A 108,380-nucleotide genomic window follows, 5' to 3' on the forward strand; every position below is an offset into this window, starting at 1 on the left:
TGCGCCAGGAGGGATGCGGCAGCGGCAGCACGCGCGGGCGGCGTGGCTCGGCCAGGATCGCTTGCCAGTCCGCCATTGTGCCGGAAAGACTGGCGCCCGCCTTCGCCCCGAGATGCCAGGCCTGCGCATAGCGGCCGATGGCGAGCACGAGCTCGACCTGTGGCATCGCCGCAAGCACGCGCATGCGCCAGATCGGTGCACATTCGCGGCGCGGCGGCAGATCCCCGCCCTGCGCATCGAGCCCCGGGAAGCAATGGCCCATCGGCACGATCGCGACCTTGGCTGCATCGTAGAAGGCCGCCTCGTCGAGCCCGAGCCATTGCCGCAGCCGCACACCGGACGGATCGGTGAACGGCTTGCCGCTGGCATGGACGCGGGTGCCCGGCGCCTGGCCGGCGATGCAAAGCCGCGCCGTCGTCGAGGCCTGGATCACCGGGCGCGGCTCATGCGGAAGCGGCGGCTGGAAGCGCGGTTCGTCGCGGCAAATGCGGCAGGCAGCCAGTTCCTGCAGCACCGAGGCGAGCGTTTTCGGCGCGCGCTCCCGATCCGTCTTCATCGCGCCGCAAGGCGGGAAGGCGCCCCGCGCCGCTGCGAAATCAGGCCGTCGCAGGTCCAGACCTTGGCGCTGGTCGCATAGCCATGCGGGTCGCCCGGCTCGATGGTGGCGATGCCGTTGATGCGGCCGCTCGGCCGGTTGCGCAGGACATAGAGGCTGCCGCTGCGCTCGACCGTGAAGCAAAAGGTGCGGCGCTGCTCGGGCGGTCCGTAGTAATAGCAGACCGCGTCCGGCGTGGTCGTCCAGCAGGCGTCGCGGTTCGGCACATGCCGGTTATGCCCGCTGGCTCGGCCATCGGCGTGATGATACTCGCTGAACGGCATGCCGTTATTGTAGCGGCCGCTGACGGTATTGCCTTCGAAAAGCCGGCGGATGTCCTCGCCGCTCAGTCGCTCGGCAGCCTTCACCGGACCATTGGCGGCGGCCTGAAGCATGAGCACCGCCGCAAGGAGCAGCAATCGCATCATCGCGAGGCAAGCCTGCGCCGCGACATCGGCACGTCAGGCGCCCGCGAGATCAGGCCATCGCAATACCAGGGCTCGCCCTTGTCGGAATGCCCGCGCGGATTGCCGGGCTCGATGGTGGCGAGAGCATTGATCTGCCCGTTCGAGACATTGCGCAGGACATAGAGTCGATCCGTCAGCTCGACCGTGAAGCAATGCACGGTGCGGTCGCTCGGCGGGCCATAATAGTAGCAGACCTGATCCTCCTTCGTGATCCAGCAGGCATCCTTGTTGGGCTGCCAGCCATTATGGCCGAGCGCGCGGCCATCCGGCTCATGATACTCGGTGAAGAAGCCACCATTGGTATAGCGGCCGCTCACCGTGTTGCCGTCGAAGGCGCGCTTGATCGCCTCGCCGTTCAGCCGTTCGGCAGCGACGGAGGGCTGGATCAGCACCAGCAGCGCCAAAATGGCGAAGACCGGTCGCATCAGGCCTTCCAGCTTGGCCGCCCTGAAACTTCGGCATGCCACCGGCGGATGTTGACGTACTCCTCCGGCAGCCGAACGCGGGACGGCTTCATGAAATCGACGGCAATGCCCGCGGTGATATCGGCCACCGTGAACTGATCCCCGGACAGGAAGCGATTGCCTGCGAGCTGCAGCTCCATGATGAGGAGGTGATCATCGATCTGTTCCCGGCTGGCCTCGGCCCATTCCGGCACCTGATGTTCGAGCTCCGCCATGGACGGGTGGCCGTGCCGGAAAACCGACATGATACTGGTGAACAGGCCCAGCTCGACGCGCCGGTTCCACATCTCGATCTGCGCCTGTTCCTTGGCATCCCCGCCGAAGAGCACGGGTTGGGGATGCAGGCCTTCGAGATAGCGGCAGATCGCAATCGTCTCGGCGAGCGCCGTTCCATCGTCGAGCATCAGGACCGGCAGCCGCTTCAGCGGGTTGATACGGGCGAATTCGGGCGTGAGGTGCTCCTTCCTGGCGATATCCACCGGCACGAGCTCCGGCAGGGGAACCCCCTTTTCCGCGAAGAAGATGCGGACCCGCCGCGGATTGGGCGCACGCCCGCCGTCATAGAGCTTCATCGTCAACCTCATCCGAAACCGCGTGCGAACCCGACCATGACGGAGGTCCGGCGGTCAACCGTTTCAAACCCATTCGTGATGGCGCAGCCAGGCTGGCTAGCTCATCGGACCGGAACCCGTATCCGGTCCGATGATCTAACCTCTTGTGTTTGCATCGGCTTTGCCCCGAAAACCGCAATCCACTTTTCGGGCCGATGCATTAGCGCGGATGGGCCTTGCGCCACGCCTCCGGCCGCTCGAACTGCAGCGCCCAGATTCCGCGCCCGGCCGCTCGCGCCTCGTCCTCCTCGCTGCGATAATCGCCATAGGCGACGGCGTGGCCCTGGCGCACCATCGCGGCGTTGATATCCGTCTCGCCCTGCCTGCAGCGTGCGAGACCGCGGCCGTAGCGATCGACACGGCCGATCTCGCAGGTGACGAGGCCGCTCCCGATCAGCGACAGCAGGGCGCGGCGGGCGGCCCGGCCGCAATCCACATCCCTGCCCGCGCTGTCGCGACAGCCCTGGCGAAATTCCGGCGCATCGATGCCTTCGAGCCGTAGTTCCTCGCCATTCAGCCGCAGCGAATCGCCATCGATTGCCTGGGCGGCTCCCGCAAGCATGCGGGCTGGGCCAAGCTTGTACTGCAGGACCGCGCCGGCAATCGCCAGCAGCCCGAGCAACCCGAGCGCGACAACCAAATCGACCGAGCGGCTGACACGGCGCCAGCCGAAAGGTCCATACCGAGATCGTCCGAATCCGAAGCGCGCCATCAGTAAGAGCTTAACGATTTCGAGACCATAATGGCGAGCCGGGCGTGCAGGGTCTGCCGCCGGAAGAGGTACATGCGTCCCGATTATGGCGGAAGTGACGGCCGAACAGATCCAGCGAGGGCGCGGTCCCGACCCTACGGCGTTGGCGCGGCGCAAGCTCGTCACGCGCGAGGTCAAATCCGTGCGCGAGCGGCTGACCTCCACGACCGGCCTCGAACGTGCCTTCGACTACGAATTGCTGCGGGTCTTCGCCCAGTATCGCATGCACGGCTCGGTCGGCGCGCTGGTCCTGGCGGTGTGCATCGCCACGGCCGCTTGCCTCTGGGTTCCGGCTTACCAGGTCACCACCTGGCTCGGTGTCGTGATCCTTGCCTCGGCTGTCATGGTCCTGCTCTGCCGGCGCTTCCTGGCACAGCCGGCGGGCGAGGTGAATATTCGGCGCTGGCGCCGCCTGCTGCCGGCGGCGGAAGCCTTTCATGGCCTGTCCTGGACGCTGATCCTCGTCCTGTTCGCGCAAGTCGACGGGCCTGGTGCCAAGGTCTTCGTGATGACGACGCTGCTGGTCGTCAGCGCGCTGACGGTGATGCTGGCGGCAACGATTCCGCTCGCGGTCTATTCCGGACTGGGGCCGGTCACACTCGGCATCACGCTGTTCTTCTGGGGCCGCTCGGACATCGACAGCGTCACCATGGCGCTGATGGCGGCATCCGCCCAGCTCTTCTTCATTTTTCTTGCCCACCGGCTCTATTCGAGTTCGGTCACAACCATCGAGTTCCGCGCCGAGAAGGACGCGCTGATCGCCGAGCTCGAGACGGCGACCGCGAATTCCGACGAGGCGCGCCGCAAGGCCGAAGAGGCCAATCTCGCCAAATCCCGCTTCCTCGCCACGATGAGCCATGAGCTGCGGACGCCGCTCAATGCCATTCTCGGCTTCTCCGAGGTGATGAAGAACGAGATCTTCGGCGTTCACGCCAACCCGGCCTACAAGGAATATTCAGGCGACATCCACGGTTCCGGCCAGCATCTTCTCAACCTGATCAACGAGATTCTCGATCTCTCCCGGATCGAGGCCGGCAAATACGCACTGAACGAGGAAGCCCTCAGCCTGGCAGGCGTGGTCGACGAATGCCGGCATATGTTGAAGCTGCGCGCCAAGGCCAAGGGACAAACGATCCGCGAAGCTGCCGAGCCGGATCTGCCAAAGGTCTGGGCGGACGAGCGCGCGATCCGGCAGGCGGTGCTCAACATCCTGTCCAACGCGATCAAATTCACGCCGCAGGGCGGCGACATCACCGTCAAAGTCGGCTGGACGGCGAATGGCGGGCAGTATGTTTCGGTCACGGACACCGGACCGGGCATTCCCGAGGATGAAATCCCGATCGTGCTGCAGACTTTCGGGCGCGGCTCGCTCGCCATCAAGACCGCCGAACAGGGCTCCGGCCTCGGGTTGCCGATCGTCAAGGGCCTGCTCGACCTTCACAATGGCGGCTTCCACCTGAAGTCCAGGCCGCGCGCCGGCACGGAAGTGACGATCACCCTGCCGCCCGAGCGCGTGATGGACACGCTCGCAGCGCTGCCCGAGCCGGCACGATCGGCGGCTTAGGCAAGCGCAGCCATGGCGCGCGATCCGGTGCACGGCCCGGAGCAGATGTCGCTGCGTATTGAAGGCCGCCGAGCCAACGTGACAGTATCCGAACCGATCGCTTTGAAGTTCTCGGCAATTCCTGGGTCACCGCTCGCTCGGTTGGTTTCAAATAGAAAATTGATATCGCAACCATCTATTAGGGATTAAAATATCCGCTACGCCTTTGTTTCACGGCGGGTAGGAGGGAGTAACGGCTCGCGGCGCCTAAGGCTGTTGGAGCTCCCCTCGAGCGGTTCAGAGCTTCATACGGCAAGCGTCGCGGCGCTGTCGCGCGTGGATTTCGCGTTGCGAGCCATCAAGCGTGGAACATCGGAGGGAGTAAAGGGAGGCCGTCATGCCCGTTGAGATCCCGAGAGATTTCCGCCGCGTGATCGTCGCTGCATCGGTGGGAAACGTCATCGAGTGGTATGACTTCTACATCTTCGGCAGCCTGGCCGCTATTTTGTCGGTCAAGTTCTTCGAGCAGAGCCATCCGGTCGCGGCATTGCTGAGCACGATCGCCCTGTTTACCGCCGGATTCCTGATCCGTCCGCTAGGGGCATTCCTGTTCGGATGGATGGGCGATCGGGTCGGCCGCAAATACACCTTCCTCGTTACGCTCAGTGGAATGGGACTGGGCACGGGGGCGATCGGGTTGATCCCAACCTACGACTCCATCGGCCTGACCGCCGCATTTGTCCTGTTCGGCTTGCGCATGATCCAGGGCCTGTGCCTTGGCGGTGAATATGGCGGCGCCATCACCTATGTGGCCGAGCATGTTCCGGACGAGCGCCGCGGCTACTATACGGGCTGGCTGCAAACGTCCCCGACGCTCGGGATCGTGGTCTCGCTCGCGGTGATCATCGCCACCCGCACCTATTTCGGCGAGGCCGCGTTTAACGCGTGGGCGTGGCGCGTTCCGTTCTTGATATCCTTCCTTCTGGTAGGCGTCGCAATCTACATCCGACTCCAGCTCCAGGAGACGCCGATCTTCGAGGCAATCAAGGCCAGGGGGCAGATGACCAGAAACCCCTGGAAGGAAGCCTTTCTCAGCTCCAACATCAAATATGTCGGGATCGCCACCCTCGTGCTGATCGGGCAAGGCGTGGTCTGGTACAGTGGCCAGTTCTGGGCGTTGTACTTCCTGCAGCAGGTTTCCAAGCTGGACCCGCTGAATTCGGCCTACATCGTCGGGGCTGCCCTGCTCCTCGCAACGCCGAGCCTGATCTTCTTTGGCTGGCTTTCCGACATCATCGGCCGCAAGCCAGTGATCCTGGGCGGCATGCTGCTCGCCGCAATCACGTACTATCCGCTGTACTTGTGGCTGGGAACGGTCACGCGACCTGGCAGCGTCAACTATCCGACCGCGATCTTCATCATCTTCATCCTCGTTTGCTATGTCGGGATGGTGTATGGGCCCGTCGGGGCCTTCCTCGCGGAGTATTTCCCCGGCAGGATTCGGTACACGTCGGTATCGGTTCCCTATCACATCGGCAATGGCTGGGGTGGCGGATTGGTGCCGTTCATCACTTCGGCGGCTTTCGCGGCTACCGGTAGCATCGGCTATGCGCTGATCTACCCGATCGCCGTTCCGGCCGTGTGCTTCGTGCTCTGCCTCTTCCTGATGCCGGAAACGCGCAAGATCAGCATCTGGGAACCGTTCGAGACGGAAGCCACAACCTGACGAGGTCACTCATCTGCGGGACTGTCGGGCCCCACGCCGCGCGCTCATGGCTCGAGTTCGAGACGAGCATTGGGAGCAAAAGGGCCGTCAGGCTCTCTCACACGTTCAGTCCTTCTTCGACACCTGGGCCTGGTCGAACGTCGCCATGCCGGAATGGATGGCGGCAGCGGCCTTGACGAGGCTTGCGGCAAGCGCCGCCCCCGTGCCCTCGCCGAGCCGCATGTCGAGCGCCAGCAGCGGCTGCTTGCCGAGCCGGAGCAGCGCCTCGCGATGGGCCCCCTCGGCCGAGAGGTGGCCTGCGAGGCAGTGGTCGATCGAGGACGGCTCGATGGCGTGCAGGACCGCTGCAGCGGCGGTGACGACATAACCGTCCAGGATCACCGGGATGCGCTGCAGCCGGGCGGCGATGATCGCGCCGCAAATGGCCGCGATCTCGCGCCCGCCAAGGCGACGCAGCACTTCCAGCGGGTCATTCAGATGCGCGGCGTGGAAGCTGAGGCCCGTTTCGACCGCGGCGATCTTGCGCTTGAGGCCGTCATCATCGACGCCCGTGCCGCGCCCGCACCACATCGCGGCACCGCCGCCATAGAGCGCCGCATAGATCGCCGCCGCCGACGTGGTGTTGCCGATGCCCATCTCGCCGAGGCAGAGCAGATCGGCCCCGCCGGCGAGCGCTTCCATGCCGAAGGCCATGGTCGCGACGCAGGCCTTCTCGTCGAGCGCATCGCCTTGCGTGAAATCGCCGGTCGGCAGGTCGAGGGCGAGGTCAAAAACTTTGAAACCGAGGTCGAAGGCCGCACAGATCTGGTTGATGGCGGCGCCGCCGGCGGCAAAATTCTCCAGCATCTGGCGCGTCACCGCTTGCGGATAGGCCGAGACGCCCTGCGCCACGACACCGTGATTCCCGGCAAAGACACAGACCAGGGGCCGGTCGACGCGCGGCGGCGCCTTGCCTTGCCAGGCTGCGAGCCATTCGGCGATCTCCTCCATGCGGCCGAGGCTGCCGGCCGGCTTGGTGAGCTCCTTGTCCCGGGCCCGCACGGCATTGGCGGCGCCCATATCGGGCCCCGGCATGTTGGCGATGAGGTTGCGGATATCGTCGAAGGGAAGGCCGGAAGCGGGCATCGCTGGATGTCTCGCGAAAGATGGAATCGGGCGGGATGCGGCGTGGCCGCCGGGTTGCCGCTGCTGCTATAGGCTTGGACGGCGGAAGACAATCGAGGATACCGAGACCGTATGGCCGACGCCCCTCCCCACATCTCGGAGATTCCGGCCGGCCGGCCGCATTGGCCGGGCTGGCTGATCGCGACTGCGATCTGCATCCGTTTCTATTCACGCCTCCCGGTGCCGCGCCTGCCCGGCGAGGATTCGGCCCATGGCCTGCCAGATTTCAGGCTGGTGCCGCGCGCCGTGCCGCTGGCTGCGATCGTCATCGCCTTGCCCGCAGCGCTTGTCCTCCTGGCGACGGGGGCTGCCGGAATCAGCCCACCGTTGGCGGCGGCGCTTGCCGTCACGGTCGCGGCATTGACGACGGGCGCTTTCCACGAGGACGGCCTCGCCGACACCGCCGACGGGCTGTTCGGCGGGCATACGCCGGAACGACGGCTGGAGATCATGAAGGACAGCCGCGTCGGCACCTTCGGGGCGATGGCGCTCGGGCTCTCCCTGCTGCTGCGGGTGACAGCACTCGCGGCGATCCTCCAGGCACTTGGCCCCCTGGCAGCAGCGGCCGTGCTGCTGATCGCGGCGCCATGGTCGCGCGCCACGGCGCTCTTTCTGCTCGCCACCGAGCCCCCTGCCCGGAGCTCCGGCGCCTCGGCTGCGGTTGGCCAGCCGACCGCCGCAACGGCCTGGACGGCACTGGCGCTGGCGGTCGCGTTCGCCCTCGCGGGAATGCTCGCGGCCGGATTGCCGGGCACAGGCCTTGCGCTCGGGCTGGCGCTATCCGTGCTCGTCCTTGCGGGGCTGGCCCGGCTCGCCCGCCGCCTGATCGGCGGCCAGACCGGCGACATTCTGGGCGCGGCGCAGCAGCTCGCCGAGATCGCGCTCACCTGCGGCTTCGCCTTCGCGCTGGGATCCCCCTGGCGATGAGCGGCACCTCCAGCCCCTGCGTGCAGATCTGCGTGATCGACCCCGCATCGGGGCTCTGCGAGGGCTGCCTGCGAACGCTTCAGGAGATCGCCGACTGGTCGCGGCTGAGCGAGGCCGAGCGGCTGGCCATCATGGCCGAACTGCCTCGCCGCAAGATCTCCCCGGATGAGCCGGATCGGGCGGCGGGTTAGATCGTCGGCTTCGCGAAAACCGCAATCCACTTTTCGGGCCGATGCTTTATGCCTCGGCTTCGCTCCCGAGCCGCAGCAAGGCGTCGCCTGTGAGCCGATAGAAGATCTTCTCGGGATGCGGCGCGGCCCCGAGCGCCTCATAGAAACCTCTGAGACCAAGATCGTCGCGCGCCGCCGTCCAGTCGATGCGCTTGAAGCCTCGTTCGAGCGCCAGCCGCGCCAGCCCACGCATCAGCGCCTTGCCCGAACCGCTGCTGCGCGCGGACGCGGTCACGTAAAGCTCCTTGAGGAAGAAGCCAGGCTGGAGGCCCGGCCCAGGATAGATCGCAGCGACCGCGGCGAAGCCGGAGATCGTGCCGTGCTCGACCGCCAGCAGGATATCGGAACCGGCGGGGCGGTCACGGAGCCCTGCCAGAATGGCTTCGGGCACCGGACATGGCACCGCGTAGTGAGCCTGCATCTCCGCAAGCACCGTTGCCAGCGTCGGATAATCAGCCGCTGTCGCCAGTCGGGTCGTGACCATGCGCGTTCTGCCCCCGCATGCAGTTCGTCGAATGGATCAGAACAGCAGCGACCAGATGAAGCGGCTCGCGACGAAGAGCAGGAAGACGCCGAAGACGACCTCCAGCTTGCGCTTGGAGAGCCGATGGGCCAGCCGCGCTCCGATCGGCGCCGTCCAGATGCTGGTCGGGATGAAGAGCAGGAAGCCGATGAAGGAGACGTAGCCGAGCGAGAGCGGCGGCAGAATGTCCATCTTCGGCCAGCCGGCATAGATATAGCCCAGCGCGCCGGGGATCGAGATCAGCACGCCGAGGCCCGAGGAGGTCGCCACCGCCTGATGGATCGGCCGGCCATAGAAGGTCATGAACAGGCTGGAGAGCTGACCGCCGCCAATGCCCATCAACGCCGAGAGCACGCCGATGATGCCGCCATAGACGGTCATCAGCCCCTTGCCCGGCATCTCCTCGCCGAGCTTCCAGCGGTCCGAGGCGAAGAGCAGGCGGATTGCGCTCACCACGGCGACCAGCACGAAGATGATCTTGAACAGGTCGGGCGGCGCATAGCGCGCGATGTAGCTGCCGCCCATGACGCCGAGCACGACCGGGACCGCCCAGATCTTGAGAATGTCGAGATCGACGAGGCCCTTGGCACGGTGGGCGTTGAAGGAGCGGATCGAAGTCGGGATGATGATCGCGAGCGAGGTGCCGACGCAAAGCGGCATGCGCACCTCCTCCGGCACGCCGATGACGCGGAAGACCTCGTAGAGGATCGGCACGATGACCGCGCCACCGCCGACACCGAAGAGCCCGGCGAGAACACCGGTGACCGCACCGGCGAGAACCAGCGAGACGGCAAGAAAGGCGAGGTCGCCCAAGGGAATTCCAGCAAACATCGAAACAATCCGTTGGCGGCGGGCGGCCACCTCTGGGCGATTTTGCGCGCGGGGGCAAGGCTTGCGCGGCAAGGGCGCTATGTCTCCGGCAGTTTCGGTGATTGTATGGGCCGGGGCGTGCAGGGGCCGCCCGTCCATGCGGCTGCTGCAATCCCGCTCTCGTGTGGCGGAGGCTCGACCGGTCGCGGCGGCGCTGCTGTGCTGACCCCGGCCTTAGGTCGAGCCGGACAGGAAAGGACAATATTCACACAGGAACGTAGGCCGCAAGATCGGGGGGATATCTCATCAAAGGCCACTCAGGGAGGTTACGATGACAGATCAGCTGACCGCCGCGCAGCAACGCCTGGAGCTCTCACGGAGACATCTCATCGCTGCGATGGGAACCGGCGCGCTCGCCATGGCGACGAGTCCGGCGCTGGCCCAGGCTCAGCCCGGCCCGGCCGGACCGCCCAGCACGGTCACCAGCCCACCTCGGGATTTCAGCCGCAACGGCGCCCCGACAACCTATTTCACCGATCCCGACATTCTTGCGATCGACCCGGTCTTCAACAACTATGCCCAGCCCAACAGCGCAATTCAGCGGCTCTGGACCGGCGCGCTCTGGGCCGAAGGGCCGGCCTGGAATGCACAGGGGCGCTACCTGGTCTGGAGCGATATCCCCAACAACCGGCAATTGCGCTGGCTGGAGGATGACGGGCGGGTCAGCATCTTCCGCACACCCTCTGGCAACAGCAACGGCAACAGCTTCGATTTCCAGGGCCGCCAGCTCTCCTGCGAGCATCTCAACCGCCGTGTCGTGCGCTATGAACTCGACGGGTCGGCAACCGTGCTCGCCGACAGCTTCGAGGGCAAGAAGCTGAACTCGCCCAACGATATCGTTGCCCATCCCGACGGCAGCTACTGGTTCACCGATCCGCCCTATGGCGGCCAACTCTACGAGGGCGCCCCGGACGCCGCCGGCGGTCCGAGCAACGCGAACGGCCGGCTCAATCCGCGGCTCGGCCAGCTGGCCGGCATCGGCACCGCCAAGCGCGAGCTGCCGACGAACTGCTATCGCATCGACCCGTCCGGCCGCATCGACCGCGTCGTCACCGAGGAACAGGTGCCGGACCCGAACGGGCTCTGCTTCTCGCCTGATTTCAAGAAGCTCTACATTGCCTCGACCGGAAAGGGGCCAGGCGATACCGGCCCCGGCGGCAAGGGCGACCTGCATGTCTTCGATGTCGGCGCCGACAACAAGCTCGGCAATCAGAAGCTGTTCTCCGACTGCATGCTCGACGGCGTGAAATGCGGGCCCGACGGGGTGCGCAGCGACGTCGATGGCAATCTCTGGGTGTCGAGCAATGCCGGCCGCGCCGTCGGCTATAGCGGCGTGCTGGTGTTCAATCCGGCGGGCAAGCTGATCGGCCGCATCCGCCTGCCGGAGGTCTGCGGCAATGTCTGCTTCGGCGGGCCGAAACGAAACCGCCTGTTCATGGCTGCGAGCCAGTCGCTCTACGCGGTCTATGTCAACACGCAGGGCGCCGGCCCGGGCTGACCGTTCGCCTCGTCGCGCCAGATCATCGGACCGGATATCGTATCCGGGCCGATGATCTCATTCCTTGTGTTTGCATCGACTTTCCCGAAAACCGCAATCCACTTTTCGGGCCGATGATCTAACGTTCTGTGTTTGCATCGGCTTTCCCGAAAACCGCAATCCACTTTTCGGGCCGATGATCTAACGTTCTGTGTTTGCATCGGCTTTCCCGAAAACCGCAATCCACTTTTCGGGCCGATGCCTTAGCCGCCCCGCTGCGGCTATCGCGCGACCGGCGCGGGCACGGCGTCCGAGCCGCGCGCTTCGTCGTGCTGATCCGGGCCGCCACCGACGCCACGCAGCATCACGACCGCGAAGAGGCCGGCAACCATCGCAAGCGCCGAACAGAGCCCGGCCGTGATGGCGAAGGAGCGCGTGAAGGCCGCACGTGCCGTCGCGAGCAGGTCGGCCCCGGCCGTTCCAGAGAGGTCCTTTGCAATGGTCAATGCGCCACCGAGCGTATCGCGCGCAGCAGCGGCAGCCTCCGGCGGCACTCCAGACGGCACGGCAAGGCCCATCTGATAGCGGTACAGCGCGGTCAGGACGCTTCCGAGTATGGCGATGCCGAGAGCGCCGCCGAACTCGGCGCTCGTTTCGGACAGGCCCGACGCCGTGCCGGCGCGTTCGGGCGGGACGCTGCCGACGACGAGATCGGTCGTCAGGGTGACGATCGGCGCCAGGCCCAGCGAGAGCAGCACCGTGCCGGCGACGATGATCATGGGCCCTTCGACATGGCTGATTCCGGCCAGCGTCGCAAAGCCCAGCGCCGTCAGCGCAAAGCCGCCCGCCATGACATGCGCAGGGCTCGCGCTGCCGACGATACGGGGCGCGAGCATCGATCCGACGATGAAGCCAAACGCGGATGGCAGCGACCAGAGCCCGGCCTCGAGCGGCTTCATTCCCAGCACGAGCTGCAGATACTGAGCGGTGAAGAGGAAGCTGCTGAAGGCGATGAAGAAGCCGAGGATGTTGATCGTCAGCGCGGCGCTGAAGGCCCTGGAGCGAAACAGCGCCAGATCGACCAGCGGCTCGGCCAGGCGCGCCTGCCGGCGCAGGAAGAGGCCTGCAAGGGCCATCCCCGCCAGGATCACCATGGTGGGCAGCCGGCCCAGGCCGTCCTCGGCAATCCGCTTCAACCCGTAGATCACGGCGAGCACCGAAACGAGCGACATGGCAGCGCTTACAAGATCGAGCCTGCCGGCATTCGGGTCGCGGAACTCCGGCAGCAGCACCGGTCCGAGCGCGAGCAGCAGCACCATCACCGGCACATTGATCAGGAAGACCGAGCCCCACCAGAAATGCTCGAGCATGACGCCGCCGACCAGCGGGCCGATCGCGCCGCCCGCCGAGAAGCTGGCGATCCAGATGCCGATGGCCGCGGTCCGCTGGCGCGGATCGAGGAACATGTTGCGGATCAGGGAGAGCGTCGAGGGGGCGAGCGTCGCCCCCGCCACACCCAATATGGCGCGCGCCGCAATCAGCGTGCCGGCGCTATGAGCAAAAGCCGCCAGGATCGATGCCAGGCCGAACGCCGCCGCGCCGATGAGCAGAAGTCGACGCCGGCCGATCCGGTCTCCCAGCGTGCCCATGGTGATCAGGCAGCCGGCGATCATGAAGCCGTAGATATCGACGATCCAGAGCAGCTGCGACGCACTGGGCCTGAGCTCCGCGCTGAGCTGCGGCACTGCGAGATTCAGGACCGTCAGATCCATCGAATAAAGCAGGCTGGGCAGCGCGATGACGGCAAGGCCGATCCATTCGCGCCGGCCGGCCCGAGGGGCTTGGTCGTGCATCGTCATTGAAGGCTCCGGGGGGCGTTGCGGCCCCTTGGCAATGATGCCCCTTGCACTCGTCCGGCTCTGTCAGGAGAACAGCTGCTCCAGCTTGACCAGCGAGCCCGTCCAGCCATGCACATGGCGGCCGACGGCGGCCTCATCGAAGAACTGCTCGTGAAGCAGCGTCAGGATGGTGACATCTCCGTCCGGCTTGAGGGTCACCGTCACGCGCGAGACGCGCTCCGGCGTCGATATCCAGGCCCAGCTGAAGACGAGGCGCTCGTTCTCGACGACCTCGTGATACTCGCCGGACACCTGATGCAACTCACCGTCGCTGCCGCGCATCGAGATGCGATAATGGCCGCCGACGCGCGCATCGATCTCGGCTTTCTCGGCCCGGACGTTCTCCGGCCCGAACCAGCGCGCGAGCAGTTCCGGTTGCGTCCAGGCGCGGTAAACCTCGGCCGGCGTCGCATTGAGCCGTCGCTTCATCGTCAGGCTGGGAGCGGCCTCGACCTTCTTGTCCATGAATCTGCTCCGGTCGATCGATCAGGTCTTGTCGCTGGTCTTATGTGGCAGAGCGCCGTGATCAGCCTCCCGATCCTTGCGCGGGCGGTTGAAATAGGCCTCGAGCGCATCGAGCTTTTCGCGCCAGAAGCGCTCATAGCGGCGCAGCCACCCCATAGCTTCCTCCATCGGTGCGGCATTCAGACGGCACGACACCGTGCGGCCTGTCTTTTCCCGCGTGATCAGCCCGGCGTCCGACAGCACGTCGAGATGCTTCATGATGGCCGGCAGCGTGACCGGAAAGGGGCGCGCCAGATCGCTGACCGAGACGGCATCCGCCTCTTCGAGCCGCGCCAGAAGCGCCCGCCGCGTCGGGTCGGCCAAGGCGGCAAAAGTGCGATCGAGCGAGGGCTCTTGATACTTAACCATTCAGTTAAGTATAGACACAGGCGCGTGCTGCGTCAAGCACGCTTGGTCCATCGCGAGCAGGCGCTGGCCAGGCCTGATCTCCGGGGACATCCGATAGACCCGAGCTTTCGGCCCGGCTTGGTGCAACCGGAAACCCGACAGCGTTACGAAGCGACGAGCTGATTGATCTTCGCGGCCATGATGAAGTCGTTCTCGTGCAGGCCCTTGATCTTGTGGGTGTGCAGCGAAATGGCGGCGTAGCCCCAGCCGAAACAAATGTCGGGATGATGCCCCTCGTCTTCTGCCAGCTCGCCGATCCTGTCGATGAAATCGAGCGGCTTGCGAAAATCCGCGAACGTGAACCTGCGGCGCAGCAGGCGCCCCTCCTCCGCAAGCTCCCACCCCGGTGTCTGCGGCAGATAGGTCGCGGCTTCCTCCCGCGTCAGCGGCGGCACGCCGCCGCGGCACGGCGTACAGGTTTTCCGGGTAATGTCTTCAGCCATGACAACCTCTCCCTTTATGCCAGTGCAGCCTCGCCAGCCTTGCCAGTGGCAGCCTCGCGCTTCGTGCCCGACGGGGTCGCCTCGCGGCAGTCGGCCCGGTCATCCCCGTGCCGCAATCCCGCACGATCCGTCGCGCCTTCGAGCAGATCGCCTGCCCGCGGTTGGCAGCCGCAGGCCTCGGCGGCGCTCACTTTACGGTGTCGGCCAGGACAGCGCGAGCCTGCCCCCTGGCGCCGGCACGACGCGCGTACCAAACGGACGACTCTCCCGGTCCAGTGTCTGCTGCAACCAGGCAACGTCCTGCTCTGCAGCCCGGGCGAGCCGGAAGCTGCGGATCCGAAACGGCACAAGCTCGAGCGCGACCAGATCCGAGTGGGGATCGAGAGTGGCAATATACATCACCGCCAGATGAGGCCGGAATTCCTCGTGACCCCGGATGCCTTCATAATCGTTCAGGAAATCGCCGCAGCCATAGAGAATCAGCCGGTTCCGGTAGACCTCGATGGCCTTGGGGTGATGCGATGAATGGCCATGAATGACGGCAATGTCCGCCCGGTCGATCAGTTCATGGGCGAGCCGCCTCTGCTCATCCGGGATGCGGTAGCCCCAGTTCGGTCCCCAATGGACAGAGATCACCACCACATCGTTGGCGCATCTCGCTACAGCGACCAGATCGGCGATCGCCGCGGCGGTCGCGCTGGACAGCCCGGGCAGAAGGTTCACCCCGGCCTCATTCTGGCTCACTGCCCATTGCCGGGGCACGCCGCTTGTCTCCGAAGCGAATGAGAAGACGAGCACCCGCCTCGCATCGGCGGCAGCCAGGACCGCCGGAGCGCTCGCCTGTGCTGCATCACGCCCTGCCCCTGTGGTCCTGATCCGCAAGCGCTCCAGTGTTGCGAGCGTCTCGCGCAGCCCGGCGCGGCCCCAATCGAGGACGTGATTGTTGCCGAGCACGCAGCAGTCGATCCCCGCGGCGGTCAGACAATCGGCATTCTCGGGGCTCATCCTGTAGTTGATGCCCTTGGCGACATAGGCGTCGCTGCGCGTGATGCTGGTCTCGAGGTTGATGATCCGCGCATCGGCCTGCTTCAGCTCCTGCAGCGCCGCCCCCCAGATATAGGCCGGGCTGACGGGTGCGGGTATTGGCCCGTGCGCCTCCTCCGCCAACCGCAGATAGTCGATGGCCGATTGCACATAGCGCTCATGTAGGCGCGGGGCGCACGGACAGGGCAGCGCCTGATCGATGCCGCGCCCCGTCATCACGTCCCCGCAGAGAACAATCCGCATCACGCCGATCAGGCGCAGCCACGGCAACCGCTTAGAATGCTCGTGCCCCGCGCGCCTGCCTCACCATGCCGAAAAGAGGAGGCGTGATGATCGCCACCGCCCCAGGCGATCATCACCGCTCATAAACTCCGACCAGAACCGCCTCGGCGAGCAGGTGCTTGCGGGCCTCCTTCTCAACCTGCCGCGCCAACATTACGCCAAATCCCGCGACAGAGCCTCCTCAAACCGCTCTGCGAGATGCACATGGGCAATGGCGGTAACAGCCAGTCAAGGCACCAGCACCGCCGCACCCTGGAACCGACCTGCCCTGAGATCGGCGAGCGCCTCGTTTGCCCGTTCGAGCGGATAGACAGTGGTTGTGGTCTTCACGCCAGCCTTCGGCGCAATGGCGAGGAATTCAACCGCGTCCTGCCGGGTGAGATTGGCGACGGAGACGAGCTGCCGTTCCTCCCACAGAAGCCGATAGGGAAACTGCGGAATGTCGCTCATGTGGATGCCGCCGCAAACAACCCGGCCGCCCTTGCGGACGGCCCGCAAGGCGTTCGGAACGAGCGCGCCGACCGGCGCGAAGATGATCGCGGCATCAAGCAATTCGGGCGGACCGGCGTCCGGACTGCCAGCCCAGCGCGCACCGAGCGAGAGCGCCTGCACCTGCGCCGCCTCGTCGCCGAACCGCGTGAAAGCAAAGACCTCGCGGCCTTGCCAGCGGCAGATCTGCGCGAGAATATGCGCGGCGGCGCCGAAGCCGTAGAGACCGATCCGCTTTCCCTCGCCGGCCATCCGCAGCGAGCGCCAGCCGATCAGCCCGGCGCACATCAGCGGCGCCGCCGCAACCGGGTCGTCGAAGCCGATCAGCGGAAACGCAAAGGCGGCATCGGCCACGACATGGCTCGCGAAGCCGCCATCGCGCGTGTAGCCGGTGAAGACGGGTTCGTCGCAGAGGTTCTCGCGGCCGGAGGCGCAATAGGGACAATGGCCGCAGACACGCCCGAGCCAGGGGATGCCAACGCGCATGCCGGGCACCGAGGTCAGGACGCCATCACCCACCCGGTCCACGATTCCGACGATCTCGTGCCCCGGCACGAGCGGCAAGCTGGGATGGGCAAGATCGCCATCGACCACATGAAGATCGGTCCGGCAGACTGCGCAGGCCTCGACCCGGACGCGGATCTCGCCGGCGCCGGGTTCCGGATCCGGCCGGATGTCGAGAGCCAGCGGTCGACCGACCGCGTGGAGTACCATGGCCCTCATCGCGCTCAATCCTCTGGCGCCCCTTCCAACGCGCGTCCGCTCTGGCTGTTCCTAACCTGCAGCGGAGGCTCACCGGGTGGAAGCACCACCGTTCCCGACATCGGCTCGATCCAGACGCACCCAGCCGTGAGCCCCTCCAGGAATGCAATGGTCGCCGACTTCTGGTTTCCGGACCGAAAGTGACTTCTAAAGCATCGGCCCGAAAAGTGGATTGCGGTTTTCGGGGCAAAGCCGATGCAAACACAAAAAGGTTAGATCATCAGACCGGATACGATATCCGGTCCGATGATCTAGGCGGCTTTCTTTCCGCGGCCACGCGGCTTCGGCTGCGGGGGCGGCGCGGACTTCGTGTCGTGTCCCATGCGCATGCGGCCAAGACCAATGGTCTTGGCCAGTTCTGAGCGTTTCTTGGCGTAGCTCGGGGCAACCATGGGATAATCGCGGGGAAGATCGTATTTCTCGCGATACTGCTCAGGCGTCAGGCCCCGGCCAGACAGGTGCCGTTTCAGCGCCTTGTAGCGCTTCCCGTCTTCAAGCGAGATCAGATACTCGTCGGTAATCGACTTCTTGATCGGAACGGCTGGGACAACCGCGCGGATCTCTTCCACCGGGCTCTTGCCTGCGGCGGACTCAGACACAGCCGCATGAACACTTCTGACAAGGCCGGGAAGCTCGTCTGCCGGAACCGAATTGTGGCTGACATACGCAACGACAATATTAGCGGTCAGTTCGATATAGTTGGGTGCGACAGTTTGGGCTTCGGTCATATCCGTTGCCTCCATTTTTCTTGATGACCCACGGAGTTTTCCACGGGCACCGTGCCCGACATTATAGAAACAACCAAACATGTTCGCAAGAAGAATTACTTTTAAACTCAGACGGCGCTCCTATTTTTAGAAAACTTTCCCTTGCGTTTCGGTCAATTATATCGGTTTTATACTATACAGATCAACGCTAAAACCAGAAGTTGCAATACATCAGGCGCTGAGGGGATTTCAGATTTCACTCCGGCATGGCGATGCGACCGTCGTGTTGCACCGCTGGAACACTCCGCCCAATTGGCTCGACCACGCTGCCGCCGACCCCACTGGCTGGCGACAGCGATCATCCCTAAGCTCGCGGAGAGCTTAGGGCAGGCCCTCAACGCCCGATCCGTCCGCCTATTTCAGGCTCGCGCCGATCCGCAGCACCTCTTCCGCTTCCCTGATCCGGACAGCCAGCGTTGCGGCAACCCAATCTGGCAGGTTGCGCTCGAGCTGACGGAGAAAGAATAAGCGAGGGGATCCGCCATGTGCGGTGACGTTGCCCCGCAGTCCTGATCCCGAGATCGATTTCAATCCCAACTGGATCGGGACTCGGGGATCGAAAACCGGCGACCCGTACGGTGCGGCGAACTTCGGTTTTCCTTGCAACAGGCGCTGCTACAGGTGGAGCGCTTCATCCGGCGCCACGCCATCGCACTCAATCCGGCACATAGCGCCGGGACAGTTCGCTGCGATCGTCATAGGACGCTTCGAAGATGGATGCGGCCAGGGTGGCGCGCACATGCAGGATGCCGGCGCCGACATTCCTGAAGCCATGGCGGGCGCCGGCCGGAATCAGCACCGACTGATTGGCCGTCACGGTCCTGGTCTCGTCGCGCAGGGTGATCTCGGCCGTCCCCTCGATCACTTCGAGCACCTCCTCGACGGCATGAAGGTGCATCGGCGCCCCCAACCCGGGGTCGCAATACTGCTCGAAGATGCAAAGCTGCCGGCTCTGGACCCTCGCCGAAACGCGCATCAGCGTCCTCACCCCGTCGCGCCAGTGTTCCTGCGGCTGGGTGGCGTGATCGAGGATATCCATGGCGCTGCACTCGTTCCCAGTCGGAGCACCCATTCAGTCGGACACGCCGTCGCGGCCGGCAATGGTCATGCAGGTCGCCGTCATCATCGCACAGAGCCTGGCCGCGCCGTCCTTCAGCGCGAAGACCTCGGCGGTGGCGAGCGTCAGGGTGCGGCCGGCCTTGACCACCCTGCCCTTCGCCAGCAGCCGTTCGCCGGCGGCAGGCGCAAGAAGGTTGATCTTGAACTCGGCGGTGAGGATGCCGGTGCCCGGCGGCATCGTCGTCAGCGCCGCATAGCCTGCCGCCGAATCGGCGATCGTGGCGACCGCTCCGGCATGGACGAAGCCGTGCTGCTGGGTGAGATGGGCCGAAACCGGCAGCTCGATCTCGACCTCGCCGGGAGCGATCCGGGTAAGCCGGGCGCCGAGCGTCGTCATGAAAGCCTGCTTGCCGAAGCTGGCCTCGATGCGCCTGACCACATCCGGATCCGAAGGCGACTGGTCAGGCTCGGCCATGGCAGACTCCTATGCAGCGGCAGCCGCCTCTTCGTAGCGCGAGACATGGGCGACCGCCGCACGCAAATCCGCAAGCCCCGCTTCGCTTCCGACGCAATGCTCGGCGAGATGACGGCGGAACAGGCGCGCGCCCCGGCGGCCCGGGAACAGCCCGACGAGATGGCGGGTGAAGGCATGCAACCGGCCGCCCTTCTCGATATGCGCCGCGATATGGGGTTCGAGCGCCTCCAGCATGCCGAAGGCATCGCCAACCGGCGCCGCCTCGCCGAAGAGCAGCGGATCGACCTCCAGCAGAACCTCGGGATTTTGATAAGCCTCGCGGCCGATCATCACGCCGTCGAGATGCGCGAGATGCGTCGGCCATTCCACGGGGGCGCGGATGCCGCCATTGATCGCCACGATCAGGTCCGGATTGGCCGCTTTCAGGCGATAGGCGCGCTGATAGTCGAGCGGCGGGATCTCGCGGTTTTCCTTCGGCGACAATCCTTGCAGCCAGGCCTTTCGGGCATGCACGACGAGCGCATCGACACCGGCGGCGCGCACGTTGGCAGTCAGAGCATCGAGCGCCGCTTCCGGATCCTGATCATCGACGCCAACGCGGCATTTGACGGTGATGGCGACGGAGACGGCCGCCTTCATCGCCGCGACGCAGTCGCCGACCAATGCCGGCTCGCGCATCAAGCAGGCGCCAAAGGCCCCGCCCTGCACGCGGTCGGAGGGACAGCCGCAATTCAGATTGATCTCGTCATAGCCGAAATCGGCGCCGATCTTCGCGGCCTCCGCCAGCAGGGCCGGGTCATTACCGCCGAGTTGCAAGGCAACGGGCTGCTCCATCGCGTCGAAGCCGATCAGGCGCTGCCGGTCGCCGCGGATCACCGCCTGCGCCGTCACCATCTCGGTATAGAGCCGCGCCCGGCGCGACATCAGGCGATGGATGACGCGGCAATGCCGGTCAGTCCAATCCATCATGGGCGCGACGGAAAGGCGCCAGGCGCTTCCCTGTGCGCTTTCAGCCTGATTTAGGGCATTCTCTGTCAACTTGTCGCTCTCGTTCGTGTCCTGTTCCTTGCCATTATCGGCCGTTTTCGATAGCCCTTACAACAAATGTCACAGATGCGGCGGCAATGTTGTAAATGGGCACGATCATCCAGCGACCGAGACGGGACGGAACGGTCGCCTATATGGCGCAAATCGCCGTCCAACGCGAGGGTCGCAGCCATCGTGAGTCTCAGACGTTCGACCGCCGCCCCGCCGCCGCCGCGTGGATCAAGAAGCGCGAAGCCGAACTTTCCAAGCCAGGGGCGCTCGCACTAGCCCAGCATGGCAAGCGGCTGGCGACGCTCGGAGACGCCATCGACAGCTACATCGCCGAGAGCAAGAAGAAGATCGGGCGGACGAAGTCGCAGGTTCTGCGCGCGATAAAGGCCGACGACATTGCCGATATCGCCTGCGCCGACATCACCAGCCAGGACCTGGTCGCTTATGCCGGGCGCCTTGGCGTTGAGCGCGCGCCGGCGACGGTGGCAAATTACCTCTCCCACCTACGCTCAGTCTTCGCGATCGCCCAACCCGCATGGGGTTACCCGCTCGACGAGAAGGCCATGGCCGATACCTTCAAGGTCACAAAGCGCCTCGGCGTAACCGGCAAATCGAAGGATCGCACCCGCAGGCCAACGCTCGATGAGCTCGACCGCCTGCTGAGGCACTTTGAAGCCGGGAGGCGCAAGCGGCCGCGCATGATGCCCATGGCGGCAATCGTCGCCTTCGCGCTCTACTCGAGCCGGCGCGAGGAGGAAATCACCAAGATCCTCTGGACGGATCTCGATGTCGCCGGACGACGTGTGCTCGTCCGCGATATGAAGGACCCGGAAGCGAAGGACGGAAATGACGTGTGGTGCGAACTGCCTGAAGAGGCTCTTCGGATTGCGCTGGCTCAACCCCGAAACTACGCCGAGATTTTCCCGTATAATCACCGAACGGTCAGCGCCAACATGACGCGCGCTTGCGCCATCCTCAACATCGCAGATCTCCACTTCCACGACCTGCGGCACGAGGGCGTTTCCCGGCTCCTCGAGATGGGTCGAACCATTCCACAGGCCGCATCCGTCTCCGGCCACCGCAACTGGAGTTCGATGAAACGCTATGCCCATCTGCGCCAGACCGGAGACAAATATCTCGGGTGGGTGTGGTTGGACCGGCTGGCCCCAGCAATCAGCAAGGACTAGCGGGCCGCACTTGGCGACTTTCCCGCGACTAGAATCTCGTGAATAAGTCCAAGCGCGAAACGCTTGGGGGATGGCCTTGTCATATTCAGTCCGGCATCAGATTTTTGTGAGCTCAACCTTCACGGATCTAATCGGTGAGCGCGCCGAAGTTATTCAAGCCGTATGGGAAATGGATTGCATTCCAACCGGCATGGAGGCGTTTGTCGCATCGAATGAAAGCCAGTGGGATGTCATTAAGAGAGTAATCGATGAATGCGATTACTACATCCTTATACTCGGTGGCCGCTATGGATCCGTTACAGAAGACGGCGTTAGCTATACAGAAAAAGAATATCGCTACGCAAAGAAACTTGGAATACCCGTTCTCGCGTTCGTTCATGCGAAGCCCGATGAAATAGCTTCGGGAAAGACTGAAAAAATCGAAGGATCACGAACCAAATTGGAGGCCTTCAGAATCGAGGTTATGCGCGAATACCCCGTACGCACGTGGTCGAGCGCGGCAGAACTGGGAGGATTGGTCTCCCGATCGCTAATCAGAGAGATAAAAATCAATCCCCGCCCGGGCTGGATCAGGAACGACGGCACGTCACCGATCGCCCTACTTGAACAAATCAACAAACTCACCGAAGAAAATAGACAACTTAGAGAAATAACGCAGAAAAAAGAAGACGATTACACTGACGAAAGCTTAGAATCTGGCAACGATGAAGTCGAAATCAGTGGAAATAGAAGAATTTACGACACCAATAAAGCCAATTACTCCACTCGAGGTTGGTCAGTAAAGGTAAGTTTGGATGATTTATACAGAGACATTGGCCCATCGTTGATTAATGAAACAACGGAAAACGAACTTCAAAGTCTAATTTGCCGATTTCATGTATTCGACCACCTCCCAGAAGGCCTAAAGACACCCAGCGGAGGGTCGGTAGTCCTCTCCACTGAATCTTGGAATGAAGTCCTCATTCAATTCAGAGCGTTGGGTCTATTGGATCAGGGGATCAAAAAGCGGGGCGTAAATGACAGATCCAGTTATTGGAGGATCACGCCAAAAGGAGACCGACATCTTGTAGGGCTGCTTGCCCGGCGAAAGAGCCAGACTGCCGACGTTTTTGCCTGAGGCGATCCCCCCCCGCCTTCCAAAGGCGGATCCTACGCCGAGGGCGATTGCTTCTTGATCTATCAGTGCGCCATTGATGCCAAATGAGGTTCAGCTTCGGACGATCCAACGGCCGAATGGCCCCCTCCGCGATCCTGCTGGTCGCTCTGGCAATATTGGCTTGGCGGAAGGGTCGCCTGGGCTAGAACAGCGTTTCCTTGAACGGAGCCCCCGGCTCCTCCGGCGCCTTGAGCGGCGCCGGCTCGGCCGTGGCTGGGTCGTCATCTCCGACCCCGGTCTTGTTCATTCGCTGCGACACGATCCACTCGCGCAGCTCCTGCGGGGGCTGCATCAGCAGTTCCTTGCCTCCCGAGCCATCAAGCCACGCCTCGAAATCGCGCGGAAGCAGCGTCGCCGGCATGCGGTTGTGGATCTCCGACATCCATTTGTTCGCATCGCGCGTGATGATCGTGCAGGTCGAGATCTCCTCGCCGGTATCTGGATTGGTCCAGGCCTCCCATAAGCCGGCAAAGCCGAGCAGCCCGCCATCGGCCGCGTTGATGAAGTGCGGGGTCTTGTCGCCCTTCTCGCCGGTCCATTCGTAGAAGCCGCTCGCCGGGATGATGCAGCGCCGCTTCACATAGGCTGACCGGAACATGGCGCTGGAATCGACGGTCTCGATCCGCGCATTGAACGTAGCGCCGGATTCGTTCGCCTTCTTTTTCCACCAGCCCGGGATCAGTCCCCAGCGCGCTTTCTTCAAGACGCGGTTGCCGTCCTGATCACGGATGATGATGTCGACCTCGGTCGTCGGGGCAATATTGTAGCGCGGCTGCAGGTTCGATCGGTCGGCCGGCACCGTCAGCGGCTGGCTGAAGGCGACGATCTCTTCCCACGAATACGCCTGGCTGAACCGACCGCACATTCCCGCTACTCCTCGCCTATCCGCTTCCGCCGCTCGATCTCGCGAGGCTCGGCCGGGAGCAGATCATCCCGCCCACCCTCGATCACGGTCAAGCCTGACATCGTAGCCGGCAGATCGGGCGGGCGTGTCTTGCCGATGTCCAGGCAATACCCCCCGCACTTGAACCCGTATTTCTGCGGCTTGCGGATTTCCGCCCGCCAGGCGCACCGGCCCCTGAACATCTCGAGCAGATCGCCCAGCGTCATGGCGGCGCCGAATTTCTCCGCACAGGCCGCCAGGCCCCCGTCGGCCCAGCGCTTGCAGTAGTTGCAGCGAAAGCGAATGACGATCCACGGATAATGCCTCAGATCCGTGTCCAGGGTCGGCGGAATGGTGGGCCTGATCGGCATCGGAATAGGACATTTGACTCGCGCTCGAATGAGAACAAAATTAGAACATCCGATGAGCCATAGGAGTCAAGCCATGTCGGCGTCGCGCAACCCCGCAGGGACGGCCCTGTCTCCGCAGCAGGCTGAGCAGATCATCGCCTCTGGCGGAAATTTCGAGTTGAGCCGGGTCGAAATGAATATGGGCGGGTTCCAGACGCAGGAAATTGTCTTCGACCCGCCCTATCGCCTGGCGAAGGACGAGGACTATGCCTTCTTCGTGCCGAGCGACGGCAAGCCGCAGCTCTGGCAGGTCGAGCAAGCCGAAGGCGACCGTTGGCACTGGCTCCGCGAGGCAAGGCGCGTCGGGGTGATCAGTGACGACGAGGCGACGCGCCACTGACAATGCGGGGCGCGATGGTCATCACCGACACCCTGGAATGGTTGGCAGCCCGGCAGCGAATGGCCGAGATCGAGGACGCGCGCCCTGGCAGCCCCGAAGCCGATGAATGGGCGGAACTCGACTATGCGGCCTTCTGCTGGGAGGAGGACCACATGCCTCCCCTCATGTTTGAGCTATGCCCCGTGCCTGCACCGAGCAGCCGCTTCCAAATCCCGTTCTGAAATCTCGATGAATCCTGACTTCTTGACCGAACTGCATCTCCGAGAGTGCGTCGGCAATGCCAAGCGAAAGTTCCCGTGAAGCACCTCGTCCTCCTGGTCGCCCTGGTATGCGCGACTGCGTCCTTCGCCGAGTCCCGCGTGGTCATTATTGACGGCGACACCGTCGATATCGCCGACGAGCGCATCCGGATCCTGAACATCGACGCGCCGGAGACCCGTGGCTCACGCTGCGAGGATGAGCTGATCGTCGGTCTGCTGGCCAAGGAACGCCTGGCTGAACTCCTGCGCGACAGCCCGGTGACGATCGATCGGTGCGAGAGCTCCGGTCGGTGCACGGATCGCTACGGCAGGACTCTGGCGAGGCTCAGGACGGCCAAGGGTGACGTTGGGGCCATCCTGATAGCCGAAGGGCTGGCACAGCCCTGGAAGGCCGGTGGGGCAGCTAGGGCGCAGCGGATCCAGACTTGGTGTCCGCGCTGACCTCGTAGACGTCACCCATCTCGGCGTCGTCGCGCATGCCCTTGTAGCTGGCGTGCCGCAGCTTACCGTCATTGGTCCAGGCGCGGAATTCAACCTCAACGCAGAGCGCCGGCGTAACCCAGCGGACTCCCGGCCGCTGCAAAGGAATTGCAGGCTTCGGGATGATCGTGGTGTCGAGGCGCTTCCGGATCGCCACGGCGCCCTTGTAGCCGAAGCCAGTACCGACCCCGCCCACATATACGAGAGCGTCACCCTTGCGCGCCGCCAACAACAACTTGGCCAAGCCGCCAAGGGCGGACGCCGAGAACTCATAGCCGATGACCAGTAAGGTCTCGGACTGCACGCATTTGATCTTGAGCCATTCGCCGCCGCGGCCAGAGCGATAGGGCGCATCCCTGCGCTTCGCGATGATGCCCTCAAGGCCCATTTTACAGGCCACGGTTAGGAAGGCGTCGCCATCGGCATCAACGTCCTCGCTGAACAGGATCGAGGTATGGGGCTTTATGACGCCAGCGAGCATCTCGCGTCGCTCCTCGCACGGCAGCGCTCGAAGATCGTGGCCGTTGAGATAGAGCAGGTCGAAAGCATAGAGGAGCGCCCCGGCGGAAGACCGCTTGCCGCCCCGGCCACCGAGAGCTTGCTGAAGGGCGCTGAAGTCGGAGGCCCCGCGGTTATCGAGCACGACGGCCTCGCCGTCGAGGATGGCGCTATCCAACCCGAGGTCGAGAGCATCACCCGCAATCATCGGGAAGCGGTTCGTCCAGTCATACCCGCCCCGCGTCAGGACCCGAACCGTGCGATTATCAATATGGATGGCGAGACGGTAGCCGTCCCATTTGACTTCGAAAGCCCAATCGTCGCCGGTCGGGGGCTTCGAAGCCAGCAGAGCCAGGCAGGGCTCGACCCGCTCCGGCATGGGGTCGAAGTTGAGCTTCCGCTGGCGCGCATCCCGCGCCTTGCTTGCGGGGCTACGAACTATCTCGGCGCCAGGGCCGGACCGCAAAACGCAACGCGCACACACGACTCGTACCCCACCATGACCGTGAGGAAACCGCCTTCGCTAGAAAACGTTCCTCTCGCACGAAGGCGGGCAAGCAAGTGCCAGGACTCTACTATCAGGCCTGCCGCCGGGAGGACGACCAATCAACGGCCATGTCGGCTGCTGAGATTTCAACGGGTTCGGGTGATTCTCTCGACCGAACTCAAAGGTTAATGGTACTTATCCCCAAAATCCCCAGCGTCATACTAGATGTCGTGCCCACAGGGGCGATCACGCGCTAATCCTTGCGCACCATCTGCCTAAAGGTTAATTTGTGATGCGTACTCGATCGGTCGAGACGCCTTCGCCGAAATACCTCGGCGGGGAAACAAAAAAGCCGAGGCATCAGCCCCGGCTTTTAGGTTAGCAGGCACCCGACGACGCGAGCAGCCCAGCTATGAGTGCAGCCTCATAAATGAGGTTCGTGGTCTGGCTGTCAAGCGTCCGAGGGGCCGAGAAAGGCTTAAACACCGTGTACCCCTTCGTTATCACCTATGATCTGAAATCCACAGATCCTGACCCTCACACGCCGTTCCTGAAGCACGCCCTGACCCACGGCCTGTCATCGTGGACGGATGTCGGCGGCGAAATGATGAAGCTGCCCAATACGACGCTCACAGGCTCCTTCGCCTCGTTGGCCGAAGCTGAGGCGGCCTTCGACCGCGCGCTTCAAGCCACACGTCGGGAATTGTGGGCGCCTGTCACTCTCGTGAAGCGCTTCATTATTCCTCAGGGCGCCGGGGGGCTCGTACTGTCGAACCAGCGCAGGCCCAAAATGTCGCTAGCCGACATTTTCCGCGCCAGGCCCGCAACGGTAGCCCTTGGTTTGTTGGGGCAGATCAAGGCCTAAAACGGAAAAAGCCCCGACCCGGACAACAGGCCGGGTTGGGGCAAAACCTAAAGTGCTGACGTAACGGGGCGAGAATCAATGTGGCCTAGGAATCGATACACGGGACCCGGCGGTGGACTATACACTGGCCCTGGCGGAGGCCTTTATACTGGCCCAGGCGGCGGTGCTTACACCGGTCCTGGCGGGGGAATGTACACCGGCCCAGGTGGAGGCATGTACACTGGCCCCGGCGGGGGACTTTACACCGGTCCTGGGGGAGGCCTGTACACAGGACCAGGCGGAGGTTTGTACACCGGCCCCGGCGGTGGTTTGTATACCGGCCCAGGCGGAGGCTTGTACACGGGCCCCGGCGGAGGAATGTATAGCGGCCCAGCCGAATACTTGGCTAATACACCGCCTCTTCATATCTTGATTGCTGAACTGAGGCGCCGGAACATGGACCGTCAGGCATCTATGCTTGGACGTTTCCTCAACGCGCACGGGCGTTGATCAACGATCTTCAATCGTCCAATGCCGCGGGTCACGGTCAGCGAAAAGCGCCGTGATCCGCTGCACATCCGCCTCCAGCTCATCAATCAGCGCCGACATTGGCGCTGCCGGCGGGCGATCGTCGGTCAGCTTCCCGCACAGCCTGGCGTCGAGCAGGATCCCGGCGCAAGCGATGACCGAGGCGAGATGCGGGACCCCTGTCTTCGGGTCCGCCTCTTCGCCGTTCCACCATTTCGCCAGATGGCGCCGCAGGGCTCCCCGATAGACCGAGGCACGCACCCCGCCCACGCGCCAGTTGAAGGCCCCGTATTTGGCCGCGCCCTCGCAGAAGGCGAGCGCCGCATAGGCTTCGATCGTGTCCGGCACCAGGTGCATCGGGAGGCGAGAGACGGCGAGCGCATCTTTCGGATTGGTCGGCTTGGAAGCGGGATCGCTCTGCTCCGGTTCTGCGGTGCTCATGCGGCCCTCCGGAAGCTGACCCATTCGTCTCCCCGCCCCGCCTTCGGCTCCTCGACCTGGATTTCCCAACGCGAGGTGATGCCGCGGCGCGGGTGCACGAACCAGAGCGGCTGCGACGGGTTCGACGGTGGCGCCCGCAGCGCGTTCTTCGCGAACTCGTCCCAGCCCTTCAGCGTATTCGAGACGATGACGCGGGTGAGCCAGAGCATCTGGTGCCAATGACCGATCACTAGCACGTCGTAATCGAGCCCGAGCGCCGCGGCCTGTTTGCCGACCTTGGTTTCGCCGCGCGCGATCGGCCCGAGCGAGCCGATGATGCCGTCGCCGCCCTTCACGCCGAGCATGTCACCGTGCATGGCGAGATAGCGCTGGCCGAAGACGCGGTAATGCACCTCGTTGGTGTCGGGAATGTCGAAGACGATACGATCGTCGCCGGCGAAGTGGCGCGCGAGCAGCTGGTAAATCAGCCAGTCATAGTTCTTGTAGACGTAGCGCTTGAACTCGGGCTTCTGCGTCGCGCGACCGTGATTGCCCGAGGCACAGGGGCAATAGACGTGCCCGAACGCCTCGATCATCTGGCCAAGTGCCCAGATCAGCAGGTCGACGCAGCGCAGGACAGTCGGGATCGCCTCTTCGGCATCGGTCTTCAGCAGCTCGGCATGCAGCCCGCCGGAGACGAAGTCGCCGAGGAGGTTGATGACGATGCCGGGATAATCGCCCGGGCCGTGCTTGCGGCAGAGCGCGATGGTCGAGGCGACCAGCCGGCGTACGCGCTCCTCGGCGATCTGCGGGTCATAGGCATTGCGCCCACTGGTCTCGGCCAGCGAGACAACCTCGCCCATGTGCCAGTCAGACCAGACCGCGACCGGCACTTCCGGCGTTCCGCGCGTGCCCTTGCGACCAGGATCGATCGTCCAGCGAGGCGGCTGCGCGGCCGCCCGCGCCAACCGGCCGAGGATGGCACGAACCGATTCCGTATCGAGCTCCTCGCGGTGCAGCGCCTTGATCTGCTTGCGCAGCCGCGTGACCTCGTCCTGAAGGCCAACCAGCCGACGCTCTTCCTCGGGCTTGCGTTCCCGCTTCCTTGCTGGCGCCTGTTCGGGAGCGATCCCGTTCGGAGCGAGCTCATGGTGACGGTGCGCCGCTTTGAGCCGCGCCTTCAACGTGGTCAGCGGCAGCCCGAGCGCGCGCGCGGCTTCCACCACGGCCGAGCGGCCGCGCCCGCCGCGTGGCATCGGATAGCTCGCGCCGGTCTCAACCGCATGCTCGACGGCTTCGACTGCGGCTTTCGCCAGATCATAGGGCAGCGGCTGCTGCAGATGGAGGATCGTCATCAGGCCGGTTCTCCGCGTGCCGCCGCCTCGATGCGGCGGGCACTCTCCAGCCCGAGCGGCAGGAGCAGGCAGACCTCCGTTCCCTCGACGAAGAGCACGACGGCGCGCTGATCGCCGAAGATCAGGACCATGGCACTCAGTTTTAGCGGCCGTGGGGGTGGCCCTCGCTCGGCCTCGATTGCACCCAGCGCAGCTTTTGCCTCCGCCTCGTCCAGCATGACGACGCGGGCACCCATGGCAGCGACGGCCACCAACTCGGGCATGAGGCTATCCAGGGAGCGGCAATTCTCCTCGGCCGAGGCCGGCCGAACAGCGAAGAGGGCGAGCGCCATCAGGCCCGCGCGAAGCAGGGTGATCATGGTGATGATCCTTGGCTAGTGGGAAGGTCAGGCGGTGGGTTTGCGGCCCGCGACACGCGCCTCAATCAGCCTGTCGAGGCGATCGGCCAGACGGTCGATCGCGCCAATGACCCGCTCCTCGAGCTTGGCCATCATGTCGTCTGTAACGAAGCGCTGCGCCGCTTCGAGCTTGAACGCCGCGAGGTCGATCGCCTGTTGCTCGAGACGTTGCTCGAGCCGGGCGAGGCGTCTGTCGTTCTGGTGTCCCTGAAAACGGATGACACCCCAGCTCGCGGCAAAGGTGGCGAGCACGGTGGCAAGCGAAAAAAGCAGCATGGCCGGAACGGTCAGCTCCGTCATCGCGCACCCCGGCGACCGAATCCGAGCGTGGGCGCAATCTCCTTCAGGGTGTGGCCGCCATTGAAGACCGCGAGCCAGGTCAAAGTGACCGAACCCCAGGCCGAAACCATTTCGGGCAATGGCAGGAGGGGCCTGATGCCGAGATTGCCGCCGAGAAGCGCGATCAGCAGGATGACGGCCCAGCCAGTGATGATCAGCCCCTGCCAGGCGCCGCGCCAGAACTGCCATGCGCCGAAGCCGCGTTCGATCTCGACAGTCTGCGCCTCACTCGCCCGCGTCGCCTCGATCTGCCAGATCGGCAGCATCGCCCGCGCCTGAGCCTCGGCTTCGGCGATGACATCGGCGGCGCCGATGCTGCTGTCGACAGCTTCCTTCACAGCCTCTGGCGTCGGGTCGACACCGAAGGCATCGGCCAGGCTCTCGATTGCCTTGCCGGCAAGCCCGCCCACGGCAGCACCAACCGGCCCGCCAAGTGCGGTGCCGATCAGCCCGCCCAGCAGCGGTGCTCCCTGCTTGGCGAGCGATGTCGCCAGCGTTCCGAGAATGTCAGACATGGGCGGCCTCCAGCCGGAAAGCGGCCGCTTCATCGCGGCGGTTGCGGGAACGGATGAAGAGGAACGTCGCGGCACCGATCACGATCACGCCGATGATCGCTATCGCGCCCCATGCGGAACCGGAGGATACGCCCTCCATCGGCGCGACCGCGACGCCACCCGCCCCGCCGGCTCCAGCAGTCCCGGCAGCAGCCTGGTCGCGTCTTGCCTTGCCGTCCGACTTGGCGGCTTCGATCTCGAGAGCTGCACGGGCGGGCGTTCCCGTGATGCCGGCGGCCGCAAGCGCCATGGTTGTGCCCTTGGCCCGGATCTCCGCGACACGGCGGGACCAGCCTTTGCCGAAGCTAGACCAGGTGCCAAGCCGCTTCAGGAAGCCCAGACGGGCATCGCAATAGGCGGCGACGAAGACCTTGCCACTTGCCGCCTTGACGCCCTTGGCCCATTGCACCGCTCGGCCGGGGCCGGAATTCACCGCGGCGTCGAACACGCAGAGATCCGCACCCGGCTGATAGGCAGGGCAGTTCGCCGCCTGCCAGTAGTTCTTGCGGTAGATCGGCTCGACCGCCTTGACGGTGAGCGCCCGGACCTCCGCCTTGCTCGCCCTGCGACCGAGCCAGGAGGAGAGCGTGCCGATCGTGACACCCAGATTAGTTGCGCCGCCGGGGTCCTTCGGATGATCGACATAGCCGCCTTCATGGGCGAGCGTGATCGGCAGGCAGATCGTGAAACGATCGCTCATGGGCGGTCTCCAGAAATAACAAAGCCGCCTCGCAGGCGGCCGGCATTGAAAGTTGTCAGAAATCGCCAACCGAGCGCCGCTCCGTCTTGATCGGCATGCGTGCAAACTGCTACTTCGGCGGCATGCGCCTGCGGCTCAGCGACTTCTGGTATTTGCTTTTACTCGTTGCGCTGATCGAGATCGGGGCGAGGATTGGCCTCGATAAGCCGATCGAGGACATGACGCCGCCAGCGCCACTGACCTCGTATCTCGCCCGTCCATGGGGATCGGTCATGGCGCCCCAGACAGCGCCCGGCCTGGTCAATTCACAAGGGACGTTCGATCTCGAGCGCACCGTCGACAAACCCCCGGGCACGCGCCGCATCGCGATTTTAGGCGATTCCTTCTTTGGCCTGCCTACATTGCCGCACGCGGACCAACTGCCCCAGCAGCTCGATCGAACCGCCAATGAGCGTCGACTGTGCGGTTCCGATCGATGCGAAGTGCTCAATTTCAGCGTGTCGAGCGCCGGTACTGCGAATGAGTTTCTGCGCTATACCCACGACGCTCGCCGATATTCACCCGACCTTGTGCTGGTCTATTTCACTGTCAGCAACGACGCTCGGAACAACAGCGTCGAGATCCAGCAACTCGTCGAACCTGCGCCCATCGATTTGCCCGGGTTCGTGCTCGCTGGCAAAGCGCTGAACCAGGTGACCATGAAGGCCGCTCCTGGCTCACATGTTTACTACGACACGCCGCTAACGCAGTTTCTCGTGAACAATTCTGTGATCTATCGGCGCGCCAGCAGAGGGTACCAGAGGCTTACGGGCGCGGTTCACCCACTCCCCGTTTTTCGGCGTTGGGAAGCTTCGACCGTTGCGTTTCTCAAAGAACCATACTCACCGGAAGCGGAACGAGCCTGGAATGTCACGGAAACTCTATTCAGGCAGTTGAAAACGGAAGTCGAAAAGGATGGCGGTCAAGTGGCAGTTGTTCTGATCCCGACCGTCTGGGACATCGAGCCCACCTGGAAGAATTGGCTCGCGGCCCAACTGCAGTACTCGCCTGCGATGAAGAACCTCGACTATGACCTCCCTTATCGGGAAGCCATGAAGCGCTTGAGCAGATCCGGTATCAGCGCACTCGACCTAAGGCCGGCATTCACCCAGGCCGGCTTGTATGCCGAAGACGGGCACTGGACAGCCGCGGGTCACCGCATTGCGGCTGCTGCAACTGCGCAATTCCTTAGTACGGTTGCTGGGCAAAATATCGCCGCTGAAGCCAAGCCTCTCGGTCGGTCACGGTCTCGATAGCTTCGCGGCGCGTAGTCAGAGAATAACTGGCAGGGGGCGGTCGGCCGGCTCGCCCATCTATGTCAGTCAGTCAGTCAGGAGGGCGAAGTCCGCGTCGATTGCGGCCTTCGTCGTTACCGCACTGCTTTCAATGGCGCTGAGAACAGTGGCCAGCGTGGCGAAGGTCGCATTCACATGCGCCTGGACGGCATCGCTGATCGCGATCATCGCCGCCGCATTCACCGGATAGGCGTTGCCATCCGCCCCTTGCCAGATCGTCGACCACGCGGCGTCGGCCATTGCGGCCACCCGGCCGCCGACGATCATGATCTTGCTACGATCGTCCGTGGCCACGGGAACGCCTGCTACCAAGATTCCACCGATCTCGATCTGCCAGCGCTTCTCGCGTGCATAGGCGACCAGGTCGACAGGTGACGGAAGCGGCGGGCCCGGCGGCCCGAACGTGCCGCCGTTGCTGATCCACCCAAGTTCAGCATCGACTGGTACCGCGACAAGCGCAGCAATGAAGTCCGGGTGAAAACTCTCTGCGAGCGATGCACCTTCGACTGGCTGCGGGAATTCAACGATCGTTCCACCGACAACGCGTGCAAACTTCATCTCACCACTCCACGATCACGAGGCCATCAGCACCAGCGCCGCCCGCAGCGACACCGCTGCCGCCCATGGCGCCATTGCCGCCACCGGCTGGATAACGGCCGACTGCCGCGTTCGCGGAACCGAGTTGGAGGAGGTTCCAGGTCGTGCCGTAAGCGCAGCCGCCAATGCCGCCGCCCTGCTGCGACAGGTTGTACCCCTGTCCGCCCTGCGAGCCCGACACGTTCAAACTGCCGCCAGATCCGCCGCCCCCCAAACCACCAGCCGGATAGGTCCCGGTCGATCCGGGGCCGCCGACGCCGCCGGCCGCTGTGAGCAGCGCCCCGATGGAGGATGCTCCACCGGTGCCGCCGGTCCCCCCGGTGTTGGCGCCACCGGAGCCGCCGGTGCCAACAGTGACGGGAATGACGGCGCCCGGGGTGACGGAGAACCAGCCTTCGGAATAGCCGCCACCACCACCGCCGCCAGCTGCTGCTGACGTGATGCCGCCTCCCCCGCCACCTGCCCCCCAGGCGCGCGCCTTGATCCGCGTCACACCTGCTGGGACGTTGAAGTTACCGTTCGCGGTGAAAACCTGTCCCGAGCGCGCTGTGACCTCGCTCGGCAGAATGCTGACGATGCAGATGTTGGTGCCGTCGTCGAACGTCGGATACCAGCGGCCGACGACAAGATCGCCTACAGCCGGATTGGAGCCATCCGCCTTCTTGACCGGCCGGGCGCCAAGTCCGCTGACACTGGCAGTAACGGTCGTATTGGTATTGGTGGCCGGGGCCTTGACCCAGAGCACCCGACCGGCGGCATAGGCCGGGACGGCGAGCGAAGGATCAACGAGCCAGGCATTTGCAGAACCGGTCGCGACAGCGTGGGTGACATTGCCCGACGCGATCGCCTTGATCAGCAGGTCATCGTCGAGATTGGTCGCAGGTGGACTGCCGTGCCGCACCACGGACCTGAGCTGCGCCAGCAGCATGTTGAGAACCGCTGAACGCCACTCCGTGCCGTCGTCGGATGTCGGCGACGAACAGTCCTGGAAGAACGTGTCCGGGTCCGCCCCGCCATTGGTCGGCGCAAAAGCGGGTCGCGACGGAGCGGCACCGGCCGCGCCGAAGGCGCCCGGACCCCAAAGGTCTACCATGGTTGATCTCCTCAGATCGTCTCGAAGACGAGGTCTGCATGGGCCGGCGCGATCCGGCGGATCAGGCAGGCCAGGGCTTCGATGTCCGGGCCACAGTCGAAGGCCCAGCCCATCAACATGCGGCCCAGCAGGGGTTTGCGGTTCTCGGCAGCGACGTAGGAGGGCGAACTCGCCAGGTCGACGGTGATGCGCCAGGCGACGCCGTCCTGGGCGCCCATTCGCAGCATACCCATGCGCCCATGGCCCATACGGCAGCACTGCACGATGGTGATAAACTCCTGCGCGATCACGATTGACCAGCCGCGCCTGAGCGCGGCTGCTTCCGCATAGGCCGGGATGCTGTCGCCGACGGCGTTGACCTTCTCGCAGACATCCGCAAACGGGTCACAACCATCGGGAGCGCCATATTCGAGCGCCCAGAGGTCCAGTGTCTCGACAGCACTCGAACAGAAGAACTCGTCGATCAGCGCACAGACGCGGCGTTCGACAGGCCCGATGGCAGCGCCGAGCCCGGCGAAGAACCCGGCCATGGTCGAGCCGTTAAGCCCGTCATGTCCGCCGTTGCGCCAGGCATCACCCCGCGGACGAAGCGCCGCGAGGCCGCGCGCGACCTCGTCGTCGGTACGGCAGAGATCGGTCATCACGCGAAACTCAAAGTTCCGAGCACGGCCGTCTGACCGCTGGACAGGACAGGATCCGTCGCAGGCGTCACCAGCACATGGCGCTGCTCGCCGGTTGCGTTGGCGGCGGCCTGCCAGAGCCAGGAGCGAGAGAAGCTCGCCGGCGTGGCGAGGAAGGGCATGGAGGGGTGCAGCGTCGAGATCCCGGCGACGCGGGAATTCATAAAGAAGGTGTTCGCGACTTCGGCCGCCACGGCCTGCTGTACCTCGGGCGTGGCAGGCGCCAGCCCGCTATAGGCGACATTGACCGGTACTGCCTCTGGAATGCGAACCACCGGCAGCCCCGCGCCCGGCCCGGTGGCACGCAACACAGACTCGACCAGTGCCCGCTCGGTTTCCAGCGGGATGCCGTTAGGGCGGGTCAGATCGAAAAACGGGTAGATCACGACCGTGCCGCGGCCATGGCCGAGAGGCTCGATGAAGGCCCGGGTCACGCCGGGGATGGCAAGCGTGTAGCGCAACCAGTCGCCGGGCGCTCCGGCATGGTCCGGGAAGGCCTTGGCGAAGAGCAACCGCGCCTTGTAGGCGTCATCCTGTTCAGGGTCGGCGCCGCCCCCCAGACCTGCGGCGGCGACAGCGAAGGTGGCCGGCCCGGTCAAGCCGGAAGAGGCGCCGAGCACCGTGCCGGCATCGCTGACACCGTTTGCGCCGGGCTCAATCGCCGTGACCTGGACCGTCGCCGTGCCCGTGCCTGCGAGCACGATGCCGGCATCGACCGAAAAGGTTTCGCCATCGGAGCGCAGCAACAGCGCGCCGGTCGCCAGTGTGATCGCGCCGGTTGCATTCACTGTGACCGGCCCACGCGCCGCAGCAGATCCCTTGCGCGGGACAGGGGGTTTCATCTCGGCGCCATGGCGATCGAGCTGGTCGGCGTCACAGGTCAGGATGAATCTCTGGTCGGCAGCCCAGGCGGCGAAACGGGAAAGTTCGAACAGGGAGCCTGCAATGACCTTCGCTGTGGGCTTCATGTTATTGCGGGCCAGCGCCGCGTCGGCACCGGGAAGGTTCGCATTGAAAGCCCGCTGCACATCCGTGACGTGCTGCGGCAGGCTCTTGGTTTGCCAAGCCATCAGATTTCACTCCAAAGCCGGGCAAAGCGGCGGTCATAGGCGAGCGCGCCGTCGCGCCCGGTGATCTTCACATCGAGCCAGACACCGCGGCGCGGGGTCTCGATCAGCCCGCTGGTCACGCTGACGCTGGCCGCGACCTTGTCGCGGGTCAGCCAAGCCAGCGCCTCCTCGGCATAGATCCGGGCGAGCTCGGCGATTTCCTCGGTCGCGACTTCGTTGCGCAGCAGCCAGAGATGGCTGCCGATTGCTTCCGCCACCTCGCCCTCAGCCGCGACGCCGTCGCCCCACCAGCCGCGCCGGTCAGCCACATCCGGGCGCCAACCTTCCGGCGCGCGCTTGTCTGTGAAGAGAGAGATGATGACGGCCGATGCCAACTGCTCGGACGCATCCAACCCACCGGGATTGACCGGATCGGCAGCAGGCGCGACGCGCCAGTCTCCGAGCTGCTCGGCCTCATCCCAGAAGGTCGACCAGAACAGGGCCGGCGCCGCCGCCTGTTCGCGGGTGATGGTGATTGGGTAGGTCATAGGATCGCGAAGACCTTGTCGGATGGCCCACCCTCAGTCAGGACGCGGTGGCCAGCTGGCCCGCCGAGATCGACGCGAGTGTCGGAAACGGTGACGGTCATTCCGTCCCGCTTAAGCGTGACCGTGCCGGCTTCGGCCTCGATCAGGACGTTGCCCGAGGAAGCCTTGACCTCGAACCCGCCCTGCACAGCGCGGACTTGCACGCCGTCCGCGCCCTTCGAAAAGATCGTGTTGCCCTTGTCGTCATAGAGCACAGCGGTGCCAGCGGGGATCGAGCGGGGGCGGCCGGAAGTCTCGAAGCCAATCGCCGTCAGGCGGTCAGACGAGCCATGTCTCAGGAATATGCCGACTGCGTCAGCGGGCGGATGTGAGGACAGGCCGTGTGGCTGGGCGCGCAGCACCTTGCTGAAGCTCTCGCCGGTGTAGCCTTTGAAATCGATCAGCTGGCCGTCGCCACTATCATCGACCTTCGCGACCTTCCCACGCGAGACAGACGACGCCGCCCAGAACTCACTGGTCATCAGCGCCAGCCTTGCCCATGTCCCACTGCGCGCCGGACTTGGCGCCCTTCGATTTCTTGCCGCCAAAGGCGCGGGCATCGACCAGGCTCAGGATCGTCCTGGTAAAACCGTTGTCGCCGCCCTGCTGCTCGAGCTTGACCGTCTTGATCATCATGTCCTGCACCACGTCGAGCGAGGGGATTTCGGTGAAGACGAGCAGCCCGGGCGTCCAGATCCTGCCCGACGTGTCGCGCCAGCCGGGAACAGTGACCTCGCAGGTCGTGCCCTCGCCGGCGGCGCGATCGCGGTGCCATTGCGCCCGCTTGCGCGCATCCTGCTGACGGATCTGCTCGGGCGGCGCGATGACGCGCAACCGGTTCGCCCGCCCACCTTCATCACTCGCCTGGCCCTCGACCTGCAGCTCCTCGGAGCTGTAGCCGTCCGGCGCCTGGGCACGGACCTTGACCTTGCCGAAGCGTTTGCTGTCGTCATGCACGGCCGAGGCGTCGAGGACGTTGCCGCCCTCGGTCAGTTCCCCGGCATGGCGCTTCTCGCCAGCCTTCTGAAGCTTGAGATTGCCTTCCGGCGTGTCGCCGATCGAGAAGGCATCGGCGCGGGCGTAGCGCTCCAGCGCCGTGAAAACGGTCTCGCCGGGCCGCAGCCTGAACAAAGGCCTCCGATCGAGACGCAGATCCGTCTCGACCGTGACGACATGCTTGCCAGCCAGAGGCGTGAAGATATCGACGGCGTCCTTGTCGCGAAACTCGCTGCTTTCATGATCGGCCGAGGAATCGACTACGTCGCCGGTCTTCGAGCGGCCTGAGATCGACATCTCCGCCTCGCTCTCGCCCAATCGGGGCGAGCGCTTTTCGACATGACCGGTCAGGATCAGGTCGCCGGCTGTGTCCTGCCCGAAGGCGATGCCGTCACTGGCGGCCGCGTGGATCGTCACGGGCGGCGAATTGCGAAGGGTCCGAAGCAGCTGGGCCTGGCTCATGCCGGGCTGCTTGACCTTGGTCTCGAAGCTGCGCGCCGCCTGGTCCATGCCGATCTCGATCGCGATCGTGATCGGGCGCAGCACAAGGCCCGCCGTCTTCAGCGTGATGATTTCGAAGGGCATGTCAGGGGCCCCGGCGCAGCGGGTTGGAGGGCGGCGCGGAGCCGGGGAAGACGATCAGGCCGCGAGGGCGTCTAAACTCTCGGGCATGCTCGCCGGGTTGAACGCCCCTGCCCGCCTGGCCAGTTCCTCGGCGCGGGTCGGGTCGGCATAAAGCCGCCATGCCCACCAGAGCGAGGGCATCCGCGCCGGTACCGACACATGGATGATCGGCGCGAGATCGGCTTCGCGGCGTGTCACCAGCTCGGCGAGCACGCCCTTCATCGCGGAGAGCTCGCGGGCGAGGTCGAGCCCGGCACGGCCGATGCGGGCGAGCGCATCATCGAACACAGCCGCGGCGACTGCGCGCGCCGTGAGCGCGGCCGGGCGGTCGGCATAGACGCGCCTGGCCATGCCTTCCCCCAGGGCGAGCGCCCGGGCTGAGGCCGTCAGGGCGACGGCCTCAGTAGCATTGGCTGCAATCACCAGCGCCGTGCCGCGGCTGACCTGTGCCGGAAGGGGATCGGCGGGTGGGCCAAGAGCAACGATCGTCTGGGCCAGGATAGCCGGATCGGAAGCGTCGCCAAGAGCAACAGCGGTCGCGGCCAGTGCCAGGCCGAAGCCACCGGGATCATTCACGAAGCCAGCGAGCGCCGTCTCGGCAGCGGCAAAGGCCGGCGCCACGGCTGCAAGGCTTTCCGGTGACAACCGGCTCGCCTCGCGCAACGCCACCATGTCGCCGAGCGAGCCGGCCGCGGCCGTCACGGCCTGATCGAGAACCGGCGAGGGCTGACCGGCGAGCGTGAAGGTCGCGCCGGCAAATCCTCCGAGTGCCGCGCAGGCGAGACCCGCAAGCGCATAGACCTGGTTCTCCAGGGCGTTGGCCGAGAGCGAAAGGCCGAAGAGCTCGGGCTCGGCGACGGCCTCGAGCGAGACCGCGACAAAACCGAGCTTGTCCTTGCGGAATTCCCGCGTCGCCTTGGTCACGCGAACGAAGGCGGGGCCGCTGTCCGGCAGCACCAGCACGCCGCGATGGCTGTTCTCCGCCATCGCAAGCAGGGCTGCGGCACGGACCAGGCAGAGATCACCGGTCAGATAGGCCTCGACCTCAAATTTACGTGCCGCCGGGCCGAAACTCTCATTGATATGCAGCCCGTTCGGGATACCGGTGGTTGAAACCCGGTGCCCGGCCTCGATCGAACCGGTCTCAACATAGAAACCCTGCCCGCCAAACGAGGCCCGGCGCAGGCGCTTCGTCCAATCGGTCATTGCACCTCCGGCATGCTCTTCCCCGTGTTGAAACCACCCAGCCCAAGCGACGGCACCTTCAATCCCTGGAGCCGTTGCGCCAGGCGAGCGACGGCGGCCTCGAGGGCCTGGACCTCGCTCAGTCCGATGCCAAGGCCGGAGCTGATCTGATTGCCCGCGCTATGGGCGGCCGGCCCGAGCAGATCGAAGCTGGATTTTACAGCCTCTGACTTTGAGCGGACCTCGTCCAAAGGCTGGACCGGGAAGGTGGCCAGGCCCAGCCCTTGCGGCCGCACCGGCGGCAGAACCGGACCACGCCCTTTGCTCGGAAAGGCCGCACCACGGCGGGCTTCGCGCGCCGCCTCATGCACGCCATCGAATTCTGGCGACGAGCTGGTCAGGGTCGGGGTCGGAAGTGGTCCGGTCCGACGGATCTGATCACGCGACCAGGCGTCGTCGTAACCCGACAGCTCCTTGCGGAACCGCGCCATGTTGACCTTGTCGAAATAGGACAAGGGCTGCTTTCTCGCCTTCTGTTCCAGCTTCGAAAGCGCTTCGGCGGTGGCGCCCCGGCTGGTGTCGCCGATCAGCCAGTCGAAATATCCGCCCTGGTTGGGATTGGCGATGCCGTTGAGCTTCTGCTCGTCGGCGCTGCGCTCTCCCATCTCGGCAAAGTTTTTCCGCCCCTCGGTCAGATCGTTGCCGACGGCCTCGACGAAGTCTCTAGCCACGGATTTGACCGCAGCGCCGGCTCCGCCTTTTCGAGCGGCCTCGGCCGCGCGTTCCATCGCTTGCGCCAGGGCATCGATATTGTTCGCACCTGTCTGCAGCATGGGCGAGGCCGCCTCGGCAGCGAGCGAGCCAAGCGAGGACTTCGCGCGGTCAGACGCCTCGCTGAAGCGATCCAGCGTTGCCTGGGTATCGTCGCTGATGCGCAGGAAATCCTTGTCGATTGTGCCTTTGGAGCCTTTCAGCTGCTCGCGCATCTCCAGCATCTTCTGCATGCCGGCGAGCAGCGGCCGCATGCCGCGCTGCACCTCCATATCCTTGAAGAGCTGCGGAACCTTGGAAAGGTCGCCCTTCAGGGCCTTGTTCGACATCTCGATGAAGACATCGGTCAGATCCTTGCCTTCCTTGCGGGCTTTCGCCATCGCCTTTGGCAGGTCGACGCCCATTTCCTTGAAGTTCTTGACCGTCTCTTCCGATTCCATCTTCGAAAAGATGTTCTGAGCCGAGGCAGCCGCCTCCTCCGCCGTGCCGGTACCGCCGCGAATGACCTGGAGCATCGCGACCAGGTTGCGCAGACCTTCCTGCCCGCTCTTGCCGATCGCCTTATAGGCCGGCAGCATCGAAGGCAGATAGCGCGCCATGTCCTTCAGCTCGAACTTTCCGAGCTTGCCGCCCATGGCGAGCGTGTCCTGCGCCTCGGCCAGCCCCTCGATCGAGATCTTCATATGGTCGAGGAGAGAGGTCGAAGAATTCGCGATCTCTTCGACCCCGGCGCCCGAAGCCTGTGCCGTCCGCATGACCGACGGCATCATCTTCATGGATTCTGTGAATTCACGACCGGACGCCGTGATGGCATCGAGACCCTTCTGAGCCGGATCGAACAAGGTTGCCGTGTCGCGGGCGAGATTGCGCAGCTCCTCGGTGCCGCGGCGGGTCTGCTCGACCGTCGCATCGCCGGTGATGCCCGTGCGCGCCATGGCGCGATCGACCTCGGCGAAACGCTTGGTCGCCTCCTTCACGCCGTTGATGGCGGAGAAACCGCCGAAACCCGCCGACGCGGTCACAGCCATCCGCGCCATAGCGGAACCGATGGCGGAGAAGCCGCGGGTCTGAGTGCGGCGGAAACTCTCAAGATCACGCGACGCCGCGGCAAGACCGGGGCGCAGCTTGTTCTGCGCCGTGATCGTCGCCTCGACGCGCGCGACATTGGCCATGGTCATTCATCCCAAAGATAATCGGTGACGAGCACGAGTTCGCGCAATGTCATGGCGAAGAGCGCAGGCGGCGGCGTGCCGCCTCGGATCATGGCGCGGATGCGGCTCTTAACCGTGTCCGCGCGCTCTGAAAAAAACCGAGGATCGCGTCCTCGATCAGCAGACCGAGCGTGACATCGCGCTCGCGGCCGACGACATCGGCATCGTGCCCATCGATCAGCCGCGCAAACCAGAGCTTGAGCTTGTCGCGTTCGACCACCTTCGTGCCGTTGCCATCGGAATCGAACACCCAGGTCAGCGGGTCGCCGATCTCGATCGTGTCGAACACGGTCGGCTGGCGGAGTACCAGGCAACCCTTCGGCTCGGCAAAATGCATGATCGGCGCGGCGAAATGGATGCGGACCGAGCCATCCGGCATATCCTCGCGACGCGCGAGGCTCACCGGCGCGTCTCCAGATAGCCTTCGGAGACGCCGGAGACGCCGGAGGCCTCTCCCGTCAGGCCGTCGACCTGAGGATCGCCGATCACAGAGGCCCGGGTGTAGGTACGATCGACCTTTTCAGTGTCGTGCAGGAAGGTGAAGTCGACCTTGTCTAGCTTGAAGATCGCGGCCCAATCGATCGGGTTGCCTTCCGTATCCTTCCCCTTCAGCGCCACGCCGAAACGATAGCCTTGGGGTGAGAAGGTCCGATCGATCGAGCCGTCGTGATTGGCCACGGCCTCGGCGCTGAGATTGTGGGGATTGTAGGTCAGGGAGCCGCGAACCGAGAGGTTCTGGCCCGTGGGCAGGCGGAATTTGATCAGGCCGCCGAAATCGGACATGGCGCGGGCTCCGGATGATCAGGGGAAAGAGGAGCCCGCCGCTCTTGCGCGGCGGGCAGTGCAGGCGGCGTCCGTGGTTACGCCGCGCTCGGATACTGCGCGTAGATCGTCGCGTTGGCGGCGAGGATGTCGAGCGGGTTCACCCGGTCGAGGTCCATACCGATATTGACGCGGGCCGAGTTGGCCTTGTCGCGCTCGACCTTCACTCGCTTGGCGAACTCGGCCTTGTTCTCGAACAGGCCGCGGTCGACCAGATCGCCATAGAGCGCGATGCAATCGGCCTTGATATCGGCAGGCGTCGAGATCGCCGGCAGGTTCGCCGGGTTGGCGTCGGCGATTGCCTTGTTGGCATGGCGCTGGGCGAGGCCGGCGCGCATATAGCGCAGCCCGTGCATCACCTGGGCGATCGCCTGAATGTCACGGAACACCGTATCGGGCATGCCCTGCGCATTCACGCCCTGCATCGTGATCATCTTATCGACAACCACCTGGCCGGCGCCGTTGACCTTCCAGGTCGACATTCGCGAACCGTTCAGCGTGTTGCGCACCGCATAGTTCGGCCAGAGCGAGCGATCGCGCGGCGGACGCACATCCTCGAGCACGAGGTCGCTCATGTTGCGCGAGGCATTGCCGCCGACATCGTCGGCCAGCCAAGGCAACTGACGCGCGACGTATTGGGCAAGCCATTCCCAGCTCGGCGTCGGCGAGGCGACGCGGGCGAGCGCCGTGGTGTGGCGGCCATTGCGGGCAAGGCCATAGGTCGTCTGAGCGCCGGTATTACCGGTGTTGACTGTGAGATAATGGCCGTAGAGCTGCGTGTTCCAGGCCCAACGGCCGGAGATATCCGACAAAGCCGTCTCGGCCGCGTCGAGATTGGCCGTATCGCCGAAGGGCGAGATGATCCAGTCGAAGGGCTCGTCACCCAGCGCGGCGAGCGAGGCCGCAACCGAAGCCGTGCCGGTTGCGGGGACCGTCTGCGCCACCGTGATGCGCCCGGCCGGGCCAAGGATATTGCCGGCGAGGTTCGGATCGGAGGTGATTTCCAGCTCGTTCATCGTCGTGCCGGCATGGCGCGCCGTCAGCGTCACGACATTCGTCGCGGCCGTCGCGGTGACCGGCAGATAGGCCATGGTCAACGGATCGACGAAGGCGTTGATCGCAGCGGCCAGGCTGGTGGCGACCTGGTCATCCGTCGCGCCGGCAGCGACGTTGAGCCGAACCTTGCGACCGGCAATCTCGAGCACGCCATCGCCACCGGAGGCCGGCAGTGCGCCGACCGTCACGGTCCAGGCGCCGGGCGTTCCGGTGATCGGGATGGCCGAAACCCAAATTTCATGCACCGGCGCCGCGCGGCGAGCGACGCGGAAGGCTTCGTAAAGCTGCGAGCCGGGGCCCGCGAGCGCCGCCGCCTCGGCGAAGGTCGTGCACAGCGTCAGCGTATCGCTGGCCAGCGAACCGGCTGCCGACTTGTGGCCGAGGATCAGGCCGCGCGACTTCGATTCATACTGGCCACCGGAATTGACCTCGAAGAAATTGCCGGGGGCAATGAGGCCGGCGCCCGGAATGAAATTGAACAGGACGCCCATCGGCGGCTCTCCTTACGGGAAAGAAGGGGGATCAGGCTTTCGACTTGCCGGAGGATTTCTCCGGCTCAGGATCGGCAGGCGGTTCGATCAGCGTCTTGTCGGCGACCAGCGCCGCCCAGAACGGATCGATGATCGAGACCTCGAAGGGCTCAAGGCCAACGAACTGACCGGGCACGCCGGGAAACGGCACTCGCGCCGACGCATCCGCCAGGATGACGGTCTTTCTCAGGCTCATGCTGGCCTCGCTTACGGGGTGATGAGGGGAACGCTGCCGGCGAGATCACCCGTGGGCGGATCGGCAGCGGGATCGAGAACAGGCGGCGCCGCATCACCGGCCACGCGCGCCATGTTGGCGGCAAGCCGCAATTCGGCGATCTGCGTGAAGGCGGCGGAGGAACCCAGCGCCGCCGCGACGACATCACAGACGCCGCGACCGTAACTGCCTTCCGGCAGAGACCTGGCGACGCTGCGCAGCGGCTCGGGCAGGCGGTCGAATCCTGCCGCGCTGGCCGGCGGCCGACGGTCGGTCTTTCGCAATTTGCAATCGAATTCGACCCGCAAGGCTGAGAGCCGCGTGTCGAGGTCGGCGTCACGCCAGGGTTTGCTCTCTACCCGCGTCACAGTGTCGAGGATCTCGCAGAGCGGCTTGCTCATCCGCGCGTCGGTGAGGACCTGCCTGACCTGCTCATCGATCATGTCCAGCATGGCCTCGGCAAGGGGATCGAGCGCCACCGCCGGAACGATGTAGCTTCCACCATCATCGAGCTTCATCACTGCCGGAACCATGATCTCGAAGGCGAGTGTGGCATGATCGGCGCCATCGATCAGGGCATCCTGCGCTGTGCCATAGGCCTCGGTTTTGGCTTCGTCAGAAAACACCGCAATGACCGGGAGCCGCTTCGAGGCCTCGTCCGCGAAGCTCTCCGGCGTCAGCTGGCTGTCGAGCACCCTGCCCTCCGCTCCTGTCGGCCAGATGGGGGTGGCTGCCGACTGCAGCGCGAACGGGTTGAGCGCCTCGATCGCGGCGAGGCGTAGCGCGAGGCGCGAGAGGCTCATGTCAGATCCGGGTCAGGGAAAGGTGCAGGCCGGACAGTCCGTCCGGCATCGGCTCGGCAACGCGGTAGCGGATGCCGGGTCGGTCCTCATATTCGAGTTCGTCGCCCTTCCCGGGCACCCAGCCGAGTGCGGCCGGCTTCACCGTCGCGACATGGCGAGTGCCTGAGACGCCCTGACCGAAATTGCCGGGTGGCATCGGCATGCCCCTGCCACCGAGCTGCGCCCGCTCATTCCATTCCGAACGAATGACCGGAACGCCAATCAGGATCACCCGATCGGGATCGGCCACGGAGCCGCCGTTCAACCCCGCCGCTCCGGGTTTCATCGGGTAGAGCGTGGAGCGGTCGCCGAACGCAGCCTGCGCCGCATCCAGCATCATCGCATCGAGGGCAGCGAACTGGCTCATCAATAGCCTCGAAGGATCGCGCCGAGCGCGCTGGCGAGCGCAGGTCCGAGCCGGGCCGAGGCCTGGCTCTCCCAGGTGCGACGCGGCGCCGACGCCGCCATCGCCTCGGGAATTCCGGGCCCGCGCGGACGATCGAGTGCCCATTTGCCGTGACCGGTTCGGCGCCAGACCGCGTGCGAGATCCCCGAACGCTTGCGGCGCGGGAACTTGGCAGAGAGGTAGAACGAGCGACCGATCTGCTTGCGGGAGCCCAGCCAGTTGATCGAGGCGCCGGTTGGTGCCTCCTTTGGCTGGTAATAGATCGCCGGCAGCCCCTGGCCGAAGCCGGCCAGAGAATAGACCAGCCGCGCCGCCGTCGCCTTCTTCCGGCTGGTGCGACGCTTGATGACGTTGCCGACCGGCGCCTTCGCGTAGGGATGGCTGCGCAGGCCGAGCGTCGTCTTCACGACGCGAAGATAGGCGTTCTCGGTCGGCACGCCGGCACGATTGAGCGCCCGGGCCAATCCGACCGGAGCGCGCGACCCTGCCGCGACGAGCATCCGCTCGAGATCCTGTGAACGGATCTCTGTCCTGATGCCGACGCTCATTGCCTTGGCTCAGCCTCTTCGAGAGAGTACCGCCGCGGCGGCCTGGGCGACCTGTGTCGAAGCGCGACGAACATCGCGCTGAAGTGAGGAGGACGTGGCACGGGTCAAGCGCGCCGCGTCCTGCCAAGCGCCCCGGCTCGCCGCAACAACAGCCTGGCCGAGCAACGAGCGCCGCTCGGCGCAGCCCCCGCAGGCCATTACGCCACGATGCCGAGCAAGACCTCGGCGACCGCGTCGCCGTTGACGCGATCGTTGCGCGCGGTGCCGATCAGGGTGTTGCCGGCCGACACGTTGGTGACGACCTTGGCGGCATTGTCCCAATAGAGCTTGGCGCCGACGAGCCAGTTGACGCCGGCCGCCTTCGGGAGCTCCCAGACGCCAGTGCGGTGGAGCGGGAAGCCGACGCCGGCCGCAGCCGTGTTGCCGGCGACGCCGAACAGCGCGCCGATGAGATAGGCCAGTCCCGAGATGACGCCGCCGGCCGGAGCCGGCACGGTGACGGGATCGGCCTGGGCGATGAAATTCTTGGCCATGGATGGCACTCCGATGAGGACGGGAAAGGCCTTTCCAGAACCCGCCGCGGCAAGGCGGCGGGCTGGTCGAAAGGCCTTGAGGACCGATCAGCGCCGCTCAGGCGCCGATGTTCTTGAACAGGCCGCGCGGGTCGAGGGCGGAGGCGCCGGCGTCGATACGGACCTTCATCTTGGTCCCGTCGACGTTCCAGTCGTTTTCCTGGTCGAGGAAAGGCTCCTCGACGCCATCGAGGAAGGAGACCTCGATCGTGTCCTGCGTCTTGTCGGCCGCGAAGAACCAGGCCGTGGCGGAAGCGTCGTCCAGCCAGTCCGAGAAGACCGGCTCGATGAAGCCCTGCGCCCGGTTCTTCAGGGCCGGGTTCGTCTGCCCCAGCTCGGTGGCCGAGGTCAGGAGCTGGCGGACCGAAAACTCCTTCGCCACCGGAAACAGGCCGAACTTCGGGCGGATGCGATAGCGGGTCTTGCCGTCGGTCCCGCCAACATGCTTGGTCCGCATCCAGGTCGCGACCGCCTCGAAGCTGTCAGCCGAGGGAGCGGCATTCGCCGGGGCACCGCCACCGATGCCGGAGAGGTTCTTGCGGTTGGCGTGGAAGAGAGGATCGCCGCCCTGGAAGGCGCCGTTCGCGATCAGCAGGGCGTAGGGTAGAGAATCTACTGTGACACGCGCCGCGATACCCTGCTTGCGCGGGATATCGGAGAAGGCGTCGAGGTCGTCGTTGATGACCATCTCGCGAGTCATGCTGAAGGCCTGGCCGTAGGTCGCGAGCATGACGGTGACCTTGCTGTCCTGCAGGGTCGCATACTCGTAGGCTGTGCCTTCCGGCTTCTTCTTCAGCATCGGCAGCGGGCCGACGCCATAGCGGTTGGCGATCTTGAAGTCGGAGAGCGAGCCCTTCTTCGTCCAGAGCTGATAGGTCGTATCCGCCTGGTCCCAGCCGGCCATCATCGACTTGTTGGCCACAGCCTCGAGGATCGTGCCGAAGTCGCCAGTCGAATGCATGCCGCCAGACGCCAGAGGACGGCCGATCATCGTGAAGGCGCGGCCAACCATCTGCAGGCGGTTTCCGGTCGCCGCCATGCCGGCGCGGACGAGCGCCTCCTCGGCAAGGCGCTCCAGCCGCATGCCGGTGAACTCATTGCGCTCGCCGCCCTCGATGCCGGCCCGCATCAGGATGCCCTTGGTCGCACCCTCGATCAGCTTGTCGCGAGCGTCGGCGGTGACCGTCGCCGGCGAGCCGCCGGGCTTCGGCTTGTCCTTGTTGCTGGCCTCGGCCATTGCGTCGATCAGCTTGGCCTGCGCGGTCGCGAGGTCTGCACTCTCGTCAGCAATCCGGTTCACGTCGGCAACCGACAGGCCCGACTTCTCCGCACTGGCGGAGAAGGTGCGGAACCAGGACTTCTCGGTGGTCTGGGGCTCGGTCTTGGTTTCGGTGACCTTCGCAGGGTCCGCCGGGTCGGTACGAACGGTCATGTTCGCTTCCTTGTGTTGAGCGGCGGCAGCCGCGGGGGGATTGGTCTTGACACGCCGCGGCAGCCCGTCAGGGGCGTGCGCATAGACGCGGTAATCGAAAGCGGCGGTAGAGAGCGCCGCGTCGCTGAGAACCGCAGTAGAGAGACCAGCCGCCACTGCCTCCTCGGCGGTGAACCAGGTCTCCGCCAGCATCAGGTCACGGACCTCCGCCTCCGGTTTTCCGGAACGATCGGCATAGACGCGGGCGTACTGACCCGAGAGCTTGTCGAGCATGGCGCGCGACTTCTCGTGATCCTCGGCCGTGCCCCAGGTGATCCCGGAAGCGTCGTGGATCATCATCATCGCGCCCGCGCGCATCTCGATGCTGTCACCGGCCATGGCGATCAGCGATGCAGCCGAGGCCGCGATCCCGTCGACGACGATCGCGACCTTGCCGCCGGTCAGCGCGTGCGCCCGCAACAGCGAGTAGATCGCGACACCGTCGAAGGCGATACCGCCGCCCGAGTTCAGCCGGACAGTGATATCGGCGCCGCCGTGCAGCGCGAGCGCCTTGGCGACATCGGACGGGGTAAAGCCATCGCCCCAGCCCCAGGGGTCGCCGACATCGCCATAGAGCAGGATCTCGCCGTCGACATAAAGGCGATCGAGTGCGGTCATGGTTGGGTTTCCGGTTGCTGGACGACCGGCCCGGTTGCCGGGCGGCGGCCATCGGAATCGAAGCTGAGCTCGGCCTTGTCGGCGCGCTCGTTTTCGGACTTGAACTCGGCCTCGACAGCCTCCGGCTCGTAGCCGAGCGATCGGAGCGTCTCGGAGCGGGTCATCAACCCCGAACGGATCATGTCCCGCATCATCGGGACCTCTTCCTTCGGGCTGATCAGCTCTCGGCGGGGCGGGGTGTGGTCCAACATCGCGCCGCGCGGCGGGCCACCCAGCGGGACGGTTGCCGCTTCAAGAAACCACCGGCCGACCGGGTCGCAGAACTGCGGGATCACAGCTTGCCAGCGCCAGACCTCGATCAGTCGCTGGAACACCAGGTAGCCGCGGCGGGACGAAGCGAAATTCTCCTGACTGTCATCCGACGCGATCTCGTTGAACGGGACGCCAAGCGACGACGCCACCTTGCGCAGGTTCATGCGGATGTAATCGGCATATCCCTGAACTTGCGGTGGCGAGGCGAAGCTGATCGTGTGCCCCGGCGCCATCTTGTGGATCATGCCGGGTTCGAGCACGTCCACAGGCGATGCAGCCTTCGTCGTGCCGTTGATCGCGCCACCGATAGAGCTTGCCGCGGTAGGATCTGTCTCGAAGGCAGCAAAGCAGGCCGCCACCTTCTGCCGGACAAGTTCGGCCTCTTCGTAGTCCTTCAAGTCCCACAGGGTCATCATGGCAGGCGCCAACCAGGGAACACCCCGGCTCTGCCCCGGTCGATCGACCCGGTAAAGATGTGCAACATCCGCCGCCGGCACGCGTTTGGAGCGCTGCGAGCGGCGCACATTGGAGCTCACCGCGCCCGGGTGTTCTTCGAACAGCCAATAGGCGATGCGGCGGCCCTGCGCGTCGAACTCAATGCCCTGAACGCAATAGCCATCACCCTCCGGCCCGGTCTTGCCATCGTCGAGATAGTCAGCCTCGAGTAGCCGGACCTGGAATGGCACCGGCAGCCCCGCCGAGGCCTTCGGCGTATAGCGAACGGCCAGAACCTCACCGTCGCGCGCCAGGGCTCGCACTGCGGTGAACTGCAAGCCTGCATAGGTTTGTCGCCCATCGAAATCGACGGCTGTGGTTTCAAGATGAGCCTTGATTAGGCCCTCGAGTTTCTTCTTGCTGCGGTCACCGGCACCGATCACGGAAGGCACGATTCCGGTTCCGACCACGTTGGTCGGGATCACCGAAAGACCGCGCTGGGCGTAAGGGTTGTTCCGCTCCATGTCGCGCGCGACATCACGCAACCGCCGCAGGGAGGTCAGGGCCTCGCCATCGGCCGATGTCGAGCCGATCTTACGGCCTTGTGTGCGATGACCGCGGGATGCGCCGTCATAGGCTGCTGTCGCATTTCGCAGAGCGGCAAGCCGAAGGCGGGCCTCAGCCCGACGAACCGCCAGGCCGGGCGCCAGCGCCGCCAGCGCCCGGTCTAGCAATGGTTCGCTTGTCATATCAGAGCCCGGAATTGTACCCGGCGACGCGCCGGTTGGTCGGCTGATTGCTGCCCCTGATCTCGGCCTCCATCTCGGCAAGGATCTGCCAGAGTTCGGAGAGAGGGCGGTTTTCAAGAACCCGGCGCGTCTCGCCGGAGCCGTATTCGATCCGCCGAGCGCCGGACGCGATGCCGACCTTCAACTTGTCGATATCGGCCTGGGTCCATGCCATGGCGATCAGCGCAACCAGTTCTTGCCGCGCCCGCCGAGCCAGTTGCCTTGCGGCGCCAGAGCTTCGGGCTCGAGATTGGCGGGTTGAAGTTCAGTCGAAAGAGTTGACGCCGCGGTGAAGAGATCCTGCCTCGTCACCTCCACCGGCAATCCGCGGTGGCGGGCGAGCGCAGCCCATTCGTCCTCGGTCGAGGTCGACAGGCCGAGATACTCAGCCAGCGCACGGTTGTAGACGCGGCAGTCAAGCAGGTGATTGTCCCGCCGCACCTTCCAGACCTTGCGGGTCCGGCCGCGGAACTTCTCGTCGGCCAAATACTCGGCCGTGAGCTGCTCGAAGTAGTTCAGCCCGAGCCAGGTCGGGAAATGGCAATAGCCGTCCGGATCACGCAAAGCGCCGGACTTCAGTCCATCTTTGCGGAGATCGTCATAGACAGAGGCCTTCAGCGACCAGGTACCGACCGGCCAAAGCTTGCAGCCCTCGCGGATCTTGCGGCCGCCCAGATCGATGTCGACAAGCTTCGGCATGCCGATGGCCGGCAAACTCCAACCGTCGCGGCCATCGATCGCGAGAACGATGTCCTTGCCCGTATCGGGGTGCAGGCGCTGGCTTGCACGTACCCAGGAATAGACCACATGCGAGCGATAACCGGAATCGATGCCGAGAGCGTCGATGGTGCGGACCCCGCCGAACGCATCCGGGAAGGTGCGTCCTAGCGTCGCCTTGTGCAGCAGCGCGAACGCCTCGCCATCCGGCGATGAGGTATCGCCATCGCAATAGTCCGTGTCGACCACCCAGCTCTCGCCGCTCGGCGACCAGGCGGTGATCTCGTACCAGATGCCGCGCATCTGCACGTCGGCCGCGCAGGTGAGCAGCAGACCGTTTGGCGGCACGCGGTAACGCGGTAGCCCGTCCTCGCGCCGCTCGAACAGTCTGACATGATCAGGCGCATCGCCCTTCATCTCGAAGGGCAAGCCGAGCGTCAGATTGTAGAAGGTCTTCTGCTTGGCGGTGTCAGTGCCGGCCTTGGCAGCGCGCTCGGCAATCTTCGCCCAAGGGACGAAGGGCGAAGACATCGCGTTGAAATGGTAACCCGGCATTTTGCCGGGCCCAGGGTCGGTCGCCTTCCAGCGCCCAGCCCGCACCATGTCCCGGCGCTCGTAATCCTCGACCGGGCGGCCACAACAAGGGGCGACGTAAAAGGCCCGATAAGGCCACTCACTGTCGTACCGGAAGTTTGGGCCGAATTCGAAGACGAACTCGCTTGGATTACCGTCCTCGCCGCAGCATTGCGGGCATTTTACGAACCATTTGCGCTTGTCTGAGGCGTCCCAGTAACGCTCGATATGCGAGCCGCCCTTGATGGTGGGCGTCGAGACATAGACCCGCTTCCATGAACCATCCTGAAGGAAGCTCTCCTGCCGGGCTTCGACCATGTCGAAGGGTGAGCCCTGGCCGTCCAGATCCTCGGCATACTCGTCGATCTCGTCCAGCCAGGCCTTGCGCACGGATTTGGAGCGCAGGTCGGCGGTCGATGAGGCAAGTGCCAGGGTCAGCGAACTGGCGCCGTAGCGCTTTTCATAGGTGGTCGAGGCCTTGCCGGAGCGCGCCGTCTGCGGCGCGACCTTCCGTGCCAGGCTCGGCGAATGGTCGATCGCGATCTGCAGCTTTTTCGAATTGAAGTCGGTCAGAGCGCCATCGGTCGGCTGCACGATCATCTGATCGCACGGCTCGATATCGATCGTGTGCCCGATCGCCGCGATCATCAGGGTGGTGAAGCCGGTTTGGGCCGACTTCATCACGCAGAATTCGTTGACCGGGCTGTCGATGCTGGTGTGGCCGAGCGGCTCCGCCACGAAGGGCGTCAGCACGCGGCTCCAGGGCTCCAGCTTCTTCGGCCCGTCCGGCACGATCAGGTTGCGCTCGGCCCAGGTCGGCGGGTCTATCTGCTCTGGAGGCGTCAACACCGCGACCAGCGCCCCGACGACGATCGCGAGGGCATCCGGTCGGGTCGGCGTCATCTCAATCTTCCGGCGGATCGTCCGGCGTTTCGGCGGTTGCGGGGTGAAGCTTCAGCACCTTGCCGAGCTCCAAGGTCATCAGTTCGCGGGTTTCGCGAGCCTTAGTCTTGAGCAGCGTTCGCGCTCCGGCAGAGCCGGACTGCGCTACCGCTGCCGCGATATCGTCGGCGAGAGACGGCAGGGTCTCGATCGCCCTGGCGAGGGCCTCGGCGGCAACGGTGACGGCCTGCGCGATGTCCGCGATGGGCAGGATCTTGCCTTGGCGTTCTTCGAGGTCGAGCCGCGCGCTCTCGGCCTTGTAGGCCATGTGGCGCGCCTGCTCGGCGGTGTAAATCGGAGCGGTCGGATCGGCCTGCGGCGGAGCGGAATGCTGCCGCCTCGTCTCGGCACCGGCCGCCCTGGCCAGGTCGGTTGTCTCACCGATTACGCGGTCGAAGGCGGCGAGGTTGACCAGGACAACCTTCCCCTTGCCGGGTTTGGTCGAAAGCTGGCCCTTGGCGACAAGACCCTTCACACGCTCAGAGACCGCAGCCTTGCTCAAGCCCTTGAGGCGGGCGAGATCGCTGACCGAGACCCAGGCCGCGCCAGCCGTGTTCGGGTCGTTCTCGGCCATGTTCGGTGTGTTCGGTCAGATTTCGGGAGGCGCCGCTAGAAAAATCCCGCGCCGCTTTCGCATCGCGGGTGGGGGCGGCGGGGGAAGGACCCGCGACGGGGCGGTCGAGGCCGGTCGCATGGTCGCCTCCCCCGCTGCGGAAACGCGAAAGCCCCGGCGCGGGTGGCATCGGGGCTTTCTTGACCTTTTTCAGTGTGGCCGACCCTATGTCAATGGGGTTGAGCCCGCAACATCCTCGTAACCCGTTGTCTAATCATACGAATTCGCGCTGCACATTCTGGCATTCAGCCGCAGGTTCGGCCTGCAAATCGCTCACGGCCAGCCATGGGGCAGCGGGGGCAAGCGGGCCGGTGATCAAATACCCCTCCATCTCTCCATCCAGCTCGGCCTGGAGCAGGACGAGAGCGCAACGCCACGCATGATAGAGTGCCCGATCATACTGCACCTCGCGCTGGGTGACGGCCTCGCCCTTCCGCCGGCGTCCACGATGGTCATGCGCCGCCTGGTCGGCTGGCCGACGCCCAGCCCGCTTGCGCCAGTCGAGATGCACCTCCGGACGCGAACCATCGCGGGCATGCTGGATGATCAGCCCCATGACGCCAGCCTGTTCCAGCCGGGCCACGGGCTTGCCCGCACGCTCCAGCCACCAATCGCCACCCGCCTTGCCGATCGTGAAGCCAGCCTGTTCCGCCGCAGCGCTATCCCACAGCGCGACATCGTCGCCTTCCCATGCGAACCAGAGATCCGCGAGGGCCAGCACGCGGTCATGCAGGGCGAGGAGATCGTCGGGCATGGAGGAAGCCTCTTTCGCCCGTGCCGCCAGCCGCGAGCCCGGCGCGCTGGTATCCACCCGCTCCGACCATGACGACGACGCCAACACCGGCAGGCTGCCGAGGCCGAGCATCTGCGCCGCCGCCTGCGCTCCCATCCGGTCCACCCGCATCTGGGCATAGGCCCGGTAGAGCAGCGCCTCGATATCGATGGTCTCTTTCACAGCCATGTCAGCGCCCTTTTTCCGACAGTGGAGGGTTGTGGAGGGTTGGTGGATAGTTTTTTGAAACCCTCCACCCAAAATAGAGCTTTTAAATCAATAGGTTGATTGCTTGAGTGGAGGGTGTGGAGGGTTTTGAAGGGTCTAGACGTATGAGAGAAAGAGAATTCCCCCGAACCCCGTTTGATACGCATAGGCGCGCATAAACCCTCCACACCCTCCACTTCGCTCGTCATGTCATTGAGGCTAAAGCGAAAAAGGCGGTGGAGGGTTGGTAAAAACCATCCACCAACCCTCCACAACCCTCCACGATTTGGGGCCAAGTGGAGGGTCATGGGCCGGCATACCCGTCGTCATCGGGGTTGCGGGGCCGTGGTGGCCTAGCCGGCACATCGTGGAGTTCGATGTCAAGATAAACGTTGCCGGCGTTGGTCTCTTTTTTAGCGAAGCGAGCCCCCATCACCTTGCCGAACATGGTCTGCGTTTTCGGCTTCTTGCTGTTGGCCTCGCTCCAGGCGACATAGGCCTCAAAGGCCATCGTCGCGCGGATCTGCGCGTCCGCGTCCGGCTCCGCCTTCCTGATGCAGCGCTCGATGAAGAGCGAGATCGGGTCCATCTCGTCGCGGTATTCCTTCGCGGCGTCGACCATGGCCGGCGGGAAATGCAGGCCCTCGCCTTCATAGGCCTCCATGCCTTCGATCAGCCAGTTGAGGATGCCGGGCCCTTCGGCCACGAGCTCGCTCACCACCTCCTCGAAATCGCGCTGCTCGGCCTCCGGTATCGTCACCTTCCAGGGCACGACGGCCATGCGGCGCCAGATGCCGTTATCCGAGCCTGAGATGCTCGGATAGCCGTTGCCGGAGAGATGCGCCTTGAACTGCGGCTGGAACGAGAAATAGCCCTTGAACAGGGTCCGGACATCCATCTTCTCGCCGCCGGTCAGGCGTTTCACCAGCGCCTCGCGCAAGGGCTCGCCCTGCGGCAGCTCCGTGATGCGCAGGAAGCGCACGCCCGGCAATCGCGCAAGATCCGGCGAGGCGCCACCGGCCGCGTTCTGCGACTGGCCAGAGATCGATTCTGCCGGCAGTCCTTCGCAAAGCGGCCCGAGCACGCGGGCCAGCACCTCGAGGAACACGGATTTGCCGTTGGCGCCGAGCCCGTAATGGAAGAACAGGCGCTGCACCGGCAGCCCGGTCAGGCCGAGCCCGGAATAGATTTGCACGGCCCTCGCCACACCGGGCACCAGGTTCTCGGGCAAGAACTTCGCGATGAAGGCATGCCAGAGCGGAGCCTTCGCCTTCGGATCGAAATCGACAGGCACCATGCGGGTGACACGGTCCTCGCGCCTCCACCCCTCCGGAGTGAAGATGGCTCGGCCTCGATAGACCGGAACCTCACCGGAGCGGTCGGGATCTTCCTCGCGCTCAAAGCGGATCGTGCCGTTGCCGACATAGACGAGCCGCTGCTCGGCATTCCACGCTTCGGGCTTCACCACGCAGAACGGCGCCGAACAGGTCAGCATGGCGTTCATGCGGGCCAGGTTCTTGGAGGAGACGCCGAAGGCGCGCCGCTTCGCCTGGCGCTTTTCCAAGGCCAGGATAGCGGTGGCCTTCGCCTTCTCGTTCTCCTCGCTCGGCGCATTGCTGGCCTTGCGGATCGCGGCATTCTCGGCCGGGGTGTGCTGCAGATATTCGGCTTCGAGCCCGATCAGCCCGCCGATTCCCTGCGCGATCGCCAGCGCCTGTTTCGCGCCGTCACTCTGGTCCCAGGCTTTGCCGGTCCAGACCAGCCAGTTGGCCTTGTCCGTGCCCTCCTCGAGCATGTTGGCGAGGTCGGCCCCGCGATGGCGCAGCAGCCGCTTGCCATTGTCCGTGTCGGAATGGTCCAGTTTCGCGCACCACTCGACATCGGCCAGCACGACATTGCCGACAGGCATGTCGGACGGCCCGGCCTCATCGTCGTCGCCGAACGGGGTTGCGGGGCCGTCCTCCTGCGCAGCCGCTTCCGCACCGGTGATCAGCGCGCGCAGGCTCTCGGCCGAGAGATCGGGGTCGGGAGCCTCCGTCATGCCGCTGCCCTTTCAAACAGATCACGCTGGTCGGGGGTGAGACCGTCGAGGTCACCCCACTGATCGGCCATTGCGTTGGCGATCCCCGTGAAAAAGCGAGAGCGCTCTCGCCAGCGATCCGGGCCGGGTGGCATCCGATGGACGCGGGCCTCTCGGCCATCCACGACATTCGTTGGGTTCAGCGGCGGAAGGTTGCGAAGCCAGAAGCATGTCCGCTTCGTCTCGCCATGCCCGAATTGCCAAGGCTGCACGCTCTGGGCCGGCGCTTCGTAATTCTTGATCAGCGCCTTAGCGTGCCTGTGCATGACCGGGTTTTCGATGCAAACCCGCTCGATCGGCGCATTCCAGAACGCGGAGAAGAGCGCGGCACCCTCCTCCAGTTCGGCCCGCATCTGATCAACCGACTTTCCGGGTGGCGGAGTAAACAGCCATCGGACGCCGCTATTGCAGAGGCGCGTGCAGGGAGGATGCGCGACCATGAGCAGGTCCCACCCGTCATTCAGGATGTCGCGCGCGTCACCTGTGTAATGGCGGTTGCTGCCATCTTCGGCCGGCAGCAGATCGCTCGACCAGGCATCGTGACCGCGCGCCGCAAAGGCATTGCGGACCGTGCCGCTGAATTCACATGCGACGAGCACTCTCATCCGCCTGCCCTGTCATAGTGGTCGAGCACCGGCGCCCGCACGACCTGCCGGCCGGCGCTGCAGAGCTTTGGGTGAATGCGAACCGGCTCGGTTGAGCCGGGGTTGCGGGGCGGGAGAGCCGTCGCGCCGGGCGCGATCAGCGTCACGCGGCCAGCGATGACAGCGCCATCGATCAGGCTTCGGAGCTCGGCAGAGATCTTCATGCCGCCCGACCCTGATCGAGAATCGCGGGCGAGAAGGCCGGGCTCTTCGTGTTGCTAAGACCCGACTTGATCGTTCCGCGGATCTTCGGCTCGTTTGGCGAGACGCCGGCGGGCAGGTTGCCGAGCAGCAGCTGCTCCGCCTCGGCCGAGCCAAGCACCTGGCCGCGCACGAACTCGCCCAGCCGGCAGGCCGCCCAGAACACCGCAGCATTGCGATTGCCTTCACCTGCCCTGGCCGCAGTCGCAAGCGCTCCCCGCACCGAGCGCTCGACATAGACCCGCACCCGCTCGTCGCTGATCTCCCGCGCCGCATAGCGCCGGGCCTGCTGGCTTGCAGCCTGCCGCGCCTGTCGCTCGGCCAGCGGGATGAATTCGCCGGTGATCACCCCGCGCAGCCGGCGCGGCAGCGGCGGCAGGATCTCGCCACGAGGGATCAGCCATTCATAGCGCTTGCCGTCCGACATCACGGAGGGTGGTGCGATGACATAACCACCCTCGCCGCGGACATCGATATGAGCGAGCGCGGCCGGGCACTCCCCGGCCTTCAGGAAGGCGCGGAACAGGTTGGCGCGGTTGCCGATTACGCCCTCGAACCCCTGCCCCAACCGAGCAAGGTTGCCGGCGATCTCGGCAAACATCGGCTCATCCGGCCAGGCGAAATAGAGATGCAGGCCCCCGGACTGCGTCCGCGCGATCGGCGTCTCGATGACCCCCCCGGTCTCGGCGTCATGATGCCAAAGCTGCCCGCACCAGGTGGTGAGCGCCTTCAGCATGTCGCCGGCCGTCGCATCCCGGGGGTCGAGGTCAACGACGACGCAAGCGCTGCGCAGTCCGGTCGGAAAGCCGATCAGTGCAGAGGGCCAGCGCCGCCACCAGCCGCGAATGACACCCTCGTCGAGGCTGGCGAGCCAGTGCCCACCATCATGCGCGCCTGGCGTCGATTCTCCCGGCAGATGCGGTGCCTTCGAGCCAGCCGCCTTGTCGGCGATCGCCTTCGCAGGAAATACCGGAAAGCCGGCCGAGGCGAGAGAGAGGGCATGGTCGAGCATGCTCATGCGGCCCTCGCGAGGTTGTGGACGCCGGCTGACGGCGACTTGCGGGGGAATTGCCGCTGCGGCAGGGTTCGGGGATGGAAAAGCCCAGCAGAGAGATGATCTGCGCGATCGCGGCGGTTCTCACTGTCGTTGCGGTGGGCCATCTCTGGTTCGCCGCAGCAAATGCGTGCACGGCAGGGAGCAACGTTTGGACCGAGGTCCAGAAAGCGAACGGCTGCGCCGAGTTCTGGTTCAACCGTTACCAGTCGTTCGCGGCGGCGCTCCTGGCGACTATCGTCGCGGCGGCGACCCTGCTTGGCCTGCGAGCGCAGATCAACATCGCGAGGCGACAGGCAGCTCTCGGAGCGATAAACGAACTCGATTTGCGCTTGAATCAAATCCGTGAGGCCGCGGACTTTTGCGATGATCTGAAAGCCCGCACTCAAGAGGTAGAACGCAGGGTCAGTTTTGGCATAGACCGCCGCGGCCTCAATCAAGGCGGGCGATTGCACGGGCCGAACATGTCGCAGCTCGTGCAGCCCATTCAGCCACACCTGAAAATTCTGGCAGATCTTTGCAAGGGCAACGAAAGCTACGGGCTTCCGCAGGTCAGCGACCAAGTTCGAGACTTTGCCAACAGCATCATGAACGCCGCAATGAGCTTCTCTCAACATGTTGAGAGCAGAGAAAATCCAGAAGATCACCATGCAGCGTATCGAAATTACGCAACACTCAGCGATCCATTCGTGGGGCATCTTGGGGCGATCAAACGGCGCCTCGAATCGATTGAGGTCAATCTTCGACAGCAACTCGCGGCGCAGCAACGCCTGCTGCTCAGCTAGGGCCAACATCGCCGCTCACTCCGCCGCCTGGAGCGCGGGCTCGCGGGCCGCGTCGAGCAGATCGAACAGGCTCGGCACCGCGATCCTGTCCTCGGCCGCGGCGCAATGCAGCGCGCCGTCGAGGAAGTATCCGGGATTGAGTTCGACGCCGATGCCCTTGCGGCCGAGCAGGATCGCCCGGTAGGGCACGGTCATCAGTCCCCCGAACGGGTCGAGCACCGTCTCGCCCGGCATCGACATCTGCGCGATGACACGATCCACGATGTCGAATTGCAGCGGGCAGAGATGCATCTCCTTGCCCTTGGCGTGCTGCGCCCCGTTCAGGGTCTGCATCCGCGTCACGTCGCTCCAGACGTTCCCGTCGGGCGAGTGCGGCGGGAGCAGCATGAAGGTCGGCGGCAGGCGCCCGCGCGTTTCCAGCGCCTCGGCGATCGCGACGTGATACTCGAAGTCGTAGACCGCCTCGAGGTTGAAGCGCTTCCACATCTTGTAGATCTGACTTGCCGGCACGCCCATCAGGTCGGCGGGCTTCAGCGCGCGGTCGCCGGATGACCGGAGATAGCCATGCGCGTCGATCTGCCAGCGCGCCCGGCTGTAGCCGTCCGGGTTCTTCCAATGCCCCTCGACCATTTGGGTCTCTGTCAGCTCCTGGACATCAGCGAGAACCAGAGCTGCCGCATCAACCTCCAGCGCGTCGGCACGAGCCTGAACCTCTTCATCAGTCTCGCCGTTCGGCACCCAGAACTTCTTGTCCTTCGCCACCCGTTTGTCGGCATAAGAGACCGAGCGGTCGCTCTGCGGCTTGCGGAAGATCAGCAGATATTCCGGCAGGCCGGCGCCCATCTTCGAGCCGTCCTTGCACTGCTCGCTCCAGCCCAGGCGATAGGTCTGGTTATTCTCGCGCACGACATCGGTCGTCACGGTTTTCATGCCGAGGAAGGCGAAGCCGTGCCGGCGGAAATGCTGGATCGCGTCGCAATGGAAGGTGGAGACGGTCTGGAAGCCGAGCCCGGTGAGCCCACCCGGAATGATCCGGTCCTTGACGTGGATCACGCAGTTGCGGCCGGGCTGGAGCGCGCGCAGCAGCTGCGGCGTCAGGAAATCCATCTGAGCCCAGAAATGCGGGTCGCTGTCGGTATGGCCGAAGTCGTTATAGCTCGGTGTGTACTCGTACTGCGTTGAGAACGGGATCGAGGTCACGATCAGGTCGACGCTGTTCTCAGGCATCGCGGCGCATTCCAGCACCGTGTCATTGTTGACGATGCGATGGTTCGCGCCGCTGATCTCGACTCGGCTAACGCCGATCGAACGGGCGAGCGAGGTGGCGAGAGCCTGCTCGTTCAATCCGTATTCGCGGATGATCCGGCTCATCTGGTCAACCATGTGCTGATGCTGCTTCCACTTGGTCAGGAGCGTGCGCAGCACCGCCTGCTCGCCCTCCGACGAGATGATGTGGATTTCGACCGGCCTCTCCTGCTGGAAGCGCTGGATGCGGTGAATGGCCTGGATGAAATCGTTGAACTTGAAGCCGATCCCGAGGAACACGGCCCTGTGGCAGTGGCGCTGGAAGTTGCAGCCGCTGCCGGCGATCACCGGCTTGGCCGCGAGATACTGGAACTCGCCATCGCTGAAGCCGATGATCGTCCGCTCGCGCTCGTCGAGCTCCTGCGAACCGTAGACCGAGCGCACGCCCGGTACCGCCGCCTCGATCGCCCGGCGCTCGTCCTCGAGGTCGTGCCAGATCAGGAAGTGATCGGCAGGCGCGCTATCGAGGATCTCGCGCAGCTTACCGATGCGGCTGGTCAGGCTCGACCGCTTCTCCCTGCTGGCGCCGACCACGCCGAGCGCGGCATTGGCGATCAGGATGCCCTGTCCGTCGCGCTCCTGGTCCTTGGTGGCCAGGTCGGAAGCGACGGTGTGATAGGTCACGGTCAGCGGCGGCAGGTCATAGCCGGCATCGTCGCAGCCGAGATCGCTCGGCCGCTGCACGAACAGGGCCCAGCTCGACACCCAGAGCCAGAACTCGCGCTCCTTGTGTGGATGGATGGTGAGCTGGTCGGCCTTCTCGCTATTGCGCTTGAAGAACCGGGTCTTGGCCTCGCCGATATCCATCACTTCGAGGAAGGCGGAATAGGCCAGCAGCTCGATATATTCGTTCGGCGATGGCGTCGCGGTCGCGACCAGCTTGAAGCCGATGCCCTCGAACAGCCGCATGAACTCGCGGAAGGTTTTTGAGCCGCCAAAGCCGCGCAGGCAGGAGGCCTCGTCCAGGCTCGCGGCCGCGAACAGGCGCGGGTCAAGCTTGCCGTCGCGCACAGTCTCGTAATTGGTCAGGTAGAGCCCGGTCTCGCCGGCCTCGTCGATCGAGCGGATGAAGGTGAGATGCGGCACGCGCTCCGGACGATCGGCGAGCCAGGCCCTGAGCTCTGTCCGGGTGGCGTCGCTGACCTTGGGATGATCGCCCGTCGCCAGAACGCGGGCATCGCGGAAGAACTCCTGCCGGACGCCGAGCGGGATCACGATCAGGGCACGGTCGCCGAAATGCGCGGCCAGGATCCGGCAGAACTCGATCTGCATCAGGGTCTTGCCCAGCCCGAAGGCGGCGAACAGCCCGGCGCGACCAAGTCGGAGGGCCCAGCGCACCATGATGCGCTGATGCGGCAGCAGGATCGGATTGATCTCGCTATCCGCGATCTCGATGCCGCGCGCCATCGCGACGCAGGTCTTGGCGCGCAGGAATGCGAGATAGGCCTCGCTCATGACCTGGCCCCATCGCAGCGTAGGCCTGGAAAATGTGTGACCAGTGGGTGCTGCAGCAGCTTGATCGCCTCGGCACAGGCCTGAGCCTTGCGGCGGGCATCGGCGATCGCGCCCGGCGTCAGCGCATCCAGCTCTGGCTCGAAGCGGGTGGTTTCGAGAATATGGGCGGCGCCGGCCTGCTCTCCGGCAAGACCGGTCAGCTCGGCGATGATCTCTTTCAGCGTCATCCCCTGCCCTCCCGGAACAGCGCCTGTTCGGCCGCGCTCCAGAGCGAGGCCGGCGCATGGCGCGCCTGAACGATTGCGATTGCGGTCTCGCGCTTCAGCCCGAGCACCACGGCGATGATCCCGGCCGGAAAGCCGATCCGGGCCATGCCGCGCGCAGCGGAGCGACGGCGACGGCCGACACGCTCGATGGTGAAGCGCCGCCTCATGCCGCCACCCGGCTGAGGTCGAGATTGCGGTAAAAGCCGTCATCGCTGCCGAAGAGGTCGGCCAGTGCCAGAAGATCCGCCTCGACATGCGGGACACGGACACGGCGAGACGCCAGCCTGAGCAGACCGGCCGCGAAAGCACTCTCGCCGTCCGCAGCGCGCACATGAGCCCGGGCGATGATCGCCCGCACATGCAGCGAGAGCATTTCGGAGACAGCCGGAGCCGGATCGCGCTCGCAGACATAGGGGCGCGGACCGGCAATGGCGGAGAAGCCCTGCCGAGACTCGTTGACCAGCCCGCGCACGACGAGCCGATCGAGAATGCGCCCGAGATATTTGTGCTCGGCCTCGTCCTGGCAGGCCCTGCGGATTTGGACCTGGTGAAGATTGGCGCCGCCGGCCGCCTGGATGATGCGCAGGACGCGGTCGGAGAGCGAACCGGGCTTGAACGAGCCGGGCTGCATCTCAGTTCCCCGCCAGCGGAGCGAGCCGGTTCAGCAGCGCCGTCATGCTGTCGATATGGGTCATGGCGCTCTTCATCAGCCCCTTGACCTCGCCGGGCGTCAGCTTCTGGTCTTCGAGCGCCTCGGCCGCTTCGGCCTGGAACCGGGCATGGCTGCCGGTGATGCGCACGACATCGGTCATCAGATCGACCTGGGCCGCTTCGCCGGCCGCGATCGGCTCCAGCCGGTGGCCGGTCAGCGAGGCCAGCATGCGCGAGAAGATCGGCTTGCCGATCGCGCTCTCGAGCATGAACACCACTTCGAGCGGCATCTGGTCGCGATAGGCATCGCCGCACCAGCGCGAGATCGCGCCGCGAGAGAAGCCGGTGATCTGCTCGACACGCTCGGGCCCGGTCGAACCAGGTGCGGCACAGGCCATAACCAGAGCGCGGGTGGCGGTCTTGATCAGCGTGATCAGCCCATCGGGCAAAGCGATATCGCTCACGAAAAAAGCTCCTGTGCTTTTTCGTTGGGAAAACGGCGGTTTGGATCGAATGTCGCTAGGTCAGGTCACGGAGGCGGAACCCCATGGATCACCAGGCGAAGGCCACGGCCGGAGAGACCCGGCAGCAGCGGATAGCGCGGGCGCGCAGCGCACTTGGCGCAGCGCTGGTGCAGATGGCGAAGGCGGAGAAGCGGGTTTATGATGAAGCCCCCGCAGAAGGCGAAGGCCGTGGCACGGAGGCGGGCCAGTCGGCACCGTCCGGCCAGTGATCCGAGAACCACTGGAGGGCGCGATCGGCGCGACGGAGGGTCAGGGTCAAGTTGGCACCGACCAGACCCGGCAACAGACGCCGATCGCCAACCGCATGCATGGAGACCCTTGCGAGGGGCACCTGCTTGGCCAAACAATAGGCCGATGCGACAGCCATGAGTTGGTCGGTGAACAACATGCGTTGAAGGATAGGGGTATAATTACACCTATGTCAAGGCATTCATACCCCGATGCGGCGGGACCGCGCATGATGTATTCCTACATCATGCCCAACACTCTCGCAGACCGGATCCGCCAGCGCTTGGCTGACCTGAATTTGAGCGCCTATGCGGCGTCGCTGAAGGCCAGCGACGGCGCCAGCAAGGATATGATCAAGAACATCCTCAATGGACGCAGCCTGCATCCGCGTGCGGATACCTTGGAGAAGTTGGCGGCGGCTCTTGAAACGAGCGTGGATCAGCTGTTGCATGGTGACGGACCACCGCCGCCGCCTCCATTAGCCACCGAGCCCCCGAAGTCGAATGTCCGCTTGTCCGAGTTGCGTTTCCCGCCAGGTTCCATTTCGGCAGGCGGCAGGAATTTGCCGGTGATGGGGACAGCAGCTGGCAGCCTGGGGAAAGGCGCATTCCGCCTCGAGGGCGGCGTCATCGACTATGTCGTCCGGCCAGAAGTGCTGCGGAACGTCAAGGACGCTTACGGCATCTATGTCGAGGGCGAATCGATGTATCCGGCGCATCCGCATGGCGAACTGCGCATCATTCACCCGCACCGCCCCTGCCAGATCGGCGACACCGTCGTCATCGTTGCAAAGTACACCGAGGACGGCCCTACCGAGGCATGGATCAAGAAGCTGGTGAAACGCTCCGGCGACAGGATCATCGTGGAGCAATACAACCCGCCGGCGCAGATCGAGTTCGATCGCCGCTATGTCGAGACCTGCCACAAGGTCCTGACGATGAATGATTTGCTTGGCATATAGAGACCCTGTTCGGCCGCGCCCCGCTTGGGGCCGCTGCCGACGTCGCCTACCTTCGCGAAAACTGCGAAACGTCGAAGGAAGCAGATTCGAACAAGTGCCGCGTGCGCGCTCGTTTTAACTACACACAGCACAAGACCGATACGCCTGGCGGCATGTTCAAGCGCACCGTCCTGATCGCACCGCAGATCGAATTTGCCCGAATCGGCAAGCCAAGGCGGTAAAGCGCCGCAGAAGCGCGATGAGGCACAAATACACCCTACCCCATTGACAGGGTAAAAATACACCGGCATAAATACCTCCATCAACCCGATGGAGGCCGCCTTGGCACACCGATCGAGCAACGATCTTTCCGACGACCGGCGCCTTGCGCAGCTACGGCTTGCGCTGGCTACGACTGAGAGCCTCTTCCAGGAATATGCGGAGTTTCGCCGGGAGCGCGGCGAGGTAGACCCGGTCAGCTTCGGCGGGGACGCGCTTCAGGATGTTGCTGTCGATCAGCCCCTCGACATCATCCAGGAATTCGAACGCAGCGGCGCCACCATAGCCGTAGATTTTGCCGGCGAACGCGCCGAGCAGAAATTCCATCTGGATGATCAGCGGATCAGCCTCCGGATCGCGTTCAACGGCCATCTCTTCACCCTCCAGCAACTCGCCAGCCTCGCCGAAGCCGCGACCAACCGCAAGGCGGGCTGGCATTACTGGGATGGCGCGCGCTGGAGCGCCTCCGCCATCGTGCGCGAGGAGGCCTGATCATGGCCTTCCTCCCGCTCCTTCCCAGTTCCGGCCCAGTTGTCCGCGGCAAGCGCCTGCGAATCATCGTCGGCCGCTCCGGTCGCAACCTTGACCGCCGCCGTGTCACCTTCGCGCTCTCCCGGGAGCTTGCCGAAGCGCTGAACTGGCAGCCTTCCGATCGCATCGTCATCAGCCTCGGTCTCGGCACCGATCGCGGCCGCGTCCAGCTTGTCCGCGTCGAGAAGCAGCGCGCCGGGCATAAGCTCATCACCACGCCGAACTCCAAGGTCCTTCGGGTCAGCGTCACCACGCCGGCAGTGCTGCAGGGCGAGGATGTCGCGCCGCTGCTCGATGCCTTCCTCGATCCAGCCGCCGCCGATTTCGCCATTCAGGACGGCGCGCTGATCGCGACGCTCCAGCCCCTGCGCGCGAGCCAGGCGCAACTCCCCCCGCTTCACGTCGTCGCCTGAACCTCTCACCCGATGGAGGCCGCTTTGTCACAAGCCCCTGCCCCAGCTATCGGCCGCGCCTGGCTCGAAAGCCGCAAAGCCGTCGATGACGGCTATATCTGGCCCTTTCCCCGTCACCAGATGCAGGCACGGGGCGCCATCCGCAAGCGGATGGTCGAGGACATCCAGGAGATGGTGCATGACGGCGGCGCGGAAGCCGTCGTCACCATCGCAGACCTCCTGAACAAGGGCTGGCCCGGCGAGACCGTGCTCGCCCATGGCGTCATCGCCTTCCAGATGTTCCGCGCCGAGAACGGCCCGACGCCAAAGCCGATACGGCTCGGCAGCCGGCGCGACAGCGTCCGTCATATGGCGCGCGACGCCGTCGCCCTCGGTCTCTTCATCGCCAGCACGCTCCTGATCGCCGGCGTTACCGCGGGTGCGATCTGATGACGGCCGCCCTCACCCTTACGGAGGTCTTCGCGGCCGGGACGGACGTGACCGTATTCGTCATCGGCCTCATAACGCTGGTGCTGCGGATCATCTGGCTCGTCGTCCTGCCGGTGCTCGGCTTCTCCTGGCTCGCGGGGTGGCTGAAATGACCTGGCTCCAGACCGCATCGGGCCGTGCCTTTGATCTGCTGCGCCCTGACTGGCGCCAGGTGGATTTTCAGGTCGATGTTCCCGAGGCGCTGGCGCGCATCGCCCGCTTCACCGGCCATGTCAGCTCCGGCCCCTATTCCGTGGCCCAGCATTGCGCGCTCGGTGCTGATGCCGTCTTCCACGCCACGAAGGACAGGGCGGCGGCAGCAGCCTTCCTGTTGCATGACGCGCACGAGGCCTATCTCGGCGACGTTGCGACGCCGATCGCGCAGGCGCTTGTCGAACGCGTCCGCTTCTTCGAGGGCCATATCCTCGGCGACATCGTCACGAAGGCGCAGAAGTCGCTGAAAGGGACGCTCGACAAAGCGATCTATTTCGCGGCCGCCGGCTGGGGCGAAGGCTGCCCCCCTGCCTATCGCGAGATCGTTCGCATCTACGATATCCGGATGCTTGCTGCGGAACAGGCGCAGTTGCTCGGCCGCTGCAGCAAACCCTGGCCGAGCCTTGAAGGCGTCGAACCTGCGCGCATCGCCGGCAAGCTCACCGTCTGGCCCTGGCCGAAGGCCGCCGACGAATACCGCGAGCGCCTGCGCCGCTACCTGCCCGAGCGCTTCGGCGCCGGACCATCCCCCAGCCCGAGGCCGAGCCGCACTGGCGCGCGCCGCATTCTCACGGAGGCCTGAGAGCCGATGAAACGCATTCGCGACGCGCAGACCATCATTGGCTCGCTGGAGGGCGGCGAGGTTTCCGCCGAACTCTCCACGGCGATCACTGGCGCGCTGAAGCACCTGAAGGAGCTTTGCGGCAACCGTCCCAAGGCGAAAGCCAAGGGAAAGGTCGCGCTCGTCCTTCACCTCGAGGTCGAGCACAACACCGTCACCGTCGAGGCGGAGATCGCCCAGACCCTGCCGAAGAAGCCGCGCGGCTCGTCCTTCTACTGGGTCACCGACGAGGGCGAGCTCTCCACCGAGCATCCCCAGCAGACCGACATGTTCGCCGGCCCGCGCGGCGTTGCCGCCGCCGGCGCCTGACCCCCGCCCCTCTCCCCAGCAAGGATACCTGATCCATGGCCAAAACCGAGCCCGCCGCCACCGAAGCTCTCGTCGCCGAGGCTTTCCTCGAAGGCGCCATCCCCAATTCCGACAGGGGCATCAATGCCATTGTCGACCTGACTCGGAAGAGCCTCTCTGCCGAGATCATCAACGTGTCCGTGCCAAATCTCGGCCCGGGCCTGCCTACACAGATCCCGGTTCTGATCGACCGGAGGACCGGCGAAGCGAAACCGGCCGGGCACCTGATCGAAGCCTTCCGCACTAAGCCGGCGGAAAAGCGCGGCACGGCCAAGGCGCTGACCCTGCAGTCCTTCATCGACCTGACGAACCGCCACAAGACCGTTCATTCGGCCGTGTTCGCCGACACCAACTGGAAGGCGCCAAGCTTCCAGGCTGTGATCGACTATCACGACAAGGAGAGTGCGGGCGCCGCCGAAAATCTGAAACACCGGATGGCCTACAGCTTCCCGGCCTCCGAGGAATGGAAGGCCTGGGTCGCGCAGAACGGCGAGCCGATGGAGCAGGGCCTGTTTGCTGCCTTCCTCGAAGATCGCATCGCTGATCTCTCGGCCCCGACCGATGCCGAGCGGATCTGGCTGGAGCGCGATTTCGGCACGACCGTAGCAACGCCGGCCCAGCTCATCCAGCTGTCGCGCGGCCTGCAGGTCAATGTCGACAGCGTCGTCAAGAACATCGTCAATCTCGCGACCGGCGAGGCCCAAGTCGCCTTCGAGGAAACGCATACGGACAGCGATGGCAAACCCCTGAAGGTGCCCGGCCTGTTCATGCTTGCGATCGCGCCCTTCTTCATGGGCGAGAAGATCAGCCTGCCGGTGCGCCTGCGCTACCGCAAGAGCGGTCAGAAGATCGTCTGGTTCTACCAGATGTACCGCCCGGACCAGTTCGTCACCGAGCGCGTGCGCGATGACCTGATCACCGTCGCCGACAAGACCGAACTGCCGACCTTCGAAGGCTCCCCCGAGGCCTGACAAGCCTCCCACCTGGCGGGGCCGCGAGGCCCCGCCCCTTTCCTTCAGTCAGAGGCGCTCGCCCATGAAACTCACCATCGCCCGCGCCGCCCTGCTCAAGGCGCTCGAACCGGCGCAGCGCATCGTCGAGCGCCGCAATACCATCCCGGTCCTCTCCAACCTGCGCCTGGTCGCGTCCGACGATACGCTGACGGTCACGGGAACGGATCTCGATATCGAACTACGCATCCCGGCACCGGCCGAGGTCGCAACGCCCGGCGCCCTGACGGTGTCGGCGGCCCGGATTTACGAGATCGTGCGCAAGCTGCCCGACGAGGCGAAGGTGTCGATCGAGGCGAAGGACGAGACCAGTCTCAGTCTCACATCGGGCCGCTCGCGCTTCACCCTGCAGACGCTGCCGGACAGCGATTTCCCTGACATCACCACCGGCGAGATGAGCCACAGGTTCGACATGCCGGCGGCCGCTCTGGCAGGGCTGATCGCGGCGACACAATTCGCGATCTCGACCGAGGAGACGCTCTATTACCTGAACGGCATTTTTCTGCATCAGCGCGAGCACGACGGCGCGCAGACCCTGACCGCAGTAGCGACGGACGGTCACCGCCTGGCGCGCATCCACTGTCCCCTGCCCGCGGATGCCGCCGGCATGCCGAACGTGATCGTGCCGAGGAAGGCCGTGGCCGAGATCGCCCGCCTGCTCGACAAGGCAAAGCAGGATGTCACGGTCGAGCTCTCCGTCACCAAGATCCGCGTCACGATCGAGGGAATGGTGCTCACCTCGAAGCTGATTGACGGCACCTATCCGGACTATCAGCGCGTCATCCCGATGGGGAACTACAAGCGCGCTACGGCCGAGGCGAAGACGCTGGCCGATGCCGCCGACCGCGTCGCCACGATCTCCGGCGAGCGCGGCCGCGCCGTGAAACTCGCCTTCGGCGATGGCCGCGTCGTCCTCTCCGTGACCAACCCGGATTCCGGTTCGGCCACTGAAGAGGTCGATTGCGAGTATGAGGCGAGCCCGATCGAGATCGGCTTCAACGCCCGCTATCTCAGCGAGGTCCTCGGCGTCCTCGGCGGCGACACCGTCCTGATCAGGCTCGCCGATCCCGGCTCCCCCACCATCCTGCAGACGCGCGAAGGAGCAGACCTGCTCATCGTGCTCATGCCGATGCGCGTCTAGCGCTCCCCGCTCACGCTCACAGCGAAAGGACCACCACATGACCACGTTGGGCCTGAAAGACTGCCGACCGGAGGTTCTGTCGTTCGCGCTTCTCATGGAACGCGAGCTGCGGGCGAACGATCACAAGTCGGGCTGGAAGGGCGATTGCCCCGATACGCTCGCGGAGCGGGTCGAGGAGGAAGCCGAAGAACTCCGGCGCGCGTCGATCGATTGGATGGGGCACGTCGCGCACAGCGAGCGCCCGCTCAGCGAGGCCGTTGCGGAAGAGGCCGCCGACGTAGCCAACATGGCGATGATGGTCGCCGACGTTTGCAATGCTCTGCCGCCTGCCCCGTCGATCGACAATGGCCAAGCCGCCGCGCTGGCCGGCCTGGTCGACGCGTGGGAGAGCCTGCCGGGAGGCAAGTTCTATTCCATGAAGGTCATCGAAGCTTGGCTCATCGACAAGATGGCCCCGGCCGTCAATCAGGCCCGCGCATTGCTCGGCCGGAGTGTGTCGGCATGAAGGCGCTCTCCATCATGCAGCCCTGGGCCTGGCTGATCGTCAACGGCCACAAGGCGATCGAGAATCGCAACTGGCGCTGCCACTACCGCGGGCCGGTGCTGATCCATGCCGGGAAGAAGGTCGACACCTGGGCGCGAGCCGACCTATGGCGCGGCCGCCATCCTGTGACGGGCGCTCCGATCGCCCTCGATCTTCCTGACGCATTTGATCGCGGCGGCATCGTCGGCGAGGCCGAGATTGTCGACTGCGTCGAGCGCAGCGACGACCCCTGGTTTGTCGGCCGCTTCGGCATCGTCCTGCGCAACGCTCGGCCCCTGCCATTCCGGCCCTGCAAGGGCGCGCTCGGTTTCTTCGAGCCGAAATTCGAGGAGGCCTGAGCGATGGGCGCCCTGGCCGGCCTTCTCAGCACCCTGATCCTGGCGGCGGTCTTCGGGCCGCGCCAGACCGGGCGGTTCCTCGCCAAGATCCGCATCGGCTACCGCGCCCAACTCCGCGACGAAGGAGAGTCCCCATGACGCGCTGGCTCGACACATTCCCTCCGCTCGATCGCGAACTCGGCTTCTACCTGCTGCTCGCTAGCTTCGCCGTCTATGCACTCGCGCGCCTTGTCCAGGGCGCTTGCCACGCTGAACAGGGGGGCCGCGACCATGGGCCTCTTTGACCTGGTGAAGAACACTGTCGAGGGCGTCGCGCAGGCGACCGTCAACGTGGCAAAGCTGCCGCTCGGCGCGCTCGTCGCGCCGCTCGACGACGGCAAGTCGATCACGGAAGCCGCAGAGGGCATCGCCGACGGCGTGCGCAAGATCGGCGACGCGGAGAACCGCGACAATGGCTGACGCGACCAAGATCGAATGGACCGACGCGACCGTCAATTTCTGGTGGGGCTGCACAAAGGTCGGGCCCGGCTGCGACCACTGCTATGCCGAGACGCAAAGCAACAGGTTCACCCCTGGCCACTGGGGCGTTGGCGCTCCGCGCCGGAAGATCGCGAGCGCCGGCAAACTGCTGAACCGTCTCGACAACGACTACGCATGGTGGGCAGCGGACGCGCAGATCGGGAAGCTGCACCCGAACTTGCGTCGGAGAGTCTTCGTCCAGTCAATGTCCGACCTGTTCGACCTCGAGGTGCCGCTCGAATGGTTTGCGGAGGCTTGGGGCAAGATCGTCCAGTGCGACCGCCTCGACATCCAGATCGTGACGAAGCGCATCAGCGCGGTCGAGAAGCGGCTGGCCGCGATCGGCGTCAATACCTGGCCGAAGCACGCCGGGCTGATGATCACGGTCGTGAACCAGGCGGAGTTCGACAGGGATGTGCCGCGGCTCCGCTCACTGAAGCGCCGCATGTCATTGCCGTGGATCGGACTATCTGCAGAGCCGCTGCTCGGCCCGATCGTCGGTGACTTCTCCGATCTCGACTGGATCATCGTCGGCGGCGAGAGCGGCAGGGGCGCGCGGCCAATGCACCCCGACTGGGCGCGCTCGATCCGCGACCAGTGTGCGGCTGCTGGCACGGCCTTCTTCTTCAAGCAGCATGGTGACTGGATCGCGTTCTATGACCGCGACATCGACGATCCGGACTGGCGCCGCTGCCCGCGCGTAGACGACCAGATGGGTCGTGGAGCCGAGCGTTACCACAACCTGGCCGGGGGCACGGGCTTCCATGGCGAGCGCGTTCTCGCGATGCGCAACGTCGGCAAGGCCAAGGCCGGACGGCTGCTCGACGGCGTCGAGCACAACGCCATGCCGAGGGCGGCGTGATGGCGCCCTTCCCCTACATCTATCGCTGGGACCGCTGCGGCCGAAAAGGCCAGCGCTGCCGCGTCTTCGCCAGGAGCCGGCGCTGGCCGAACGGCAAGAGCATGAACTCGGTCGGGCTCGAGTTCGAGGACGGGTTTCGGATGGTCTCCAGCGGCAACGCCCTGAAAAAGGTGAAGGCCGATGGCTGATCTCGCAACGCTCCGCCGCCGCCGCGATGAGGCGAAACTCGCGCTCGTTAAGGCCGAACTACGCCCGAAGAAGAAGGGCCGCGGCAAAGCACGCCGGCGCTTCGTCCAGGCCACAGCCGATCTGCTGCAGGCCGAACTCAATCACCGCAAAGCCGCCCCGCTGTTGCGCGCCCAGACGCGCCAGCGCGAGACGGCAGACCTCTTCAGCCAGATGGGAGCCTGACCAGCCATGGACATTGACCTGGAGACGCTGTCGAGCGCTCCCGACGCCGCGATCGTCGCGATCGGCGCCTGTACCTTCGCGACAGACGGATCCACTCTGGCCGCTCGCCGCGTCTTTCGGCAGGCCGTGCACCCAGACACATCCCAGAAAGCGGGCGGGCGCATCGACGCGCTGACCGTTGTCTGGTGGATGGGCCAGTCGACAGAAGCCCGCCAGGCGTGGACGCTTGCTCCGGCTCGCTCGATCCAGAGCGCGCTTCAGCAGTTCGCGCTGTGGTGCCTTCCCGAGTTCGACGGTGAGCGGGTGCGCGTCTGGGGTAACGGCGCCGGTTTCGACAATGTCATCCTGCGCGGCGCTTACGATCGCTGCGAGGTGTCGCCCCCCTGGCGCCATCAGGACGATCGTTGCTACCGAACGCTCAAGAACCTCCGGCCCGACATCGCTTACGAGCAGACCGGCACGGCACACGAAGCAGCTGACGACGCCGTATCTCAGGCGCTCCACGCCGAGCGCATCTTCGCCGCAATGAAGGGGGCCTGAGCCATGGCCACGACAAGGAAAACCAAATCCGCAGCGCCTCGCTGCGCGAAGCAGCCGGAAATCTCTCGCGAAGAATATCAAAGGTGGTTCCGCGAGGAGAAAGCTCGCGCGGACAGGTTGGCGGAAGAGCTCGGTAGGGCCCAGGCGACGATCGATGCCCAGGCGTTCATGCTGCACCTGAAGAGACATGTGCGACCGCTCGAAGACATCCCTTTTTGACGAGGCGCCGATGAACACTCTTTTCCTGCTGATGGCGCAATACAACGGCCAGGCCGTCATCCCCGTCGACCAGGTTTGCAAGGACTATTTCTCGCACCTGTCCTTCGACAAGTTTCTGCGCAAGGTCGGCGCCGGCGAGATCGAGATTCCCGTCACCAGAATGGAGGCCAGCCAGAAGAGCGCAAAAGGCGTCCACCTTCAGGATCTGGCCGAGTATCTCGACAAGAGACGGGCCGCGGCGCTGCGCGAATTGAAAGCCCTTTGTGGCTGATTTGGACGCGAACCTGACACGAAACAGGCCCCTCGCGGGGCCTTTTCTCTACAACAAATCTACAACATTTGAGAACAAAAAGATTAAGCTGCTGATTTCAAATCGCTATCCAGAACTATCGCGCCAATCCATCATGGGCGCGACGGAGAACCTGTATGACTGATAGTGCTGCATTTCATCCGGATGTGAGCGGTGCAAGTCGTGCTTCGCGTGCCCTTATACGCGAAACTGGGCGATTTTCGACCGGATTTGCTGACGGGTTTCAGCCGGGCGATCCACCGCGTTCAGAACTGGTAGCGCAGCAGCCGGCCCATGCGCCCGAGAGGCGGAAAGGCGGAGAGGAAGAGGACCGTCAGGCGGGCGGGCCAAGACATCCGGGCAATCTGGGCGGGATCATAGCCGCGTGGATCATAGGCGGTCAGATCGTTCCTGAGCTTCACGCCGGGAATGCGGTCTTCAAGCTCGCGCGGCTCGTCGATGCTCCAGAGCAGCCTGGCGCCGGTCGCCCGGACCGAACGATGATGGCTGACAAGCCATAATCCGAACGGGCTGAAGGCGTCGAAGACCAGCTCACCGTGCCCGAAATGCCCAACCAGCCGCTTGATGAGCCGCGGCACCGCATCCGGCCGGAGATACATGAGCAAACCTTCTGCAACGATCATCGTCGGCCGCCCCGCAGGCACGTCGTCGAGCCAGCCCGGCTCCGTCACCGAGGAGCCGATCAGGGTGTAACCCTGCCTTTCCGGATAGAGACGCCGGCGCAGCGCGACGACCTCCGGATAGTCCAGATCGAACCAGCGAACACCGGCGGGCGGATCGATCCGGAAGACGCGGCTGTCGAGGCCGCAGCCGAGATGCAGCACCGTCGCATCGGGGTTCCGCATGATGAAATCGCTGGTCCAGCCGTCGATCATATGTGCCCGCATCGCCAGGGCGATCATGTCGTCCCGGCTGACCCCCAGCCTTCCGAAGTCATAGTCGATGCGGCGGACAGCGCTCGCGGCGAAGCGATCATTCAGCAGGGAATCCCGCAGGCGGCTTTCCTCGCCCTTGGCATAGAGGGTGATGAGAAGGGTTTCCCGCTCCCTGGTCAGGGTCACCTTCTCGGGGAGCAATGGTTCGGGATCAGCCCGCGCCGGTCGCACCATGCGTCGTGTGGTCTGGCTGCGCGCCATGGGACGATCCCGGATCACGTTGCTGGATCGATCGGCGAGGGTCTCGGACGCTCCCCGAGTCTTCGATCATCGGAGAGTCTTGGATCATCGGACCGGATATCGTATCCGGTCCGATGATCTAAGCTTATGCGTTTGCATCGGCTTTGCCCCGAAAACCGCAATCCACTTTTCGGGCCGATGCTTTAAGCGCACCGATCAGGGCCTGTGCAGCACCTGCGTATGTGCCGGCATGACTTCGTCCTCGAACAGCTCGGGATAGTTCTGCGCGATCCGGGGCAAGGCATTGAGGATCTCGCGCAAGTGTTTGCGCATCTCGCATTCGGCCCCATCGGCATCTCCGGCCGCGATGGCATCGATGATCGCGACATGCTGCGCGATGAGCAGCGGAATCGGCGAGGCGCCGGGAAGCGACAGGTAGCGGACGCGGTCAGTCTGGGCGCGAGCGCCTTCGACGATGCGGGCGGCGTAGTCGCAATCGACGATCTCGGCGAGGGTCTGGTGAAAATTCTCGTCGAGCACCGCGAAGGAGGCGTGATCGGCAAGTGCAGACGCCTCGCGCTGGCGCTCGATCAGCCGGCGCAGCCGTATCATATCTTCCGCGGTGACCAATGCGCTGGCAGCGCGCGCAATGGCACATTCCACCGCCTCGCGCACGAAACGGGCATTGACGATTGCCCGCATCGAAACCTTCATCACACAGGTGCCGCGGCTGGGCAGGATCTGCACCAGGCCGGCTTCGGAGAGCTTGTTAAAGGCCTCGCGGACCGGCTGGCGGCTGACGCCGAAGCGGCCGGCGATATCCTTTTCCGAGAGCGCCTGGCCAGGCCTGAGCTGCGTGGCGAAAATCGCCCGCCGCAAGGACGATACCAGTTGCGGAGCGATCGGATCTTTAAGGCGGAGGCTAGGTTCCGTCGTCATGGGCAGAGAGTCCCGCTCATCCCCCATCCGTCGGACCATCTATATACCACTATGGTGGATGTCGCCATGCCCAGACGCCGCAGGGGTCCGGCCGCCTGAAGGCGGCCGGATTTCACTGTTGGCGTCCTATTTCTTGGCGCGGGCGACGATCTGCGTCGGGTTGACGAAGCGCAGCGCAATCACCAGCCAGATCAGCGTCGTGATCATGTAGATCACCGCCATGGCATCGATCGACTGCACGGCGCGCACGCCCGCAGCGAAGACCGCATAATAGAGGGCGACGACCAGCGTCTGGCTGGTCGGGCCTGCGGTCAGGAAGGTCAGCTCGAACATCGCGATCGTCCGGACCAGCACCAGCAGCAGCGCGGCCAGGATGCCCGGCATCAGCAGGGGCAGCAGGACGTGAACGAAGAGCTTGAAGGTGTTTGCCCCGAAGACGCGGGCGGCCGCCTCGATCTTGGTGTCGATCTGCTCGATGAACGGGATCATCACCAGGATGACGAAGGGAACGGTCGGCACCAGATTGGCGAGCACGACACCCGACATGCCGCCGGCAAGGCCGGCCTTGTAAAGCACCGTCGCGAGCGGGATGCCGAAGGTGATCGGCGGCACGAGCAGCGGCAGCAGGAACAGCAGCATGACGAGCTTCTTGCCCGGGAAATCCCGCCGCGCCAGCGCATAGGCGGCCGGCACGCCGAGCAGGCCCGAGAGAAACACGACCAGGAAAACGATCTGGAAGGTCACGCTCAGCACGTCGGACAGCTGGAATTCGCTCCAGGCGGCCGAATACCAGCGCGTGGTCCAGCCGGCCGGCAGCCATGTGCCGAGCCAGCGCGTCGCGAAGGAGCTCGTCACCACCGTCGCGATCATCGCGGCGAGGTTGAGGATGAAGAAGCCGATGAGGGTCCAGTTGGCGGCGGCCCAGAGCTTGCTGGAGAGACGGGTATCCTTGACCATGATCTCAGCCCTTCCCGCCGCCGGCGGGGCCACGGTAGAGCATGCCGCGCGCAGCCAGCACCACGACGACGATGCTGAGCTGGACCACGCCCATGATCATCGCAACCGCGGATGCCATCGAATAATCATACTCCTCGAAGGCAGCCTGATAGGCTGCGATCGAGATGACGCGCGTCGGGCCGGCCGGCGCCCCCAGCAAGACGGCCGAGGGAAAGACCGAAAAGGCCTGGACGAAGCTCAGGCAGAAGGTGATCGCCAGCCCGGGCAGCAGCAGCGGCAGCAGGATGTGCTTGAACCGTTCCCACGGCCCGGCACCGAGCGTCGCACCCGCCTGCTCTAGCGCCGGATCGACACCGGAGAGGTAGGACAGGGTCAACAGGAAGGTGAAGGGGAAGCCGGTGATGACGAGCGAAATGCAGACGCCCCAGTAATTGTGCAGGAGCTTCACCGGCGTCGAGATCAGCCCGAGCGTCAGCAGGGTGCGGTTGAACCAGCCCTGGGGGCCAAGATAATTCAACAGCCCTTGCGCGACGAGAACCGTGCCGAGCGTGATCGGAATCACGAGGATCGTGGTGAGCAGGCGCTGATGCTTCATCATCCGGACACGGAAGGCGATCGGGATCGCCAGCAGAAGCGTCACGATCGTGACCGGCAGCGCCAGCCAGAGTGTCGTCGCGATCGTTCCGTACAGGAAGGAATCCGAGAAAAAGCGCGTGTAGTTCGCCAGCATCGACCCGGTCTTGGGCGTGAAGGAGAGCACGAGCCCATAGAAGAACGGGTAGATGAACAGCGCCAGGAGGAAGAACACCGCCGGCAGTACCAGCAAGGTCAGAGAATCGATGCCGCGTGCGGCGAGCCTCTGGCTCAGGGGGATGGATGTCGTCGCGCTCACGCCGCCCCCCCGAAAACCAGGACGCGATCGGGATCTGCGGTCAGCGTGACCTCGCCACCCGGCGCGATACGGTCATGCGCCAGGAAGGAGAGATCGGTGCCATCCGCCATGCGGGAGAAGCCGACGAATTCGCGGCCGCGGAACTCGGTCGAAACGACGGACGCCTTGAGGCCGGCGCCCCCCGCAGCCGCGGGGTGAAGATCCTCCGGCCGGATCGCGAGCCAGGCCGAAGCACCGGGCGCCACCGCGCCGCGCACCCGCCCGACGACCTTGGCATCACCGACCGTGATGGTGGCACGCTCGCCCTCGACGGAGGCGACGCGGCCGGCAACCTTGTTGCGGAAGCCCATGAACTCGGCGACATCGAGATGGTCGGGCCGGGAGAACAGGTCCTCCGGCCCGCCGACCTGACGGACCTGGCCGTCACGCATCACGACGATGCGGTCGGCCAGCGACAACGCCTCTTCCTGATCATGCGTGACATAGATCGTGGTTGCGCCCAGCGTGTTGTGGATGCGGCGGATCTCGGCGCGCATCTCGAGACGCAGCTTGGCATCCAGATTGGAGAGCGGTTCGTCCATCAGCACCAGCGGCGGCTCGACGACAATGGCCCGGGCGATGGCGACACGCTGCTGCTGCCCGCCGGAGAGCTGGCCAGGCAGCTTCTCGGTCTGGCCCTGCAGCCGGACCAGCGCTGCGGCCTCGCCGACGCGCCGCTCGATCTCGGACTTCTGGACGCCGCGCATCTTCAGGCCGAAGCCGATATTCCGCTTCACGCTCATATGCGGGAAGAGGGCGTAGTTCTGGAACACCATGCCGAAGCCGCGCTCCTCCGGCCGCAGCGGATCGATGCGCCGATCGTCGAGCCAGATGCCGCCGCCCGTTGCCGGCAGGAGGCCCGCGATCAGGTTCAGCGTCGTCGACTTGCCGCAGCCCGACGGACCGAGAAGCGCGATGAACTCGCCCTTCTTGATCGTCAGCGACACGTCCTTGACGGCGTTGTGAGTGCCGAAGTCGCGGCTCAGATTGTCGAGCCGCAGCTCGCGGAAATTCGCAGCGTGAATCGTCATTTAGGTCACGTCTTTGGCAAGCGGCTGATGGATTCTGTCAGGGAGTGTGACGGCGATGCGAGCCGGCCGGAACCGGCTCGCTGTCATGAGCGGGCTTCGCTCACTTGCGCTTGGCGCCGCCGACTTCCTCGTCCCAGCGGCGGAAGGCGAGCACCATCTGGTCGGGATCGAGCGGCGTCTCGAGCGGCGTCTCGGCGATGAGCTTCTCGTATTCGGGGCGGCCGAACTCCTTGATCGCCGCCTGGCTCTCGGCGGGCGCCATATCGAGCGTCACGCCCTTCACCGCGGGACCGGGATAGAAATAGCCCTCGTCATAGGTGTAGGCCTGCTGTTCCTTGGTGAGCAGGAAGTTCATCAGGTCGAGCAGCACCGCGAGCTTTTCGCCCGAAACGCCCTTCGGGATGCACATGTAGTGCGCGTCCGTGACCCAATGGAACCCTTTGAGGGCACCGACCTTGGCTTCCTTGGGCACGACGCCGAGCACGCGCGGGTTGATGTCCCAGCCCGTGGTCGTGACGGTCATGTCGCGGGAGCCCTCGCCGAGCTCCTTCATCACCGCACCGGTGCCGGCCGGGTAGTACTCGACGTTCTCGCCCAGCGCCTTGAGATAGGCCCAGGTCTTGTCCCAGCCCTTCATCGGGTCCTTCGGGTTCGAATCCCCGAGGATATAGGGCAGGCCCATGATCCAGGTCCGGCCGGGGCCCGAATTGGCCGGGCGCGCATAGAAGAAGCGGTTCTTGTTCTCGCGGGTATAAGCGAGCAGTTCCTCGGCCGTCGTCGGCACCTTCTTGACCTTGTCGGGCATGTACTCAAGCAGCGGCCCGGACGGATAATAGGTCACCACGACGCCCTGCCCGCTTGCGAGCCCCTGCATCTTGGCGGCGCCGTCGAGATAGATCTCGTCGAGCTTCGGCAGGGAGCCTGCAAGCTGCGGCAGCAGCGGCGTCCAAAGCTTCTGCTCGACACCGGCGGAGAGCGCATCGGTACCGGTCAAAACCATGTCGATATCGACGCGGTTCGCTTCCTGCTGCGCCTTCAGCTTGCCCGGGAGCTCCGGCGCGGGCGCCTTGGTGAAGGTGATGCGCGAGACCAGGTTCGGCTTGGCCTTGCGGTAATTCTCGATCGCCTTCTGCGTCAGCGCCAGATTGCCGGCGACATCGACGACGGAAAGCGTGACCGGCGAGGTCGGCAGCTTGAGCTGCTGCGCGAAGGCGCCCGGCGCATAGGCCGCGGCACCCGCGAAACCGGCAACACCACCCAGAAAAATGCGCCGATTGATGCTGTCCTGGACCATGACTTCTCCCTTCCGTACGGGTTTCCCGCTTTTGGTTTCTTTTAAAGACACCTTTTGGGTGTCAGCCTCGGCGAAGTTCACATTGACGCCGCCTCGGAATGCCCGGTATCCTAGTATACTAGTGGACCAGAGCTTGGCAATGGGCAGCGCAGCGGCACGACAAAGCACAGACCAGATTCACCGCGCCTTGCGGGACGACGTCCTCAACGCGGTGCTCCTGCCGGGAGAGGCGATGTCTGAAGCGCGGATGGCCGTCCAGTTCGGGGTCAGCCGCACGCCCGTGCGCGAGGCCTTCAAGCGACTGGTCGACGAAGGGTTCCTGGTGGTCGTGCCGCAGGTCGGCACCTTCGTCGCGCCGATCGATCTGGCGGCAGTCTATGACAGCCAGTTCGTGCGCGAAACCCTGGAATGCCGCACCGTCACGCTGGCAGCCCAGCGTATCGACGATGCCGGGCGCGCCGCGCTGGATCGACTGATCACGCAGCAGGAACAGGCGCTTGCAGTGGGAGATCGCGTCAATTTCTTCCGTGCCGACGAGGCCTTCCATGCCGAGCTTTCGCGGCTTTCGGGCCACCCCTCGGTCTGGGGTCTGATCGAAGGCGTCAAGGCGCAGCTTGACCGCGTGCGCTGCCTGTCGCTCGAAGCAGCGTCCTGGCCCGGCATGATCATGGACCAGCATCGCGAGATCGCCGCGAAGGTCAGCGCCGGCGATGAGGTCGGCGCCGAGAAGGCGATGCGGGCGCATCTGCGCACGGTGTTCGACGCCATCGAGGCGATCGCACGCAACCATGTCGACGCCTTCGTCGCGGACACGCCGATCCGCAAGGTCTGAGCCGTCCGCATTCACTGCATCACCGACAAGAAACGACGAGGAAGGAACGCGACGATGGAACAAACTTGGCGCTGGTTCGGGCCGGACGATGTGGTGACGCTCGCCCAGGCACGACAGGCGGGCGCGCAAGGCATCGTCAACGCGCTGCACCAGATCCCCTATGGCGTCGTCTGGAGCGTCGAGGAGATCGAGGCGCGCAAGGCGATCATCGAGAAGGACAAGAGCCTCGGCCTGCGCTGGTCCGTGGTCGAGAGCCTGCCGATCCATGAGAGCGTCAAGATCGGCGAAGGCGATCTGGAGCCGATCTTCGTCAATTACCGCCAGTCGCTGCGCAACCTCGCGGCCTGCGGCATCGAGGTGGTCTGCTACAATTTCATGCCGGTTCTTGACTGGACCCGGACCGAACTCGCCTACCCCCTGCCCGGCGGCGGCACGGCGCTGCGCTTCAACCTGCATGAATATGTCGCCTTCGACCATTTCATGCTGGAGCGCCCGGGCGCCGCCGACGGTCATTCGGCCGAGGTGATGGACCGGGCCAGGACCTGGTTCGAGCGCTCGACCGAGGCCGATCGCGCCCGTCTGCTCGCCAATATCATGGCCGGGCTGCCCGGTGCCTATGACCGCTACGACGTGCCCGGGCTGAAGCGCATGCTCGCGCGCTATCATGAGATGAGCCATGACGGGTTGCGCGCCAATCTGAAGCGTTTCCTCGAGGCGGTGATCCCGACCGCGGAAGAGGTCGGGATCCGCATGTGCATCCATCCCGACGATCCGCCGCGCCCGCTCTTCGGGCTGCCACGCATCTGCTCGGACGAGCGCGATATCGCCTTCATTCTCGCTGCGGTCGACAGCCCGTCCAATGGCTTGACGCTGTGCTCGGGTTCGCTGGGCGCCAACCCAGCGAACGACGTGCCCGGAATTGCCCGGCGCTTTGCCGACAGGATCTGGTTCGCGCATCTGCGCAATGTCGCCAAGGATCCGGACGGTTCCTTCATGGAGGCCGAGCATCTTGGCGGCGACACCGACATGGTGGCGCTGGTCGATGCGCTGATGGCCGAGGAGCAGCGCCGCAAGGCCGCCGGCTGGCGCCACTGGCGCATCCCGATGCGGCCCGATCACGGCCATGAACTGCTCGACGATGTCGGCAAGGGCAGCTTCCCGGGCTACCCCGCCATCGGCCGCCTGCGTGGGCTCGCGGAACTGCGCGGCGTGATGACGGCGGTGGCGAGCTTGCGGGGATACGACGCTTAAACGTCATTACGAGTAGCGCAAGCGACCAAGCAGTCCAGCGTCTCGCAGATGGCCCTGGATTGCTTCGCTACGCTCGCAATGACGGATCGACGAGGCTCCTTAGACATTCTACCGTTGGATCACGCCACGCGGAACCTTTGCGGCCATGCGCGAGCCAGCCGTTTACATCATGGCCAACCGACGAAACGGTACGCTCTATGTCGGAGTTACATCGAACCTAGCGCAGCGGGTCTGGCAACATCGCGAAGCTGTGTTGCCAAGCTTCACCAAACGCTACGGCTGCAAGACACTTGTCTGGTATGAGCGCCATGAACGCATGGATGAAGCGATCGCCCGCGAAAAGCAGATTAAGGGCGGCTCTCGCACCAAGAAACGTGTGCTGATCGAAGCGATGAACCAGGGCTGGCGCGATCTCTACGAGGAGCTCTCCCTCTAGATCGCCGTGCGTCCGTTCGGACGCAGGATGGGCGATCTATCTCTTTGTTTGAGCATCGGATTTCTCCGAAAACTGGATTCCACTTTTCGGTCCGATGCTCGAAGCGGTCATTGCGAGGGAAGCGAAGCAATCCAGGGGGTGTGCGCGAGACCCCTGGATTGCTTCGCTTCGCTCGCGAGGCACGTCAGGACACCGAGGCGCTGCGCCTCGAAGCCCCGACCTTGCGAGAACTTCGAAACGGACCTGAGGGCTGATCTCAACCCAGAAGGCGCTGGTCGGCGAGCTGAACCAGCTTGCCGCCGGCGATGGTCGCGACGACGCGTGGCTGCGGCGCATCCTCGACGATGATCAGGTCTGCCCGTCTGCCCGGCGCGATCACGCCGCGGTCGGCCAGGCCAAGGGCTTCGGCAGGGGCTTGAGAGACCAGCCGCCAGGCGTCGGGAAAGCTCGCCGTGCCGTTGCGCGCCAGCATGAAGGGCGCCAGCAGCAACGCCGGATAGTAATAATCCGAGGCCAGGATGGTGCAGAGCCGCTTGCCCACCATATCCTCGGCAGCCGGGCAGCCGGTATGCGAGCCGCCGCGCACGACATTGGGCGCGCCGAACACCGTCGCCTCGCCATGCGCGACAGCCTCGCGCGCTGTCGCTTCATCCATTGGGAATTCCGCCACGGTCACGCCAAGCGAGCGATACCAGCGACGCATGTCCGGGCTCATGTCATCATGCGAGAGCGTCGGAATGCCGGCAGCCAGCGAGGCCTTGGCCAGCCGCGCCACCGATCCCGGCACTTCTTCGCCGCGGTCATGAACGTTCTGCGCCAAGGCCATGAAGTCGGCATGCGAGAGGCCGGTGCGCTCGACCATCTTGGCGACCTTGTCCGGCCGGGTCGTCTCCTTGAGGATGCCGCCGGTATGATCGTTGAAGGCCAGCACTCCGACGCGCCCCGCCTGCAGCCATGCGATGATCTCGGCCTCGGCATCGAGGTTGAAGGTCTCGTGGCGCAAGTGGAACCGGGTATCGGCCCCGAGTTCCGGCGCGAGCCGCGCGATCGCGTCGACCAGGCGCCGCGCATTCCCGGCTCCGCGCAGGCCGGGCTCCCAGGACCAGGTAACGCCGTGGAAGGCCGTGGTGATACCGCAGCTCAGCATGGCGCGATCGGCATCGCGCAGAGCAAGATCGATATCGAAGGACACGCGCGGCCGCGGCATGATGTGCCGCTCGAAGGCATCGCCATGACAATCGACCATGCCGGGCAGGACGAGCAGGCCGCTGGCATCGAGGCGCAGGGTGCCGTCAGGAGGTGACGCATCGAGGGCCGCGATGGAGGCTCCCTCCGTGACCAGATCGGCACGGGTGAGAGCGGCGGTGAGAACCGTCCCGCCCGTGATATGAAGTGACACGCCCGCCTCCGCCGCAACCCATGGGAGGGCGCGCTTGACTGGCCATCGTGACAGCAGGATGACAGGCGCGCCGGTCAGGCGAGGCTAGATCGCCGTGCGTCCGTTCGGACGCAGGAGCGGCGATCTAGCTCTTTGTTTAAGCATCGGATTTTTCCGAAAACCGGATTCCACTTTTCGGTCCGATGCTCTAATAGACATCCGCCTGATAGCGCCCGGCCTTCTTCAGGGCAGCGACATAGGCGACCGCGTCGTCGGCCGAGCGCTTGCCGTGCTCTGCCACGACATCGACCAGGGCGCGCTCGACATCCTTGGCCATGCGCTTGGCGTCGCCGCAGACATAGAAATGCGCGCCCTGATCCAGCCAGGCGAAGAGCTCGGCCCCGCGCTCGCGCATGCGGTCCTGCACATAGATCTTTTCTCTGCCGTCGCGTGACCAGGCGAGCGTCAGGCCATGCAGGATGCCGTCCTGCTTCAGCTCGTTCAGTTCCTCCTCATAGAAGAAATCGCTGGCGCGGCGCTGATGGCCGAAGAAGAGCCAGTTCCGGCCCGGAGCCTTCGTCGCCTTGCGATCCCGCAGGAATGCACGGAAGGGAGCAATGCCGGTGCCGGGACCAACCATGATGACCGGCGTCCGCGGATCTGATGGCAGGCCGAAGCCATGAGCGCGCTGGACATAGACCGGCAGCCTGTCGCCGGGGCTGACGCGCTCGGCGAGATAGGTCGAGGCGACGCCCCAGCGCGGGCGGTTGCCGATGGCATAGCGCACCGTGTCGACCGTCAGCGAAATGCGTCCCGGCGTATCGTTGAAGGAAGACGAGATCGAGTAGAGCCGCGGCTGCAGGCCATCGAGAGCCTCGATGAAAGCCTCGGCCGAGAGCCGGGCCCTGGCAAATTTGTGCAGGGTGCCGAGCACATCGAGCCGGTCGAGATCGCCGTCGGGATCCTCCCCCGCAGCGAGGCGCTTGGCCGTCTGACGTGTCTCGCCGCCGGTGACGTAGGAAATCAGCTGGAACAGCGCGTCCGGTGCAGGCCCGAGCGCGACATCGGCGATCAGTACTTCGCGCAGGGTCTTGCCGTCGATATCGGCGTCCGGCCGTGCGCCCAGGAGCCCGATCACGGCATCGACAAGACGGGGGTCATTGCCGGGGATGATGCCGAAGGCGTCGCCGACCACGTAGTCGAGCCCGCTTTCGGTCAGGTCGAGCTCGACATGATAGGTCTCCTTCTCGGAACCCTCGCCGTTGAGCTTGCGGCGCGAGAGGAAGGTGGCGAAGGCCGGGTTCTCGCGCGAGCGGCCAGCAGGGCCGGTCGGCGCCGCGGATACAGCGACTTCAGCCGGCATGCCGGCGGGCTCGCCGCCGGCCTTTTCCGTCAATGTCCTGAGCATGCGCAAGGTGTCCTTGCCGCCCGGCGCACACAGGTTGAGCCGCGGCTCCTTGCCTTCGGCGATCGCGGCCGAATAGGTCTCGCAGACATAGCCGCACTGGCCGCAATCCTGCTGTGCCATCGCCGCGAAGAGCTTTCGCGGCAGCGGCTTGCCCTCGGCAAGCTTCATGCGCTCGGCGATCTCCATCGCCGGGTCATGCCACGGAGCGCCGTCATCCTCGGCTCCGCCCATCATGGCGGCATTCTCGGCCGTGGAGAGCGCCGTCACACCGGCATTGTCGAGCGAGAGCAGGCCGGCGAAGAAGCCGTTGAGCCAGGAGCGCTGCTCCTCGCTGAAGGGCGCGGTCTCCGGCAGGACCTGGACGAGCGGGTTCCGCGCCTGCACGGTCATGCGGCGCCTCCCGTAGCATCGACCAGTTCCCTGAGCGCTGCGATCTCGTGGCGGCGGGCGAAGGCGACGAAGCTCTCGTCCGGCGAGACGCGGTGCATCTGCCAGACCCGCAGGATCTTTTCGACCAGCGCAGGCGCGTCCTCTGCACGCACATTCGCCTGGAAATCGCGCGCCATGCCGCCCTCGACGCCATAACCGCCGCCGACCAGGAGGTTGTATCCGGGCACGGTGTCGCCCTCTTCGTTGATGGGTACCTTGGCGCCGATCAGGCCGAGGTCGCCGATATAGTGCTGGGCGCAGGAGTGGTGGCAGCCCGTCAGGTGGATATTGACCGGCGTCTCCAGCATCAGGCGCTGGTCGCAATGGTCGGCGATGGCAAGCGCATCCTCCTTGGTGTGGGCAGCGGCGAACTTGCAGCCGGTCGCACCGGTGCAGGCAATCAGCCCGGCGCGGAGCACCGAGGTCTCCGCGGAGAGGCCGATCGCCTGAAGATTGGCGAGGGCGTCATCGACCCTCGCATCCGGCACGCCGGAGATCAGCAGGTTCTGCCAGACCGTCAGGCGGATATCGCCGTCGCCACATTGCTGCGAAATGGCGGAGAGAACACGCATCTGCGCGACCGTGAGCCTGCCGACCGGCAGCGCCACGCCGATCCAGTTCAGGCCGGGCTGGACCTGGGCATGCACGCCGATATGGGCGAGGCGGTCATAGACCGGGCGCGGCTTCACGAAGGCTGCCTCGACACGGATCAGGGTGCGGCCAAGCCTTTCCTCCACCACGGCAAGGAACTTGTCGAAGCCCCAGGCATCGAGCACGTATTTCAGCCTGGCCTTGGCGCGGTTGGTGCGGTCGCCATTGGCGATGAAGACGCGCACGATCGCATCGGCCACCGCGACGGCATCAGATGGCGCGACGACGATTCCCGTGTCGCGGGCGAGGTCGTGGTGGCCGGTGATGCCGCCGAGCGCGAGCCTGTACCAGATGCCCGGCTCAACCGGCCGGCCCGCGCAGGAAGCGCCCTCGCCGACCGCGATCGCCTGGAAGCCGATATCGTTGGTGTCCTCCAGCGTCGCGATCGAGCCGGCACCGTCGAAGGCGACGTTGAACTTGCGCGGCAAGCCGTAGAGCGAGCGGTCGTTGAGGATGTGATGGTGCCAGGCACGGGCATGGGGCCGGGTGTCGAGCAGTTCGAGCGGATCGATGCCGGCGGTCGCCGAGCCGGTGACGTTGCGGATATTGTCGGCGCCGGAGCCCTTGGCGGTGAGGCCGAGATCGGCGAGGCCTTCGAGCAGGAGCGGCGCGTTCTCGGCCGAAATCTCGCGAATCTGGAGATTGGCGCGGGTGGTGACATGGCTGTAGCCGCCGCCATGGCGCTCGGCGAGATCGGCGACGCCCTCGAACTGCCAGGCCTTGAGGATGCCGTTCGGGATCCGCAGCCGGCACATATAGCTGTTCTGCGCAGGGGCCACGTAGAACAGGCCGTGATAGCGCCAGCGGAAATTGTCCTCCGGCTTGGGATAGGTGCCCGAGGACGCCTGCTCCTTGAAGCGGGCATAGGCGTCGAACGGGTGCTCCGCCTGTTTCCATTTTTCCTGATCGACCAGCTTGCCTCCGGCGGCCGCCGTGCGCGCCTGGGCTTCCGCATGCTCCCTGTCAGGCCCGGATGGTGCCGCACCACCGCCCTCCCCCGTGCCGCCGAGCGGGCCGAGCCCGCGCGCTGCCCGCGCCGACTGCATGCCGCTCATGAAGCCTTCGAGATAGCGCTTCTGGTCCGGGGTGAAGTCGTTGCTCATCGCCGCGCCCGACTCACGCCGCCTCGACGAAGCGGTGGCGCTCGTAGAGGAATTTCAGAACCGCCTCGCGCGCCGCGATATAGGTGCGGTCCGAAACCAGATCGAGGCGCCTGCGCGGGCGCTCCAACCTGACATCCAGCACCTCGCCGATGCGGGCCGAGGGACCGTTGGTCATCATCACGATGCGGTCGGAGAGCAGCACAGCCTCGTCGACGTCATGGGTGATCATGATCATGGTGTTGCCGAGAGCGGCGTGGATCTGCATCACCGAATCCTGGAGATGGGCGCGGGTCAGCGCGTCGAGCGCGCCGAAGGGCTCGTCGAGCAGCAGGATCTTCGGCTCCATGGCGAGTCCGCGAGCGATGCCGACGCGCTGCTTCATGCCCCCGGAGATCTCGGCCGGACGCTTGTCCCTGGCATGCCCCATCTGGACGAGGTCGAGGTTGTGCATGATCCAGTCATGGCGCTCGGCCCGCGGCTTCGAGCGCCCGAAGACCTTGTTCACGGCAAGAGCGACATTGTCGTAGACCGTGAGCCAGGGCAGCAGCGAGTGGTTCTGGAACACCACCGCCCGTTCCGGACCGGGATCATTGACCTCCTTGTTCTCAAGCAACACGGCGCCCGCGCTGACCGGCGTCAGACCGGCGATGATATTGAGCAGGGTCGACTTGCCGCAGCCGGAATGACCGATGATCGAGACGAACTCGCCCTTGTCGATGACGAGATTGATGTCCTTCAACACCTCTGTCGTCGCGGCACCGCGGCGGAAGCTTTTGTCGACATGGTCGATCTTCAGATAGGGCGTGCTCATGGTGCGTTGCTCCTCAGTTCACCGCAGTGCCGCGGGTGACGATCGCGCCGATGGCGGCGACCAGCCGGTCGAGGATGAAACCGACCACGCCGATATAGACGAGCGCCACGATGATGTCGGAGAGGCGTGAGGAGTTCCACGCGTCCCAGATGAAGAAGCCGATGCCGACGCCGCCGGTCAGCATTTCGGCGGCGACGATGGCGAGCCATGACAGGCCGACGCCGATGCGAAGCCCGGTGAAGATGTAGGGCGCGGCGGAGGGCACCATGATCTTGAAGAAGAACTCGATCTGGTTCAGCCGCAGCACCTGCGCGACGTTGCGGTAATCCTGCGGGATGTTGCGGATGCCGACCGCGGTATTGATGATGACCGGCCAGATCGCGGTGATGAAGATCACGAAGATCGCGGAAGGCTGACTGTCGCGGAAGGCCGCGAGCGAGAGCGGCAGCCAGGCCAAAGGCGGCACCGTGCGCAGGATCTGGAAGACGGGGTCAAGCCCCCGCATCGCCCAGACCGACTGGCCGATCAGAGCCCCGACCAGGACGCCGACGACCGCCGCCAGGCCAAAGCCGATCGCGACACGCTGGAGCGACACCAGGATGCGCCAACCGAGTCCGATATCCTGGGTGCCGGCCCAGTAGAACGGTTCGGTGATCAGGTCTCTCGCCTCTTCCCAGATCTTGGTCGGTGGCGGCAGCGAGGATTGCGGCCCCGACGCGGCGATCTGCCAGAACAGCAGGATCAACGCGACCGTGACGAGCGGTGGCACGAGGTTCTGCAGGACCGGCGTGAACCAGGACATGACGCGCTGCGCCAGGGGCTTCGCCAGCGCCGGCGACAGGCTCACCACCTCCGCTTTCGCGGCCGGCAGGGCGACGACCTTCGCGTCAGTCGCATTCTTCAAGACCGCCTGACCCATCTCGCTGCTCCTCTCGATGTCTTCCACTGTCGTGACGCTCATGCCGCCGCCTCACGGTTCCGGTTGCCGGCGATGCGCCGGATCTCCGGCAGGCAGGATCCGCAGTTCGTGCCGGCCCGGAGCTCACGGCCGATATCCTCCGAGGTGACGGCGGCGCCGCTCTCGAAGGCTGAGCGAATGGCGTTGAGCCCGACGCCGAAGCAGGCGCAGACGATCGGACCGGGATCGGCCGCTCCGTCGAGCCTGCGCCCGGACAACAAGGCGAGCCGGTTCTCAGGCGCGTGATCGGGATCAGCGAATGCGAGCCTGACCGTGTCCCAGAGCGGCGCGCGATCGGCCGGACCGGTGAAGAGGGCGGCGATGAGCTTGCCATCGCGTGTCGCGGCGCAGCGATAGATGCCGGCCTTGCGGTCGAGCATCTCGACGAGGCCGTCCTCGCCAAAGGTCGCGCGACAATGGACCATCAGGTCTTCAGGCATGGCATCGGTCGCAAACAGCCTGCCCTGCCCGCCCTCGACGGCGACCGAGACCCACCAGCTTCCGGCCGGCAGCGCGACCGGATCACGCGAGAGCATGAAGCCGCGTGCGGCGTAGGTGACCGGTGCGATGCGAGACGGCGTCGCCTTCATTTCGGGCTGGCCGGATTGAGGGTCGCACAGCGGCTGAACGGCCGCACCAATGCGGGCATCGGACGCCGTCTCGGCCGACCAGTGGATCGGCGCGAAGAGCGAGCCTTCCTGGACGCCGGGATCGAGCGCGACCTTGAGGATGACGGCACCGTGGCTGGTCTCGACGCGGGCGAAACCGCCATCGGCAAGGCCGTAACGGGCAGCGTCGGCCGGGTTCAGGCAGACCGAAGGCTCGACGATATGCGCGCTGAGCCTGGGACTGAGACCCGTGCGGGTCATCGTGTGCCAATGGTCGCGGACACGGCCGGTGTTGAGCAGGAGCGGGTACTCCTCGCTGACGGCCGAGGCCAGGGCGGGCGTGGCCAGGGGCTTCAGGCTGGCGCGGCGATCCCTTGTGAAGAAGCCGCCCGCGGTGAAGAGCCGTGCCGTGCCGCCTGGAGATCCCGCCGGAACCGGCCATTGTACAGGCAGGAGCGCGTCATAGGCGCGGCGATCGAGTATGGAATGCGCGCCGATGTCGAAATCGCGGCTGCCTTCGTTCTCGAAGGCCGAGAGCGTGGCATGCTCGGCATAGATCTCGGACGGACCGGAATAGGCGAAGGCTTTCGCGAAGCCGAGGCGCCTGGCGACCTCACAGATGATCCACCAGTCCGGCCTGACCTCTCCCGGCAGCGGCAGAAAGGCGCGCTGGCGCGAGATGCGGCGCTCGGAATTGGTGACGGTGCCGTCCTTCTCGCCCCAGGCCGCGGCGGGGAGAATGAAGCCGGGCTCGGCGCGCAGCGTGTCGTTCGAGAGCACGTTCTCGGAGACGATGAAGAGGTCGAGCGCCTTCATCGCCGCGAGGGCATGATCGGCGCGCGGCAGCGACACGGCCGGATTGGTCGCCATGACCCAGAGCGCCTTGATCCGTTTCTCGGCGACCGCGTCGAGCATCGCGACCGCCTTCAGCCCCTCATGACGGGCCATGTTCGGCGCCTGCCAGAAGCGCCCGACGCGGTCGATTTCCGCCGGCGAATAGCCCATATGAGCGGCCAGCATGTTGGCGAGACCGCCGACCTCGCGCCCGCCCATGGCATTGGGCTGCCCGGTCAACGAGAACGGCCCGCAGCCCGGCCGGCCGATGCGGGCCGTTGCGAGGTGGCAATGCAGGATGGCCGCGACCTTGTCGGTGCCCTGGGCCGACTGGTTGACGCCCTGGCTCCAGGCCGTGACCACGGCGGGCGTGCTCGCCCAGAGTTCATAGAAGGTGGCAATGTCCGCAGGCGCGAGGCCGGTGCGGGCAGCGACGCCCGCGAGATCGGACGCAATCTCGCGCGCGTTCGCCAGGGTCTCGGCGAAGCCCGTCGTGTGGCGGGCGAGATAGGTCGTATCGGTCAGGCCGTGATCGGCGAGATGGACGAGCAGCCCGGCGAAGAGCACGCTGTCCGAGCCCGGCTTCAGGGCCAGGACGAGATCGGAATCCTCGGCAGTCGCGGTGACGCGGGGGTCGATGATCACGACCTTCGCGCCGCGCTCGGCCCGGTTCTGCTGAATGCGGCGGAACAGGACGGGATGGCACCAGGCCGCGTTCGAGCCGACCAGCACGATCAGGTTGGCGCAGTCCAGGTCTTCATAGCACCCCGGCACCGTATCCGAGCCGAAGACGCGGCGCTGGCCAGCCACGGTCGAGGACATGCAGAGCCGCGAATTGGTGTCGACATGCGGCGAACCGATGAAGCCCTTCATCAGCTTGTTGGCGACGTAATAGTCCTCGGTGAGGAGCTGGCCGGAGAGGTAGAAGGCGATCGCGTCGGGGCCGTGCTCGGCCATGATCTCCTTCAGGCCGGCCGCGACCGCAGCAAGTGCGACCTCCCAGGAAACCCGGTCATAACCGCCTGACGCGTTGCGCTGTAGCGGGTGCAGCACGCGGCTGCCCAGCCCCAGCGTCTCGCCGAGCGCGGAGCCCTTGGAGCAGAGCCTGCCGCGGTTCGCCGGATGGTTCGGATCTCCAGCGATCGCTGCACCACCGCTGCCGTCCGGTGTCGCCAGCACGCCGCAACCGACCCCGCAATAGGGGCAGGTGGTGCGGATTGTGCCGGAGGCGGAGAGCGGGGCATCGTGGCGCATGGTCAGGCGGCCTCCCTGACGCAATAGGCCTCGCCAAAGGGCAGATCGGCGCGAATGGCGGAGATATCCTGGCCCGAGCGGATCAAGCCGAGATAGAACAGCGCTCCGCTCGTCTCCCCGACGAGGATGCAGCCGGCAAGCCGGCCTTCGCGCAGGACGAATTTGCGGTAAATTCCGGCGGCGCGGTCACGCAGCACGACGATCTCGTCATTCGCGCCAGTCTCAAAATCGCCAGCCGAGAACACACCGACGCCGCTGACCTTGAGATTGGTCGCGAGCAGCGAGCCGGCATAGCTCGCCTCCTTGCCGGACAGATGCGCCGCCAGCACGCGGGCCTGCTCATAGGCGGGCTCGACCAGCCCATAGACCTGCCCGCGATGCTCGGCACATTCGCCGATGGCGAAGATCGATGCATCGGCGCTCGCCAGACGATCATCGACGAGGATGCCGCGATTGACCGTCAGGCCAGCGGCCTTCGCCAGCTCCGCATTCGGGCGCACGCCAATGGCGATGACGACGAGATCGGCCGGAACGATCGACCCGTCCGCAAGCTCGACGCCCTCGACCTTGTCCTTGCCGACAAAACCCCTGGTCGCAGCATTGAGGCGAACAGTGATGCCGCGCCTGTCCATTTCTCCGGCGAGCAGCGCCGCGCCCTCGGCATCGAGCTGGCGCTCCATCAGGCGATCGACGAGATGCAGCAATGTCACCTTGCCGCCGGCCCGGGACAGGCCATAGGCCGCCTCCAGCCCGAGCAGCCCGCCGCCGATGACGACGATCTTCAGCCCTCGCTCGGCCTGGGCGCGCAAGGCCTCGACATCGGCCGTATCGCGGAAGGTCGCAATACCCGCCAAGTCGATGCCGGGGAATGGCGGCTTCAGCGGGCTCGAGCCCGTCGCGAGCACGAGCCTGGCATAGGGCAGGCGAAGGCCGCCCTCGAGCGTCACCGACTTCGCGGCCCGGTCGATGCTGGTCACCGCACGGCCGTAGAAGGTCGAGACCCCGCGCGCCCGCCACCAGGCAGCGGGCTTGAGCTCGATCTCGGGTGCCTCGATCTCGCCCGCCAGCAGCGACGAAAGCAGGACGCGATTATAGGCGAGCCGCGGCTCGGCACCGATCACGGCGATGGAATAGCGGCCGAGCGCGCGCTGGCTGAGCTCGTCGACCAGCCGCGTCGCTGCCATTCCCTTGCCGACGATGACGAGCGGTTCGGCCATCGCTTCAGGCCACGCGCTTGATTTTGAGCGCCTTGAGGTAGTCGAGCGGCGCGGCCGGGTCGAACTTCGTGCCGTCGAAGAAGGTCTCGACGCCGCGGCTGTCGGCGGTCGGGGCGCCGGCGACGCCGAGCGTCTTCGCCGCCTCGCGCCAGAGATCGGCGCGGTTGGTCTTGTCGACCAGGGCCTTGATATCGATCGTCGGGTCGAACTTGCCCCAGCGGATGTTCTCGGTGACGAACCAGGTGTCGAGGCTCTTCCAGGGATAGGAGGTCGCGCCGCCCTCGCCCCAGAACTTCATGTAGAGATTGGTGCCCTTCACCTCGCGGCCATTGCCGTAGTTGATGTCGCCTTGCAGGCGCTTGTTGAGATCGGCGACCGGGACGTTGAACCATTGCCGGCGGCCGACGATCTCGGAGAGTTCCTGGCGGTTCTCCATCTTCTCGCACCACATCTGGGCTTCCATCACCGCCATCAGGATGGCCTGGGTCGCCTTCGGATTGGCGTCGACCCAGTCGGCTCGCATGCCCAGGATCTTCTCGGGGTGCTTGAACCAGAGCTCGCCGGTGGTGAGCGCGCTGTAGCCGATGTTCTGGTTGACGAGTTGCTCGTTCCACGGTTCGCCGACGCAGAAGCAATCCATGGTGCCGACCTTCATGTTCGCCACCATCTGCGGCGGCGGCACGACGATGACCTTGATGTCGGTGTCCGGATCGATGCCACCGGCAGCCAGCCAGTAGCGGATCCAGAGGTCGTGGGTGCCGCCCGGGAAGGTCATGGCGGCGGTAAGCTCCTTGCCGGCGGCCCTCTTCCGCTCGAACGCCTGTTTCAGCGGCGAGGAATCCTTCTGGACGTTCAGGTCCTTGTATTCGTTGGAGACCGAGATCGCCTGCCCGTCCTCATTGAGGTTGAGCAGCGTGTACATCGGCAGGGGCTGGCTGTTCTGCATCACCTTGCCGGTGGTGTAGAGATGCGTCTTGGGGCGCAGGATATGGCCGCCATCGATGCCGTTCGCCTTGGCGCCGAGCGCCATGTTGTCGCGCGTCGCGCCCCAGGACGCCTGCTTGGCGATCTCCATGTCGGGCACGCCGTGCTTGGCGTAGAAGCCCTTTTCCTTGGCGATGATCAGGGGCGCGGAGTCGGTCAAGGCGATGTAGCCAAGCCGCGTGCCCTTGACTTCGGGGCCCGTCCCCTGCGCCATCGCGCCGGAGGGAAAGGCAAGCTTGATCGCGCTGGCGAGCGCTGCCGCGCCGGTGAGGTTCAGCATCTCGCGGCGGCTGGAGCCGGGTGCAAGCGACAAGGCCCTGGTCTGAATGGTCTTGGTCATCGATCGCCTCTCGCGTGAACGTGGTGAACTGGGCCCGCCATGTGCCGAAAACGAAAACGCCGCGCGAAAGCGCCCTGGCGGGCCTCCTTCGACAGCGGCGTTGCTGTGCGTTCCGGTTCGAACGTGTCGCGGGCAGCATTGGCCGCGACACAACATTCAATACAAATGCCGTGCCAGCCGGCCGATCAGATCCAAGTCCTTGAATTATTTAAATTTGATACAGGAAGAGAGGCCGCACCTGTCGCCTGCCTCTGCCGTTGTGCATCGCACAAATCGAACGCATGTGCACAAAATATGTGCGAGCCTAAAATTTCAGCTGAGCATCAAATCAAAGGCGGCAGGCCTGAAAACCGCCCGCGCCCTCTCGCTCATCCCCAGCTCCGGAACGAGCTGCCCAGCCCGCGCCATGGCGGCGAGCAGCCAGTCGGCATGACCAGGCTCCGGACGGAGCGCCTTCTCGTCGAAACGGATATAGGAGGCAACTGGCCGCACCGGACGCCCACCGCCCTGTGCGATCTCGCCGCGCAGGATCGCCTCGATCAGATCGGCGGGCATGCCCAATCTCTCGGGCGTAGCGAGAAGCTCCGCCAGGCGGGGCCAGTTCGTTTCCGCGCCAGCCCAGCGGCTCGCGTCGACAAGTGCCGCATTCAGCCGCGACACCGCCTCGCCACGGCGTTCGACATCGTCAGCCCGCCAGGCCAGCGCCTTTTCCGGGCAATCGGCCTGCAAATCGACGCCGCAATGCAGGATGGCGCCGACGCCGGCAGCGACGGCCAGCGTGTTCCAGGGCGCACCCGCACAGAAGCCGTCGATACGACCACTGCGCAACGCCTCGACGGTCTGCACCGGCGGCACGACCTCGAAGCGAACATCCTGGCCGAGGCGAACGCCGCCGCGCGCCATCCAGTCGCAGAGAAGATAGGTATGGCTGGAAAATCCGAAGACGGCGGCAAATGTCAGCGGCGGCAGGCCGGAGGCCTTGCGCATCCCGACCAGCTTCGCCAGCGCGCGCGCCGAAACCATGGGATCGGCCAGGTCCCCATCGGCCAAGTCCCCATCGGCCGCCCGCGCCAGCTCCTCGAAGCGGCACGTCGAGACTGTCACCGCATTGCCGTTCAGATTGAGCAGAATCGGGGCCGCCATCGGCGCGGTGACGCCGCCAATGCCGAGCGTCGAGGCGATTGCCGCCGGCGCCAGCATATGGGCGGCATCGAGGAGACGCACATGCAGCCTGTCGCGCAGGTTGGACCAGGACACGTCACGGACGAGTTCGAGGGCAAGTCCCCTGCCTTCCGCGAAGCCGGCATCAGCCGCCGCGACCAGCAGGGCGGCATCGACCAGAGGCAGGAAGCCGACGCGCAGATGCAGGGTCATTTCAGCACCTCGGCCGCCGTGATGATGGAACGGGCAATCTCGACCAGCTTGCGCTTCTCGTTCATCGCTGTGCGGCGCATCAAGGCATAGGCCTCCTCTTCGGCAAGCCCCTTGAGGCGCATGACGATGCCTTTCGCGCGATCGATCTGCTTGCGGTCGTCGAGCTGTGATCGCACATCGTCCAGCTCCTCGCGCAGCTTCCGGAAGGCGTTGAAGCGGCTGATACAAGTCTGGAGGATTGGCTTCAGGCGCTCTTTCTTCAGTCCGTCGACGATATAGGCGGAGACGCCCGCCTCGACGGCCGCCTCGATCGAGGCCGCGTCCGACTGGTCGACGAACATGGTGATCGGCCGCTTCACGTGCTGGCTGACCAGGAACATGTCGGCCAGCGCATCGCGGCTGGGATCCTCGAGATCGATCACGACCACGTCGGGATCGTGCGCCTCGATGGCAGCGACCAACCCATGCGTCGCGTCCATTCGGACGAGGTCGGTAAAGCCGGCCTCGCGCAAGCCCTCGTCGATGATAGCCGCCCGGACCGGGTTGGCGTCGACGATCAGGATTTTCAATGCAGGTGTCATGAGCCACGACGCCTAACGCATTGGAGATAGGCCCGCACTCAGCTCGACAGGATCGCGACGCCTGCCAGGATGAGACCACCGCCGGCGATGCGAGCGAGCTGCGGCATCCGCGCGGCAAGCTGGCTCGCAAGTAGCAAGCCTACTCCATGCAGGGTAGCCGTGGCGATGACGAAGCCGATCGCATAGCCCACGCCGCTGGCGTTCTCCGGCAGCTCGGCACCATGGGCAAAGCCATGGAAGATCGCGAAGACCGCGCAAACGAGCGTGCCGGCGGCGAGCGGCGGCGAGAGGTTGAACGCGATCGCAAGCCCGAGGAGGAGGAGCGACGAGGCAATGCCGACCTCCGCGCCGGGAAGCTGCCCGCCGGACATGGCCCAGAGCCCGGCCAGCGCCATGGCCGAGACGAAGGCGACGGGATAGGCGATGCGCGCCGTGCCACCGACGAGCCCGGCCCAGAGACCGACAGCAATCATCGCCAGAAGATGGTCCAGCCCGGTGAGCGGATGCAGCAGACCATGAACGAAACCACCGACGGAGCCCATTCCGGTATGGGCAAGGGCGGGCGCCGCCATCATCGTCAAGACCGGCACCAGGGCGCCCATCAACCGCGTCAGCATGTTCGCCTCCCTTATCCCCGCGCGTTCGCCTTCAGGCCGCCTGCGGTCTCGATGAAATCCACCACCGCATCGACGCCCTCGCCTTCCCTCGTATTGGTGAAGACGAAGGGCCGCTTGCCCCGCATGGTCCTTGAGTCCCGGTCCATCACAGCAAGATCCGCGCCAACATGAGGAGCGAGATCGGTCTTGTTGATGACGAGCAGGTCCGAGCGGGTGATGCCCGGGCCGCCCTTGCGCGGGATCTTCTCGCCGGCAGCGACGTCGATCACGTAGATCGTCAGATCGGCGAGTTCGGGCGAAAAGGTCGCCGCCAGATTGTCGCCGCCGGACTCGATCAGGATCAGGTCGAGCGCGGGAAACTTGCGGCGCATTTCCTCGACCGCCGCGAGGTTGATCGAACAGTCCTCGCGGATGGCGGTATGCGGGCAGCCGCCGGTCTCGACGCCCATGATGCGCTCCTCGGGCAGAGCCCCCGCGACGGTCAGGAGGCGCGCATCCTCCTTGGTGTAGATGTCATTGGTGATGGCGCAGAGATCATAACGATCGCGCATGCGCTTGCAGAGCACCTCCATCAGGGCTGTCTTGCCGGAACCGACCGGGCCGCCGATGCCGACGCGCAAGGGGCCGTGGGGAGAGAGGATCATGAGCGGAACAGCCTCGAATACTGGGTTTCGTGGCGCAGGGACGCGAGGTCCGAGCGCAGCGCGCAGCCGCCGAGATCAGCGAGCGTCGCGGTTTCCGCGCGCGTGGCAGCCGCATGCAAGGACGGCACCAGCCCGGCCGTGATCCTCTGCCCGTCGGTCTGGCCGACGATGCCGAGCCTGACGGCGGCCGAAACCAGATTGGCGATGAAGGCGAGCCCATAGGCTTCCAGCGCCGGGCGCAGCGGCACGTCATGACCGCTGGCGGCAGACGCCACCGCGATGGGATAGGCGACGTCGCCCTGCCAGGCAGCGCGGAGCCGATCCAATGCCGCGCAGGGCCAGGCGGCGCGAACGGCCGCGATAAACGCATTGCCTTGCGTCACCGTTTCCAGCCGCCGCTCCGCGGAGTTCGCGAGCGCCAGGGCCAGTTCGGCCGCCTCACTCAGCGCCGCATCGTCGCCAACCCCGAGCGCGTTGTAGGCGCTCGTGAACAGGACAAGGTCGTTATGGAGCGGGCCGTGGCCGACGAGTGCGTCGAGCCAATCCCGGAGCGTGTCGGCATCGGTGAGGTCGCCGGCCTCGAAGGCCCATTCCAGCCCATGCGAATAGGCAAAGGCGCCGACCGGAAAGGACGGCGAAAGCCAGACCATCAACGGCAGATGGGCGTGCGACATCAGCCCTCAATGGTCGTGCTTGTGACCCTTGTGCGCGTGCTCGGCGCCGTGATGGTGGCCGTGGTCAGGCTTGTGATCATGATCGCCATGGCTGTGATCGTGACCACAGCCGCAATCCGCGCCATGGGCGTGGGCGTGGTTCGCGTGATCATCGCGCTTGTTCTCTTGGTGGTCATGCCCATGGCCATGGTGGTCGTGAGCATGATCATGGCCGGCGTGAGCGTGCCCCTTGTCGTGATGAGCGTGGCCATGATCGTGCCCGCAGCCGCAGGATGCGTCATGCGCGTGATCATGATCATGACCGTGTGCATGGTCGTGGTCGTGACCGTGATCATAGGCGCCGCGCTCGGGCTGGAACGGACGTTCGACCACGCTCATGGCGCAGCCCTGGCCGCGAACCATCTCGGCGAGGACATGGTCGTTCTCGATATAGATCGCGTCTGCCGTGATCTCCGCCGGCGTGTGCCGGTTGCCGATATGCCAGGCGACACGCATCAGCCGCAGCGGGTTCTCGGCCCGCACTTCGAGCAGGCTCTGCGCAGCGGCCTTGATCAGGACGAGGCCGCCATCCTCGAGCTTCACCGCATCGCCATCGTTCAGGACCGTCGGCTTGTCGAGATCGAGCAGGATCTCGCGGCCGCCATCGCCTTTCAGGGCGATGCGGCGGCGATTGCGGTCCTCATGGTCGAGCGTCAGGGTCTCAACGACCTTGTCCTGCTTGACCGCGGCCTTGCGGACGACGGAGGTGGCGCGCAGCATGATAGTACCCGTGACAACGAAATGGATCAGAGGCGATCGACCGATCGCGGCTCGACCACTTCGATCACCGGAGGCGCCGTGACGCAAGCCCCCGCGATCTCGAGGAATGCCTGAGGATGCGGCTGCGGCAGGTGGCGGTCGACATGCTCGCGCTGCTCCCAGCGCTCCACGGACACGAAATACCCGGGCTCCGTGATGCTTTCATGCATGTCATAGGCGAGGCAGCCATGCTCGCGACGCGTCGCGGCGATACAGTCCCGCGCCGCAGCGATGAAGGCTGAGTGGGTTTCGGGGCGGATGCGCGCCCGCGCGATGACGATAACCGGATCGGACATTCCGCGTTCTCCTCTTCTGTGCCTGACCAACGCCCCGCCCACGGGGGATACGTGTGCTCCGGGCGGCCGGATGCAGTTGCCGCCGCGCCCTCGAGCTTCGCAAGCGGGCGATGCGAGCCGGCCAAGTCCTGGCCCGGCGAGAGAAGGCACTTGCGATCCGAGGCCGGTCCGCCTCCGCGGAGAATGAATTCTCTCCTCATCCGGCGCTACTCAAGCTAGCCGGCAAATAAAAATGGCCAGATTTGAGCTGCCGTGCCATCAAAAAGCGTATCACGAACGCTGGGGGAACTGCGTTGATCCAAATCTCGAAAACCGTGCGGCGCGCGGCCGCCGTACTGGGTGGCATTGGCCTTGGCCTCGCGCTCACGAGCACCGCCTCGTCCCAGACCACGCTGGAGCGCATCAAGCAACGCGGGCAGTTGATCTGCGGCGCGAGCCATGGCGTCGCCGGCTTCTCGCTGCCGGATGCCAAGGGCGAATGGCGCGGCTTCGACACCGATATCTGCCGGGCGCTCTCGGCGGCGATCTTCAACGATCAGGAGAAGTCGAAATACATCTCGCTCGCGTCCAAGGACCGGCTGACCGCGTTGCAGAGCGGCGAGATCGACGTACTCTCACGCACCACCACCTGGACCCTCGGCCGCGACACCGGCTTCGGGCTGAACTTCACCGCGATCAACTATTTCGACGGCCAGGGCTTCCTCGTCCGCAAGAGCCTCAATCTCAAGGACCTCAAGGCGCTGAACGGAGCCTCGATCTGCGTGGCACAGGGCACGACCACCGAGCTGAACCTCGCAGATTATTTTCGCACCCACGGCATGAAATACGAGGTCATCGCCTTCGCCGGGCTCGATGAGACGATCCAGGCCTATGAGGCCGGACGCTGCGACGCCTACACGACCGACCTGTCGCAACTCGCCGCCAACCGGCTCAAGCTCAAGGTGCCCGAAGACCATGTGCTGATGAGCGAAGTGATCTCGAAGGAGCCGCTCGGCCCCTGGGTCCGGCAGGGCGACGATGCCTGGTTCGATATCGTGCGCTGGACCGTCTACGCGCTGCTCAACGCCGAGGAGTACGGCGTGACGCAAGCCAATGTCGACGAGATGGTGAAATCGACCAACCCCGAGATCCGTCGCCTGCTCGGCTCCGAGGGCAAGTTCGGAGAGAGCCTCGGCCTGACCAATGATTGGGTCGTGCGCATGGTCAAGGCTGTCGGCAATTACGGCGAGAGCTTCGACCGGCATCTCGGTGCGAAATCGCAGCTCAACCTGCCGCGCGGGCCGAACCGTCTCTGGACGCAGGGTGGCCTGCATTACGCACCGCCAGTGCGGTAGCGCCCCGGAGCCCGTGCGGGCTCAGGCCAGGGAGATGATCCGGGGCAAGGATCGCTCGACTGGCCTCGCCCGGCTATCGCGGAAGCGCGAGCGTGGCTTCCTCGACTGAGGCCATCACGACCCGCTGCTGCAGAACGGCACAGGTGTCTGGATCTCCGAAGGGGATGCGCTACTCAGGCAAGGGGCCCGATATCGGCCCCTTTTATCGCGGCAGCGCCTTCACCTCGGTATCGAATTTCTTCAGCAGGCGCGAACGCTCGGCCGGGCTGCCCCAGCGCGGCGTATCGTAGTCGATCAGCTTGATCTCCGAGAATTTTGGCGCGTCGGGAGACAGTTCGGCGTTCCTGTTCGACGGGATCGAGTTGATCTTGAGCTTGGCGTTGATGTTCTGTGCCTCGGGCGAGAGCGTGAAATCGATGAAACGGCGCGCCGCCTCAGCATTCCTGCCGCCCTTGATCATCGAGACCGAGCCGGTCTCGTAGCCCGTGCCTTCGCAGGGCGCGACGGTGTTGATCGGCGCACCCTGCAACTTCTGCGTCAGCATGTCGTGGATGAAGGCGATGCCGATCGCCGTCTCCCCCAACGCCGTCGCCTTGACCGGCGCGATGCCGGACTTGGTGTACTGGTTGATGTTCTTGTGCAGGGCCTTCAGGTAGTCGAAGCCCTTCTCCTCGCCGAGGCGCTGCACGGTGGTCGCGAGGAAGACGTAAGCCGTGCCGGACGAACTCGGATCGGCAATCTGGACCTCGTCGCGATAGGCCGGATCGAGCAGGTCCGCCCAGCATTTCGGCTCGGGCAAGCCCTTCTTCTTCAGCATCTCGGTGTTGAAGCCGACGCCAAGCGCGCCGAGATAAATTCCCGAGGTGCGGAATTTCGACTGCTCGGCATGGCGCTGCGCCCAGTCATGCAGCTCCGCAAGCTTCGGCGAACGATACTCATCGAGCAGCCCCTCCTCCGCGGCCTGCAGATGCGGCTCTCCGGGGCCGCCCCACCAGACATCGCCACGCGGATTGGAGGCTTCCGCCTTGACCTGCGCATAAACCTCGCCGGTGCTCTTGCGCACCATCGAAACCTTGATGCCGGTGGCGCGCTCGAACATCGTCGCGCCCTCGCGGCACTGCTCTTCAAGGATCGAGCAATAGACCGTGACCTGCCCCTGTGCCGCGGCGGGCTGAGAGGAGGCCAGAAGCGCAGCACTGGCGAGCCAGAACGACGCCTGGCGAGCATAGCGGAAACAGGACACGGGCTCTCTCCCTGGCAAACGTGTTTGCCTGACAAATTGATTTGCCGACGAAGAAAGAGCGCGCGAGCGGGCTAGTCAATACCGAGGCGGCGCCGCCCCATGCGGTCCACAGCGCAAGGCGTGATCCAACCGTTCAGAACAGGAAATAGCGCTGCGCCAGCGGCAGTTCCCTGGCAGGTTCGCAGACCAGCAACTCGCCATCCGCCACCACCGCATAGGTTTCCGGATCGATCCGGATGTCGGGTGTCGCGTCGTTATGGATCATGCTCTTCTTGGAGATGCCGCCGCGCGTGTTCTCGACTGCGACCATCTCCTTGTCCGTACCGAGGCGGGACTTGAGGCCGTTCGCCATCGCGGCCTGCGAGACGAAGACCAGCGATGTCGAGGTCACGGCCTTGCCGAAGGCGCCGAACATCGGGCGGTAATGCACCGGCTGCGGCGTCGGAATCGAAGCGTTCGGATCGCCCATGGGCGCCGCCGCGATCATGCCGCCCTTGATGACGAGATCGGGCTTGGCGCCGAAGAAGGCCGGCGACCAGAGCACCAGATCGGCGAGCTTGCCGATCTCGATCGAGCCGATATGGCGCGAGATACCATGTGCGATCGCCGGATTGATCGTGTATTTCGCGACATAGCGCTTCGCGCGGAAATTATCGGCACCGGTGCCGGCGTCCTGCGGCAGCGGACCACGCTGCACCTTCATCTTGTGCGCGGTCTGCCAGGTCCGGGTCACGACCTCGCCAATGCGGCCCATGGCCTGGCTATCCGAGGACATCATCGAGAGCGCGCCGAGATCGTGCAGGATGTCCTCGGCGGCGATCGTCTCCTTGCGGATGCGGCTTTCGGCGAAGGCGAGATCCTCAGGGATAGAGGGCGAGAGGTGATGGCAGACCATGAGCATGTCGAGATGCTCGTCGAGCGTGTTGACCGTGAAGGGCCGCGTCGGGTTGGTCGAGGAAGGCAGCACATTGGGCAGGCCCGCCACCTTCATGATGTCGGGCGCATGACCGCCGCCAGCCCCCTCGGTGTGGAAGGCGTGGATGGTGCGGCCCTTGAAGGCCGCGATCGTGTCCTCGACGAAACCGCTTTCGTTCAGCGTGTCGGTGTGGATCATCACCTGGATGTCGTAGTCGTCGGCGACGGAGAGACAGTTGTCGATCGCGGCCGGTGTCGTCCCCCAGTCTTCATGCAGTTTCAGCGCACAGGCGCCGGCCTCGATCATCTCGGTCAACGCGCCCGGCAGCGCAGCATTGCCCTTGCCGGCAAAGGCGAGGTTCATCGGGAAGGCGTCGGCCGCCCTGATCATCTGACCAAGGTGCCAGGGTCCGGGCGTGCAGGTCGTCGCGAGCGTGCCATGGGCCGGGCCGGTGCCGCCGCCCAACATCGTGGTGAGGCCGCTCATGAGCGCGTCCTCGATCTGCTGCGGACAGATATAATGGATATGGCTGTCGAAGCCGCCGGCGGTGATGATCTTGCCTTCGCCGGCGATGACCTCGGTACCCGGGCCGACGATGATGGTCTCGGACGGATCGAAATTCCCAAACCCGTCCTGGATATCCGGATTCCCGGCCTTGCCGATGGCGCAGATGCGCCCGGCCCGGATACCGATATCGGCTTTGACGATGCCCCAGTGGTCGAGGATCAGCGCGTTGGTGATGACGGTGTCGACCGCGCCACCGGCATTGCTGACCTGGCTCTGGCCCATGCCGTCACGGATGACCTTGCCGCCGCCGAATTTCACCTCTTCGCCATAGGTGGTGAAATCCTTCTCGACCTTGATGACGAGCTCGGTATCGCCGAGGCGCACGGTGTCGCCGGTCGTGGGGCCGAACATGGCGGCATAGGCATTGCGCGGAAAGGGAAATGGCATCTCGAAGTCCCTGGTCGGTTCTTCGACGTGTTAGCAATTCTCAGGCCGACGCATCCGGCTCGGACTTGACCAGCTCAACCGCAGCGCGTCGCCTCGTCTTGGCCTTCGCGCCGACGGGCTTGGTCATCGGCACTCTCGCTGCGCACCGTCATCGATATCGCTAGAGCTTACCCATGACCTCCTGCCGGAAGCCATAGACCTCGCGTTTGCCGCCGAGTGCGACGAGCCTGACCTCGCGGGTCTGTCCGGGCTCGAAGCGTACCGCGGTGCCTGCCGGAATATCGAGCCGAAAGCCCCTCGCCTTCTCGCGTTCGAAGGAGAGCGCCGGATTCGCCTCGAAGAAATGGTAGTGGGAGCCGATCTGGATCGGCCGGTCACCGGTATTGGCGACGGCGAGCGTCAGGCTCTCGCGACCTTCATTGAGAATGAGGTCGCCGGGCAGCGTCGTCACTTCGCCGGGCTTCAGGCGCCCAGCCGAGCCGCGGATCGGCTCATGCACGGTGACGAGCTTGGTCCCGTCGGGAAACGTCGCCTCGACCTGCACGTCATGGATCAGCTCGGCGATGCCGTCCATGACCTGGTCGGCCGAGATCACATGGGCGCCGGCCTCCATCAGCTCGGCGACAGAGCGACCGTCGCGCGCACCCTCGACGACGAAATCGGTGATGAGCGCAACGGCCTCCGGATGGTTGAGCTTGACGCCGCGCTCCAGCCTTCGCCGCGCCACCATGGCAGCCATGGCGACGAGCAGCTTGTCCTTTTCGCGCGGCGTCAGGTTCATGCCTTTTCCTTCTCGTCTTCCTCGTCCTCTTCGGACTCGTCTTCCGAGGTTTCGACCTCTTCGTCGTCCTCGTCTTCCGCCTCGTCCTCATCGCGGTCGAGATCGGCGTATTCATAGGCGAAGACGATCTCGCTGGTGGCGGGATCGAAGCTGCTCGTGGTGGATTCCTCGAAGGCCTCGATCAGCATCTCGGCATCATCGGGCCCGTCGACGTCGAAGCGACGCGTGACGGTTTCCCCCTCGCCGGCAAGGGCGAGCTCGACCGCCCAGCCCCGCGAGCCGGTGTCATAGATGCATTTCAGGCCTTGGATCGCCAGCATGGTGCTCTCCTCACGTGGACCATGTGCGCGGCAGCGCACGCCCCGTGACATGCCGAAGCAGCATGACGAGGGCGCGACGGAGCGCCTGGGCATCGCGGGAGAGAAGGCGAATGACGAGCAGGCCGGAGGCGAGCCCGGCCCCGGCCTCGACGGTGGCACAGGCGGGATCCTCGACAAGCAGCGCACGGAGTTCGTCGAGCCCGGCGAGATGCTCCGGGCCGGCTGCGACCACGGTCGCGACGGCCCGCGCGCCGGCGGCGATGGCAGGCCGCTCCAGCGTGGCCGCGACCTCACCGTCAAGGCGAAGTTCGTCGGCGAAAACCAGGTGGCCGTCCCGGCGGATGCGCCAGCGGTCGCGAACGGCACCGCGCTGCATCGTCTCGCCCATGGCGATGCGGCCGAAGACAATCGATTCACAGGCGACGAGCCGTGCGTCGGTGGCGAGATCGATCGTCAGATTCCGGGCGAGACGAGCGCCCGAGAACAGGATGCTCTCCTGTGGCAGCCAGGCAAGGCTCGCCCCAGCGGCGACCGAGAGCCTGGTCTCGATCCGCGTGTCATCGCCCTGGCTGCGGTAGATCTTCTCGGCCGCCTGCGTGGTGATAACCGTCTCGGCCTGCGTCTCGATGACGGCATCGACCCGCATCGCGTCGCCACCGGCCATGCCGCCGCCGGTATTGATCAGCACGGCCTCGCAGGTCGAAGAGAAGGTGTCGGGGAAGCGGGCGCGGTAGCCGCCGGACTCGGCGAGTTCGAGCCGGCGCGTGACCTCGCCAACCCTGGCGAAACGCAAACGCACGCCGCCATGCGCCCGAACATAGGCTGGCAACAGCGGATCGGCGGAGGCCGGAAGCGGCGGCACGAACATCGAAGGCCCTGGCGCGGATGAACCTGAGCCATTCTCCGCCTGCTGCCTGGACGGGCAAGAGGTGACGCCCTCAGCACTGCCCAAATTTCAGGCAAGCACTGCCTCTTCCACGCGCGCTCTGTCAGCCGGGACCTGTCTCGATCAGGAAGCGCATGACCTCGCCGCGCGCCGGTGCGCCGGCACGACCACCGAAGCGCGTACATTTGATCGCAGCTGCGGCCGAGGCGAAGCGGATGGCGCTGCGCTCGTCCTGTTCCTCGGCCAGCGCCAGCGCGAAGGCTCCGTGCCAGACATCCCCTGCGCCAAGCGTATCGACCGTCTCGACCGCGAAGGCCGGCACATGCGCGACTTCGCCGTTTTCGATGAAGAGCACCCCCTCCTTGCCGAGCGTGACGGCAAGCCAGGTCGCGGCGCCTTGCGCGATCCTGGCGAGGCCAAGGCGCGGATCCTCCTCCCCCGAGACCTCACGCAGGGCCTGGGCGCTGAAGGCGACATGGCTTGCGGTCGCGACGAGATCGGGATGCGGCGGCCTGCGGTCACCATCGAGCAGGCCTGGAATACCGGCCTGGCGCGCAAGTTTCAGCGCCGCGAGCGCTCCCTCGCCCCAGCGCGTGTCGGCGAGCACGGCCTTCGCTCCATCCGGCAGGGTCTTCGGGAGCCAGTCGGCACTCTCCGGCATCGTCGGATCGGAATAGGAGACGACCATGCGTTCGCCAGCGGCATCGACGAGGATCGCAGAGACTGGGGAACGCAGCCCCTTGGCGCGAAGCGCATACCGGGTATCGACCCCCTCGCCTGCGAGCTCTGCCACGATCTCGTCGCCAACGAGGTCGTCCGCGAGCCGGGTCGCCAGCCAGGATCGACCGCCCAGCCGCGCGATCGCGACCGAGGCATTGCCGGCGCAGCCGCCACCGACCACGGCAAGATCACGTGAGCGGTATTTTTCGCCACGCGTCGGCATGGTCTCGACGCTGTAGACATAGTCGAGGGTAGCGATGCCGAGACTGAAGACGCCTGCCATGGATTTCAACCGCTGAAGCGATATTCGCTGACCTGCCGATAGACCTCGCCCGGACGCAGCACGGTCGTGGGAAAATGCGGCAGATTGGGTGAGTCCGGGACGTGCTGGGGCTCGAGCGCGATGCCGGAATTTGGACCGTAGGGCTGGCCATCGAGCCCAGCCACGGAGGTGTTGAGCTTGAGCCCGTCATAGACCTGGAGCGCAGGTTCACTTGTCCAGAGCTGCATGGCAAGCCCGCTGCGCAGCGAGCGCAAGGTCGCGGCATGGGCAAGCGTCAGTCCGGCGAGCGCACTCGGTTCGCACCGGTCGCGGAGCAGGACATAGTCGTGATCGAACCAGAAGCGCGAGCCGTCGGGGTTTACGAAGCCGACCGCGCGCGGCTTGCGGAAATCGAAAGGTGTGCCGGCAACCGGAGCAAGCGAGCCGTCCGGGATCAGGTCGGCGTCGACCGGCGTCATCATATTGGCGCGAACCTCGAGCTCGTGGTCGAGAATGTCCTGGCCATCATCGAGCTTGAAATAGGAGTGATGCGCGAGGTTGACGACCGTCGAAGCATCGGTGGTGGCGGTGAGTTCGATGCGGAGCGTCGTCGCCCCGACCAGGCTGTAGCGGCACCAGAGATCCAGCGTACCGGGATAGCCGGCATCGCCGTCAGGTGAGACCAATGCCAGCGTCACGCTTGCCAGGTCATGATGCAGGATCGTCCAGGGCCGCTTGCCAAAACCCTGCCCGCCGCCATGCAGCGAATGCCGGCCGTCCTGGTTCAGCGGCACCTGATAGGTCTTGCCGTCGAGCGTGAAGCGCCCGCCGCCAATACGATTGGCGAAGCGTCCGGCGATCGCACCCATATGCGAAGCATGCTGGGGATAATCGGCGGGATCGGCGAGCCCGAGCACGACCCGCTGCCTCTGGCCGCTCGGCAGCGGCACGCGCAGATCGCGCAGCGTCGCCCCCCAGTCCATGACGCGCGCCTCGGCTCCACCGGGCGAGCGAAGCACGATTTCGTGGATCGGCGTGCCGTCCCGGAGGGTCGCGGCGAGAGCAGGCTTGGTCATGGGCATCACATCACCCCGAGGAAACGCGGCGAAAGCCGCGCCCTCTCGTGCCCGATTTCATCGCCGCGCTCAACGGCTGGGCGCTTGGGCCGGGCACTTGGGCCGGACGCCTGGGCCCGGCGCGTGCGCCCTCACCATACCCCGGTATTCGGCATGCTCGCCCAAGGTTCGGCCGGCGCCTTGGCGGGCCCCTTCTGCAGGAGCTCGATCGAGATGTTGTCGGGCGAGCGGACGAAAGCCATGTTTCCGTCGCGCGGAGGGCGGTTGATCGTGACGCCAGCCTTCATCAGCTTGTCGCAGGTCGCGTAGATGTCGTCGACCTCATAGGCGAGATGACCGAAATTGCGGCCGCCAGTATAGGCTTCCGGATCCCAGTTATAGGTCAGCTCCAGCGTCGGGCGGCCACGGCTGCCTTCGGCGCCCTTGGCGTCGGCGGCGTCATCGGGCGCGGCCAGGAAGACCAGGGTGAAGCGTCCCTTCTCGTTTTCGATGCGCCGGGTTTCGACAAGGCCGAACATGTTCACGTAGAAATCGAGTGACGCGTCGAGATCGGTGACACGCACCATGGTGTGGAGATATCGCATGCTTGGGGCTCCCCTTGTTCGGCCGGGTTGATCTCGCTCCTAAATCGGGCCAGAGGCTCTGCTTTCCAAGAGGCGGCGCGCGAGGCGGGCCATGACGAGAACGCAAGACGTGGACACGAGACGCCCCGACGCCGCGACAATTTCCAGCATCAAGCAGCGCGCTGCCTTGCTGTCGGTGATGGCGACACTCCTGCTGACCGGCGCCAAAGGCATCGCTGCGATCCTCTCCGGCTCGCTCGCCCTGCTGACCGACGCCTTGCAGGGGCTGATCGATATCGGCTCGACGCTGTTCACCTGGTTCGCGGTGCGGGCGGCCGACAAGCCGGCCGACGAGGAGCACCATTACGGCCATGGCAAGGTCGAGGCGCTGGCGGCGCTGGTCGAGACCGCGATCCTCTTCACGCTGGCCGGGGCGATCCTCTGGGAGGCGATCAGCCGGCTGTGGAGCGGCGCGGTCGATGCCGTTGTAGTCACGCCCATCGTGCTCGGCGTCATCCTCTTTTCCATGATCGTCGACGCGATCCGCTGGCACTCGCTGCGCAAGGTCGCGGCAGAAACCGGCAGCGAGGCCCTGGCGGCCGAGGCGACCCATTTTTCGGCGGATTTCGTCGGCTCGGCCCTGGTTCTCGTCGGCCTCATTGCTGCCTGGTTCGGCTTTGGACGGGCCGACACGATCGCCGCCTTCGCGATCGCGGCCTTCATGGCCTATTCCGCCTTCAAGCTGGGACGCCGCACGA

The 108,380-nt window shown here is 65.1% G+C and carries 127 protein-coding genes (2 of these 127 running past the window's edge); 38 read left to right on the top strand and 89 right to left on the bottom strand.

Annotated features, from left to right (window positions below; genetic code table 11):
* The 5 genes from FG93_RS26900 to FG93_RS26920 form a co-directional block, all read right to left on the bottom strand.
* Positions 1-556 carry the 5' portion of a uracil-DNA glycosylase family protein gene (locus FG93_RS26900; RefSeq protein ID WP_052514254.1) on the bottom strand. 98 nt of this gene lie to the left of the window's left edge, so only the first 556 of its 654 coding nucleotides appear in the window; its start codon is at positions 554-556; the stop codon falls past the left edge of the window.
* Entirely contained in the window at positions 553-990 is a 438-nt protein-coding gene (locus FG93_RS26905; protein WP_152579657.1) for a hypothetical protein, read from the bottom strand. Before FG93_RS26905 ends, FG93_RS26900 begins: the two co-directional genes overlap by 4 nt.
* Positions 991-1,019: 29 nt before the next feature.
* A complete protein-coding gene (locus FG93_RS26910; RefSeq protein ID WP_043240903.1) occupies positions 1,020-1,487 on the bottom strand; it encodes a hypothetical protein in 468 nt (155 codons plus the stop codon).
* Positions 1,487-2,098, bottom strand: a complete 612-nt coding sequence (locus tag FG93_RS26915; RefSeq protein ID WP_043240905.1) for a glutathione S-transferase family protein — start codon at positions 2,096-2,098, stop codon at positions 1,487-1,489. The genes FG93_RS26910 and FG93_RS26915 overlap by 1 nt, the downstream gene beginning before the upstream one ends.
* A gap of 199 nt (positions 2,099-2,297) precedes the next feature.
* Positions 2,298-2,849, bottom strand: coding sequence for a thermonuclease family protein (locus FG93_RS26920; RefSeq protein WP_052514255.1), 552 nt, complete (start codon positions 2,847-2,849; stop codon positions 2,298-2,300).
* An 85-nt stretch (positions 2,850-2,934) separates the two neighbouring features.
* On the opposite strand from FG93_RS26920, the gene FG93_RS26925 reads away from it, so the two are divergent.
* Together FG93_RS26925 and FG93_RS26930 are read left to right on the top strand one after the other, a co-directional pair.
* Positions 2,935-4,452, top strand: coding sequence for a HAMP domain-containing sensor histidine kinase (locus FG93_RS26925; RefSeq protein WP_043240908.1), 1,518 nt, complete (start codon positions 2,935-2,937; stop codon positions 4,450-4,452).
* 376 nt (positions 4,453-4,828) lie between these two features.
* Positions 4,829-6,157: an MFS transporter gene (locus tag FG93_RS26930; RefSeq protein WP_043240911.1), complete on the top strand. Its 1,329-nt coding sequence runs from the start codon at positions 4,829-4,831 to the stop codon at positions 6,155-6,157.
* Positions 6,158-6,262: 105 nt separating this feature from the next.
* On the opposite strand, the gene cobT is transcribed toward FG93_RS26930, so the two are convergent.
* Complete coding sequence (cobT, locus tag FG93_RS26935; RefSeq protein ID WP_043240913.1) at positions 6,263-7,282, bottom strand: nicotinate-nucleotide--dimethylbenzimidazole phosphoribosyltransferase; 1,020 nt, start codon at positions 7,280-7,282, stop codon at positions 6,263-6,265.
* A 111-nt stretch (positions 7,283-7,393) separates the two neighbouring features.
* Here cobT and FG93_RS26940 point away from each other — a divergent pair, with 111 nt between their 5' ends.
* Both FG93_RS26940 and FG93_RS26945 read left to right on the top strand, forming a co-directional pair.
* A complete protein-coding gene (locus FG93_RS26940; protein WP_052514256.1) occupies positions 7,394-8,248 on the top strand; it encodes an adenosylcobinamide-GDP ribazoletransferase in 855 nt (284 codons plus the stop codon).
* Complete coding sequence (locus FG93_RS26945; RefSeq protein WP_043240916.1) at positions 8,245-8,439, top strand: DUF1289 domain-containing protein; 195 nt, start codon at positions 8,245-8,247, stop codon at positions 8,437-8,439. Before FG93_RS26940 ends, FG93_RS26945 begins: the two co-directional genes overlap by 4 nt.
* A gap of 46 nt (positions 8,440-8,485) precedes the next feature.
* Here FG93_RS26945 and FG93_RS26950 read toward each other — a convergent pair whose 3' ends face one another.
* Together FG93_RS26950 and FG93_RS26955 are read right to left on the bottom strand one after the other, a co-directional pair.
* Complete coding sequence (locus tag FG93_RS26950; RefSeq protein WP_052514257.1) at positions 8,486-8,962, bottom strand: GNAT family N-acetyltransferase; 477 nt, start codon at positions 8,960-8,962, stop codon at positions 8,486-8,488.
* 36 nt (positions 8,963-8,998) lie between these two features.
* Positions 8,999-9,832 carry a sulfite exporter TauE/SafE family protein gene (locus tag FG93_RS26955; RefSeq protein ID WP_043240918.1) on the bottom strand — a complete coding sequence of 278 codons (834 nt, stop codon included), beginning with the start codon at positions 9,830-9,832 and terminating at the stop codon, positions 8,999-9,001.
* A gap of 376 nt (positions 9,833-10,208) precedes the next feature.
* Between FG93_RS26955 and FG93_RS26960 the strand changes: the two genes are divergently transcribed.
* A complete protein-coding gene (locus FG93_RS26960; protein ID WP_152579675.1) occupies positions 10,209-11,369 on the top strand; it encodes an SMP-30/gluconolactonase/LRE family protein in 1,161 nt (386 codons plus the stop codon).
* Positions 11,370-11,629: 260 nt separating this feature from the next.
* Here the strand turns inward: FG93_RS26960 and FG93_RS26965 are convergent, their stop codons facing one another.
* From FG93_RS26965 to dusA, 11 genes are all read right to left on the bottom strand, one after another.
* A complete protein-coding gene (locus FG93_RS26965; protein WP_052514258.1) occupies positions 11,630-13,207 on the bottom strand; it encodes an MFS transporter in 1,578 nt (525 codons plus the stop codon).
* A gap of 63 nt (positions 13,208-13,270) precedes the next feature.
* Positions 13,271-13,711: an SRPBCC domain-containing protein gene (locus FG93_RS26970; RefSeq protein WP_043240921.1), complete on the bottom strand. Its 441-nt coding sequence runs from the start codon at positions 13,709-13,711 to the stop codon at positions 13,271-13,273.
* A gap of 21 nt (positions 13,712-13,732) precedes the next feature.
* Positions 13,733-14,119, bottom strand: coding sequence for a helix-turn-helix transcriptional regulator (locus FG93_RS26975; RefSeq protein WP_081881927.1), 387 nt, complete (start codon positions 14,117-14,119; stop codon positions 13,733-13,735).
* 143 nt (positions 14,120-14,262) lie between these two features.
* Positions 14,263-14,601 carry a 4a-hydroxytetrahydrobiopterin dehydratase gene (locus tag FG93_RS26980; RefSeq protein WP_043240923.1) on the bottom strand — a complete coding sequence of 113 codons (339 nt, stop codon included), beginning with the start codon at positions 14,599-14,601 and terminating at the stop codon, positions 14,263-14,265.
* Positions 14,602-14,615: 14 nt separating this feature from the next.
* Complete coding sequence (locus tag FG93_RS33065) at positions 14,616-14,792, bottom strand: hypothetical protein (protein ID WP_161783898.1); 177 nt, start codon at positions 14,790-14,792, stop codon at positions 14,616-14,618.
* Position 14,793: 1 nt separating this feature from the next.
* Positions 14,794-15,888 (bottom strand): CapA family protein, encoded by a 1,095-nt coding sequence (locus tag FG93_RS26985; protein WP_052514306.1) that lies wholly within the window; start codon positions 15,886-15,888, stop codon positions 14,794-14,796.
* A 267-nt stretch (positions 15,889-16,155) separates the two neighbouring features.
* Positions 16,156-17,139, bottom strand: a complete 984-nt coding sequence (locus FG93_RS26990; protein ID WP_043240926.1) for a zinc-dependent alcohol dehydrogenase family protein — start codon at positions 17,137-17,139, stop codon at positions 16,156-16,158.
* Positions 17,140-17,429: 290 nt separating this feature from the next.
* The gene (locus FG93_RS26995) at positions 17,430-17,906 is read right to left on the bottom strand and encodes a MucR family transcriptional regulator (protein WP_043241526.1); all 477 of its coding nucleotides are present in this window, start codon (positions 17,904-17,906) and stop codon (positions 17,430-17,432) included.
* Between the two features lie 694 nt (positions 17,907-18,600).
* Positions 18,601-18,984 carry a cupin domain-containing protein gene (locus tag FG93_RS27000; RefSeq protein WP_043240928.1) on the bottom strand — a complete coding sequence of 128 codons (384 nt, stop codon included), beginning with the start codon at positions 18,982-18,984 and terminating at the stop codon, positions 18,601-18,603.
* A gap of 33 nt (positions 18,985-19,017) precedes the next feature.
* The gene (locus tag FG93_RS27005) at positions 19,018-19,479 is read right to left on the bottom strand and encodes a PaaI family thioesterase (RefSeq protein WP_043240929.1); all 462 of its coding nucleotides are present in this window, start codon (positions 19,477-19,479) and stop codon (positions 19,018-19,020) included.
* A 9-nt stretch (positions 19,480-19,488) separates the two neighbouring features.
* The gene (dusA, locus tag FG93_RS27010) at positions 19,489-20,517 is read right to left on the bottom strand and encodes a tRNA dihydrouridine(20/20a) synthase DusA (RefSeq protein ID WP_280114164.1); all 1,029 of its coding nucleotides are present in this window, start codon (positions 20,515-20,517) and stop codon (positions 19,489-19,491) included.
* Positions 20,518-20,612: 95 nt separating this feature from the next.
* Here dusA and xerC point away from each other — a divergent pair, with 95 nt between their 5' ends.
* Both xerC and FG93_RS32090 read left to right on the top strand, forming a co-directional pair.
* Positions 20,613-21,704, top strand: coding sequence for a tyrosine recombinase XerC (gene xerC, locus FG93_RS27015; protein WP_043240933.1), 1,092 nt, complete (start codon positions 20,613-20,615; stop codon positions 21,702-21,704).
* Positions 21,705-21,810: 106 nt separating this feature from the next.
* On the top strand, positions 21,811-22,821 hold the full coding sequence (locus FG93_RS32090) for a DUF4062 domain-containing protein (protein WP_161783899.1): 1,011 nt from the start codon (positions 21,811-21,813) through the stop codon (positions 22,819-22,821).
* Positions 22,822-23,002: 181 nt separating this feature from the next.
* Here FG93_RS32090 and FG93_RS27025 read toward each other — a convergent pair whose 3' ends face one another.
* Together FG93_RS27025 and FG93_RS27030 are read right to left on the bottom strand one after the other, a co-directional pair.
* Positions 23,003-23,725 carry an SOS response-associated peptidase gene (locus FG93_RS27025; protein WP_052514259.1) on the bottom strand — a complete coding sequence of 241 codons (723 nt, stop codon included), beginning with the start codon at positions 23,723-23,725 and terminating at the stop codon, positions 23,003-23,005.
* Positions 23,726-23,730: 5 nt separating this feature from the next.
* Entirely contained in the window at positions 23,731-24,114 is a 384-nt protein-coding gene (locus tag FG93_RS27030) for a hypothetical protein (RefSeq protein ID WP_043240936.1), read from the bottom strand.
* Positions 24,115-24,187: 73 nt separating this feature from the next.
* Here FG93_RS27030 and FG93_RS27035 point away from each other — a divergent pair, with 73 nt between their 5' ends.
* The 3 genes from FG93_RS27035 to FG93_RS27045 all read left to right on the top strand — a co-directional run bounded on the left by FG93_RS27035 (position 24,188) and on the right by FG93_RS27045 (position 25,194).
* The gene (locus FG93_RS27035; protein ID WP_043240938.1) at positions 24,188-24,493 is read left to right on the top strand and encodes a hypothetical protein; all 306 of its coding nucleotides are present in this window, start codon (positions 24,188-24,190) and stop codon (positions 24,491-24,493) included.
* A 14-nt stretch (positions 24,494-24,507) separates the two neighbouring features.
* Positions 24,508-24,714: a hypothetical protein gene (locus FG93_RS27040; protein ID WP_152579658.1), complete on the top strand. Its 207-nt coding sequence runs from the start codon at positions 24,508-24,510 to the stop codon at positions 24,712-24,714.
* Positions 24,715-24,789: 75 nt separating this feature from the next.
* The gene (locus tag FG93_RS27045; RefSeq protein WP_052514260.1) at positions 24,790-25,194 is read left to right on the top strand and encodes a thermonuclease family protein; all 405 of its coding nucleotides are present in this window, start codon (positions 24,790-24,792) and stop codon (positions 25,192-25,194) included.
* On the opposite strand, the gene ligD is transcribed toward FG93_RS27045, so the two are convergent.
* Positions 25,157-26,110, bottom strand: a complete 954-nt coding sequence (gene ligD / locus FG93_RS27050; RefSeq protein WP_081881931.1) for a non-homologous end-joining DNA ligase — start codon at positions 26,108-26,110, stop codon at positions 25,157-25,159. The two genes, FG93_RS27045 and ligD, sit on opposite strands and share 38 nt — an antisense overlap.
* Before the next feature lie 538 nt (positions 26,111-26,648).
* Here ligD and FG93_RS27055 point away from each other — a divergent pair.
* Entirely contained in the window at positions 26,649-27,083 is a 435-nt protein-coding gene (locus FG93_RS27055) for a hypothetical protein (protein ID WP_043240948.1), read from the top strand.
* Between the two features lie 489 nt (positions 27,084-27,572).
* Here the strand turns inward: FG93_RS27055 and FG93_RS27060 are convergent, their stop codons facing one another.
* The 6 genes from FG93_RS27060 to FG93_RS32100 are packed head-to-tail and all read right to left on the bottom strand — an operon-like array spanning position 27,573 to position 31,356.
* Positions 27,573-28,031, bottom strand: a complete 459-nt coding sequence (locus FG93_RS27060) for a dATP/dGTP diphosphohydrolase domain-containing protein (protein WP_052514262.1) — start codon at positions 28,029-28,031, stop codon at positions 27,573-27,575.
* The gene (locus tag FG93_RS27065) at positions 28,028-29,365 is read right to left on the bottom strand and encodes a hypothetical protein (RefSeq protein ID WP_043240951.1); all 1,338 of its coding nucleotides are present in this window, start codon (positions 29,363-29,365) and stop codon (positions 28,028-28,030) included. Before FG93_RS27065 ends, FG93_RS27060 begins: the two co-directional genes overlap by 4 nt.
* Entirely contained in the window at positions 29,365-29,724 is a 360-nt protein-coding gene (locus tag FG93_RS27070) for a hypothetical protein (protein WP_043240954.1), read from the bottom strand. Before FG93_RS27070 ends, FG93_RS27065 begins: the two co-directional genes overlap by 1 nt.
* A 27-nt stretch (positions 29,725-29,751) precedes the next feature.
* Positions 29,752-30,063 carry a hypothetical protein gene (locus FG93_RS27075; protein ID WP_043240957.1) on the bottom strand — a complete coding sequence of 104 codons (312 nt, stop codon included), beginning with the start codon at positions 30,061-30,063 and terminating at the stop codon, positions 29,752-29,754.
* On the bottom strand, positions 30,060-30,617 hold the full coding sequence (locus FG93_RS31480; protein ID WP_052514263.1) for a hypothetical protein: 558 nt from the start codon (positions 30,615-30,617) through the stop codon (positions 30,060-30,062). The genes FG93_RS27075 and FG93_RS31480 overlap by 4 nt, the downstream gene beginning before the upstream one ends.
* The gene (locus FG93_RS32100; RefSeq protein ID WP_081881934.1) at positions 30,610-31,356 is read right to left on the bottom strand and encodes a glycoside hydrolase family 108 protein; all 747 of its coding nucleotides are present in this window, start codon (positions 31,354-31,356) and stop codon (positions 30,610-30,612) included. The genes FG93_RS31480 and FG93_RS32100 overlap by 8 nt, the downstream gene beginning before the upstream one ends.
* Positions 31,357-31,451: 95 nt before the next feature.
* Between FG93_RS32100 and FG93_RS27090 the strand changes: the two genes are divergently transcribed.
* Positions 31,452-32,651, top strand: coding sequence for an SGNH/GDSL hydrolase family protein (locus tag FG93_RS27090; RefSeq protein ID WP_043240960.1), 1,200 nt, complete (start codon positions 31,452-31,454; stop codon positions 32,649-32,651).
* A 66-nt stretch (positions 32,652-32,717) separates the two neighbouring features.
* Here the strand turns inward: FG93_RS27090 and FG93_RS27095 are convergent, their stop codons facing one another.
* The 27 genes from FG93_RS27095 to FG93_RS27225 all read right to left on the bottom strand — a co-directional run bounded on the left by FG93_RS27095 (position 32,718) and on the right by FG93_RS27225 (position 57,864).
* Positions 32,718-33,248, bottom strand: a complete 531-nt coding sequence (locus FG93_RS27095) for a DUF4376 domain-containing protein (protein ID WP_052514264.1) — start codon at positions 33,246-33,248, stop codon at positions 32,718-32,720.
* Between the two features lies 1 nt (position 33,249).
* The gene (locus FG93_RS33910; RefSeq protein ID WP_052514265.1) at positions 33,250-34,380 is read right to left on the bottom strand and encodes a glycine-rich domain-containing protein; all 1,131 of its coding nucleotides are present in this window, start codon (positions 34,378-34,380) and stop codon (positions 33,250-33,252) included.
* A gap of 11 nt (positions 34,381-34,391) precedes the next feature.
* Positions 34,392-35,021: a DUF2313 domain-containing protein gene (locus FG93_RS27105; protein WP_043240963.1), complete on the bottom strand. Its 630-nt coding sequence runs from the start codon at positions 35,019-35,021 to the stop codon at positions 34,392-34,394.
* A complete protein-coding gene (locus tag FG93_RS27110; RefSeq protein WP_043240965.1) occupies positions 35,021-36,130 on the bottom strand; it encodes a baseplate J/gp47 family protein in 1,110 nt (369 codons plus the stop codon). Before FG93_RS27110 ends, FG93_RS27105 begins: the two co-directional genes overlap by 1 nt.
* Positions 36,130-36,657 carry a phage GP46 family protein gene (locus FG93_RS31490; RefSeq protein ID WP_052514266.1) on the bottom strand — a complete coding sequence of 176 codons (528 nt, stop codon included), beginning with the start codon at positions 36,655-36,657 and terminating at the stop codon, positions 36,130-36,132. The genes FG93_RS27110 and FG93_RS31490 overlap by 1 nt, the downstream gene beginning before the upstream one ends.
* On the bottom strand, positions 36,654-37,178 hold the full coding sequence (locus FG93_RS27120; RefSeq protein WP_043240970.1) for a phage baseplate assembly protein: 525 nt from the start codon (positions 37,176-37,178) through the stop codon (positions 36,654-36,656). The genes FG93_RS31490 and FG93_RS27120 overlap by 4 nt, the downstream gene beginning before the upstream one ends.
* A complete protein-coding gene (locus FG93_RS27125; RefSeq protein WP_043240975.1) occupies positions 37,168-38,277 on the bottom strand; it encodes a hypothetical protein in 1,110 nt (369 codons plus the stop codon). The genes FG93_RS27120 and FG93_RS27125 overlap by 11 nt, the downstream gene beginning before the upstream one ends.
* Positions 38,278-38,331: 54 nt before the next feature.
* On the bottom strand, positions 38,332-39,522 hold the full coding sequence (locus FG93_RS27130) for a DNA circularization N-terminal domain-containing protein (RefSeq protein WP_043240976.1): 1,191 nt from the start codon (positions 39,520-39,522) through the stop codon (positions 38,332-38,334).
* Positions 39,519-41,444, bottom strand: a complete 1,926-nt coding sequence (locus tag FG93_RS27135; RefSeq protein ID WP_043240979.1) for a phage tail tape measure protein — start codon at positions 41,442-41,444, stop codon at positions 39,519-39,521. Before FG93_RS27135 ends, FG93_RS27130 begins: the two co-directional genes overlap by 4 nt.
* Before the next feature lie 88 nt (positions 41,445-41,532).
* The gene (locus FG93_RS27140; RefSeq protein ID WP_043240981.1) at positions 41,533-41,886 is read right to left on the bottom strand and encodes a hypothetical protein; all 354 of its coding nucleotides are present in this window, start codon (positions 41,884-41,886) and stop codon (positions 41,533-41,535) included.
* On the bottom strand, positions 41,883-42,266 hold the full coding sequence (locus FG93_RS27145) for a hypothetical protein (protein ID WP_043240984.1): 384 nt from the start codon (positions 42,264-42,266) through the stop codon (positions 41,883-41,885). Before FG93_RS27145 ends, FG93_RS27140 begins: the two co-directional genes overlap by 4 nt.
* Before the next feature lie 77 nt (positions 42,267-42,343).
* Positions 42,344-43,852 carry a hypothetical protein gene (locus tag FG93_RS27150; protein WP_052514267.1) on the bottom strand — a complete coding sequence of 503 codons (1,509 nt, stop codon included), beginning with the start codon at positions 43,850-43,852 and terminating at the stop codon, positions 42,344-42,346.
* 31 nt (positions 43,853-43,883) lie between these two features.
* A complete protein-coding gene (locus tag FG93_RS27155) occupies positions 43,884-44,087 on the bottom strand; it encodes a hypothetical protein (RefSeq protein WP_043240986.1) in 204 nt (67 codons plus the stop codon).
* Between the two features lie 11 nt (positions 44,088-44,098).
* Positions 44,099-44,908 carry a hypothetical protein gene (locus tag FG93_RS27160; RefSeq protein ID WP_043240989.1) on the bottom strand — a complete coding sequence of 270 codons (810 nt, stop codon included), beginning with the start codon at positions 44,906-44,908 and terminating at the stop codon, positions 44,099-44,101.
* Between the two features lies 1 nt (position 44,909).
* Positions 44,910-45,314, bottom strand: coding sequence for a hypothetical protein (locus FG93_RS27165; protein ID WP_043240990.1), 405 nt, complete (start codon positions 45,312-45,314; stop codon positions 44,910-44,912).
* The gene (locus tag FG93_RS27170) at positions 45,314-45,901 is read right to left on the bottom strand and encodes a hypothetical protein (RefSeq protein WP_043240993.1); all 588 of its coding nucleotides are present in this window, start codon (positions 45,899-45,901) and stop codon (positions 45,314-45,316) included. The genes FG93_RS27165 and FG93_RS27170 overlap by 1 nt, the downstream gene beginning before the upstream one ends.
* 197 nt (positions 45,902-46,098) lie before the next feature.
* Positions 46,099-46,434 (bottom strand): DUF2190 family protein, encoded by a 336-nt coding sequence (locus FG93_RS27175; RefSeq protein WP_043240996.1) that lies wholly within the window; start codon positions 46,432-46,434, stop codon positions 46,099-46,101.
* 97 nt (positions 46,435-46,531) lie between these two features.
* Positions 46,532-48,562 carry a ClpP-like prohead protease/major capsid protein fusion protein gene (locus FG93_RS31495; protein ID WP_052514268.1) on the bottom strand — a complete coding sequence of 677 codons (2,031 nt, stop codon included), beginning with the start codon at positions 48,560-48,562 and terminating at the stop codon, positions 46,532-46,534.
* A complete protein-coding gene (locus FG93_RS27185; RefSeq protein ID WP_052514269.1) occupies positions 48,559-50,058 on the bottom strand; it encodes a phage portal protein in 1,500 nt (499 codons plus the stop codon). The genes FG93_RS31495 and FG93_RS27185 overlap by 4 nt, the downstream gene beginning before the upstream one ends.
* Before the next feature lies 1 nt (position 50,059).
* Positions 50,060-50,272 (bottom strand): phage head-tail joining protein, encoded by a 213-nt coding sequence (locus FG93_RS27190; RefSeq protein ID WP_043240997.1) that lies wholly within the window; start codon positions 50,270-50,272, stop codon positions 50,060-50,062.
* A 5-nt stretch (positions 50,273-50,277) separates the two neighbouring features.
* Positions 50,278-52,290, bottom strand: coding sequence for a phage terminase large subunit family protein (locus tag FG93_RS27195; RefSeq protein WP_052514270.1), 2,013 nt, complete (start codon positions 52,288-52,290; stop codon positions 50,278-50,280).
* A 1-nt stretch (position 52,291) separates the two neighbouring features.
* The gene (locus tag FG93_RS27200) at positions 52,292-52,903 is read right to left on the bottom strand and encodes a hypothetical protein (protein ID WP_043241000.1); all 612 of its coding nucleotides are present in this window, start codon (positions 52,901-52,903) and stop codon (positions 52,292-52,294) included.
* 253 nt (positions 52,904-53,156) lie between these two features.
* Positions 53,157-53,903: a hypothetical protein gene (locus FG93_RS27205; protein ID WP_043241001.1), complete on the bottom strand. Its 747-nt coding sequence runs from the start codon at positions 53,901-53,903 to the stop codon at positions 53,157-53,159.
* A 322-nt stretch (positions 53,904-54,225) separates the two neighbouring features.
* Positions 54,226-55,962, bottom strand: coding sequence for a phage/plasmid primase, P4 family (locus FG93_RS27210; protein WP_043241004.1), 1,737 nt, complete (start codon positions 55,960-55,962; stop codon positions 54,226-54,228).
* Positions 55,959-56,606, bottom strand: a complete 648-nt coding sequence (locus tag FG93_RS27215; RefSeq protein WP_052514271.1) for a hypothetical protein — start codon at positions 56,604-56,606, stop codon at positions 55,959-55,961. Before FG93_RS27215 ends, FG93_RS27210 begins: the two co-directional genes overlap by 4 nt.
* Entirely contained in the window at positions 56,603-56,809 is a 207-nt protein-coding gene (locus FG93_RS27220) for a hypothetical protein (protein WP_043241006.1), read from the bottom strand. Before FG93_RS27220 ends, FG93_RS27215 begins: the two co-directional genes overlap by 4 nt.
* Complete coding sequence (locus tag FG93_RS27225; protein WP_081881940.1) at positions 56,806-57,864, bottom strand: bifunctional DNA primase/polymerase; 1,059 nt, start codon at positions 57,862-57,864, stop codon at positions 56,806-56,808. Before FG93_RS27225 ends, FG93_RS27220 begins: the two co-directional genes overlap by 4 nt.
* A gap of 74 nt (positions 57,865-57,938) precedes the next feature.
* On the opposite strand from FG93_RS27225, the gene FG93_RS27230 reads away from it, so the two are divergent.
* The gene (locus FG93_RS27230) at positions 57,939-58,685 is read left to right on the top strand and encodes a hypothetical protein (RefSeq protein WP_043241011.1); all 747 of its coding nucleotides are present in this window, start codon (positions 57,939-57,941) and stop codon (positions 58,683-58,685) included.
* 15 nt (positions 58,686-58,700) lie between these two features.
* Here FG93_RS27230 and FG93_RS27235 read toward each other — a convergent pair whose 3' ends face one another.
* From FG93_RS27235 to FG93_RS27255, 5 genes are read right to left on the bottom strand one after another with little or no spacing between them, the layout of a single operon-like run.
* Positions 58,701-61,445 carry a DNA methyltransferase gene (locus FG93_RS27235; protein WP_043241014.1) on the bottom strand — a complete coding sequence of 915 codons (2,745 nt, stop codon included), beginning with the start codon at positions 61,443-61,445 and terminating at the stop codon, positions 58,701-58,703.
* Complete coding sequence (locus FG93_RS27240) at positions 61,442-61,672, bottom strand: hypothetical protein (protein ID WP_043241017.1); 231 nt, start codon at positions 61,670-61,672, stop codon at positions 61,442-61,444. The genes FG93_RS27235 and FG93_RS27240 overlap by 4 nt, the downstream gene beginning before the upstream one ends.
* A complete protein-coding gene (locus FG93_RS27245) occupies positions 61,669-61,878 on the bottom strand; it encodes a hypothetical protein (protein ID WP_043241020.1) in 210 nt (69 codons plus the stop codon). Before FG93_RS27245 ends, FG93_RS27240 begins: the two co-directional genes overlap by 4 nt.
* On the bottom strand, positions 61,875-62,342 hold the full coding sequence (locus FG93_RS27250; protein ID WP_043241022.1) for a hypothetical protein: 468 nt from the start codon (positions 62,340-62,342) through the stop codon (positions 61,875-61,877). Before FG93_RS27250 ends, FG93_RS27245 begins: the two co-directional genes overlap by 4 nt.
* A 1-nt stretch (position 62,343) precedes the next feature.
* The gene (locus FG93_RS27255; RefSeq protein WP_043241024.1) at positions 62,344-62,826 is read right to left on the bottom strand and encodes a phage regulatory CII family protein; all 483 of its coding nucleotides are present in this window, start codon (positions 62,824-62,826) and stop codon (positions 62,344-62,346) included.
* 83 nt (positions 62,827-62,909) lie between these two features.
* On the opposite strand from FG93_RS27255, the gene FG93_RS31500 reads away from it, so the two are divergent.
* From FG93_RS31500 to FG93_RS27345, 20 genes are all read left to right on the top strand, one after another.
* Positions 62,910-63,095 (top strand): hypothetical protein, encoded by a 186-nt coding sequence (locus tag FG93_RS31500; RefSeq protein ID WP_052514272.1) that lies wholly within the window; start codon positions 62,910-62,912, stop codon positions 63,093-63,095.
* A gap of 248 nt (positions 63,096-63,343) precedes the next feature.
* On the top strand, positions 63,344-64,075 hold the full coding sequence (locus tag FG93_RS27265) for an XRE family transcriptional regulator (protein WP_052514273.1): 732 nt from the start codon (positions 63,344-63,346) through the stop codon (positions 64,073-64,075).
* 321 nt (positions 64,076-64,396) lie between these two features.
* The gene (locus FG93_RS27270) at positions 64,397-64,825 is read left to right on the top strand and encodes a hypothetical protein (RefSeq protein ID WP_152579662.1); all 429 of its coding nucleotides are present in this window, start codon (positions 64,397-64,399) and stop codon (positions 64,823-64,825) included.
* A 2-nt stretch (positions 64,826-64,827) separates the two neighbouring features.
* Positions 64,828-65,277, top strand: a complete 450-nt coding sequence (locus FG93_RS27275) for a hypothetical protein (RefSeq protein ID WP_043241035.1) — start codon at positions 64,828-64,830, stop codon at positions 65,275-65,277.
* Positions 65,278-65,301: 24 nt separating this feature from the next.
* Positions 65,302-65,706, top strand: coding sequence for a hypothetical protein (locus tag FG93_RS27280; RefSeq protein ID WP_152579663.1), 405 nt, complete (start codon positions 65,302-65,304; stop codon positions 65,704-65,706).
* Positions 65,706-65,858 (top strand): hypothetical protein, encoded by a 153-nt coding sequence (locus FG93_RS33075; RefSeq protein WP_161783901.1) that lies wholly within the window; start codon positions 65,706-65,708, stop codon positions 65,856-65,858. The genes FG93_RS27280 and FG93_RS33075 overlap by 1 nt, the downstream gene beginning before the upstream one ends.
* Positions 65,855-66,541 (top strand): hypothetical protein, encoded by a 687-nt coding sequence (locus FG93_RS31505; RefSeq protein WP_052514274.1) that lies wholly within the window; start codon positions 65,855-65,857, stop codon positions 66,539-66,541. Before FG93_RS33075 ends, FG93_RS31505 begins: the two co-directional genes overlap by 4 nt.
* Positions 66,542-66,547: 6 nt before the next feature.
* Positions 66,548-66,889, top strand: coding sequence for a hypothetical protein (locus FG93_RS27290; RefSeq protein ID WP_043241042.1), 342 nt, complete (start codon positions 66,548-66,550; stop codon positions 66,887-66,889).
* A gap of 35 nt (positions 66,890-66,924) precedes the next feature.
* On the top strand, positions 66,925-67,899 hold the full coding sequence (locus tag FG93_RS27295; RefSeq protein WP_081881942.1) for a DUF2303 family protein: 975 nt from the start codon (positions 66,925-66,927) through the stop codon (positions 67,897-67,899).
* Between the two features lie 64 nt (positions 67,900-67,963).
* On the top strand, positions 67,964-69,079 hold the full coding sequence (dnaN, locus tag FG93_RS27300) for a DNA polymerase III subunit beta (protein WP_043241044.1): 1,116 nt from the start codon (positions 67,964-67,966) through the stop codon (positions 69,077-69,079).
* A 37-nt stretch (positions 69,080-69,116) separates the two neighbouring features.
* Complete coding sequence (locus FG93_RS31510; RefSeq protein ID WP_152579664.1) at positions 69,117-69,584, top strand: hypothetical protein; 468 nt, start codon at positions 69,117-69,119, stop codon at positions 69,582-69,584.
* Positions 69,581-69,961, top strand: coding sequence for an ASCH domain-containing protein (locus FG93_RS27310; RefSeq protein WP_043241047.1), 381 nt, complete (start codon positions 69,581-69,583; stop codon positions 69,959-69,961). The genes FG93_RS31510 and FG93_RS27310 overlap by 4 nt, the downstream gene beginning before the upstream one ends.
* A gap of 3 nt (positions 69,962-69,964) precedes the next feature.
* A complete protein-coding gene (locus FG93_RS33915) occupies positions 69,965-70,099 on the top strand; it encodes a hypothetical protein (protein ID WP_280114165.1) in 135 nt (44 codons plus the stop codon).
* Positions 70,096-70,245 (top strand): hypothetical protein, encoded by a 150-nt coding sequence (locus tag FG93_RS33080; RefSeq protein ID WP_161783902.1) that lies wholly within the window; start codon positions 70,096-70,098, stop codon positions 70,243-70,245. The genes FG93_RS33915 and FG93_RS33080 overlap by 4 nt, the downstream gene beginning before the upstream one ends.
* Positions 70,232-70,420: a hypothetical protein gene (locus FG93_RS27315; protein WP_043241049.1), complete on the top strand. Its 189-nt coding sequence runs from the start codon at positions 70,232-70,234 to the stop codon at positions 70,418-70,420. The genes FG93_RS33080 and FG93_RS27315 overlap by 14 nt, the downstream gene beginning before the upstream one ends.
* Positions 70,413-71,342 carry a DUF5131 family protein gene (locus FG93_RS27320; protein WP_043241051.1) on the top strand — a complete coding sequence of 310 codons (930 nt, stop codon included), beginning with the start codon at positions 70,413-70,415 and terminating at the stop codon, positions 71,340-71,342. The genes FG93_RS27315 and FG93_RS27320 overlap by 8 nt, the downstream gene beginning before the upstream one ends.
* Positions 71,339-71,530 carry a hypothetical protein gene (locus FG93_RS27325; protein WP_152579665.1) on the top strand — a complete coding sequence of 64 codons (192 nt, stop codon included), beginning with the start codon at positions 71,339-71,341 and terminating at the stop codon, positions 71,528-71,530. Before FG93_RS27320 ends, FG93_RS27325 begins: the two co-directional genes overlap by 4 nt.
* Entirely contained in the window at positions 71,523-71,753 is a 231-nt protein-coding gene (locus FG93_RS27330) for a hypothetical protein (RefSeq protein WP_043241058.1), read from the top strand. Before FG93_RS27325 ends, FG93_RS27330 begins: the two co-directional genes overlap by 8 nt.
* Positions 71,754-71,759: 6 nt before the next feature.
* Entirely contained in the window at positions 71,760-72,293 is a 534-nt protein-coding gene (locus FG93_RS27335) for a 3'-5' exonuclease (RefSeq protein WP_052514276.1), read from the top strand.
* A gap of 229 nt (positions 72,294-72,522) precedes the next feature.
* The gene (locus FG93_RS27345) at positions 72,523-72,783 is read left to right on the top strand and encodes a pyocin activator PrtN family protein (protein WP_043241062.1); all 261 of its coding nucleotides are present in this window, start codon (positions 72,523-72,525) and stop codon (positions 72,781-72,783) included.
* Positions 72,784-73,067: 284 nt separating this feature from the next.
* On the opposite strand, the gene FG93_RS27350 is transcribed toward FG93_RS27345, so the two are convergent.
* From FG93_RS27350 to FG93_RS27375, 6 genes are all read right to left on the bottom strand, one after another.
* Positions 73,068-73,958 (bottom strand): class I SAM-dependent methyltransferase, encoded by an 891-nt coding sequence (locus tag FG93_RS27350; RefSeq protein ID WP_348270495.1) that lies wholly within the window; start codon positions 73,956-73,958, stop codon positions 73,068-73,070.
* Positions 73,959-74,153: 195 nt separating this feature from the next.
* Positions 74,154-74,876, bottom strand: a complete 723-nt coding sequence (locus FG93_RS27355) for a GntR family transcriptional regulator (protein WP_043241064.1) — start codon at positions 74,874-74,876, stop codon at positions 74,154-74,156.
* A 126-nt stretch (positions 74,877-75,002) separates the two neighbouring features.
* Complete coding sequence (locus tag FG93_RS27360) at positions 75,003-75,833, bottom strand: ABC transporter permease (protein WP_043241556.1); 831 nt, start codon at positions 75,831-75,833, stop codon at positions 75,003-75,005.
* 4 nt (positions 75,834-75,837) lie between these two features.
* The gene (locus tag FG93_RS27365; protein ID WP_043241067.1) at positions 75,838-76,725 is read right to left on the bottom strand and encodes an ABC transporter permease; all 888 of its coding nucleotides are present in this window, start codon (positions 76,723-76,725) and stop codon (positions 75,838-75,840) included.
* Positions 76,722-77,795 carry an ABC transporter ATP-binding protein gene (locus FG93_RS27370; protein WP_043241070.1) on the bottom strand — a complete coding sequence of 358 codons (1,074 nt, stop codon included), beginning with the start codon at positions 77,793-77,795 and terminating at the stop codon, positions 76,722-76,724. The genes FG93_RS27365 and FG93_RS27370 overlap by 4 nt, the downstream gene beginning before the upstream one ends.
* Positions 77,796-77,895: 100 nt before the next feature.
* A complete protein-coding gene (locus FG93_RS27375) occupies positions 77,896-79,089 on the bottom strand; it encodes an ABC transporter substrate-binding protein (RefSeq protein ID WP_043241074.1) in 1,194 nt (397 codons plus the stop codon).
* 139 nt (positions 79,090-79,228) lie between these two features.
* Here FG93_RS27375 and FG93_RS27380 point away from each other — a divergent pair, with 139 nt between their 5' ends.
* From FG93_RS27380 to FG93_RS27390, 3 genes are all read left to right on the top strand, one after another.
* Entirely contained in the window at positions 79,229-79,921 is a 693-nt protein-coding gene (locus tag FG93_RS27380; protein WP_052514278.1) for a GntR family transcriptional regulator, read from the top strand.
* A 54-nt stretch (positions 79,922-79,975) separates the two neighbouring features.
* Entirely contained in the window at positions 79,976-81,172 is a 1,197-nt protein-coding gene (gene uxuA / locus FG93_RS27385) for a mannonate dehydratase (protein ID WP_043241078.1), read from the top strand.
* 145 nt (positions 81,173-81,317) lie between these two features.
* Positions 81,318-81,608, top strand: coding sequence for a GIY-YIG nuclease family protein (locus FG93_RS27390; protein WP_043241081.1), 291 nt, complete (start codon positions 81,318-81,320; stop codon positions 81,606-81,608).
* 256 nt (positions 81,609-81,864) lie between these two features.
* On the opposite strand, the gene FG93_RS27395 is transcribed toward FG93_RS27390, so the two are convergent.
* The 15 genes from FG93_RS27395 to FG93_RS27465 all read right to left on the bottom strand — a co-directional run bounded on the left by FG93_RS27395 (position 81,865) and on the right by FG93_RS27465 (position 98,567).
* Positions 81,865-83,007, bottom strand: coding sequence for an alpha-D-ribose 1-methylphosphonate 5-triphosphate diphosphatase (locus tag FG93_RS27395; protein WP_052514279.1), 1,143 nt, complete (start codon positions 83,005-83,007; stop codon positions 81,865-81,867).
* 187 nt (positions 83,008-83,194) lie between these two features.
* On the bottom strand, positions 83,195-84,784 hold the full coding sequence (locus tag FG93_RS27400; protein WP_043241084.1) for a sulfite reductase subunit alpha: 1,590 nt from the start codon (positions 84,782-84,784) through the stop codon (positions 83,195-83,197).
* On the bottom strand, positions 84,781-86,577 hold the full coding sequence (locus FG93_RS27405) for a NirA family protein (RefSeq protein ID WP_043241087.1): 1,797 nt from the start codon (positions 86,575-86,577) through the stop codon (positions 84,781-84,783). Before FG93_RS27405 ends, FG93_RS27400 begins: the two co-directional genes overlap by 4 nt.
* 13 nt (positions 86,578-86,590) lie before the next feature.
* A complete protein-coding gene (locus tag FG93_RS27410; protein WP_043241089.1) occupies positions 86,591-87,388 on the bottom strand; it encodes an ABC transporter ATP-binding protein in 798 nt (265 codons plus the stop codon).
* Positions 87,389-87,401: 13 nt separating this feature from the next.
* Positions 87,402-88,307: a nitrate ABC transporter permease gene (ntrB, locus tag FG93_RS27415; protein WP_043241560.1), complete on the bottom strand. Its 906-nt coding sequence runs from the start codon at positions 88,305-88,307 to the stop codon at positions 87,402-87,404.
* Positions 88,308-88,345: 38 nt separating this feature from the next.
* The gene (locus FG93_RS27420; protein ID WP_043241562.1) at positions 88,346-91,042 is read right to left on the bottom strand and encodes a nitrate reductase; all 2,697 of its coding nucleotides are present in this window, start codon (positions 91,040-91,042) and stop codon (positions 88,346-88,348) included.
* A 2-nt stretch (positions 91,043-91,044) separates the two neighbouring features.
* Positions 91,045-92,259, bottom strand: a complete 1,215-nt coding sequence (locus tag FG93_RS27425) for an NAD(P)/FAD-dependent oxidoreductase (protein WP_052514280.1) — start codon at positions 92,257-92,259, stop codon at positions 91,045-91,047.
* Between the two features lie 4 nt (positions 92,260-92,263).
* On the bottom strand, positions 92,264-93,583 hold the full coding sequence (locus FG93_RS27430) for a CmpA/NrtA family ABC transporter substrate-binding protein (RefSeq protein WP_043241092.1): 1,320 nt from the start codon (positions 93,581-93,583) through the stop codon (positions 92,264-92,266).
* Between the two features lie 312 nt (positions 93,584-93,895).
* Positions 93,896-94,957 carry a CmpA/NrtA family ABC transporter substrate-binding protein gene (locus tag FG93_RS27435; RefSeq protein ID WP_052514281.1) on the bottom strand — a complete coding sequence of 354 codons (1,062 nt, stop codon included), beginning with the start codon at positions 94,955-94,957 and terminating at the stop codon, positions 93,896-93,898.
* Entirely contained in the window at positions 94,954-95,538 is a 585-nt protein-coding gene (locus tag FG93_RS27440; RefSeq protein WP_043241095.1) for an ANTAR domain-containing response regulator, read from the bottom strand. The genes FG93_RS27435 and FG93_RS27440 overlap by 4 nt, the downstream gene beginning before the upstream one ends.
* A 38-nt stretch (positions 95,539-95,576) precedes the next feature.
* The gene (locus FG93_RS27445; protein ID WP_043241099.1) at positions 95,577-96,155 is read right to left on the bottom strand and encodes a HupE/UreJ family protein; all 579 of its coding nucleotides are present in this window, start codon (positions 96,153-96,155) and stop codon (positions 95,577-95,579) included.
* Positions 96,156-96,166: 11 nt separating this feature from the next.
* Complete coding sequence (ureG, locus tag FG93_RS27450; protein WP_043241103.1) at positions 96,167-96,799, bottom strand: urease accessory protein UreG; 633 nt, start codon at positions 96,797-96,799, stop codon at positions 96,167-96,169.
* The gene (locus tag FG93_RS27455) at positions 96,796-97,473 is read right to left on the bottom strand and encodes an urease accessory protein UreF (RefSeq protein WP_043241107.1); all 678 of its coding nucleotides are present in this window, start codon (positions 97,471-97,473) and stop codon (positions 96,796-96,798) included. The genes ureG and FG93_RS27455 overlap by 4 nt, the downstream gene beginning before the upstream one ends.
* A 6-nt stretch (positions 97,474-97,479) precedes the next feature.
* Positions 97,480-98,232: an urease accessory protein UreE gene (ureE, locus tag FG93_RS27460; protein WP_043241110.1), complete on the bottom strand. Its 753-nt coding sequence runs from the start codon at positions 98,230-98,232 to the stop codon at positions 97,480-97,482.
* Between the two features lie 26 nt (positions 98,233-98,258).
* The gene (locus FG93_RS27465) at positions 98,259-98,567 is read right to left on the bottom strand and encodes a putative quinol monooxygenase (protein ID WP_043241112.1); all 309 of its coding nucleotides are present in this window, start codon (positions 98,565-98,567) and stop codon (positions 98,259-98,261) included.
* Between the two features lie 335 nt (positions 98,568-98,902).
* Between FG93_RS27465 and FG93_RS27470 the strand changes: the two genes are divergently transcribed.
* Positions 98,903-99,901 (top strand): amino acid ABC transporter substrate-binding protein, encoded by a 999-nt coding sequence (locus FG93_RS27470; protein ID WP_052514307.1) that lies wholly within the window; start codon positions 98,903-98,905, stop codon positions 99,899-99,901.
* 202 nt (positions 99,902-100,103) lie between these two features.
* Here FG93_RS27470 and FG93_RS27475 read toward each other — a convergent pair whose 3' ends face one another.
* The 8 genes from FG93_RS27475 to FG93_RS27510 form a co-directional block, all read right to left on the bottom strand.
* Entirely contained in the window at positions 100,104-101,144 is a 1,041-nt protein-coding gene (locus tag FG93_RS27475; RefSeq protein ID WP_043241117.1) for an ABC transporter substrate-binding protein, read from the bottom strand.
* Between the two features lie 133 nt (positions 101,145-101,277).
* Positions 101,278-103,014 (bottom strand): urease subunit alpha, encoded by a 1,737-nt coding sequence (gene ureC, locus FG93_RS27480; protein WP_043241120.1) that lies wholly within the window; start codon positions 103,012-103,014, stop codon positions 101,278-101,280.
* A 160-nt stretch (positions 103,015-103,174) separates the two neighbouring features.
* Complete coding sequence (locus FG93_RS27485) at positions 103,175-103,795, bottom strand: urease subunit gamma (protein WP_052514282.1); 621 nt, start codon at positions 103,793-103,795, stop codon at positions 103,175-103,177.
* The gene (locus tag FG93_RS33085; protein ID WP_043241122.1) at positions 103,792-104,115 is read right to left on the bottom strand and encodes a hypothetical protein; all 324 of its coding nucleotides are present in this window, start codon (positions 104,113-104,115) and stop codon (positions 103,792-103,794) included. The genes FG93_RS27485 and FG93_RS33085 overlap by 4 nt, the downstream gene beginning before the upstream one ends.
* A gap of 10 nt (positions 104,116-104,125) precedes the next feature.
* On the bottom strand, positions 104,126-104,983 hold the full coding sequence (locus FG93_RS27495) for an urease accessory protein UreD (RefSeq protein WP_043241124.1): 858 nt from the start codon (positions 104,981-104,983) through the stop codon (positions 104,126-104,128).
* 121 nt (positions 104,984-105,104) lie between these two features.
* The gene (locus FG93_RS27500) at positions 105,105-106,004 is read right to left on the bottom strand and encodes a PfkB family carbohydrate kinase (RefSeq protein WP_043241125.1); all 900 of its coding nucleotides are present in this window, start codon (positions 106,002-106,004) and stop codon (positions 105,105-105,107) included.
* A 5-nt stretch (positions 106,005-106,009) separates the two neighbouring features.
* Positions 106,010-107,059, bottom strand: coding sequence for an aldose epimerase family protein (locus FG93_RS27505; protein ID WP_043241128.1), 1,050 nt, complete (start codon positions 107,057-107,059; stop codon positions 106,010-106,012).
* Positions 107,060-107,190: 131 nt separating this feature from the next.
* Positions 107,191-107,643 (bottom strand): VOC family protein, encoded by a 453-nt coding sequence (locus tag FG93_RS27510; protein ID WP_043241129.1) that lies wholly within the window; start codon positions 107,641-107,643, stop codon positions 107,191-107,193.
* A gap of 91 nt (positions 107,644-107,734) precedes the next feature.
* On the opposite strand from FG93_RS27510, the gene FG93_RS27515 reads away from it, so the two are divergent.
* A protein-coding gene (locus tag FG93_RS27515; RefSeq protein WP_043241132.1) for a cation-efflux pump crosses the window boundary here: on the top strand, positions 107,735-108,380 show its beginning. It continues 791 nt past the right edge of the window; 646 of the gene's 1,437 nt are visible here — the first part of the coding sequence; it begins with the start codon at positions 107,735-107,737; its stop codon lies beyond the right edge, outside the window.

The sequence above is a fragment of the Allobosea sp. LC85 genome (assembly GCF_000735605.1).
In the GTDB taxonomy this organism is placed as follows: domain Bacteria; phylum Pseudomonadota; class Alphaproteobacteria; order Rhizobiales; family Beijerinckiaceae; genus Allobosea.

Excerpts from the sequence above, each read along its gene's own strand:
- FG93_RS27190 (WP_043240997.1), bottom strand. The coding sequence starts at position 50,272 with ATGGCATGGACCCAGGCCGATATCGACAAGTTGAAGGTCGGCATCGCG.
- FG93_RS26990 (WP_043240926.1), bottom strand. The coding sequence starts at position 17,139 with ATGAGGGCCATGGTACTCCACGCGGTCGGTCGACCGCTGGCTCTCGAC.
- FG93_RS27185 (WP_052514269.1), bottom strand. The coding sequence starts at position 50,058 with ATGACAAGCGAACCATTGCTAGACCGGGCGCTGGCGGCGCTGGCGCCC.
- FG93_RS27330 (WP_043241058.1), top strand. The coding sequence starts at position 71,523 with ATGGCTGATCTCGCAACGCTCCGCCGCCGCCGCGATGAGGCGAAACTC.
- FG93_RS27370 (WP_043241070.1), bottom strand. The coding sequence starts at position 77,795 with ATGACGATTCACGCTGCGAATTTCCGCGAGCTGCGGCTCGACAATCTG.
- FG93_RS27345 (WP_043241062.1), top strand. The coding sequence starts at position 72,523 with ATGAACACTCTTTTCCTGCTGATGGCGCAATACAACGGCCAGGCCGTC.
- FG93_RS27455 (WP_043241107.1), bottom strand. The coding sequence starts at position 97,473 with ATGTCGCACGCCCATCTGCCGTTGATGGTCTGGCTTTCGCCGTCCTTT.
- FG93_RS27035 (WP_043240938.1), top strand. The coding sequence starts at position 24,188 with ATGTCGGCGTCGCGCAACCCCGCAGGGACGGCCCTGTCTCCGCAGCAG.
- FG93_RS27025 (WP_052514259.1), bottom strand. The coding sequence starts at position 23,725 with ATGTGCGGTCGGTTCAGCCAGGCGTATTCGTGGGAAGAGATCGTCGCC.
- FG93_RS27130 (WP_043240976.1), bottom strand. The coding sequence starts at position 39,522 with ATGACCGATTGGACGAAGCGCCTGCGCCGGGCCTCGTTTGGCGGGCAG.
- FG93_RS27440 (WP_043241095.1), bottom strand. The coding sequence starts at position 95,538 with ATGACACCTGCATTGAAAATCCTGATCGTCGACGCCAACCCGGTCCGG.
- FG93_RS27055 (WP_043240948.1), top strand. The coding sequence starts at position 26,649 with ATGAGGTTCGTGGTCTGGCTGTCAAGCGTCCGAGGGGCCGAGAAAGGC.
- FG93_RS27160 (WP_043240989.1), bottom strand. The coding sequence starts at position 44,908 with ATGAGCCTCTCGCGCCTCGCGCTACGCCTCGCCGCGATCGAGGCGCTC.
- FG93_RS27465 (WP_043241112.1), bottom strand. The coding sequence starts at position 98,567 with ATGTCCGATCCGGTTATCGTCATCGCGCGGGCGCGCATCCGCCCCGAA.
- FG93_RS27290 (WP_043241042.1), top strand. The coding sequence starts at position 66,548 with ATGAAACGCATTCGCGACGCGCAGACCATCATTGGCTCGCTGGAGGGC.
- ureE (WP_043241110.1), bottom strand. The coding sequence starts at position 98,232 with ATGCTGCGCGCCACCTCCGTCGTCCGCAAGGCCGCGGTCAAGCAGGAC.
- FG93_RS26950 (WP_052514257.1), bottom strand. The coding sequence starts at position 8,962 with ATGGTCACGACCCGACTGGCGACAGCGGCTGATTATCCGACGCTGGCA.
- FG93_RS27400 (WP_043241084.1), bottom strand. The coding sequence starts at position 84,784 with ATGACCGTGCAGGCGCGGAACCCGCTCGTCCAGGTCCTGCCGGAGACC.
- FG93_RS27030 (WP_043240936.1), bottom strand. The coding sequence starts at position 24,114 with ATGCCGATCAGGCCCACCATTCCGCCGACCCTGGACACGGATCTGAGG.
- FG93_RS26915 (WP_043240905.1), bottom strand. The coding sequence starts at position 2,098 with ATGAAGCTCTATGACGGCGGGCGTGCGCCCAATCCGCGGCGGGTCCGC.
- FG93_RS27445 (WP_043241099.1), bottom strand. The coding sequence starts at position 96,155 with ATGCTGACGCGGTTGATGGGCGCCCTGGTGCCGGTCTTGACGATGATG.
- FG93_RS26975 (WP_081881927.1), bottom strand. The coding sequence starts at position 14,119 with ATGGTTAAGTATCAAGAGCCCTCGCTCGATCGCACTTTTGCCGCCTTG.
- FG93_RS27245 (WP_043241020.1), bottom strand. The coding sequence starts at position 61,878 with ATGAGGCGGCGCTTCACCATCGAGCGTGTCGGCCGTCGCCGTCGCTCC.
- FG93_RS27485 (WP_052514282.1), bottom strand. The coding sequence starts at position 103,795 with ATGAACCTGACGCCGCGCGAAAAGGACAAGCTGCTCGTCGCCATGGCT.
- FG93_RS27170 (WP_043240993.1), bottom strand. The coding sequence starts at position 45,901 with ATGAGCGTCGGCATCAGGACAGAGATCCGTTCACAGGATCTCGAGCGG.
- uxuA (WP_043241078.1), top strand. The coding sequence starts at position 79,976 with ATGGAACAAACTTGGCGCTGGTTCGGGCCGGACGATGTGGTGACGCTC.
- FG93_RS31495 (WP_052514268.1), bottom strand. The coding sequence starts at position 48,562 with ATGACCGCACTCGATCGCCTTTATGTCGACGGCGAGATCCTGCTCTAT.
- FG93_RS27200 (WP_043241000.1), bottom strand. The coding sequence starts at position 52,903 with ATGGCCGAGAACGACCCGAACACGGCTGGCGCGGCCTGGGTCTCGGTC.
- FG93_RS31480 (WP_052514263.1), bottom strand. The coding sequence starts at position 30,617 with ATGTCTGACATTCTCGGAACGCTGGCGACATCGCTCGCCAAGCAGGGA.
- FG93_RS27315 (WP_043241049.1), top strand. The coding sequence starts at position 70,232 with ATGGGCCTCTTTGACCTGGTGAAGAACACTGTCGAGGGCGTCGCGCAG.
- FG93_RS27230 (WP_043241011.1), top strand. The coding sequence starts at position 57,939 with ATGGAAAAGCCCAGCAGAGAGATGATCTGCGCGATCGCGGCGGTTCTC.
- FG93_RS27005 (WP_043240929.1), bottom strand. The coding sequence starts at position 19,479 with ATGGCCGAGCCTGACCAGTCGCCTTCGGATCCGGATGTGGTCAGGCGC.
- FG93_RS27125 (WP_043240975.1), bottom strand. The coding sequence starts at position 38,277 with ATGCCCTTCGAAATCATCACGCTGAAGACGGCGGGCCTTGTGCTGCGC.
- xerC (WP_043240933.1), top strand. The coding sequence starts at position 20,613 with ATGGGCACGATCATCCAGCGACCGAGACGGGACGGAACGGTCGCCTAT.
- FG93_RS27320 (WP_043241051.1), top strand. The coding sequence starts at position 70,413 with ATGGCTGACGCGACCAAGATCGAATGGACCGACGCGACCGTCAATTTC.
- FG93_RS27375 (WP_043241074.1), bottom strand. The coding sequence starts at position 79,089 with ATGGTCCAGGACAGCATCAATCGGCGCATTTTTCTGGGTGGTGTTGCC.
- FG93_RS27350 (WP_348270495.1), bottom strand. The coding sequence starts at position 73,958 with ATGGCGCGCAGCCAGACCACACGACGCATGGTGCGACCGGCGCGGGCT.
- FG93_RS27425 (WP_052514280.1), bottom strand. The coding sequence starts at position 92,259 with ATGGCCGAACCGCTCGTCATCGTCGGCAAGGGAATGGCAGCGACGCGG.
- FG93_RS27360 (WP_043241556.1), bottom strand. The coding sequence starts at position 75,833 with ATGGTCAAGGATACCCGTCTCTCCAGCAAGCTCTGGGCCGCCGCCAAC.
- FG93_RS27380 (WP_052514278.1), top strand. The coding sequence starts at position 79,229 with ATGGGCAGCGCAGCGGCACGACAAAGCACAGACCAGATTCACCGCGCC.
- FG93_RS26925 (WP_043240908.1), top strand. The coding sequence starts at position 2,935 with ATGGCGGAAGTGACGGCCGAACAGATCCAGCGAGGGCGCGGTCCCGAC.
- ligD (WP_081881931.1), bottom strand. The coding sequence starts at position 26,110 with ATGCCGGAGCGGGTCGAGCCCTGCCTGGCTCTGCTGGCTTCGAAGCCC.
- FG93_RS27405 (WP_043241087.1), bottom strand. The coding sequence starts at position 86,577 with ATGAGCAACGACTTCACCCCGGACCAGAAGCGCTATCTCGAAGGCTTC.
- FG93_RS26905 (WP_152579657.1), bottom strand. The coding sequence starts at position 990 with ATGCTTCAGGCCGCCGCCAATGGTCCGGTGAAGGCTGCCGAGCGACTG.
- FG93_RS27135 (WP_043240979.1), bottom strand. The coding sequence starts at position 41,444 with ATGGCCAATGTCGCGCGCGTCGAGGCGACGATCACGGCGCAGAACAAG.
- FG93_RS27510 (WP_043241129.1), bottom strand. The coding sequence starts at position 107,643 with ATGCGATATCTCCACACCATGGTGCGTGTCACCGATCTCGACGCGTCA.
- FG93_RS27235 (WP_043241014.1), bottom strand. The coding sequence starts at position 61,445 with ATGAGCGAGGCCTATCTCGCATTCCTGCGCGCCAAGACCTGCGTCGCG.
- FG93_RS27110 (WP_043240965.1), bottom strand. The coding sequence starts at position 36,130 with ATGGCTTGGCAAACCAAGAGCCTGCCGCAGCACGTCACGGATGTGCAG.
- FG93_RS31500 (WP_052514272.1), top strand. The coding sequence starts at position 62,910 with ATGGATCACCAGGCGAAGGCCACGGCCGGAGAGACCCGGCAGCAGCGG.
- FG93_RS33075 (WP_161783901.1), top strand. The coding sequence starts at position 65,706 with ATGACGGCCGCCCTCACCCTTACGGAGGTCTTCGCGGCCGGGACGGAC.
- FG93_RS26955 (WP_043240918.1), bottom strand. The coding sequence starts at position 9,832 with ATGTTTGCTGGAATTCCCTTGGGCGACCTCGCCTTTCTTGCCGTCTCG.
- FG93_RS27040 (WP_152579658.1), top strand. The coding sequence starts at position 24,508 with ATGGTCATCACCGACACCCTGGAATGGTTGGCAGCCCGGCAGCGAATG.
- FG93_RS27150 (WP_052514267.1), bottom strand. The coding sequence starts at position 43,852 with ATGGGCGTCCTGTTCAATTTCATTCCGGGCGCCGGCCTCATTGCCCCC.
- FG93_RS27210 (WP_043241004.1), bottom strand. The coding sequence starts at position 55,962 with ATGACGGAGGCTCCCGACCCCGATCTCTCGGCCGAGAGCCTGCGCGCG.
- FG93_RS27075 (WP_043240957.1), bottom strand. The coding sequence starts at position 30,063 with ATGACGGAGCTGACCGTTCCGGCCATGCTGCTTTTTTCGCTTGCCACC.
- FG93_RS31490 (WP_052514266.1), bottom strand. The coding sequence starts at position 36,657 with ATGACCTACCCAATCACCATCACCCGCGAACAGGCGGCGGCGCCGGCC.
- FG93_RS32100 (WP_081881934.1), bottom strand. The coding sequence starts at position 31,356 with ATGAGCGATCGTTTCACGATCTGCCTGCCGATCACGCTCGCCCATGAA.
- FG93_RS27335 (WP_052514276.1), top strand. The coding sequence starts at position 71,760 with ATGGACATTGACCTGGAGACGCTGTCGAGCGCTCCCGACGCCGCGATC.
- FG93_RS27000 (WP_043240928.1), bottom strand. The coding sequence starts at position 18,984 with ATGGATATCCTCGATCACGCCACCCAGCCGCAGGAACACTGGCGCGAC.
- FG93_RS27435 (WP_052514281.1), bottom strand. The coding sequence starts at position 94,957 with ATGACCCTGCATCTGCGCGTCGGCTTCCTGCCTCTGGTCGATGCCGCC.
- ntrB (WP_043241560.1), bottom strand. The coding sequence starts at position 88,307 with ATGGGTCAGGCGGTCTTGAAGAATGCGACTGACGCGAAGGTCGTCGCC.
- FG93_RS26920 (WP_052514255.1), bottom strand. The coding sequence starts at position 2,849 with ATGGCGCGCTTCGGATTCGGACGATCTCGGTATGGACCTTTCGGCTGG.
- FG93_RS26980 (WP_043240923.1), bottom strand. The coding sequence starts at position 14,601 with ATGGCTGAAGACATTACCCGGAAAACCTGTACGCCGTGCCGCGGCGGC.
- FG93_RS26970 (WP_043240921.1), bottom strand. The coding sequence starts at position 13,711 with ATGGACAAGAAGGTCGAGGCCGCTCCCAGCCTGACGATGAAGCGACGG.
- ureG (WP_043241103.1), bottom strand. The coding sequence starts at position 96,799 with ATGATCCTCTCTCCCCACGGCCCCTTGCGCGTCGGCATCGGCGGCCCG.
- FG93_RS26985 (WP_052514306.1), bottom strand. The coding sequence starts at position 15,888 with ATGCGGATTGTTCTCTGCGGGGACGTGATGACGGGGCGCGGCATCGAT.
- FG93_RS27275 (WP_043241035.1), top strand. The coding sequence starts at position 64,828 with ATGGCCTTCCTCCCGCTCCTTCCCAGTTCCGGCCCAGTTGTCCGCGGC.
- FG93_RS26940 (WP_052514256.1), top strand. The coding sequence starts at position 7,394 with ATGGCCGACGCCCCTCCCCACATCTCGGAGATTCCGGCCGGCCGGCCG.
- FG93_RS26995 (WP_043241526.1), bottom strand. The coding sequence starts at position 17,906 with ATGACCGAAGCCCAAACTGTCGCACCCAACTATATCGAACTGACCGCT.
- FG93_RS27355 (WP_043241064.1), bottom strand. The coding sequence starts at position 74,876 with ATGACGACGGAACCTAGCCTCCGCCTTAAAGATCCGATCGCTCCGCAA.
- FG93_RS27215 (WP_052514271.1), bottom strand. The coding sequence starts at position 56,606 with ATGAGAGTGCTCGTCGCATGTGAATTCAGCGGCACGGTCCGCAATGCC.
- FG93_RS27105 (WP_043240963.1), bottom strand. The coding sequence starts at position 35,021 with ATGACCGATCTCTGCCGTACCGACGACGAGGTCGCGCGCGGCCTCGCG.
- FG93_RS27205 (WP_043241001.1), bottom strand. The coding sequence starts at position 53,903 with ATGGCTGTGAAAGAGACCATCGATATCGAGGCGCTGCTCTACCGGGCC.
- FG93_RS27095 (WP_052514264.1), bottom strand. The coding sequence starts at position 33,248 with ATGAAGTTTGCACGCGTTGTCGGTGGAACGATCGTTGAATTCCCGCAG.
- FG93_RS27430 (WP_043241092.1), bottom strand. The coding sequence starts at position 93,583 with ATGACCAAGACCATTCAGACCAGGGCCTTGTCGCTTGCACCCGGCTCC.
- FG93_RS27165 (WP_043240990.1), bottom strand. The coding sequence starts at position 45,314 with ATGAGCCAGTTCGCTGCCCTCGATGCGATGATGCTGGATGCGGCGCAG.
- FG93_RS27500 (WP_043241125.1), bottom strand. The coding sequence starts at position 106,004 with ATGGCAGGCGTCTTCAGTCTCGGCATCGCTACCCTCGACTATGTCTAC.
- FG93_RS27310 (WP_043241047.1), top strand. The coding sequence starts at position 69,581 with ATGAAGGCGCTCTCCATCATGCAGCCCTGGGCCTGGCTGATCGTCAAC.
- FG93_RS26910 (WP_043240903.1), bottom strand. The coding sequence starts at position 1,487 with ATGCGACCGGTCTTCGCCATTTTGGCGCTGCTGGTGCTGATCCAGCCC.
- FG93_RS26960 (WP_152579675.1), top strand. The coding sequence starts at position 10,209 with ATGGGAACCGGCGCGCTCGCCATGGCGACGAGTCCGGCGCTGGCCCAG.
- FG93_RS26965 (WP_052514258.1), bottom strand. The coding sequence starts at position 13,207 with ATGACGATGCACGACCAAGCCCCTCGGGCCGGCCGGCGCGAATGGATC.
- FG93_RS27060 (WP_052514262.1), bottom strand. The coding sequence starts at position 28,031 with ATGAGCACCGCAGAACCGGAGCAGAGCGATCCCGCTTCCAAGCCGACC.
- FG93_RS31510 (WP_152579664.1), top strand. The coding sequence starts at position 69,117 with ATGACCACGTTGGGCCTGAAAGACTGCCGACCGGAGGTTCTGTCGTTC.
- FG93_RS27295 (WP_081881942.1), top strand. The coding sequence starts at position 66,925 with ATGGCCAAAACCGAGCCCGCCGCCACCGAAGCTCTCGTCGCCGAGGCT.
- FG93_RS33915 (WP_280114165.1), top strand. The coding sequence starts at position 69,965 with ATGGGCGCCCTGGCCGGCCTTCTCAGCACCCTGATCCTGGCGGCGGTC.
- FG93_RS27225 (WP_081881940.1), bottom strand. The coding sequence starts at position 57,864 with ATGAGCATGCTCGACCATGCCCTCTCTCTCGCCTCGGCCGGCTTTCCG.
- FG93_RS26930 (WP_043240911.1), top strand. The coding sequence starts at position 4,829 with ATGCCCGTTGAGATCCCGAGAGATTTCCGCCGCGTGATCGTCGCTGCA.
- FG93_RS27220 (WP_043241006.1), bottom strand. The coding sequence starts at position 56,809 with ATGAAGATCTCTGCCGAGCTCCGAAGCCTGATCGATGGCGCTGTCATC.
- FG93_RS27155 (WP_043240986.1), bottom strand. The coding sequence starts at position 44,087 with ATGAGCCTGAGAAAGACCGTCATCCTGGCGGATGCGTCGGCGCGAGTG.
- FG93_RS27070 (WP_043240954.1), bottom strand. The coding sequence starts at position 29,724 with ATGATCACCCTGCTTCGCGCGGGCCTGATGGCGCTCGCCCTCTTCGCT.
- FG93_RS27240 (WP_043241017.1), bottom strand. The coding sequence starts at position 61,672 with ATGACGCTGAAAGAGATCATCGCCGAGCTGACCGGTCTTGCCGGAGAG.
- FG93_RS27265 (WP_052514273.1), top strand. The coding sequence starts at position 63,344 with ATGATGTATTCCTACATCATGCCCAACACTCTCGCAGACCGGATCCGC.
- FG93_RS27505 (WP_043241128.1), bottom strand. The coding sequence starts at position 107,059 with ATGACCAAGCCTGCTCTCGCCGCGACCCTCCGGGACGGCACGCCGATC.
- FG93_RS27495 (WP_043241124.1), bottom strand. The coding sequence starts at position 104,983 with ATGTTCGTGCCGCCGCTTCCGGCCTCCGCCGATCCGCTGTTGCCAGCC.
- FG93_RS31505 (WP_052514274.1), top strand. The coding sequence starts at position 65,855 with ATGACCTGGCTCCAGACCGCATCGGGCCGTGCCTTTGATCTGCTGCGC.
- cobT (WP_043240913.1), bottom strand. The coding sequence starts at position 7,282 with ATGCCCGCTTCCGGCCTTCCCTTCGACGATATCCGCAACCTCATCGCC.
- FG93_RS27250 (WP_043241022.1), bottom strand. The coding sequence starts at position 62,342 with ATGCAGCCCGGCTCGTTCAAGCCCGGTTCGCTCTCCGACCGCGTCCTG.
- ureC (WP_043241120.1), bottom strand. The coding sequence starts at position 103,014 with ATGCCATTTCCCTTTCCGCGCAATGCCTATGCCGCCATGTTCGGCCCC.
- FG93_RS33910 (WP_052514265.1), bottom strand. The coding sequence starts at position 34,380 with ATGGTAGACCTTTGGGGTCCGGGCGCCTTCGGCGCGGCCGGTGCCGCT.
- FG93_RS27195 (WP_052514270.1), bottom strand. The coding sequence starts at position 52,290 with ATGACGCCGACCCGACCGGATGCCCTCGCGATCGTCGTCGGGGCGCTG.
- FG93_RS26945 (WP_043240916.1), top strand. The coding sequence starts at position 8,245 with ATGAGCGGCACCTCCAGCCCCTGCGTGCAGATCTGCGTGATCGACCCC.
- FG93_RS33085 (WP_043241122.1), bottom strand. The coding sequence starts at position 104,115 with ATGCTGGCGATCCAAGGCCTGAAATGCATCTATGACACCGGCTCGCGG.
- FG93_RS27420 (WP_043241562.1), bottom strand. The coding sequence starts at position 91,042 with ATGCGCCACGATGCCCCGCTCTCCGCCTCCGGCACAATCCGCACCACC.
- dnaN (WP_043241044.1), top strand. The coding sequence starts at position 67,964 with ATGAAACTCACCATCGCCCGCGCCGCCCTGCTCAAGGCGCTCGAACCG.
- FG93_RS27090 (WP_043240960.1), top strand. The coding sequence starts at position 31,452 with ATGCGTGCAAACTGCTACTTCGGCGGCATGCGCCTGCGGCTCAGCGAC.
- FG93_RS27175 (WP_043240996.1), bottom strand. The coding sequence starts at position 46,434 with ATGGCCAAGAATTTCATCGCCCAGGCCGATCCCGTCACCGTGCCGGCT.
- FG93_RS27120 (WP_043240970.1), bottom strand. The coding sequence starts at position 37,178 with ATGACCAGTGAGTTCTGGGCGGCGTCGTCTGTCTCGCGTGGGAAGGTC.
- FG93_RS33080 (WP_161783902.1), top strand. The coding sequence starts at position 70,096 with ATGACGCGCTGGCTCGACACATTCCCTCCGCTCGATCGCGAACTCGGC.
- FG93_RS27065 (WP_043240951.1), bottom strand. The coding sequence starts at position 29,365 with ATGACGATCCTCCATCTGCAGCAGCCGCTGCCCTATGATCTGGCGAAA.
- FG93_RS27410 (WP_043241089.1), bottom strand. The coding sequence starts at position 87,388 with ATGAGCACGCCCTATCTGAAGATCGACCATGTCGACAAAAGCTTCCGC.
- FG93_RS27390 (WP_043241081.1), top strand. The coding sequence starts at position 81,318 with ATGCGCGAGCCAGCCGTTTACATCATGGCCAACCGACGAAACGGTACG.
- FG93_RS27145 (WP_043240984.1), bottom strand. The coding sequence starts at position 42,266 with ATGTCCGATTTCGGCGGCCTGATCAAATTCCGCCTGCCCACGGGCCAG.